Source organism: Ruegeria sp. CDSA020 (genome assembly GCF_059612345.1).
The window spans coordinates 1-99,495 of sequence record NZ_JBXWQK010000012.1; the positions used below are offsets into that span (position 1 = coordinate 1).

96 protein-coding genes, 1 pseudogene and 1 riboswitch are annotated in these 99,495 nt (G+C 57.7%); of the genes and pseudogenes, 39 read left to right on the plus strand and 58 right to left on the minus strand.

All coding sequences use genetic code 11. From position 1 onward, the window contains the following. Positions 1-139: 139 nt before the first annotated feature. Genes mutT through AC2FJW_RS17750 form a run of 3 tightly spaced genes read right to left on the minus strand, consistent with a single transcriptional unit; the run spans position 140 to position 2,614 of the window. Positions 140-538, minus strand: coding sequence for an 8-oxo-dGTP diphosphatase MutT (gene mutT / locus AC2FJW_RS17740; protein ID WP_496750888.1), 399 nt, complete (start codon positions 536-538; stop codon positions 140-142). Next, the gene (gene argJ / locus AC2FJW_RS17745; RefSeq protein ID WP_496698759.1) at positions 535-1,761 is read right to left on the minus strand and encodes a bifunctional glutamate N-acetyltransferase/amino-acid acetyltransferase ArgJ; all 1,227 of its coding nucleotides are present in this window, start codon (positions 1,759-1,761) and stop codon (positions 535-537) included. Before argJ ends, mutT begins: the two co-directional genes overlap by 4 nt. A 4-nt stretch (positions 1,762-1,765) precedes the next feature. After that, positions 1,766-2,614, minus strand: a complete 849-nt coding sequence (locus AC2FJW_RS17750; protein ID WP_142637319.1) for a peptidylprolyl isomerase — start codon at positions 2,612-2,614, stop codon at positions 1,766-1,768. 176 nt (positions 2,615-2,790) lie between these two features. On the opposite strand from AC2FJW_RS17750, the gene secA reads away from it, so the two are divergent. The 3 genes from secA (at position 2,791) to AC2FJW_RS17765 (ending at position 8,117) form a co-directional block, all read left to right on the plus strand. Next, positions 2,791-5,508: a preprotein translocase subunit SecA gene (secA, locus tag AC2FJW_RS17755; protein ID WP_496750890.1), complete on the plus strand. Its 2,718-nt coding sequence runs from the start codon at positions 2,791-2,793 to the stop codon at positions 5,506-5,508. 100 nt (positions 5,509-5,608) lie between these two features. Then, positions 5,609-6,535 carry a hypothetical protein gene (locus AC2FJW_RS17760; RefSeq protein ID WP_496750891.1) on the plus strand — a complete coding sequence of 309 codons (927 nt, stop codon included), beginning with the start codon at positions 5,609-5,611 and terminating at the stop codon, positions 6,533-6,535. A 25-nt stretch (positions 6,536-6,560) separates the two neighbouring features. Continuing rightward, complete coding sequence (locus AC2FJW_RS17765) at positions 6,561-8,117, plus strand: phosphate ABC transporter substrate-binding/OmpA family protein (protein WP_496750893.1); 1,557 nt, start codon at positions 6,561-6,563, stop codon at positions 8,115-8,117. A 3-nt stretch (positions 8,118-8,120) separates the two neighbouring features. Here AC2FJW_RS17765 and radC read toward each other — a convergent pair whose 3' ends face one another. From radC to dnaK, 13 genes are all read right to left on the minus strand, one after another. Beyond that, complete coding sequence (gene radC / locus AC2FJW_RS17770) at positions 8,121-8,876, minus strand: RadC family protein (RefSeq protein ID WP_496750895.1); 756 nt, start codon at positions 8,874-8,876, stop codon at positions 8,121-8,123. Between the two features lie 35 nt (positions 8,877-8,911). Beyond that, positions 8,912-9,646 carry an ABC transporter permease gene (locus AC2FJW_RS17775; protein ID WP_496750896.1) on the minus strand — a complete coding sequence of 245 codons (735 nt, stop codon included), beginning with the start codon at positions 9,644-9,646 and terminating at the stop codon, positions 8,912-8,914. After that, positions 9,643-10,371, minus strand: coding sequence for an ABC transporter ATP-binding protein (locus AC2FJW_RS17780; protein ID WP_496750898.1), 729 nt, complete (start codon positions 10,369-10,371; stop codon positions 9,643-9,645). The genes AC2FJW_RS17775 and AC2FJW_RS17780 overlap by 4 nt, the downstream gene beginning before the upstream one ends. After that, a complete protein-coding gene (tenA, locus tag AC2FJW_RS17785) occupies positions 10,368-11,042 on the minus strand; it encodes a thiaminase II (protein ID WP_496703216.1) in 675 nt (224 codons plus the stop codon). Before tenA ends, AC2FJW_RS17780 begins: the two co-directional genes overlap by 4 nt. Beyond that, the gene (locus AC2FJW_RS17790) at positions 11,039-11,974 is read right to left on the minus strand and encodes an ABC transporter substrate-binding protein (RefSeq protein WP_496750899.1); all 936 of its coding nucleotides are present in this window, start codon (positions 11,972-11,974) and stop codon (positions 11,039-11,041) included. Before AC2FJW_RS17790 ends, tenA begins: the two co-directional genes overlap by 4 nt. 19 nt (positions 11,975-11,993) lie before the next feature. Then, positions 11,994-12,959: a ThiF family adenylyltransferase gene (locus tag AC2FJW_RS17795; protein ID WP_496750900.1), complete on the minus strand. Its 966-nt coding sequence runs from the start codon at positions 12,957-12,959 to the stop codon at positions 11,994-11,996. After that, entirely contained in the window at positions 12,956-13,552 is a 597-nt protein-coding gene (locus tag AC2FJW_RS17800; RefSeq protein WP_496750901.1) for a thiamine phosphate synthase, read from the minus strand. Before AC2FJW_RS17800 ends, AC2FJW_RS17795 begins: the two co-directional genes overlap by 4 nt. Next, positions 13,549-14,313, minus strand: a complete 765-nt coding sequence (locus AC2FJW_RS17805; RefSeq protein ID WP_496750903.1) for a thiazole synthase — start codon at positions 14,311-14,313, stop codon at positions 13,549-13,551. Before AC2FJW_RS17805 ends, AC2FJW_RS17800 begins: the two co-directional genes overlap by 4 nt. Positions 14,314-14,315: 2 nt before the next feature. After that, positions 14,316-14,510: a sulfur carrier protein ThiS gene (thiS, locus tag AC2FJW_RS17810; protein ID WP_496698738.1), complete on the minus strand. Its 195-nt coding sequence runs from the start codon at positions 14,508-14,510 to the stop codon at positions 14,316-14,318. Then, complete coding sequence (locus AC2FJW_RS17815; RefSeq protein WP_496698736.1) at positions 14,494-15,471, minus strand: FAD-dependent oxidoreductase; 978 nt, start codon at positions 15,469-15,471, stop codon at positions 14,494-14,496. The genes thiS and AC2FJW_RS17815 overlap by 17 nt, the downstream gene beginning before the upstream one ends. Then, positions 15,468-16,271 carry a bifunctional hydroxymethylpyrimidine kinase/phosphomethylpyrimidine kinase gene (thiD, locus tag AC2FJW_RS17820; RefSeq protein WP_496750904.1) on the minus strand — a complete coding sequence of 268 codons (804 nt, stop codon included), beginning with the start codon at positions 16,269-16,271 and terminating at the stop codon, positions 15,468-15,470. The genes AC2FJW_RS17815 and thiD overlap by 4 nt, the downstream gene beginning before the upstream one ends. A gap of 44 nt (positions 16,272-16,315) precedes the next feature. Next, positions 16,316-16,422: riboswitch (TPP riboswitch) on the minus strand. Between the two features lie 164 nt (positions 16,423-16,586). Continuing rightward, a complete protein-coding gene (gene dnaJ, locus AC2FJW_RS17825) occupies positions 16,587-17,735 on the minus strand; it encodes a molecular chaperone DnaJ (RefSeq protein WP_142637347.1) in 1,149 nt (382 codons plus the stop codon). Positions 17,736-17,809: 74 nt separating this feature from the next. Beyond that, a complete protein-coding gene (dnaK, locus tag AC2FJW_RS17830) occupies positions 17,810-19,717 on the minus strand; it encodes a molecular chaperone DnaK (protein WP_496750906.1) in 1,908 nt (635 codons plus the stop codon). Positions 19,718-19,928: 211 nt separating this feature from the next. Between dnaK and AC2FJW_RS17835 the strand changes: the two genes are divergently transcribed. Beyond that, complete coding sequence (locus tag AC2FJW_RS17835; protein WP_496750907.1) at positions 19,929-20,531, plus strand: alpha-ketoglutarate-dependent dioxygenase AlkB family protein; 603 nt, start codon at positions 19,929-19,931, stop codon at positions 20,529-20,531. On the opposite strand, the gene AC2FJW_RS17840 is transcribed toward AC2FJW_RS17835, so the two are convergent. Then, the gene (locus AC2FJW_RS17840) at positions 20,528-21,349 is read right to left on the minus strand and encodes an ABC transporter permease (RefSeq protein WP_496692621.1); all 822 of its coding nucleotides are present in this window, start codon (positions 21,347-21,349) and stop codon (positions 20,528-20,530) included. The genes AC2FJW_RS17835 and AC2FJW_RS17840 overlap by 4 nt on opposite strands. A 122-nt stretch (positions 21,350-21,471) precedes the next feature. Between AC2FJW_RS17840 and cysQ the strand changes: the two genes are divergently transcribed. From cysQ to AC2FJW_RS17875, 7 genes are all read left to right on the plus strand, one after another. Further along, on the plus strand, positions 21,472-22,269 hold the full coding sequence (gene cysQ / locus AC2FJW_RS17845; RefSeq protein ID WP_496698731.1) for a 3'(2'),5'-bisphosphate nucleotidase CysQ: 798 nt from the start codon (positions 21,472-21,474) through the stop codon (positions 22,267-22,269). Continuing rightward, positions 22,269-23,069 carry a 3-deoxy-manno-octulosonate cytidylyltransferase family protein gene (locus tag AC2FJW_RS17850; RefSeq protein ID WP_496750909.1) on the plus strand — a complete coding sequence of 267 codons (801 nt, stop codon included), beginning with the start codon at positions 22,269-22,271 and terminating at the stop codon, positions 23,067-23,069. Before cysQ ends, AC2FJW_RS17850 begins: the two co-directional genes overlap by 1 nt. Positions 23,070-23,117: 48 nt before the next feature. Then, positions 23,118-24,101: a UDP-glucose 4-epimerase GalE gene (gene galE / locus AC2FJW_RS17855; protein ID WP_496703229.1), complete on the plus strand. Its 984-nt coding sequence runs from the start codon at positions 23,118-23,120 to the stop codon at positions 24,099-24,101. Continuing rightward, a complete protein-coding gene (locus tag AC2FJW_RS17860; RefSeq protein WP_496750911.1) occupies positions 24,061-25,155 on the plus strand; it encodes a glycosyltransferase family 2 protein in 1,095 nt (364 codons plus the stop codon). The genes galE and AC2FJW_RS17860 overlap by 41 nt, the downstream gene beginning before the upstream one ends. 146 nt (positions 25,156-25,301) lie before the next feature. Beyond that, the gene (locus tag AC2FJW_RS17865) at positions 25,302-26,288 is read left to right on the plus strand and encodes a glycosyltransferase family 2 protein (protein WP_496690221.1); all 987 of its coding nucleotides are present in this window, start codon (positions 25,302-25,304) and stop codon (positions 26,286-26,288) included. Continuing rightward, the gene (locus AC2FJW_RS17870) at positions 26,285-27,985 is read left to right on the plus strand and encodes a DUF5927 domain-containing protein (RefSeq protein ID WP_496750913.1); all 1,701 of its coding nucleotides are present in this window, start codon (positions 26,285-26,287) and stop codon (positions 27,983-27,985) included. Before AC2FJW_RS17865 ends, AC2FJW_RS17870 begins: the two co-directional genes overlap by 4 nt. Before the next feature lie 6 nt (positions 27,986-27,991). After that, positions 27,992-29,437, plus strand: a complete 1,446-nt coding sequence (locus AC2FJW_RS17875) for a nodulation protein NodH (RefSeq protein ID WP_496750914.1) — start codon at positions 27,992-27,994, stop codon at positions 29,435-29,437. Here the strand turns inward: AC2FJW_RS17875 and AC2FJW_RS17880 are convergent. From AC2FJW_RS17880 to hslO, 8 genes are all read right to left on the minus strand, one after another. After that, positions 29,421-29,939 (minus strand): L,D-transpeptidase family protein, encoded by a 519-nt coding sequence (locus tag AC2FJW_RS17880; RefSeq protein WP_142637369.1) that lies wholly within the window; start codon positions 29,937-29,939, stop codon positions 29,421-29,423. The genes AC2FJW_RS17875 and AC2FJW_RS17880 overlap by 17 nt on opposite strands. A gap of 58 nt (positions 29,940-29,997) precedes the next feature. Then, positions 29,998-30,783: an ion transporter gene (locus AC2FJW_RS17885; protein ID WP_496750956.1), complete on the minus strand. Its 786-nt coding sequence runs from the start codon at positions 30,781-30,783 to the stop codon at positions 29,998-30,000. 20 nt (positions 30,784-30,803) lie between these two features. Then, positions 30,804-32,033 (minus strand): class I SAM-dependent RNA methyltransferase, encoded by a 1,230-nt coding sequence (locus AC2FJW_RS17890; protein ID WP_496750915.1) that lies wholly within the window; start codon positions 32,031-32,033, stop codon positions 30,804-30,806. A gap of 38 nt (positions 32,034-32,071) precedes the next feature. Beyond that, positions 32,072-33,904, minus strand: coding sequence for an ABC transporter ATP-binding protein (locus AC2FJW_RS17895; RefSeq protein ID WP_496698719.1), 1,833 nt, complete (start codon positions 33,902-33,904; stop codon positions 32,072-32,074). Beyond that, the gene (locus AC2FJW_RS17900) at positions 33,901-35,739 is read right to left on the minus strand and encodes an ABC transporter ATP-binding protein (protein ID WP_496750917.1); all 1,839 of its coding nucleotides are present in this window, start codon (positions 35,737-35,739) and stop codon (positions 33,901-33,903) included. Before AC2FJW_RS17900 ends, AC2FJW_RS17895 begins: the two co-directional genes overlap by 4 nt. A gap of 190 nt (positions 35,740-35,929) precedes the next feature. Next, a complete protein-coding gene (locus AC2FJW_RS17905; protein WP_496750918.1) occupies positions 35,930-37,084 on the minus strand; it encodes a CCA tRNA nucleotidyltransferase in 1,155 nt (384 codons plus the stop codon). After that, positions 37,081-37,686: a CoA pyrophosphatase gene (locus AC2FJW_RS17910; protein WP_496750919.1), complete on the minus strand. Its 606-nt coding sequence runs from the start codon at positions 37,684-37,686 to the stop codon at positions 37,081-37,083. Before AC2FJW_RS17910 ends, AC2FJW_RS17905 begins: the two co-directional genes overlap by 4 nt. After that, on the minus strand, positions 37,670-38,647 hold the full coding sequence (gene hslO, locus AC2FJW_RS17915; RefSeq protein WP_271950591.1) for an Hsp33 family molecular chaperone HslO: 978 nt from the start codon (positions 38,645-38,647) through the stop codon (positions 37,670-37,672). Before hslO ends, AC2FJW_RS17910 begins: the two co-directional genes overlap by 17 nt. A gap of 76 nt (positions 38,648-38,723) precedes the next feature. Between hslO and AC2FJW_RS17920 the strand changes: the two genes are divergently transcribed. Then, positions 38,724-39,167: an NUDIX hydrolase gene (locus AC2FJW_RS17920; protein WP_271950593.1), complete on the plus strand. Its 444-nt coding sequence runs from the start codon at positions 38,724-38,726 to the stop codon at positions 39,165-39,167. Here AC2FJW_RS17920 and AC2FJW_RS17925 read toward each other — a convergent pair. Further along, positions 39,164-40,435: a PP2C family protein-serine/threonine phosphatase gene (locus tag AC2FJW_RS17925; RefSeq protein ID WP_496750921.1), complete on the minus strand. Its 1,272-nt coding sequence runs from the start codon at positions 40,433-40,435 to the stop codon at positions 39,164-39,166. The two genes, AC2FJW_RS17920 and AC2FJW_RS17925, sit on opposite strands and share 4 nt — an antisense overlap. A 156-nt stretch (positions 40,436-40,591) precedes the next feature. Between AC2FJW_RS17925 and AC2FJW_RS17930 the strand changes: the two genes are divergently transcribed. Continuing rightward, entirely contained in the window at positions 40,592-40,915 is a 324-nt protein-coding gene (locus AC2FJW_RS17930; protein ID WP_496750923.1) for an Hpt domain-containing protein, read from the plus strand. Between the two features lie 124 nt (positions 40,916-41,039). Here the strand turns inward: AC2FJW_RS17930 and ilvA are convergent, their stop codons facing one another. Next, on the minus strand, positions 41,040-42,266 hold the full coding sequence (ilvA, locus tag AC2FJW_RS17935; protein ID WP_496750925.1) for a threonine ammonia-lyase IlvA: 1,227 nt from the start codon (positions 42,264-42,266) through the stop codon (positions 41,040-41,042). A 57-nt stretch (positions 42,267-42,323) separates the two neighbouring features. After that, positions 42,324-43,049 (minus strand): hypothetical protein, encoded by a 726-nt coding sequence (locus tag AC2FJW_RS17940; protein WP_496750926.1) that lies wholly within the window; start codon positions 43,047-43,049, stop codon positions 42,324-42,326. Between the two features lie 177 nt (positions 43,050-43,226). Here AC2FJW_RS17940 and AC2FJW_RS17945 point away from each other — a divergent pair, with 177 nt between their 5' ends. The 3 genes from AC2FJW_RS17945 (at position 43,227) to msrA (ending at position 45,650) form a co-directional block, all read left to right on the plus strand. Then, positions 43,227-44,453, plus strand: coding sequence for an argininosuccinate synthase (locus AC2FJW_RS17945; protein WP_142637390.1), 1,227 nt, complete (start codon positions 43,227-43,229; stop codon positions 44,451-44,453). A 147-nt stretch (positions 44,454-44,600) separates the two neighbouring features. Then, the gene (locus AC2FJW_RS17950) at positions 44,601-44,882 is read left to right on the plus strand and encodes an SCP2 sterol-binding domain-containing protein (RefSeq protein ID WP_496703247.1); all 282 of its coding nucleotides are present in this window, start codon (positions 44,601-44,603) and stop codon (positions 44,880-44,882) included. A 96-nt stretch (positions 44,883-44,978) separates the two neighbouring features. Then, positions 44,979-45,650 carry a peptide-methionine (S)-S-oxide reductase MsrA gene (msrA, locus tag AC2FJW_RS17955; RefSeq protein WP_496750928.1) on the plus strand — a complete coding sequence of 224 codons (672 nt, stop codon included), beginning with the start codon at positions 44,979-44,981 and terminating at the stop codon, positions 45,648-45,650. Here msrA and AC2FJW_RS17960 read toward each other — a convergent pair. Further along, positions 45,647-46,516 (minus strand): ribokinase, encoded by an 870-nt coding sequence (locus AC2FJW_RS17960; protein WP_496690211.1) that lies wholly within the window; start codon positions 46,514-46,516, stop codon positions 45,647-45,649. The two genes, msrA and AC2FJW_RS17960, sit on opposite strands and share 4 nt — an antisense overlap. A gap of 3 nt (positions 46,517-46,519) precedes the next feature. Then, positions 46,520-48,775, minus strand: coding sequence for an NADP-dependent malic enzyme (locus AC2FJW_RS17965; RefSeq protein WP_496750930.1), 2,256 nt, complete (start codon positions 48,773-48,775; stop codon positions 46,520-46,522). Positions 48,776-48,935: 160 nt separating this feature from the next. On the opposite strand from AC2FJW_RS17965, the gene mutS reads away from it, so the two are divergent. Beyond that, positions 48,936-51,548: a DNA mismatch repair protein MutS gene (mutS, locus tag AC2FJW_RS17970; RefSeq protein ID WP_496750958.1), complete on the plus strand. Its 2,613-nt coding sequence runs from the start codon at positions 48,936-48,938 to the stop codon at positions 51,546-51,548. A 32-nt stretch (positions 51,549-51,580) separates the two neighbouring features. On the opposite strand, the gene AC2FJW_RS17975 is transcribed toward mutS, so the two are convergent. Both AC2FJW_RS17975 and hrcA read right to left on the minus strand, forming a co-directional pair. After that, on the minus strand, positions 51,581-52,144 hold the full coding sequence (locus tag AC2FJW_RS17975; protein ID WP_142637400.1) for a nucleotide exchange factor GrpE: 564 nt from the start codon (positions 52,142-52,144) through the stop codon (positions 51,581-51,583). A gap of 10 nt (positions 52,145-52,154) precedes the next feature. Beyond that, positions 52,155-53,219 carry a heat-inducible transcriptional repressor HrcA gene (hrcA, locus tag AC2FJW_RS17980; protein ID WP_281995819.1) on the minus strand — a complete coding sequence of 355 codons (1,065 nt, stop codon included), beginning with the start codon at positions 53,217-53,219 and terminating at the stop codon, positions 52,155-52,157. A 112-nt stretch (positions 53,220-53,331) separates the two neighbouring features. On the opposite strand from hrcA, the gene rph reads away from it, so the two are divergent. Genes rph through AC2FJW_RS18000 form a run of 4 tightly spaced genes read left to right on the plus strand, consistent with a single transcriptional unit; the run spans position 53,332 to position 56,157 of the window. Next, the gene (rph, locus tag AC2FJW_RS17985; RefSeq protein ID WP_496692602.1) at positions 53,332-54,045 is read left to right on the plus strand and encodes a ribonuclease PH; all 714 of its coding nucleotides are present in this window, start codon (positions 53,332-53,334) and stop codon (positions 54,043-54,045) included. Further along, positions 54,042-54,656 carry an RdgB/HAM1 family non-canonical purine NTP pyrophosphatase gene (gene rdgB, locus AC2FJW_RS17990; protein ID WP_496710544.1) on the plus strand — a complete coding sequence of 205 codons (615 nt, stop codon included), beginning with the start codon at positions 54,042-54,044 and terminating at the stop codon, positions 54,654-54,656. Before rph ends, rdgB begins: the two co-directional genes overlap by 4 nt. Then, a complete protein-coding gene (hemW, locus tag AC2FJW_RS17995) occupies positions 54,646-55,800 on the plus strand; it encodes a radical SAM family heme chaperone HemW (protein WP_496710543.1) in 1,155 nt (384 codons plus the stop codon). The genes rdgB and hemW overlap by 11 nt, the downstream gene beginning before the upstream one ends. Before the next feature lie 3 nt (positions 55,801-55,803). Then, positions 55,804-56,157 (plus strand): YbaN family protein, encoded by a 354-nt coding sequence (locus AC2FJW_RS18000; protein WP_142637410.1) that lies wholly within the window; start codon positions 55,804-55,806, stop codon positions 56,155-56,157. Here the strand turns inward: AC2FJW_RS18000 and AC2FJW_RS18005 are convergent. From AC2FJW_RS18005 to AC2FJW_RS18035, 7 genes are all read right to left on the minus strand, one after another. Next, positions 56,147-57,043, minus strand: a complete 897-nt coding sequence (locus AC2FJW_RS18005; protein WP_142637412.1) for a ParB/RepB/Spo0J family partition protein — start codon at positions 57,041-57,043, stop codon at positions 56,147-56,149. The two genes, AC2FJW_RS18000 and AC2FJW_RS18005, sit on opposite strands and share 11 nt — an antisense overlap. A 19-nt stretch (positions 57,044-57,062) precedes the next feature. Then, positions 57,063-57,866, minus strand: coding sequence for a ParA family protein (locus AC2FJW_RS18010; protein ID WP_142637414.1), 804 nt, complete (start codon positions 57,864-57,866; stop codon positions 57,063-57,065). Next, complete coding sequence (gene rsmG, locus AC2FJW_RS18015; RefSeq protein WP_496750932.1) at positions 57,859-58,473, minus strand: 16S rRNA (guanine(527)-N(7))-methyltransferase RsmG; 615 nt, start codon at positions 58,471-58,473, stop codon at positions 57,859-57,861. The genes AC2FJW_RS18010 and rsmG overlap by 8 nt, the downstream gene beginning before the upstream one ends. Beyond that, complete coding sequence (mnmG, locus tag AC2FJW_RS18020; protein ID WP_496698691.1) at positions 58,470-60,338, minus strand: tRNA uridine-5-carboxymethylaminomethyl(34) synthesis enzyme MnmG; 1,869 nt, start codon at positions 60,336-60,338, stop codon at positions 58,470-58,472. The genes rsmG and mnmG overlap by 4 nt, the downstream gene beginning before the upstream one ends. A gap of 12 nt (positions 60,339-60,350) precedes the next feature. Further along, complete coding sequence (gene mnmE, locus AC2FJW_RS18025) at positions 60,351-61,637, minus strand: tRNA uridine-5-carboxymethylaminomethyl(34) synthesis GTPase MnmE (RefSeq protein WP_496698689.1); 1,287 nt, start codon at positions 61,635-61,637, stop codon at positions 60,351-60,353. 31 nt (positions 61,638-61,668) lie between these two features. Beyond that, positions 61,669-62,940, minus strand: a complete 1,272-nt coding sequence (gene rho / locus AC2FJW_RS18030; protein ID WP_142637421.1) for a transcription termination factor Rho — start codon at positions 62,938-62,940, stop codon at positions 61,669-61,671. A gap of 124 nt (positions 62,941-63,064) precedes the next feature. Continuing rightward, on the minus strand, positions 63,065-63,514 hold the full coding sequence (locus tag AC2FJW_RS18035; protein ID WP_496698687.1) for a CopD family protein: 450 nt from the start codon (positions 63,512-63,514) through the stop codon (positions 63,065-63,067). A gap of 404 nt (positions 63,515-63,918) precedes the next feature. Here AC2FJW_RS18035 and AC2FJW_RS18040 point away from each other — a divergent pair, with 404 nt between their 5' ends. From AC2FJW_RS18040 to dnaQ, 4 genes are read left to right on the plus strand one after another with little or no spacing between them, the layout of a single operon-like run. Beyond that, a complete protein-coding gene (locus AC2FJW_RS18040; protein ID WP_142637605.1) occupies positions 63,919-64,518 on the plus strand; it encodes a Maf family protein in 600 nt (199 codons plus the stop codon). Continuing rightward, positions 64,515-65,348: a shikimate dehydrogenase gene (locus tag AC2FJW_RS18045; protein ID WP_496750934.1), complete on the plus strand. Its 834-nt coding sequence runs from the start codon at positions 64,515-64,517 to the stop codon at positions 65,346-65,348. Before AC2FJW_RS18040 ends, AC2FJW_RS18045 begins: the two co-directional genes overlap by 4 nt. Next, entirely contained in the window at positions 65,345-65,938 is a 594-nt protein-coding gene (gene coaE / locus AC2FJW_RS18050) for a dephospho-CoA kinase (RefSeq protein ID WP_496750935.1), read from the plus strand. The genes AC2FJW_RS18045 and coaE overlap by 4 nt, the downstream gene beginning before the upstream one ends. Continuing rightward, the gene (gene dnaQ, locus AC2FJW_RS18055; protein ID WP_271950625.1) at positions 65,931-66,653 is read left to right on the plus strand and encodes a DNA polymerase III subunit epsilon; all 723 of its coding nucleotides are present in this window, start codon (positions 65,931-65,933) and stop codon (positions 66,651-66,653) included. The genes coaE and dnaQ overlap by 8 nt, the downstream gene beginning before the upstream one ends. Before the next feature lie 26 nt (positions 66,654-66,679). On the opposite strand, the gene secB is transcribed toward dnaQ, so the two are convergent. Both secB and AC2FJW_RS18065 read right to left on the minus strand, forming a co-directional pair. Beyond that, positions 66,680-67,177 carry a protein-export chaperone SecB gene (gene secB / locus AC2FJW_RS18060; protein ID WP_142637430.1) on the minus strand — a complete coding sequence of 166 codons (498 nt, stop codon included), beginning with the start codon at positions 67,175-67,177 and terminating at the stop codon, positions 66,680-66,682. 54 nt (positions 67,178-67,231) lie between these two features. Beyond that, the gene (locus AC2FJW_RS18065; RefSeq protein WP_496690198.1) at positions 67,232-67,732 is read right to left on the minus strand and encodes an FxsA family protein; all 501 of its coding nucleotides are present in this window, start codon (positions 67,730-67,732) and stop codon (positions 67,232-67,234) included. 108 nt (positions 67,733-67,840) lie between these two features. Here AC2FJW_RS18065 and AC2FJW_RS18070 point away from each other — a divergent pair, with 108 nt between their 5' ends. The 3 genes from AC2FJW_RS18070 to AC2FJW_RS18080 are packed head-to-tail and all read left to right on the plus strand — an operon-like array spanning position 67,841 to position 70,118. Beyond that, a complete protein-coding gene (locus AC2FJW_RS18070) occupies positions 67,841-68,500 on the plus strand; it encodes a Tim44/TimA family putative adaptor protein (protein WP_142637434.1) in 660 nt (219 codons plus the stop codon). Beyond that, positions 68,497-69,531: a murein transglycosylase A gene (mltA, locus tag AC2FJW_RS18075; protein ID WP_496750937.1), complete on the plus strand. Its 1,035-nt coding sequence runs from the start codon at positions 68,497-68,499 to the stop codon at positions 69,529-69,531. Before AC2FJW_RS18070 ends, mltA begins: the two co-directional genes overlap by 4 nt. Further along, positions 69,531-70,118: a Smr/MutS family protein gene (locus AC2FJW_RS18080; protein ID WP_496750939.1), complete on the plus strand. Its 588-nt coding sequence runs from the start codon at positions 69,531-69,533 to the stop codon at positions 70,116-70,118. Before mltA ends, AC2FJW_RS18080 begins: the two co-directional genes overlap by 1 nt. Here the strand turns inward: AC2FJW_RS18080 and AC2FJW_RS18085 are convergent. From AC2FJW_RS18085 to hslU, 3 genes are all read right to left on the minus strand, one after another. Next, positions 70,115-71,332, minus strand: a complete 1,218-nt coding sequence (locus tag AC2FJW_RS18085) for an MFS transporter (RefSeq protein WP_496750940.1) — start codon at positions 71,330-71,332, stop codon at positions 70,115-70,117. The genes AC2FJW_RS18080 and AC2FJW_RS18085 overlap by 4 nt on opposite strands. Further along, positions 71,332-72,426: an alpha/beta hydrolase gene (locus tag AC2FJW_RS18090; protein ID WP_496698677.1), complete on the minus strand. Its 1,095-nt coding sequence runs from the start codon at positions 72,424-72,426 to the stop codon at positions 71,332-71,334. The genes AC2FJW_RS18085 and AC2FJW_RS18090 overlap by 1 nt, the downstream gene beginning before the upstream one ends. 97 nt (positions 72,427-72,523) lie before the next feature. Beyond that, entirely contained in the window at positions 72,524-73,831 is a 1,308-nt protein-coding gene (gene hslU, locus AC2FJW_RS18095) for an ATP-dependent protease ATPase subunit HslU (protein WP_496750941.1), read from the minus strand. A 180-nt stretch (positions 73,832-74,011) separates the two neighbouring features. Here hslU and AC2FJW_RS18100 point away from each other — a divergent pair, with 180 nt between their 5' ends. Beyond that, entirely contained in the window at positions 74,012-75,253 is a 1,242-nt protein-coding gene (locus AC2FJW_RS18100; RefSeq protein ID WP_496750943.1) for an MFS transporter, read from the plus strand. 494 nt (positions 75,254-75,747) lie between these two features. Here the strand turns inward: AC2FJW_RS18100 and hslV are convergent, their stop codons facing one another. Further along, positions 75,748-76,305 carry an ATP-dependent protease subunit HslV gene (gene hslV, locus AC2FJW_RS18105; protein WP_496698671.1) on the minus strand — a complete coding sequence of 186 codons (558 nt, stop codon included), beginning with the start codon at positions 76,303-76,305 and terminating at the stop codon, positions 75,748-75,750. Between the two features lie 198 nt (positions 76,306-76,503). Between hslV and AC2FJW_RS18110 the strand changes: the two genes are divergently transcribed. After that, complete coding sequence (locus tag AC2FJW_RS18110) at positions 76,504-76,698, plus strand: DUF1127 domain-containing protein (RefSeq protein ID WP_142637449.1); 195 nt, start codon at positions 76,504-76,506, stop codon at positions 76,696-76,698. Positions 76,699-76,864: 166 nt separating this feature from the next. Here the strand turns inward: AC2FJW_RS18110 and trxA are convergent, their stop codons facing one another. The 8 genes from trxA to regB form a co-directional block, all read right to left on the minus strand. Beyond that, complete coding sequence (gene trxA / locus AC2FJW_RS18115) at positions 76,865-77,185, minus strand: thioredoxin (protein WP_271950641.1); 321 nt, start codon at positions 77,183-77,185, stop codon at positions 76,865-76,867. 60 nt (positions 77,186-77,245) lie between these two features. After that, positions 77,246-80,605: a double-strand break repair helicase AddA gene (gene addA, locus AC2FJW_RS18120; RefSeq protein WP_496750945.1), complete on the minus strand. Its 3,360-nt coding sequence runs from the start codon at positions 80,603-80,605 to the stop codon at positions 77,246-77,248. Continuing rightward, on the minus strand, positions 80,602-83,529 hold the full coding sequence (gene addB, locus AC2FJW_RS18125; RefSeq protein ID WP_496750960.1) for a double-strand break repair protein AddB: 2,928 nt from the start codon (positions 83,527-83,529) through the stop codon (positions 80,602-80,604). The genes addA and addB overlap by 4 nt, the downstream gene beginning before the upstream one ends. Next, positions 83,522-84,208 (minus strand): nucleotidyltransferase family protein, encoded by a 687-nt coding sequence (locus tag AC2FJW_RS18130; protein WP_496698666.1) that lies wholly within the window; start codon positions 84,206-84,208, stop codon positions 83,522-83,524. The genes addB and AC2FJW_RS18130 overlap by 8 nt, the downstream gene beginning before the upstream one ends. Further along, the gene (locus AC2FJW_RS18135) at positions 84,205-85,209 is read right to left on the minus strand and encodes an aminoglycoside phosphotransferase family protein (RefSeq protein ID WP_496698664.1); all 1,005 of its coding nucleotides are present in this window, start codon (positions 85,207-85,209) and stop codon (positions 84,205-84,207) included. Before AC2FJW_RS18135 ends, AC2FJW_RS18130 begins: the two co-directional genes overlap by 4 nt. Beyond that, entirely contained in the window at positions 85,206-85,679 is a 474-nt protein-coding gene (gene tsaE / locus AC2FJW_RS18140; protein ID WP_496690190.1) for a tRNA (adenosine(37)-N6)-threonylcarbamoyltransferase complex ATPase subunit type 1 TsaE, read from the minus strand. The genes AC2FJW_RS18135 and tsaE overlap by 4 nt, the downstream gene beginning before the upstream one ends. A gap of 41 nt (positions 85,680-85,720) precedes the next feature. Further along, positions 85,721-87,226, minus strand: coding sequence for a PAS-domain containing protein (locus AC2FJW_RS18145; RefSeq protein WP_142637463.1), 1,506 nt, complete (start codon positions 87,224-87,226; stop codon positions 85,721-85,723). Between the two features lie 63 nt (positions 87,227-87,289). Beyond that, on the minus strand, positions 87,290-88,684 hold the full coding sequence (gene regB / locus AC2FJW_RS18150) for a sensor histidine kinase RegB (RefSeq protein ID WP_142637465.1): 1,395 nt from the start codon (positions 88,682-88,684) through the stop codon (positions 87,290-87,292). A 92-nt stretch (positions 88,685-88,776) separates the two neighbouring features. On the opposite strand from regB, the gene AC2FJW_RS18155 reads away from it, so the two are divergent. From AC2FJW_RS18155 to AC2FJW_RS18165, 3 genes are all read left to right on the plus strand, one after another. Further along, complete coding sequence (locus AC2FJW_RS18155; protein ID WP_281973374.1) at positions 88,777-89,397, plus strand: SCO family protein; 621 nt, start codon at positions 88,777-88,779, stop codon at positions 89,395-89,397. An 86-nt stretch (positions 89,398-89,483) separates the two neighbouring features. Then, positions 89,484-90,038 (plus strand): ActR/PrrA/RegA family redox response regulator transcription factor, encoded by a 555-nt coding sequence (locus tag AC2FJW_RS18160; RefSeq protein ID WP_142637470.1) that lies wholly within the window; start codon positions 89,484-89,486, stop codon positions 90,036-90,038. A 195-nt stretch (positions 90,039-90,233) separates the two neighbouring features. Continuing rightward, positions 90,234-91,472, plus strand: coding sequence for a CapA family protein (locus AC2FJW_RS18165; RefSeq protein ID WP_496750946.1), 1,239 nt, complete (start codon positions 90,234-90,236; stop codon positions 91,470-91,472). Between the two features lie 6 nt (positions 91,473-91,478). Here AC2FJW_RS18165 and AC2FJW_RS18170 read toward each other — a convergent pair whose 3' ends face one another. Next, positions 91,479-92,078 carry an HD domain-containing protein gene (locus AC2FJW_RS18170; protein ID WP_281995807.1) on the minus strand — a complete coding sequence of 200 codons (600 nt, stop codon included), beginning with the start codon at positions 92,076-92,078 and terminating at the stop codon, positions 91,479-91,481. A 204-nt stretch (positions 92,079-92,282) separates the two neighbouring features. On the opposite strand from AC2FJW_RS18170, the gene AC2FJW_RS18175 reads away from it, so the two are divergent. The 4 genes from AC2FJW_RS18175 to AC2FJW_RS18190 all read left to right on the plus strand — a co-directional run bounded on the left by AC2FJW_RS18175 (position 92,283) and on the right by AC2FJW_RS18190 (position 95,466). Continuing rightward, on the plus strand, positions 92,283-92,600 hold the full coding sequence (locus AC2FJW_RS18175; RefSeq protein ID WP_281995806.1) for a hypothetical protein: 318 nt from the start codon (positions 92,283-92,285) through the stop codon (positions 92,598-92,600). Positions 92,601-92,701: 101 nt separating this feature from the next. Then, the gene (gene ahcY, locus AC2FJW_RS18180; RefSeq protein WP_282022174.1) at positions 92,702-94,090 is read left to right on the plus strand and encodes an adenosylhomocysteinase; all 1,389 of its coding nucleotides are present in this window, start codon (positions 92,702-92,704) and stop codon (positions 94,088-94,090) included. A gap of 13 nt (positions 94,091-94,103) precedes the next feature. After that, positions 94,104-94,853: an extensin-like domain-containing protein gene (locus AC2FJW_RS18185; RefSeq protein WP_496750948.1), complete on the plus strand. Its 750-nt coding sequence runs from the start codon at positions 94,104-94,106 to the stop codon at positions 94,851-94,853. Positions 94,854-95,124: 271 nt separating this feature from the next. Beyond that, the gene (locus tag AC2FJW_RS18190; protein WP_496694381.1) at positions 95,125-95,466 is read left to right on the plus strand and encodes a DUF2853 family protein; all 342 of its coding nucleotides are present in this window, start codon (positions 95,125-95,127) and stop codon (positions 95,464-95,466) included. 204 nt (positions 95,467-95,670) lie between these two features. Here the strand turns inward: AC2FJW_RS18190 and AC2FJW_RS18195 are convergent, their stop codons facing one another. The 4 genes from AC2FJW_RS18195 to tsaD are packed head-to-tail and all read right to left on the minus strand — an operon-like array spanning position 95,671 to position 98,420. Continuing rightward, entirely contained in the window at positions 95,671-96,093 is a 423-nt protein-coding gene (locus AC2FJW_RS18195; RefSeq protein ID WP_281995804.1) for an EVE domain-containing protein, read from the minus strand. Then, a complete protein-coding gene (locus AC2FJW_RS18200) occupies positions 96,093-96,362 on the minus strand; it encodes a YciI family protein (RefSeq protein ID WP_282027485.1) in 270 nt (89 codons plus the stop codon). The genes AC2FJW_RS18195 and AC2FJW_RS18200 overlap by 1 nt, the downstream gene beginning before the upstream one ends. A gap of 1 nt (position 96,363) precedes the next feature. Then, complete coding sequence (locus tag AC2FJW_RS18205) at positions 96,364-97,326, minus strand: NAD(P)H-dependent glycerol-3-phosphate dehydrogenase (RefSeq protein ID WP_496750950.1); 963 nt, start codon at positions 97,324-97,326, stop codon at positions 96,364-96,366. Continuing rightward, entirely contained in the window at positions 97,323-98,420 is a 1,098-nt protein-coding gene (gene tsaD / locus AC2FJW_RS18210) for a tRNA (adenosine(37)-N6)-threonylcarbamoyltransferase complex transferase subunit TsaD (protein WP_496750952.1), read from the minus strand. Before tsaD ends, AC2FJW_RS18205 begins: the two co-directional genes overlap by 4 nt. Positions 98,421-98,517: 97 nt before the next feature. Here tsaD and AC2FJW_RS18215 point away from each other — a divergent pair, with 97 nt between their 5' ends. Together AC2FJW_RS18215 and AC2FJW_RS18220 are read left to right on the plus strand one after the other, a co-directional pair. Next, on the plus strand, positions 98,518-99,231 hold the full coding sequence (locus AC2FJW_RS18215) for a uroporphyrinogen-III synthase (protein WP_496750954.1): 714 nt from the start codon (positions 98,518-98,520) through the stop codon (positions 99,229-99,231). A 54-nt stretch (positions 99,232-99,285) separates the two neighbouring features. Further along, positions 99,286-99,495, plus strand: a pseudogene (locus AC2FJW_RS18220) (hypothetical protein); the annotation flags it as partial.

Genomic DNA, 99,495 nt, shown 5'->3' on the forward strand with positions numbered 1-99,495 from the left:
GCTGGCCTCCATCGCAGATACCGGCTTGAATCACGATCAGCGGGCGCTGTGAATCCCTTTTGTCAACACGACCTAAGCGCTGCAATAGGTTTAAATCGCCCGCTGAATTCCAGCGTCCAGACAAGATCGAACCAGGACCCTAAAGCCAATCCCGCAAAATCGGGATCAACGGCACATCTGCCGCAGGCATCGGGTAACTGCGCAGATCATTCGCACGCACCCATTTCAGCGCCTGTCCTTCCTTCGATTGTGGAATGCCTTCCCATTTGCGGCAGGCAAACAGCGGCATCAGCAGGTGGAAATCATCATAGCTGTGGCTGGCGAAGGTCAGCGGCGCAAGGCAGGAGGACCATGTGTTGATGCCCAGTTCTTCGTGCAGTTCGCGGATCAGGGCGACCTCGGGCGTTTCGCCGGGTTCGATCTTGCCGCCGGGAAACTCCCAAAGTCCAGCCATGGATTTGCCTTCGGGGCGCTGCGTCAGTAGCACCCGGCCCTCAATGTCTATCAGGGCGACCGCAGAAACCAGAACTGTTTTCACGACCGGTAATCCGCGTTGATCTCGATATAGCCATGGGTCAGGTCGCAGGTCCAAACGGTGGATTTACCCGCGCCCAGCCCCAGATCGACGCCGATTACAAGGTCCTGAGCTTTCATGTATTCGGCGGCGTCTTCCTCGCGGTAATCGGGACTGACCCAACCTTTTTCGGCCACAAGGATGTCTCCGAAAGAAATGCTCAGCAGGTCACGGTCGGCAGCTGCACCCGATTTTCCGATGGCCATGACGACGCGGCCCCAATTCGGGTCTTCGCCCGCAATGGCGGTTTTTATCAGTGGTGAATTGGCAATCGCCAATCCATGCACCTTGGCGTCGGCATCGGTGACAGCCCCGGTCACACGAATTTCTACGAATTTCGTGGCGCCCTCGCCGTCGCGGACCACTTGCTGGGCTAGGTCCAGCATCACGGTTTCCAAAGCCTCGGCAAAGGCGGCATTGCCGGTGGCATCCACGCCCGACGCCCCGGTGGCGCACAGCAGCAGGCTGTCCGAGGTCGAGGTATCGCTGTCGACGGTGATGCAGTTGAAGGTGCGGTCGGTTTGCGTACCCAGCATCTGCTGCAGCGCGGATTGTTCGACCTGGGCGTCGGTGAAGATATAAACAAGCATCGTCGCCATATCAGGCGCGATCATGCCAGAACCCTTGGAAATCCCCGCAATAGAGACCGTTTTTCCATCAATCTCGACCTGCGCCGAGGCTCCTTTCGGAAAGGTATCCGTGGTCATGATGGCCCGCGCTGCATCTTCGATTGCGTGGCGACTGAGGCCGGATTTCAGGGCCTCAAGCTGCGCCACGATGCGGTCATGCGGCAAGGGTTCACCGATCACACCAGTTGACGAGGTAAAAACCCGTTCGACCGGTACGCCTGTGGTCTTGGACACTGCTTGCGTCACCTCGGCGACCGAGCTTTGGCCATAATGCCCGGTAAATGCATTGGCATTGCCCGAATTCACAAGGATCGCCGCCGGCCCGTCACTTGGCCCGCCGATCTTGTCCTGACAATCCAGCACGGGTGCCGCGCGTGTGGCAGAGCGGGTAAAGACCCCAGCCACTGATGTGCCCGGATCCAGGACCGCCAGCATCACATCAGTGCGGCCTTGATAGCGTACGCCGGCTTCGACGGTCGCAAAGCGCACACCGTCAATCGCGGGCAATTCGGGAAACGCCGCCGGGGCCAGCGGAGAGACTTTGGTGATCGAGGCCACGGGGTTACTCCTGAATCAGGTCCAACTGACGCACGATGCCCGGAGTCACATCTTCGAGCGCAGGACGTTCGATCTGTGCAGCCTGGGTCAACTCGCCGATACGGGCCTGAATAGCTTCACTTTGCAGATCCTGTGCCAGCTCGTCGCGTACCGCATCAAGTGCGGGCGCTTCGGATTTGCGCTTGTCATTCAGAATGATCACGTGCCAGCCGAACTGTGTCTGCACCGGGTCCGACACCTGATCCTTCTCAAGCGCGACAACGGCGGTTTCAAACTCGGGAACCATCTGCCCCTTGCCGAACCAACCCAGCACCCCGCCATTCGGGCCGGAAGGACCGGTTGATTTTTCTTTGGCCAGCTCGGCAAAGTCGGCGCCATCATCCAACTGAGCCTTAAGGTCTTTGGCCTCATCCTCGGTCTCGACCAGAATATGGCTGGCATTAAACTCATCTTCGCCTTCAAACTCGGCAAAGCGCGCATCATAGGCGGTCTGAATGGTTTCTGCCGTTACAACTTCGTCGATCAGGGCATTTACGGTCTGAACCGCCAGCAACGACCGCGTCTCGTTCTCGATGGCCAAGGCGTTCAGATTGCTCAGCCCTTCTTGCTCCTGGCCCAGCAACTGCTGCTGAATCAGCTGTTCGATGATGAAATCATACAGAACATCATCTTCGACCTGCTGATAGTTGGGGGGCAGTGTCGCAACTGTTGCGATCACATGCGCCAGAGTGATTTCTTCGCCGTTTACGCGGGCGACCACCGTGCTGGCATCGGGCTTGGTTTCGGCGGCCAATGGCAGCGCCATCACCGTTGCAAGGGCCAGCGATGGCAGAAAAGTGAGGCCTTTGGGCATGGAATCATCCTATTTCTTTGCCACGGCAGGGCGCAGCGTTGACACTCTGGAACCTGCCGCTTACATCGCTTTGAAGCCTTGGACAGGGCCGCCTTTCACCCCCCGTATCTATGGGTTGCGCGCAAGGTGGGCAAGCCTGTCAAAACCAAGACAAGAACAGATCCGCTGGAGTGAACATGCTGGGACTCGGAACGCTCGCCAAAAAGGTGTTCGGAACACCGAACGACCGCAAGATCAAGGCGACCCGCCCCCTGATCGAACAGATCAACGCGCTGGAACCCGAGTTCGAGAATCTGTCGGATGACGGCCTGATCGCAAAGACCGCCGAGCTGCGCAAACGTGCGTTGGAAGGCGAAAGCCTGGATGATCTGCTGCCCGAGGCGTTTGCCAACGTACGCGAAGGGGCAAAACGCGCGCTGGGCCTGCGTGCCTTTGATGTGCAGTTGATGGGCGGCGCCTTCCTGCATCAGGGCAATATTTCCGAGATGAAAACGGGTGAAGGCAAGACATTGGTTGCGACCCTCCCCGCCTATCTGAACGCGCTGACCGGTAAAGGCGTGCACGTGGTCACGGTGAACGAATACCTGGCCAAGCGCGACTCGGAATGGATGGGCAAGGTGTTTGCCGCCGTGGGCATGACCACCGGTGTCATCTGGTCAGGGCAGCCCGATGCCGAGAAAAAGGCTGCTTATGCCTGTGACGTGACCTATGCCACCAACAATGAGCTGGGTTTTGATTATCTGCGCGATAATATGAAGGCGGAACTGGATCAAATTTACCAGAAACACCACAATTTCGCGATCGTGGATGAGGTCGACTCGATCCTGATTGACGAGGCACGGACGCCGCTGGTCATTTCGGGGCCCTCCGAGGACCGGTCGGACCTGTATACCGCGATTGATGCGCTAATCCCATCATTGGGAGAAGATCACTTCACGCTGGACGAAAAGTCCCGGAACGTGACCTTCACGGATGAAGGTAACGAGTTTCTGGAGCAACAGTTGATTGCCAACGGCCTGATCCCAGAAGACCATTCGCTGTATGATCCTGAAAGCACCACAGTCGTTCACCACGTGAACCAGGGCTTGCGCGCGCATAAGCTGTTTACACGTGACAAAGATTACATCGTGCGGGACGGCAATGTCGTTCTGATTGATGAGTTCACCGGTCGCATGATGCCAGGTCGTCGCCTGTCGGAAGGTCTTCATCAGGCCATCGAAGCCAAGGAAAACGTGCAGATCCAGCCCGAAAACGTAACATTGGCCAGCGTGACGTTCCAAAACTACTTCCGCCTGTATGACAAGCTGGGCGGCATGACCGGCACCGCGCTGACCGAGGCTGAGGAATTTGCCGAAATCTACGGTCTGGGCGTTGTCGAAGTACCAACCAACAAACCGATCGCGCGTCTGGATGAGGACGATCAGGTCTTTCGTACCGCGGCCGAAAAATACGGCGCCATGATCGACGAGACAAAGGAAGCCCAGAAAAACGGACAACCGGTCCTTCTGGGCACCACGTCCATCGAAAAGTCCGAATTGCTCAGCCAGATGCTCACCAAAGAGGGTATCCAGCACAATGTTCTGAATGCCCGCCAACACGAGCAAGAGGCGCAGATCGTTGCCGATGCGGGCCGATATGGCGCAGTAACCATCGCCACCAACATGGCCGGTCGCGGTACTGATATTCAGCTGGGCGGCAATGTGGAAATGAAGGTTCTGCAGGCGCTGGCCGAAAACCCCGAGGCAGATCCGGCCGAGCTGCGTGCCGCGGAAGAAGCCCGCCATGCTGAAGAAAAAGAAAAGGTCCTGGCTGCCGGTGGGCTGTATGTCATGGCGTCCGAACGGCACGAGAGCCGCCGTATCGACAACCAGCTGCGGGGCCGGTCTGGCCGTCAGGGTGATCCGGGCCGCACCGTGTTTTACCTCAGCCTCGAAGACGACCTAATGCGCATCTTCGGCTCGGAACGGTTGGACAAGGTTCTGACCACGCTGGGCATGAAAGAAGGTGAGGCCATCGTCCACCCTTGGGTGAACAAATCGCTGGAGCGGGCGCAATCCAAGGTCGAAGGTCGCAACTTTGACATGCGCAAGAACGTCCTGAAATTCGACGATGTGATGAACGACCAGCGTAAAGTGGTATTCAGCCAACGACGCGAAATCATGTCCGCCGACGATCTGTCCGAAATCGTATCAGACATGCGTGAACAGGTGATCGACGATCTGATCGACGAATATATGCCGCCGAAATCCTATGCTGATCAGTGGGATACCGAGGGTTTGCACGCAGCGGTCAAGGAAAAATTGACCATTGACGCCCCGGTTCAGGATTGGGCCGCTGAGGAAGGCGTGGATGACGAGCAGGTGCGCGAACGGCTGATCAACGCCGCTGACGAGATGATGGCGCAAAAAGTGGCTGCGTTCGGCCCCGAGAACATGCGCAACATCGAAAAGCAGGTCTTGCTGAACACGATCGACAGCAAATGGCGCGAACATCTGCTGACGCTGGAACATCTGCGCTCGGTCGTGGGCTTCCGCGGCTATGCCCAGCGCGACCCGCTGAACGAATACAAGAACGAAAGCTTCCAGCTGTTCGAATCCATGCTGGATTCGTTGCGCGAAACCGTGACCCAGCAGCTGTCCCGCGTGCGACCGCTGACCGAAGAGGAACAGCGCGAAATGCTGACTCAGATGCAAGCGCAGCAGGCACGGGCGCAGCAGGCGGTAGATCAGGCCGCTGGTCACGCCGAAGCGGTGGCCGAGGCCGAAGCCTCGGGTGATGCGCGGCCTGGATTTGTCGAAGACGACCCGGCAACTTGGGGAAACCCGTCGCGCAACGACAAGTGCCCCTGCGGTTCAGGCAAGAAGTTTAAGCATTGCCATGGCCGGTTGACCTGACGTCACCACAATCGAGACACAATGAGTCCGCCTCACGGCCACATATTAGCCGTGATTCAACTGCAGGGTGCGAATCGCTCCTTCAACTGGGGAGGGTGTCTTGTTTGTAATTAAGAACTACGTAACCACTGGCGGCACCGTTGCTTGTGCATTGGCCATTGGCTACCTCATGCAGAACGGAACCCCTGCGCAACCGCGAGGGGAGCGGGCTTCTGTTGATGTGGCATCAGTTACGGATCAGGCTTCAATCATCCCCGGGTTAAGCGAAGTCGTTCTGACCTCATCTGCACCGGTTCACGGAACAAGCAAAGAGACCGGGTCCGACAACCGTTTTATCGAATCCAGTCGATCAGAACCTGTCAATCCCATTGACTGCACCCTCAGTGCGCGCGCTACTGCCGTTCCCGGTGCTGCCGCCCGGCTGGTCGTCAACGCCCCCTGCCACAGTAATGAATCCGTGGAAATTCACCATAGCGGTCTGACAGTCACACAGCGCACCGACGCAGTAGGGCGCATGGACATGACAATCCCGGCCCTGTCAGAATATGCGATCTTTCTGATCTCGTTTGAAGACCAGCATGGAACAGTCGCAACCACCCATATCGCTGACATTGCCAATTACGAACGCATTGCCCTGCAATGGCAGGGTGAAACTGACCTGCAAATTCATGCGCTGGAATTCGGGGCCATCTATGGCGGCAATGGCCATGTCTCGGCCGAGACCCCGACCGAAGGCGCCGGACAGGTAGTGCGTCTGGGCAATACCGGAACCGGGGACATGAAAAACATCGAAATCTATTCGTTCCCTGCTGGTCTTTCCAACCAAAACGGGTCGATAGAAATCACTGTCGAAACCGAGGTGACTTCAGAAAATTGCGGGCGCGACCTGAACATCCAGTCGCTTGAATTGCGGGATGATCGGTTGAGATCAAAAGACAGGACGCTGAGTTTTCCTGAATGCTCCCGCACCGGAGAGTTTCTGGTGTTGAATAATCTCTTCCAAGACCTGACAATCGCCGCAAACTAAATCCGCAGGCAGGCTCGGGCATCTTATGACATTCTTTCGTGTGGCAGCGGCTGCACTGGCTTCCGTTACAATCGCTTCGGGCGCACAGGCGCAAGACATCTCGCTTATGTCGCATGACGGCAAGGTCGAAGTCACCGGTGACCTGCTGGGATTTGATGGCGAGTTCTATCGCGTGGCAACACAATTCGGCACGCTGACAGTTGATGGGTCCGGTGTGACCTGTACCGGACCTGCCTGCCCAAGCCTGACCGATTTTGTGGCTGAAATCCGATTTGCCGGATCTTCGGTCATGGCGGAAAAGGTTCTACCAGCGCTGATTGTTGGCTTCGCACAGCAGCAAGGGTTGTCGGCGACCCCAAACAGGCTGACCGCCAACACATTTTCTTACGAACTGCACCAACCCGGGCGGGCAGCACCGCTGGGTCGGTTCTTCTTTGACGCAGGGAACACTGAGCGCGGATTTAGGGCGCAGGCAGAAAACCAGGCTGATATTGTTCTGGCGTTGCGCGAAATCCGACCCGAAGAGGAGCAAGCCGCACAAGCGGTAGGCCTTGGCGATCTGACCCGCACCCGCCGGGCCCGCGTCATCGCGCTTGACGCTTTGGTACCAATCGTTGCCAACTCGAACCCGTTACAGCAAATCTCGCTTGCGGAATTAACCCGGGTGTTTTCGGGCGAGATTACGAGCTGGGCCGAGTTGGGCGGACCCGATGCGCCAATTTCACTGCACCTTCCGGAAGCCGGTTCGGGTCTGGCCCAGAATGTCGAAGACAGGCTTCTGGGACCCTCCGGCACAGCCCTTTCCGAGGCGGCCATTCGGCATAACCGCAGTACTGATCTGGTGCGTTCCGTTGCTGCGGATCCCTTTTCAATAGGTGTCGCAAGCCAAGCCGAAGCCAGCACCGCGCGTGCCCTGCCATTGACCGGCGGATGCGGTCATGCGCTGGCGGCAACTCGGCAGTCAATCAAGACCGAAGATTATCCGCTGACCTCGCCTATGTTTTTATACCTGCCGGACCGGCGATTGCCGCGTTTTGCACGTCAATTCCTGGCCTACACCCAGGGAGCCGAGGCGCAGATGGCAATACGCGAGGCTGGCTTTGTCGATCAAACCCCAGAGACTATGGGTCTTGGGGTGCAAGGGGATCGACTTGCCAATGCGATCGCGTCGGGCGGATCAGAAGTTGGTTTGGAGGAACTTCAGCGGCTGGTCGAGATTTTCAGACCCATGTCCCGCCTGTCACTGTCCTTCCGGTTCGAGCCCGGTTCCTCGCGCCCGGATGCGCAGTCACGGTCCAATATCCGACATCTTGCCCTTCTTTTGGAATCCGGGACCCTCGATGCCCGAAAGCTTAGGTTTGTCGGCTTCAGCGATGGCGAAGGGGCAGCGTCAACCAATGCGCGGATCGCATTGTTGCGGGCAAAAACCGTTCGCAATGCCGTATTGGCCGAGATTGAAACCGCTATCGGGGACAGCGTCGAAATCACGGTCGACGCCTTTGGCGAGGCCATGCCCATGGCCTGCGACGACACGAAATGGGGCCGAAAGGTCAACCGCCGAGTCGAGGTCTGGGTTCAATAGCACTCACAGATAGCCTTCGGACCTGAAGCTCAACTCGTTCGACTTTCCAATGATCAGATGGTCATGCAGCGTCAGGCCCAGTGCCAGGCAGGCATCCTGAATTCGGTTGGTCATGTCGATATCCGATTGCGACGGGGTCGGGTCACCTGACGGATGGTTATGCACAAGTATCAACGCCGAGGCATTCAGCTCCAGCGCCCGTTTGGCAACCTCACGCGGATAGACAGGGACATGATCCACCGTGCCCTTGGCCTGCTCCTCATCAGCGATCAGCACGTTTTTGCGATCCAGATAGAACACACGGAATTGTTCGGTCTCGCGATGGGCCATGGTGGTGTGGCAATAGTCCAGCAATGCGTCCCATCCGGAAATCACATGTCGCCTCATCACCCGCGCGCGGGCCATGCGATGGGCGCAGGCCTCAAGGATTTTCAGATCGGTGATCACGCTATCCCCGACACCTTTGATTTGGCGCAGCCGTTCCTCGGGCGCGGTCAGCACCCGGTTGAAATCGCCAAACGCCTCCATCAGCGCACGCGCCAGCGGTTTCACATCCTGCCGGGGGATTGAACGGAACAGCACCAACTCCAACAGCTCATAATCCGGCATGGCGGCGGACCCGCCAGACAGGAACCGTGCGCGCAGCCGCTTGCGATGATCTTTGATGTAGGAGGGTAACCGACCCGTCGGCAGCGGCTGCGCGGGGGCTTCGTCTGTATCGAACAGCATTGGGGCTTCGGAAAAGGCGTCCTGTGTCATGCTCTCAGCCTGACGCAGAATCGGTTTCCAGATGGTTAACGCACCTCACCTGCCATGCGGGCAGTGGCGCTGCGGACAACCATATGCAACACGATGGAAAACACCCCCAAGGTCAACATCGCGGCGAACATCAGATCGGTCTTTGCACGGCCATTGGCCAACAGCATCAAATATCCCAACCCTTGGGACGAGCCGACCCATTCACCAATCACCGCCCCGATCGGCGCATAGACGGCGGCCAGCCTCATCCCCGACGCCAGCGAGGGCATCGCCGCCGGAATGCGGATATACCACAGCACTGCACGCGGACTGGCCTGCATCGTGCGCGCAAGGTCCAGATAGCCCTGCGGCGTCCGCATCAGCCCATCGAAGAAAGACGAGGTGATCGGGAAATAGATGATCAGCACCGCCATCGCGACCTTGGACCAGAGGCCATAGCCCAGCCAAAGCGTCAACAACGGGGCCAGCGCAAACACCGGCAGAGCCTGCGTGAACACCAGCATCGGCTGTACCAGCACGCGCGCCGCCCGCGAATTGGCCAGTTGCAGCGCAGTGACCACACCCAGAACCGTCCCAAAGGCCAATCCAATCACCACTTCGACCGCAGTGATCCAAGTGTGTTCGGCGATCAGCCAACGGTTCTGCCACCAAGTCTCGGCCACCACGGCGGGGCTTGGCAGGATGAACTTAGGCAAGCCGGTCGTCCAGACGATACCCTGCCAGATCGCAATCGCAAACACGGTGGCTGCAAGGGCGGAGAGATATTTCATGCGACCGCCTCACGCAGCAGGCGCAACAGTGCGCCTTGGGTTTCCAGCGTTTCAAGGTCGTCCACATGGCGCGGGGCGGGGGCATGCGGCGGCTCACAGGGGGTCAGGCCTTGCGGCGTCATCACCATGATGGACTGGCCCAGCCGCGCCGCCTCACCCGGATCATGGGTGACCAGCAGAACAGTCCGGCCCTGCAACGCTTCGACCGCAAGATCCTGCATGTCGGCGCGGGTGCGAGCATCAAGGGCCGAGAACGGCTCATCCAGCAGAACAATCGGGCGATCTTCCATCAGCGTGCGGGCCAAGGCCACGCGCTGGCGCTGACCGCCGGACAGCTCGGACGGTTTCTTGGTCATATGATCCTGCAATCGCATGCGCTGAATCAGACGGTTGCGTCGCTCCAGATCGACCGACTTGCCCCGAAGCCGCGCACCTAACGAGACATTCTGTGCGACTGTTGCCCAGGGCAGCAGCAGATCATCCTGCGCCATATAGGCCACGCGGTCCTGCATCGGAGCACCGTCGCCGGCGGTGATCTGCCCGGTGAACACGGCACCTGTATCAAGCCCGGCAATCAGACGTAGAATTGTGGTTTTACCAACGCCCGATCCGCCCAACAGGCAAGTCCACTGCCCGGCCCCAAGGGTCAGGGTAAGCGGCGCGAACAACGTCGCCCCGTCAATCGTAGCCGTGCCGTTGATGCTCAGTTCGGGCGCCCGTGTCATGGGGTCAGCCCCATTTGCCAGAAGTTAACCTCTAGCTCGGTTGCGGTGCGGAAGGTCTGGCACAGGCGGTCCCAGCGAGGCGAAGCTGCAAAGTTCTCACCAATACGCCGTGTTAGAGCCTGATCGAGCAGTTCTCCAACCGCTTTGCACGCGCCTTGGTAGTCGTCACTGGCATAGGTATTGATCCAATCACGATAGACCTCGGACGTAGCTTCAGAGGCCAGCCGCGTGCCGATTTCACCATAGCCCATCACACAAGGGGCCAGAGCCGCCAGCAGGTCCAGCAAATCACCGCTATACCCGGCCTCAAGCACAAAGCGCGTATAGGCCAAGTTTTCGGCGCGTTCAGGGGTTGCGAACAGCTCCTCATGGGAGATCCCAGCCGCCTCACAGATACCGATATGCAGCTGCATTTCCTCGGCAACCAGCGCATTTACCGTGGCTACGGCGGTCAGCATTTCCGAATGAGTCTCGGATTTGACAACCGCCAGTGCCCAAGCACGGGAAAAATGGATCAGGAACACATAGTCCTGTCGCAGGTAATGCAGGAACGCCGCGCGCGGCAGCGTTCCGTCTTTCATCCCTTCCACAAAGGTGTGGCGAGTGTAATCCCGCCAAGGCCCCTGCGCGGCATCCCGCATCAATGCGAAAGCTTTGCCGTAATTGCTCATTGCGCGGTCACATCGATGGCAATGTCGCTGACCGGGTTCAGGCTGTCGATCATGCCGCTGTTCTTCAGGAACTCCTCGAACCGCGCATAGCGACCCGCATCAAACGCCGCCGGACGCAGTGCGAACCGGGGCAGCGTGTCGACCCAGGCGCGGGCATTCAGCTCATCCTTCAGCTCGGTCGAGGTGGCCGCGAAGATTTCCCAGCTTTTTCCCGGGTTGTTGACGATATACTGGGTCGCTTTCTCGGTCGCCGCCAAGAAACGGGCGATTTTGTCGGCATCCATCGTATCGGGATTGGCGACATAGATCAGCTCGTCATAGGGTGGGATGCCTTCCTCTTCGATATAGAAACAGCGACCCGCGACACCTTCGATATCCATCTGGTTCAGCTCAAAATTCCGGAACGCCCCGATAACTGCATCCACCTGACCGGTCATCAGCGACGGCGACAGCGAGAAGTTGACATTGACCATCTCAATCTCATCCAGACCGATATCATGCTGCCCCAGAAGGGTTGTCAGGATCGCCTCTTCGACACCGGCGACCGAGAAACCGATTTTCTTGCCCCGCAGATCGGCCAGCGACTTGATCGGGCCATCATCCAGCACCAGCAGGCAGTTCAGCGGGGTGGCAACCAGCGTGCCGACCCGTTTCAGCGGCAAGCCCTCATGGATTTGCAGGTGCAGCTGCGGCTGATAGGACACCGCCAGATCGGCCTGACCAGCGGCCACCAGACGCGGCGGCGCGGAGGGGTCCGCGGGCGGAATGATCTCAACCTCAAGCTCCTGGTCGGCGAAATAGCCGTTTTCCTGTGCGACGATAATTGGACCATGGTCAGGGTTCACAAACCAATCCAACAAGACGGTCATCTTATCCTCGGCCCAGGCCGGCGCGGCAGCCAGCAGGGCGATTGCAGCGATCAGTTTTTTCATATCTCGCGGTTCCTTCTGTTCACGAGGTTGAGGCCGCGACAAGAACAATCTCGCCCGGCCAAATCGGTTGAATTCGTTCGGCAGCACGCCAGGCGCGCAATCCGGTAGCACAGCACAATGCCAGCCTTTTGCCTTTATTAGGGTCTATCTGATTCAGATCATCCGGCGATATCCGTTGCGCATTAGGATGTACCGGGCGCGGGGATTCCTCGGGGCTGCGCAGCTCGATGATCTGGTCATCTGTCGTCAGTTGCCCGGCCGAGAGAAACCGGAAACAGCTGTTCGGTTCGGGCGCATCGTCAAAGCGGAAGGCCGTGCTGCGGAGTGTCCGACCATCGTATTGAACCATCTGACCCAGCACCGAGGGCGTCAGTCCAAGGATCAGGTTCAACGCCATCTGTGCCTGCATCGCGCCGACCGTCCCGACGACCGAACCCAGAACACCAGCGGTGGCGCAGTTTGCCCCGCTGTCCGGCGCATCCGGGAACAGCGCCCGCAAAGACGGCGCGCCGCCGCAGAAACCTCCGACATAGCCCGACAGCCCAAGCACCGAGGCGCTGATCAGCGGCTTGCCTTGCGCCAAGCAAGTGTCCGACAGGATATAGCTGGCCGCATAGCTGTCTGCACAATCCAGGATCACATCCGCCTGAGCGACCAGGTTACTGGCATTTTCGCCTGTTAGAGCCTGTTTTTTGCCGCTGACGTCTATGTCCCCATTGATCGCCTTGCACCGTGCCGCCGCACGCTCGGCCTTGGGGCGTCCGCAATCCATCTCAGAAAACAAGGTCTGCCGATGCAGGTTGGACAGCTCAACCTGATCCCTATCCAGGATCGTGATCTGCCCGACCCCTGCCCCGGCCAGCAACTGCAGGACCGGGGCAGCCAACCCGCCTGCCCCTACCACCAGGACGCGCGCCGAGGACAGTCGGCCCTGCCCTTCTGCCCCTATCTCGGGTAACATCGTCTGACGGGCATACCGGCTCATCTGGTGACCTTGATCCATTGACGCAGACGCGCTTCGGGGTCGGTATTCAGGGTAATATCGGTCACGACCGAGACGATATCCGCCCCAGCCTGCAGGACACCCGGTGCACGCTCGACGCTCATCCCGCCGATGCCAACCAGTGGAGTATCACCAACGCGCGCTTTCCATTCTGTGACGCGGGGCAGACCCTGCTGCTGCCATTTCATCTTTTTCAGGATGGTGGGATAGACCGGGCCAAGCGCCACATAGTCGGGGTCCATGGCCAACACGCGCTCTAACTCATCATCATCATGGGTGGACACGCCCAGTTTCAAACCCGCCTTGCGGATGGCAATCAAATCGGCCTCGTCCAGATCCTCTTGCCCCAAATGCACCCAGTCACAGCCGGCGTCGATGGCCGCCTGCCAATAGTCATTGACCACCAGAACTGTCCCATTTGCGCGGCACAGGTCGCGCGACTTGGCAATCTGGTCACACACCACATCCATGGGCTGGTCCTTGACCCGCAGCTGCACCAGTTTCACACCCAGCGGCAGCATCCGGCGCAGCCAGTCCGAATGATCGAAGATCGGATAAAACCGGTCGAGTGTCATGACAGAAATGCCTTTCCAATAACCGGGGTCGAAGGTTCCGCCATATCGCGCGCCTCGATCGGGTCGGCCTGATGGGCCAGTTGCCCGGCCTCGATCGCGCGGGCCATTGCGCGGGCCATCAACGCGGGGTCTCCGGCACGGGCCACGGCGGTGTTCAGAAGAACGGCGTCATAGCCCAGCTCCATCGCGTGGGCCGCGTGGCTGGGCAGACCGATACCAGCGTCAATCACCAAGGGCACATCCGGGAATTCTGCCCGCATCGCCCGCAGGGCATATTCATTGTTCAGCCCCCGCCCTGACCCAATCGGCGCGCCCCATGGCATCAGCACCTCACACCCGGCGGCAAGCAGCCGTTCGCCAACAATCAGATCGTCGGTCGTATAGGGAAAGACCTGAAACCCGTCGCTGGTCAGAATGCGCGCAGCTTCGACCAGCTGGAACACATCCGGTTGCAGGCTGTCGGTATGGCCGATCAGTTCCAGCTTGATCCACTTGGTATCAAAGACCTCACGCGCCATATGGGCGGTGGTCACCGCCTCTTTGACCGTGTGGCATCCGGCGGTGTTGGGCAGCACCAACACGCCCAGATCGCGGATCATCTGCCAGAATGTCTGCCCTGCACCGGATTCACGTCTGAGCGAGACAGTGGCAACACCCGCCCCGCTTTCGCGAAAGGCCTGCTCCAGAATAGCCGGGCTGGGATATTGCGCCGTGCCCAGCATCAGCGGGTTGGGTAATGTGGTTCCGTAAAAGGATTTCATCCTCAGCCCCCCTGCATCGGCGCGACGATTTCGATCCGATCCCCTTCAACCAAAGCATGGGCAACACGCAGCCCCGAGGGCACGAATTCTTGGTTCACCGCAGTGGCGACACGGCCCGAGTAGCCGCATTCCATCAGCAATTCCGATAGGGTTTCGGCCCGCACCTCGCGCGGCTCGCCATTAAGCACGATCTTCATCGACCATCTCCGAATGTTTGTGTTCAAGCGCCAGATCGGCAACGCCTTGGGCCAGCGCAGGTGCCAGCAGGTACCCGTGGCGGTACAGCCCGTTGGCGTAAATCGTCCCGCCCCGACGCCGGATCCGAGGCAGATTGTCGGGAAAGGCCGGGCGCAGATCGACGCCGATCTCTAGCACCTCGGCCTCGCCAAAAGCGGGGTTCAACGCATAGGCCGCGCTGAGCAGTTCCAGCATCGAGCGCGCGGTGATGCGGGTTTTATCCTCGGATTCAATCATCGTCGCGCCCAGCATGTAGATGCCATCGCCACGCGGCACGATGTAAAGCGGCATCCGGGGATGCAACAGGCGCACGGGCCGGGTCAGCGTCACATCAGGGCAGCGGATCACCAGCATCTCACCCTTTACGCCCCGAAGATCAGACAAGGCGTCCCGCGCCTGAAGACCACGGCAGTCAATCGCGTTCTCCAACCCAGCAGGGGCGGGTTCGCGATGAAAGGCAACGCCCCGCGCGATAAGATTGTCGAAGACATCCTGCAGCGCCATGCGTGGGTCTATATGGGCTTCGTCCTTGAAATACAGACCGTTGCCGAAACCATGTAGATCAGGCTCTAATGCGGCTAGTTCCTGCTGATCTACCTCATGATGCCCCTGCGTTCGACGACCAAATCGACGCAAATCCGGCAAGTCGCGCGCACCGCAAACGACCAAAGTACCGCGCTGATGAACCTTGGTCCGGTTCGCCCACCAGTCAAAAGCACCCTGCCCCAGGCGCAAGACCGGCTCTTCGGCATTTTCGAACTCGCACCACGGGGCCAGCATTCCCCCGGCCCACCAAGAACAGCCATGCGGACCCGGCAGGCCGGCGGGGTCAAAGACCTGCACCCGTGCGCCGCGATGGGCCAATTCGGACGCAACAGCCAAACCGGCCACGCCTGCCCCTATGACAGACCAGATCGTCACGCCGGCCAGACCCAATGGAAATGATGCACCGGACCATGGCCCCGGCCCACGCACAGCCCATCAGCCTGGGCGATAGCGCCTTGCAAATAAGCATGTGCCTCTGCCACGGAATCCTGCAAGCTCAGACCTTTGGCCAACCCGGCGGAAATTGACGAGGACAATGTACACCCGGTTCCGTGGGTGTTCTTTGTGTTCCGGCGCTGCGCTGTGAATTCATCCACCAATCCCGAACCGTCGACCAACAGATCATGACATATCTCGCCCTGTCCATGCCCTCCTTTCATCAAAACAGACGCGGCCCCCTTTGCGCAAAGGGCCTGTCCCTGAACCACCATTTCATCCGGAGACTGCGCTTCGGACTGTCCAAGCAGGCGCGCAGCCTCGGGCAAATTGGGCGTCAGAACAGTCGCGCGTGGTATCAGAAGGTCCATAAGGGTCCGGATTGCATCACCCGCCAGCAATGCATCCCCGGATTTCGCTATCATGACAGGGTCCAAAACTATGGGCCCGGCATAGCCTGAAAGGGCATCTGCAACGGTCTCGATAATCTCGGGAGTTGCCAGCATGCCGATCTTGATCGCCCCGACATCCAGATCGCTCAGCACGGCGTCGATTTGCGCGCGGATCACACTCAGAGGAATGCCATGAACGGCTGACACGGCCAGGGTGTTCTGAGCAGTCACCGCCGTAATAACGCTGGCCCCATAAACGCCCAGCGCAGACATCGCCTTGAGGTCCGCCTGAATTCCGGCCCCGCCTCCGCTGTCGGACCCTGCAATGGTCAGGGCAATTGCCGCCATGTCGTTGCTCCATCTTCTAGGGGCAACGGGGCAGGGAAAACGTCTGTATTCATAAGACCGTTCCCTCCGCCGGTATTGCCCGGATCAGGTTCGATGGGTTGATGCAGCAGCACCTCTCAGCCTTGCGAACAGGGCACCCCAACGGTTGCGCGGACCATCTCAGGAGCGGCGACAATAATCAAGCGGAGATTTGCGAGGCTCTGCCTCGCGCTCCGAGGTATTTTAGCCCGATGAAGAGCGGATCACCTGCTTCATCTGACCCTAAATACCTCGGGGGAGTCGCGGGGGCAGCGCCCCCTTTTTTGGGAAAAGACTTCAGCCCTTCATCCCGTCCCAGAAGGATTTGACGGAGGAGAAAAAGCTGTTGGATTCCGGGTGATTATCTTCACCCAGGTCGTCGAACTCGCGCAGCAGCTCTTTCTGGCGGCTGGTGAGGTTTACCGGAGTTTCCACGGCCAGCTCAATGAACATATCTCCAACACCGCCACCACGTAGGGCTGGCATGCCCTTGCCGCGCAGGCGCATCTGGCGACCCGATTGGCTGCCCGCTGGAATCTGCACACGCCCGCGGCCACCGTCGATGGTCGGAACTTCGATCGAACCACCAAGCGCGGCTTTGGCCATGCTGACCGGCACGCGGCAATAGAGGTTCACGCTGTCACGCTCGAACAGCCTGTGATCTGAGACCTCTACAAAGATGTATAGATCACCCGGAGGGCCACCGCGCATTCCAGCCTCGCCTTCACCGGCCAGACGAATGCGCGTGCCGGTTTCGACACCGGCTGGAATGTTAACGGACAAAGCGCGTTCTTTTTCAACACGGCCCGCACCCTGACAGGATTTGCAGGGGTTCTTGACGATTTGACCCAGGCCCGAACAGGTCGGACAGCTGCGTTCTACTGTGAAAAAGCCTTGTTGCGCACGCACCTTGCCCATACCTGAACAGGTCGGACAGGTGGTGGGCTCAACACCGCCTTCAGCCCCGGATCCGTCGCAGGACGAACAGGCAACCGCTGCCGGGACATTGATGGTTTTCTGCTGACCTGAATACGCCTCTTCCAGCGAGACGCGCAGGTTATAGCGCAGATCCGAACCGCGTGCGGCACGACGTCCACCGCCCCCGCCCCGTTGGCCGCCCATGAAATCGCCGAACAGGTCGTCGAACACATCCGAAAATGCACTGGAAAAGTCGCCCTGACCAAAGCCAGCGCCAGGTCGGCCACCGCCGCCCATGCCATTTTCGAATGCAGCATGACCGAACCTGTCATAAGCCGCCTTGCGTTCAGCATCTTTCAGGACGTCATAGGCCTCGTTCGCTTCTTTGAACTGTGCCTCTGACTCCGGATTGTCCTTGTTGCGGTCGGGATGTAATTCTTTGGCCTTCTTACGAAAGCCTTTCTTGATCTCGTCCGCTGATGCACCCTTGGATACGCCGAGCACATCGTAATAGTCGCGTTTTGACATCAGTATTTCCTTCTGCCTCAACGTAATCGGGCCGGCCCGGTGACCGGACCGGCCCGAATTGGCCCGGTTACCCGTTAGCTACGCTTGTCGTTGTCCAGATCTTCGAACTCGGCATCGACGATGTCATCCTCGCCCGGTGCAGCATCCGCAGCGGCAGGTTCATCTTCGCCGTCTTCAGCTTGCGCTTTGTAGATGGCTTCGCCCAGCTTCATGGCCGCTTCGGTAACGTTCTGGATGCCCGACTTGATCTTGTCGGCATTCTCGGTTTCCAGCTCGTCTTTCAGCGCGGCAATCGCCAGCTCGATGGCTTCGATGGTTGTTGGATCAACCTTGTCGGCATGTTCTTCCATCGACTTTTCTGTCGAGTGGATCAGGCTTTCCGCCTGGTTCTTTGCGTCGACCAGCTCGCGGCGTTCCTTGTCGGCCTCCGCGTTCTCTTCGGCGTCCTTGACCATCTTTTCGATGTCCTCGTCGGACAGGCCGCCGGATGCCTGGATGGTGATCTTCTGCTCTTTGCCAGTGCCTTTGTCCTTGGCCGAAACCGAGACGATGCCGTTGGCGTCAATGTCAAAAGTCACCTCGATCTGCGGCATGCCGCGCGGTGCTGGCGGGATATCTTCGAGGTTGAACTGACCCAGGATCTTGTTGTCCGCAGCCATTTCACGTTCCCCTTGGAAACAGCGAATGGTCACCGCGTTCTGGTTGTCTTCGGCGGTCGAGAAGACCTGAGATTTTTTCGTCGGGATCGTGGTGTTGCGGTCGATCAGTCGGGTGAACACGCCACCCAGCGTCTCGATCCCCAACGACAGCGGTGTCACGTCCAGCAGAACAACGTCTTTGACGTCACCCTGCAGAACACCGGCCTGAATGGCGGCGCCCATTGCAACCACTTCGTCCGGGTTCACACCTTTGTGCGGCTCTTTGCCGAAGAATTTGGTGACCTCTTCAATGACTTTCGGCATCCGGGTCATACCACCGACCAGAACCACCTCATCAATGTCGCCCGCCGACAGGCCCGCGTCTTTCAGGGCCGCCTGACAAGGCTTCATCGACTTCTTGATCAGATCACCGACCAGCGATTCCAGTTTGGCGCGGGTCAGTTTCATGACCATGTGCAGCGGCTGACCGTTTGCACCCATCGAGATGAACGGCTGGTTAATCTCGGTTTGCGAGGTCGAGGACAGTTCGATCTTGGCTTTTTCAGCGGCTTCTTTCAGGCGCTGCAAGGCCATCTTGTCGGCAGACAGATCGACACCGTGTTCCTTTTTGAACTCATCGGCCAGGTAGTTGACGATGCGCATGTCAAAGTCTTCACCACCCAAGAAGGTGTCACCGTTGGTCGATTTGACCTCGAACAGGCCATCGTCGATTTCCAGAATGGTCACGTCGAAAGTACCGCCACCAAGGTCATATACCGCGATGGTTTGGGTCTCTTCCTTGTCCAAGCCGTATGCCAGAGCGGCCGCTGTCGGTTCGTTGATGATCCGCAGCACTTCCAGACCGGCGATTTTGCCTGCGTCTTTGGTCGCCTGACGCTGAGCGTCGTTAAAATACGCGGGAACCGTGATAACCGCCTGTGTGACGTCTTCACCCAGATAGCTCTCAGCCGTTTCTTTCATCTTACCCAGAGTGAAGGCCGAGATTTGGCTTGGGGAGTACTTTTCACCGCGGGCTTCGACCCACGCGTCGCCATTGCCGCCATCAACGATGGCGTATGGTACCATTTTCTTGTCTTTTTCGACTTCGGCATCATCCACACGACGACCGATCAGGCGTTTGACGCCAAAAACCGTGTTGTCAGGGTTGGTGACCGCCTGGCGTTTCGCAGGCTGACCGACCAGTCGCTCATCTTCGGTGAAGGCGACGATCGAGGGTGTGGTCCGCGCCCCTTCGGCGTTTTCGATGACCTTCGGCTGCGAACCGTCCATGATGGCAACGCACGAGTTGGTGGTGCCGAGGTCAATCCCGATTACTTTTCCCATATGTTCAATCCCTTTCTCTTCAAGGCGATGTCCCGAGGCCCGACCCGTTATGGCATCTGGCCCCGATCTGATTTGCGCAATGGTCCTACACCATCGCGCGTCCCGGCGTATATAAGGACGGGAACAGGGGCCTGCAAGCATTCACAAATGCAGGTTTTCAGGAATCTGCAGCCTTTTTAGCAAGGTTTTGGCAAGGATTGAGGAATCTGGAATGGCGCGGCTGCTTTTACGCGGTTTTGAAATCAGGAAAGCTTACCTTGACGGAGTTGCCCAGGCACAGCTGATCACGCTGTTGCGTCCGATTCTGAAATCAGCACCTTTGTTCCGCCCGACCACCCCTTCGGGCAAGGAAATGTCTGTTCGCATGACCTCGGCCGGGGCGCTGGGTTGGGTCCCTGACAAGAACGGGTACAGGTACCAGCCGCACCATCCAAAGGGCATGGAATGGCCCACCATTCCAGACTGCATTCTGGATATCTGGCGCGATCTTGCCAGCCCCGAACGTGACCCCGACTGTTGCTTGGTCAACTACTATGGCGAAGGGGCGCGAATGGGCCTGCATCAGGATAAGGACGAGGCCGATTTTTCCTGGCCGGTCCTTTCGATCTCATTAGGTGACGACGCGTTGTTCCGCATTGGCAACACGACCCGAGGGGGCAAAACGGAATCGATCTGGCTTGGCTCGGGCGATGTTGTTGTGATGGGCGGACCCGCGCGCCTAACCTATCACGGGGTAGATCGCATTCGTTTCGGGTCTTCAAAACTGTTGCCAAAGGGCGGGCGGATCAACCTGACCTTGCGCGTGGCGGGTTAACGGCGTGCGCTCCAGCTTTGCGACACATGCTGGCGGGTAAAGAAAATTCCAAGCAAGCCGATCAACAACAGAGCCAACCCGACCCAGACAGGATATTCCCAGTTGGTATTGCGCGGATAGTAATTCCGAAAAACGAAACCCCGACACTGGTCGATAATGTGAAACAGCGGATTCCAGGCGAACATGGTCAACATGAACCCGCCCAGCGCATTGCCGACGAACATTTTTCCCGAGAACACCATATTCAGGCGCCGGTAAATCGTGCTCATGATCGTCGCAGTGGTCGGAAACCAGGGCTTGATCGCCATGAACACCACGCCGACCGCACAGCCCGTGAACCAGGCCAGCATCAGCATGGCAAAGGCGCCACCGGGCTCCTGAATCTCCAGCGGAGCAACCGATACGCTGTAGACAAACAGAATGATGACGATTGTCAAAACCTGAGTATACAGCGACCCGAAAGCGGCAGCCATAAGCACGACCATCATGTTCATCGGCGAATGCAGCATCATCGGGTTATTACCCGTGTCCACTCCGGAAACCGAACCGACGGCTTTAATGTGCGTCAGAAACAGGAAAACCCCAGACAGCAGATACAGAATGAACTCACCCCGGATTTTGGCAACGCGCGCGCCAAGAAGGGACATGATTACGTAAAACACACTCACCAGCACCAGAACCTGGAAAATATTGATAAGCACCGAAAGCACGGCATTGCTGTGTTGAGATCGGACATTCCGGACCACGGCGTGAAACACCAGTTCCGCCGTCGTAAACGCACCGCCTATAAGCGACCGGTTTCGCTTGTAATAAAACACCCGAAGCGTCTTTCCTGTATTATTGCCTGCAATCTGGCACGAAATTCTTGCCGTTCCGTAACCAGCACAGCATAAGGCCGTCAGGTTATTCGATCAACAAATCACAGGAACGGAGCTTTTTTGTGACCTATGATGCCCTCATCCCCGTCATCCGACGTCTTGCCCTGGAAGCGGGCGATACGATCATGGACATCTATAACTCGGATGAGTTTGACGTGAAGGTCAAATCCGATGCCAGCCCCGTGACCGAAGCAGATGAGGCCGCCGATGCGCTGATCTCGGTCGGTCTGCGCGCGGCGTTCCCCGATATCCTGCTGGTGACTGAGGAACAGGCCGCCTCGCATTCTGAAAAAGGCGATACGTTCCTGATCGTTGATCCGCTGGACGGCACCAAAGAGTTCATCAACCGGCGCGGCGATTTCACCGTTAATATCGCGCTGGTCGAAAACGGCACCCCAACGCGTGGCGTGGTTTATGCGCCAGCCCGCGGCCGGATGTTCTATACTTTGGCCGACGGGCAATCGGTCGAGGAAACCGGCGCGTTGGACAAGGATCAACCCGGCGCCGTGACTCCGATTTCGGTCTCTGATCCAGACAATTCCGCGCTTTTAGTCGTGGCCTCGAAGTCACATCGTGACCAGGCGACCGACGATTACATCAACAAATATCAAGTGCAGGACAGCAAAAGCGCGGGCTCGTCGCTGAAATTCTGCCTAATTGCGACGGGCGAGGCAGATATCTATCCCCGCGTTGGCCGCACGATGGAATGGGATACCGCAGCAGGTCACGCCGTGCTGACAGGTGCGGGCGGCAAAGTTGTCCGGTTCGACAATCATGCGCCGCTGACCTATGGCAAGGACGGCTATGCAAACCCGTTCTTTATCGCCTACGCTCCGGGTGTAGACCTGAAGGAGGCCTGATGTCCGTTCTGATCGCCATTCCCGCCCGCTACGCCTCGACCCGCTATCCGGGCAAACCTCTGGTGCCGCTCACCGGAGCCAGTGGCAATGCAATGACTCTGATCGAGCGGTCATGGCGCGCGGCCAGTTCGGTCTCGGGCGTGGACCGCGTTGTGGTTGCCACCGATGACGACCGCATTCGCGCGGTGGCCGAAGGGTTCGGGGCCGAGGTTGTGATGACCTCGGAAACCTGTGGCAATGGCACCGAACGCTGCGCCGAAGCGCATGATGTGCTGGGCGCAAGCTATGACATCGTGGTGAATCTGCAGGGCGATGCACCGCTGACCCCGCATTGGTTCGTCGAAGATCTGATCACCGGACTGCGTGCCGCACCCAAGGCTGGGGTGGCCACTCCGGTTCTGCGCTGCGACGGAGATGCACTCAACAGCCTGCTGAATGACCGCAAACACGGGCGCGTCGGTGGAACAACCGCCGTTTTCGCCGCTGATCACGGCGCGATGTATTTCTCGAAAGAGGTCGTGCCCTTTACTTCACAGACTTATGCGGGTGGGGAGGAAACGCCGGTGTTTCACCATGTCGGCGTCTATGCCTACCGCCCTGACGCGCTGGCGGCTTATCCGTCCTGGCCTGTCGGTCCATTAGAGCAGCTGGAAGGGCTGGAACAGCTGCGTTTCATGGAAAACGGGCGTAAGGTTCTGTGTGTTGAAGTCGAATCCAAAGGCCGCCAGTTCTGGGAACTAAACAATCCGCAGGACGTTCCCAAACTTGAAGAGATGATGGCCGCGATGGGGCTGGACTGAGTGCCGCAGGCTGTCGCACCCTGAAAAACCGGAATAACGGGATCTGATATGACACATATCCTTGTAACCGGCGGTGCCGGATATATCGGATCCCATGCCTGCAAGGCGCTGGCGCTGGCCGGGTACACACCTGTCACCTATGACAACCTGATCACCGGCTGGCAGGACGCGGTCAAATTTGGCCCGTTCGAACAGGGTGATCTGCTGGATCGGGCGCGGCTGGATGAGGTTTTCGCCAAGTATCAGCCCGCCGCCGTGATGCATTTTGCAGCGCTCAGCCAGGTGGGTGAGGCGATGTCTGAACCCGGAAGATATTGGGCGAACAATGTCACCGGTTCGCTGACCCTGATCGAGGCCGCCGTGGCGGCTGGATGTCTGGATTTCGTGTTTTCGTCGACCTGCGCCACCTATGGCGAACATGACAATGTGGTCCTGGACGAAAACACCCTGCAAAACCCGCTGAACGCTTACGGCGCCTCCAAACGCGCGATCGAGGATATCCTGCGTGATTTCCAGGCCGCTCACGGGATGAACCACGTAATTTTTCGCTACTTCAACGTGGCTGGCGCCGATCCGGACGGAGAGGTAGGCGAATTCCACCGCCCCGAGACCCATCTGGTTCCGCTGATGTTGGATGCGATTGACGGCAAGCGCGACGGGCTGACTGTGTTCGGAACCGACTATGACACGCCCGATGGCACCTGTATCCGCGATTACGTGCATGTCTGCGATCTGGTTGACGCGCATGTTCTGGGGCTGCGCTGGCTGGAACAGGGCAAAGACAGTCGCGTTTTCAACCTGGGCACCGGGTCCGGCTTTTCAGTGATGGAGGTGATCGAACAGTCGAAATCCGTCACCAATCGCGCAGTGCCCTATACAATCGGTCCACGCCGCGCCGGAGATTGCACCAAGCTGGTTTCGGGCTCGGACAGGGCCGGGCAAGAACTGGGCTGGTCCCCCAAAAGGTCCGTGTTAGAGACGATGATTGCCGATGCCTGGCGCTGGCATCAGAACGGGCATTACGACAGATGAGGGCCGCGTGAGCGATACCCTGCCGCCAATCGGATGGGTGCAACGCTATCGCTTGCGCCTGAAACGCAGGCGGCTGTTGTGGCGATCCTTTCGCAGCCGCCATCAGTTAACCCAACTGGTCGACCGAACCGACCAGATACGCCCGGGTGCGATACTGGTCTTTACCACCCTGCGAAATGAAATCACGCGCCTGCCCTGGTATTTCCATCACTACCGGTCGCTGGGCGTTGATCATTTTCTGATCGTGGACAACGGCAGCGATGATGGCTCGGTCGCATATCTGAAAGATCAACCGGATGTATCCTTGTGGCAAACCGATGCCAGCTATCGCGCCTCACGATACGGGCTGGATTGGCTGACCTGGCTACAGATGCGATTTGGTCACGGCCATTGGACTTTGATGGTGGATGCGGATGAGTTGCTTATCTATCCCGAATGGGACAGCCATCTGCTGCAGGATTTGACCCAACAGCTAGAGGTGCAGGGGCGCGACGCTTTCGGAGCCTTGATGTTGGACCTGTACCCCAAAGATCAGCTCGGCACACAGCCCTATGACCCCGGGACCGACCCGACCAAAGTTTTGGGCTGGTTTGATCCAGGCCCGTTGCGCGCCAATCGGCAATCGCCGCTGGGCAATCTCTGGGTTCAGGGCGGTGCACGGGAACGTGTGTTTTTTGCTGACCGGCCCGAGCGGTCACCAACTTTAAACAAAATACCGCTGGTACGCTGGTCGCGGCACTATGCTTACGTGAACTCCTGCCATTCCGCCCTGCCCCGAGATTTGAACGCCACCTATGACGGACCGGGGAGCCACGGCCCTTCGGGCGTGCTACTGCACACAAAGTTCCTGCCCGAGGTGGTCATCAAATCAAGAATCGAGAAAACCCGAGCGCAGCATTTTCACGACCCGGCGGAGTTCGACAGCTATTATGATGGCATAATTAACCGCCCGATCATGTGGGATCCACAATCGGTGGAATATATCGGATGGCGCCAACTGTGTGAGCTTGGCTTGATGGGCAAAACTGACTGGAAAAACAACGTTTCGGACTAACTACTTTTAAATGCGTTGCTTCATTAGATGGTAAAGTGGCATAAAATGGCATTCGCCCGGCTCCACTCTGGCTTGTTCAGGCCCCGGGTATGCTCGCGTATAAACAAAGGTTGGGCAGTCGCGTGAGCCTGTTGGATTCATACCGAATGAGATTGCGGCGCAAGCGCCGCCTGTTGCGTTGCGTTCGCAAACGACGCGAATTAGAAGCGGTTTCCGACAAAACCAACGCCATTCAACCCGGTGACATCCTGTTGATGAGCGTTGTGCGAAACGAAAAAATCCGCCTGCCCTATTTTCTGGAATATTACCGAAAACTTGGCGTTGATCGTTTTTTGTTTGTGGACAACAACAGCGACGACGGCACCCGCGAGTTTCTGAGTAGTCAGCCGGACGTATCGGTCTGGCAGTCCAACGGCAGCTATAAGCGGGCCACATATGGCACTGATTGGTCGAACTATCTGCTGCGCAAATACGCCGATGGGCACTGGGTTCTGACGGTCGATCCGGATGAGTTCTTCATCTATCCGTTCTGCGACACGCGGCCCATTCGTGCCCTGACCGACTGGCTTGATGGCTGTGCCGTCCGCAGTTTCGGCACCATGCTGATCGACATGTACCCACAGGGCCCGGTAGATGCCGAACCCTATCGTGAGGGGCAAGACCCCTTCGAGATTGCCCGTTGGTTCGATGCCGGGAATTATGTGATCAGCAAAAACCCTGAATACGGGAATCTCTGGATACAGGGTGGGCCGCGCGCCCGTGTCTTTTTCCGCCAGGCTCCGGAAAAGGCGCCTGCGTTGAACAAGATACCGCTGGTCAAGTGGGACCGTCGGTATGTCTATGTCAGTTCGACCCATTCGCTGCTGCCACGCGGGCTGAACCAGGTCTATGACGATTGGGGCGGCGAAAAGACCAGCGGGGCGTTGCTGCATGCCAAGCTGATCAACACCTTGGGCGACAAGGCACATGAAGAGATGGAGCGGCGTCAGCACTATCGCGGGTCCGGCGAATATCGCGCCTATGCCGAAGGGCTGAACGACCGTCCGGTGTTTTGGTGCGACTGGTCCGAGGCATATATCAACTGGCGACAGCTTGAGATTCTTGGCCTCATGTCGAAAGGGAACTGGGCATGAGCAGCCTTGGCGTCATCATGCTGGTGCACGCAGCGCTTCCAAGGGCGCAACAGGTCGCGCGCCATTGGGCGGCATCCGGCTGCCCGGTGGTGATCCATGTCGACCGCAAGGTTGCGGACACTGTTTTTGATGACTTTGTAGCCTCCTGTGCGGACGAACCTCTGATCCGGTTCTCGGAGCGCCACACCTGCAACTGGGGCGGTTGGGGCATTGTTGCAGCCTCGCAATCAGCGGCTGAACTGATGCTGAAGGCCTTTCCCGATGTACACCATATCTTTCTGGCCTCGGGCGCCTGCCTGCCGCTACGGCCCGTCGATGAGCTGGTCACATATCTAGCGGAACGGCCCCGTGTCGACTTTATCGAAAGCGCGACAACAGCCGATGTAAGCTGGACGATTGGCGGACTGGATCAGGAACGATTTACGCTGAGATTTCCGTTCTCGTGGCGTAAACAGCGCAAATTGTTCGACGCTTACGTAAAGCTACAGCGGACCATCGGAATCCGACGGTCGATACCCGAAGGTCTGGTGCCACATATGGGCAGTCAATGGTGGTGCCTGACCCGTCAAACGCTGTCCGCCATTCTGCAAGATCCCAAACGCAAAACATATGATCGCTATTTCCGGCGCGTCTGGATTCCCGACGAAAGCTATTTTCAGACCCTAACTCGACTTTATTCAACACATATCGAAAGTCGCTCTCTGACCCTGTCCAAATTCGATTATCAAGGTCGCCCGCATATCTTTTATGACGATCACCTACAGCTATTGCGACGGTCGGACTGTTTTGTAGCACGCAAGATCTGGCCCCAGGCCAATCGGCTTTATCAGGCGTTTCTGACCAACCAGGCACAGGCGATGAAGCCTACAGAACCCAACCCGGGCAAGATCGACCGGTTATTCTCGAAAGCGGTCGAGCGCAGGACCCGAGGCCGGGATGGCCTGTATATGCAAAGCCGCTTTCCCCGCCACGGCAGCGAAAACGGACTGACGTCGTTCCCCTATTCGGTATTCCAGGGGTTTACCGAACTGTTCGCAGATTTCGAGCCCTGGCTGTCGGAAGCCACCGGAACAAAGGTCCACGGTCACCTCTTCGGTCCCGAACGTGCGGAATTCGCCGGCGGGGCGCCTCTGGTCAACGGCGCACTAAGCGATTGTGCCAGCCTTCGGGACTATAATCCTACGGCGTTTTTGTCGAACCTGATCTGGAATACTCGGGGCGAGAGGCAGTGCTTTCAATATGGCCCCACGGATACGCAGGATATCAACTGGTTTCTGGCGCGCGACAGAAATGCGCAGATTTCCGTTGTCACAGGCGCCTGGGCCATTCCCCTGTTCCGTTCGAACGGAAATTTCGCGGATATCCGTAACGAAGCCGCCCGCCTGCAACAAATCGAGACCAAACAGCTTGAGGTTTTAACTTCGGTCTGGACCAAGGCCAAAGTGCGCACCTGGTCGCTGGCCGAGTTTGTGGAATCTCCGATGGAGCCTCTGCAATCAATTCTGGAAGAAACCGGATGCCAGAATCCCAGCCACCTGACCCAAGCCCCTACGATGGTCGACCTGTCCGGGTTCGGGAAGTTCCTGCAAAACCTGAAGAACCAGGGTATGCACCCTTATCTTATGGGAGATTTTCCAGCCGATGACATTTTTGGCGGGCAACTCAGGCCTTATCGAAAACCATATCTGGTGCAATAGCGTTTCATGTCATCCAAATTCGACTATTTCGTAATACTTGCCGCCATGCGGACCGGATCGAACCTGCTTGAGGCAAATCTGAACGCATTGGAAGGTGTCTCCAGCCATGGTGAGGCCTTCAATCCTCATTTCATTGGCAGGCTAAAGGGGGACAGCCTGCTGGGCGTCACTCTCGAAGAACGCGACAATGACCCTAAAACCCTGCTGAACGCCATCCGATCAGCTGAGGGTGAAATGAACGGGTTTCGCTTTTTCCAGGGCCATGATCCGCGTGTGTTAGAGCCTGTTTTAGATGATCCGAGTTGCGCCAAGATCATTCTGACGCGCAACCCTCTGGACAGCTATATCTCGTTGAAGATTGCGCGCGAGACCAAGCAATGGCAGCTGAAAAACGTCAAGCGGCGGCGCACCGAGCAGATCGCCTTCAACCCTCGTGAGTTCGAAAACTATCTGGACCAGCAACAGGCCTTTCAACTGACTTTGCTGCATCATCTTCAGGCCAGCGGGCAAACCGCCTTTTTCATCGCTTACGACGATCTGAACCGGCTCGACAGCCTGAACGGCCTGGCGGCCTGGCTTGGGGTATCGGGTCGGTTGACCACGATCGACGACACGCTCAAACCCCAAAACCCTGAGCCGGCCTTGTCCAAGGTGACAAACCCTGATGAGACCGAACAGGCCTTGTCGCACATCGACAGTTTCAGCCTGCACAGAACTCCGAATTTTGAACCCCGGCGTGGCGCGGCCGTAGCGACCTATGTCGCCACGCCGAAAACCCCGTTAATGTATCTGCCCGTGCGGAGCGGCATTGAAGGGGTTGTGAAGCAATGGATGGCTGCGCTTGATTCAATCAGTGCGGATGACCTGATCACTGATCAAAACCGCAAAAAGACCCGCCAGTGGTTACAGGATCATCCGGGGCATCGCAAATTCACCGTGGTGCGGCACCCGCTGGTACGCGCACATTCGGCCTTTTGTTCCTACATCCTCAGCACCGAGCCCGGCGCCTATCTGAAAATCCGCAATATGCTGCGCAACCGGTTCAAGCTTCCGATCCCCGGACAGTTACGCGCTGAAAACTACCCCATCGAACAGCATTATGAGGCATTCTCGGCTTTTCTGACCTTCCTGCGGCAAAACCTGGCGGGACAAACCCCTGTGCGCGTTGACGGCGTTTGGTGCAGTCAGGCGCAGGTGTTGGAGGGCGTAGTCGGTTTTGCCCTGCCGGATCTGATCCTGCGCGAGGAAGAAATTGCAACTGCCCTGCCGGATCTGGCGCGGCGGCTGGGTCATGACAGCCCGCCCGCGCCCGGCAATACCAGACCAGATATCCCGTTTTCACTGAGCGATATCTATGACACCAAACTTGAGGCGCTGGCGGCCGAAACCTACCAGCGCGACTATATGCAATTCGGGTTTGACGTCTGGAAGCCGGTTACGGGCGCAGCGTAATCACTGTGCCGCGATTCACCATCGCATAGATCTCTTCGATCTCTTCATTCTTGACAGCGATGCACCCTGCCGTCCAATCCGATTGCTTCTTGGCACGCTTTTTCTCGGACCGGGTTTTCGGCTCGCCGTGGATGAAAATGTCACCGCCCGGATCAACGCCCGCAGCCTTGGCCTCTGCGATATCCTTCGAATCCGGATAGGAAATCCCCAGCGACAGGTGATAGCGGCTTTTGGGATTGCGCCGGTCGATCAGATAGGTGCCCTCTGGCGTGCGGCCGTCGCCGCGTTTTGTTTTGGTGCCGTTGGGGGCAAAGCCAAGATCGACCTTATATTCCTTGAGGACATGTTCATTGTGCAGAAGATAAAGCTTCCGCGCGCTTTTGTTGATGACCATAGAGGTCACCTCGGGGCCATCATAGGCCAGAAATCTGGGGTTGGCCGAGGCGCAGGCCGAAAGACCCAGCGTAGCCACAGCACCCATTCCAAATGCTCGACGATCCATGTTTAATGCCTGCTTCTGCTTTTTTTTGTGATTATGCCAGAAATCCAGAAAACTGAAATCACTTTTTGCTGTTCGACTGCTCAAGCAAGCGGCGTTCGATGGATTCCAGCCTTTCCAGCACCTCATCACGATAGGCATCGGTTTTCACCTCATCCTCGGCGTGATGGGCATCCTGCATTGAATTCACAATCAGACCAACCAACAGGTTCACCACTGCAAATGTCGTAACCATGATGAATGGCACAAAGAATATCCACGCATAGGGATAAACCTCCATCACCGGGCGCACGATGCCCATGGACCAGCTTTCCAGCGTCATGATCTGGAACAACGTATAGGCCGACAGGCCCAAATCGCCGAACCAGCCCGGGAATGTGCCCGAGAACAGCTTGGTTGAAATTACCGCGCCGATGTAAAACAGGATCGCCATCAGCAGGAAAACGCTGGCCATGCCCGGCAAGGCCGAGATGAAACCCTCAACCACCCGGCGCAGCCGTGGCGCGACCGAGATCACCCGCAAGACCCGCAGGATCCGCAGCGCCCGCAGAACTGACAGGCCACCGGCGCTTGGGATCAGGGCAATGCCAACAACGATGAAATCAAACAGGTTCCAACCATTGGTAAAGAAACGGCGCCCTGTGGCGACCAGTTTCATCGCAATCTCGGCCACGAAGATGGCCAAGCACAGGCTGTCCAACACCACAATCACGGGCCCTGCGGCCTCCATCAATGTGGGTGAGGTTTCCATGCCAAGCAGAATGGCGTTGAAGATGATGACACCTGTGATGAACCAACCAAAGGTCGGGTTTTCGGTGATATCCTGCAGGCGCTGGGCAAACCCCATTCTGAAACTCTCCTGTTTGGTCATGATGCGGGGTTCAATGCAAACCGCGCGGCAAGTTCCGTGTGTGACGACCATCGAAATTGGTCCACCACCTGTACCCATTCAAGGGTATAGCCTGCGTTAATCAGATTTTTTGCATCCCGCGCAAAGGTCACGGGGTTGCATGAGACATAGGCGATGACCGAGGGCAGCGCCTGCTCCAGCTCGGCCACCTGCGCCTCAGCCCCGGCGCGGGGCGGGTCCAGGACAACCGCGTCAAAGCTCTTCAGCTCATCTGGCATCAACGGGCGGCGGAACAGATCGCGCGCCTCGGTCGTGACCCGTTTCAGGCCTTGCGCGCGACGCCAGCCTTGATCCAGAGCGTCGGTCATCAGGGCCTCGCCCTCAACCGCGTGAACTTCGGCGTCGTGGGCCAGTGGCAGTGAAAATGTTCCACAGCCCGCAAACAGGTCCACAACCCGCTTGGCGCCCTTGGTTGCCTGCAGAACTGCCTGTAATAGAGCCTGTTCTCCGTCCTTCGTGGCCTGCAGGAATGCCCCTGGAGGCGGCACGACAGCCGCCACGCCAAATCGCTGAATCGGGGCGTGACGCGAGGCGATCACCTCGCCATCCCAGCTGAGCCGCGCAAGCCCATGTGCCTCGGTCGCCTGTGCCAGGGCCAGTTCCAACGGACCGTCCAGCGGTTTGCCGCCTTTGACGGCGACATCCAAACCGCCATCAGAAAGGGTCAGCGTGACCGCCAGCGCCCCTTTGCGGCTACCACCCAAAACGGCAAGCGCCTCGGCCACCGGGACAGATGCAATCAGGGCCGGATCAAGCAGATGACAATCGGAAATCTCGGTGATCGTGTCCGAGGCGCGGCCATGGAACCCGGCCATGGTGCCTTTTTTGGTCCGCCGAACCGCAATCGTAGCCCGTCGCCGTGATCGTTCCGGCGAGGTATAGATCGGCCGCATCGGGGCCTCGAGCCCCTGCGCGGCCAGTGCGTTGCGCACGACCTCAACCTTCCAATCAGCGACAAAATCATCTGCGGCATGCTGCAGCTGGCAGCCACCGCAGGCTTTGTAGTGCCGGCACGGTGCTTTGACCCGCTGGTCAGAGGGGGTCTCGACCCGAATGTCGCTCAGCACTTGACCAACCAATGTCCCGCTAACCACCTCCCCCGGCAAGGTGCGGGGGGCGTAGATCGGTCCATCGGCGATGCCGTCGCCCTGATGACCAAGGCGTAAAATGCTGTAATGCTGCGTCATGAGGGCCTGATAGCTGGGCTTTACCCACAACAAAACCCTTATTCGGCGGCGGCGGCCTGAATAAACCCGCCCGATTGGCGATCCCAGAACCGGGCATAAAGCCCGCCCTGCTCCAGCAAGTCGTCATGGCTTCCCATTTCAACGATCTGCCCTTGATCCAGAACGACGATCCGGTCCATCTCGCTTAGCGTCGACAGCCGATGTGCAATCGCCAATACCGTCTTGCCCTGCATCACCCGATGCAACGCGGTCTGGATCGAGGCTTCGACCTCGGAATCCAAGGCCGAGGTCGCCTCATCCAGCACCAGAATCGGCGCGTTTTTCAGGATGGCGCGTGCAAGCGCAATCCGCTGCCGCTGACCGCCGCTCAGTTTGACGCCGCGCTCGCCCAGATGAGCATCATAGCCCTTGCGACCATGGGCATCCCGCAGGCCAAGGATAAATTCATGCGCCTCGGCCTTTTGCGCCGCGGCGATCATATCGTCTTCTAAGGCATCAGGACGGCCATATAGGATATTCTCGCGCGCCGAGCGGTTGAACATCGCAGTTTCCTGCGTGACCATTCCGATTTGACTGCGCAGACTGTCCTGCGTCACCTGTGACACATCCCGCCCATCAATCCGAATTGCGCCGTTTTCCCCTTCATAGAGCCTGAGTAGAAGCGAAACGAGCGTAGATTTCCCCGCACCCGATGCCCCGACGATACCCAGCTTTTCGCCAGGATGTACGGTCATGTGCACGTCGGTCACGCCACCGATGTCACCGCCATAGGCAAAGCTGACATGGTCAAACTCGATCTGACCTTCTGGCACGCTCAGCCTGACCGCCCCTGCCGCATCCTCGACCCGATCACGCTTGGCGAGCGTCTTCATGCCATTCTCGATCTCACCAACATTGGCATAGAGCCCCATCAGCGTGAAACTGACCCAGCCGGTCATCTGCGAAATTCGCACGGACATCGCGCCCGCCGCAACGATATCACCAGCGCTGGCCATCCCGGACCGCCACAGCAGCAAGGTCACCCCCAGCAACAGCACAGGCAACACCCCGGCCAGAACCATCAGTATGAACCTAAAACTGGCGGAGAGCTTGCCAAAGGCCAGCATCTTTTCGCGCAGATCGACCATCGAGTTTCGGGCTGCCTGATCCTCGAACTCGGAATGGGCGAACAGCTTGACGGTTTTGATATTGGTGATCGTGTCGACCACCTGCCCCGACACCATCGCCCGCGCCCCGGCCCGCGCCGCTGAGCGTGCCCGGATGCGTGGCAAATACCAGCGGATCAGCAGGAAATACACCGCCAACCAGGCGGCGAAGGGCAGCATGACCAGAAGATGAATAGACCCTAACAAAAGCAAAGTCCCTGCCAGAGACGCCAGCGCAAAAACCATTGCGCTTATCGTCTCGGACACGACCGAGGCCATCGCGTTCGAAGTTTGCATCTGTTTCTGAGCGATCCGCCCGGCAAAATCGTCGTCGAAATAGGTCACAGACTGACCCAAAGTCCACCGGTTCAGCTTGGCCAGAACCAGGGGCGGGATATTGGGCATGACAATATAGTTGTTGGAAAAGGCCGAAAGACCAAACAGCGCCGGTCGCAGCAGCATGAAAAATGCGGCGACCCCTCCAATTATCCAAAGATTGCCCGCCGTCAGAACCCCATCCGGCCCGCTTTCGTTTGCCATGTCGATCACCAGACCCAGCATCCAGGCGGTTCCGGCCTCCATCGCCCCGGCAGAGGCCGAAAACACGGAGGCGACAAGGATCATCGGCCAAGCTCCGGACAGGCACCAGCGAATGAACGCCCCCAGCCTTTGCGGCGGGGGCGTTTCGGTGGGTTTGAACGGATCTATGAGATCGGCAAGTTTCACTCAGCTGCCTCCGTGTTCAGGAAGCCCCCAGATTGCCGTGCCCAGAACTGGGCGTAAAGCCCGCCCTGTGACAGCAATTCGGAATGGGTGCCCTGCTCGACGATCCGGCCGCCATCCATCACCAGGATGCGATCCATTTGGGCAATGGTGCTGAGGCGGTGGGCAATCGCGATCACGGATTTGCCCTGCATCATGCCATAGAGCGTTTCCTGAATCGATGCTTCGACCTCTGAATCCAGCGCCGAGGTCGCCTCATCCAGCAACAGGATCGGCGCGTCCTTCAGGATCACCCGCGCCAGCGTCACCCGCTGCCGCTGACCACCTGACAACTTCACGCCCCGCTCGCCCACATGCGCATCAAAGCCGGTACGCCCCTTCGGGTCCTGCAGGTCAAGGATGAACTCATGCGCCTCGGCCTGTTTGGCCGCGGCAATCATCTGCTCTTCGGAAGCCTCGGGGCGGCCATAGAGGATATTGTCGCGCACCGAGCGGTGCAGCAACGCGCTGTCCTGTTGCACCATACCGATATGGATGCGCAAGCTGTCCTGAGTGACCCGAGCAATGTCCTGATCGTCGATCAAAATGGCCCCCTGCTCCACATCGTAGAACCGAAGTAGGAGCTTAACTAGGGTCGATTTCCCAGCTCCCGACCGTCCGATCAGACCGATCTTTTCGCCCGGCTCGATGGTCAGGTTGATATGGTCCAGCCCGCCGGTCTTGCGACCGTAATGATGCGACAGATCACGAACCTCGATCTTGCCGTTGGACAGATGCAGGGGTTTGGCCTGCGGCGCATCCAACAGGTCGATCGGCTGAGCGATCGTCTCCATACCTTCGGCAACGACACCAAGCTGGCGGAAAAAACTGGTCAGCGCCCACATGATCCATCCGGTCATCGCGTTCAGGCGCAGGGTCAGGGCTGTGGCCGCCGCGACCACACCGACCGTAGCACTGCCCTGCATCCACAGAGCAATCGCCCAGCCAACCACACCAACGATCAGCAACCCGTTCAATGCAACCAGAACCGCATCCATGATGGTGAAAATCCGCATCTCAGCCTGAAAGGTACGGCGGGTTTCCTCGATCGCTTCGCGCGCATAATCCAGTTCCTGTGCCCCATGGGCAAACATCTTTACGGAATGGATATTGGTATAGCTGTCCACAACCCGGCCCGTTACGGCCGAGCGCGCGTCTGAGGCAGCCTTCGAAGCCGGTCCCACCCGCTGCACCGTCCAATGCACCAGAAACCCATACAGCACGAGCCAGATCAACAACGGCAACAGCAGCCGGGCATCAGCCGTCATCAACAAAATGGCTGCGCCGATCAGGTATGCCAGCGAGAAGGAAATCGCATCAAACACCTGAAACACGGCCTCACCCGCAGCGGGCGGCGTCTGCATGATCCGGTTGGCAATGCGGCCTGCAAAATCATTCTCGAACCAGCCCACCGATTGCCGCAACACGTGCTTATGCGCGCGCCAACGGATCAAAGTGCCAAAATTCGGCAGGATCGTGTTGTTCAGCAACAGCACGTCAACGACATGCAGCATGGGTCGCAGCAGCAGCACAAAAAGCGCCACCAGGATCAGTTCCGTACTATGGGTCTGCCAAACTTCGTCCGGCGGGGCGGACAGCAAGTCAACAACGCGACCCATATAATAGATCAGACCGACCTCAACCGCGGCCACCACGACCGAAATCAATCCGGCCCAGAAGAAGACCCGCATAAAAGGGCGGGAATAGTTCAACATAAACGGCCACAGCCGTGTCGGCGGCGTGTCGGTTTCTTCGTAGTCGACAAAAGGGTCGACGAGATTTTCGAAATAGCGAAACATAGAGAGTGCTCCGATTGAGCAGATAACAAGTCATGCGAAAAAAGATGGCGCCAGAACACCACCCCTACGGGTCAAGTGTTATGGCTTTAGCCGAACCAGATCCCGTAATACATTCGCATCCCTCCATTCATGTTACAGGCGCAAGAAAACACAAACGATCCGGCTTGTCATCCCCTTTTGAGACTTCAATTTACTCGACCAGCAACTCGGAGCGCGTCAGGGTGAAACCCGAGGCGATCCAGCGCGCCTCAAGCTCGGCCAGTTTCTTGCCCAGCGCCGGGCCGGTAAAGTCAGGGATCAGGTCAGCGGCCCGCACGGGAAAATCCGCTGCCGCCCCGTCCCGGAGCGCTTGCCGCTTATCCTCGGACCAGGGCTGTTCCAACAAAGCACAACGCAGCAGAACTTCGTGCAGGCCGTCCTCTTCGCCATAACGGAACCCAAGCTCGGCAGTGCCCGCGGTTCCCGCGGCCTCATCCCGCATCCGTGTCAGGCGTTGCATCTGGGCCTTGCTCAGACGCAGGGTCTGGGCAATCTCGGGCGTGGCGATGGAGGAAAGCCGCCGGACCGGCTCGGGCTTTGCCCCAGCCTGCTGTTCCAAGGCGATCAGCGGGGCAAGTGATCGATCCTCAACCCCCGGCAATATCTGTGCCAGAACGCCCGTGCTGCGCATGGCAGCGACCGAAGGCGCAGGGTCAGGCGCGGTCAGCAATTTCATAAACTCGGCCCCAACCCGTTCGCGCGACAGGCTTGCCAATCCGTCCAGATTGGTTGCAATGGCCGACAGCGCTTCGGGATCAAACCCGGCTTCGACATCCCCATACCAGGCATGAAACCGAAAATAGCGCAGAGACCGCAGATAGTCTTCGCGGATGCGGTGCTGAGCGTTGCCTATGAACCGGACCTTTCGGGCCTTTAGATCGGGCAGTCCGTTCAGCGGGTCCAAAAGCGTCCCATCCGGGCGGGCATACAGCGCATTCATGGTGAAATCGCGCCGGCCGGCATCTTCATCAACATTGTCCGAGAACGCCACAACAGCCCGGCGGCCATCGGTTTCGACATCTCGCCGGAAGGTCGTGATCTCATGCGGGATGCTTTGGCTGACAACGGTTATCGTGCCATGCTCGATCCCAGTTGGAATGGCCTTCAACCCCGCCGCCCGCATCAAATCCAGCACCTGCTGGGGCGGAGCGTCCGTGGCAATATCCAGATCCGAGACCGGCGCCCCCAAAAGCGCGTTGCGGACGCAACCGCCGACGAAAAGCGCCTGAAAACCGGCATCGATCAAAACGGCGCAGACTGTCTGGGTTGCCGGGTTTGTAACCCAGCTTTCTGATAGCTTCATCATTCACTCACCCGCGCAGCCAGGCCCCGCAACATCCGGGCCGTAGCCCCCCAGATGTAATAAGGGCCATAGGGCACGGTGAAATAATACCGCCGCTGGCCCCGCCAGCGACGCGACTCAACGATATAATTCGCAGGGTTTAGAACATGCGCAAGTGGGACTGAAAAAACTTCGTCAACTTCACCCGGCTCAGGAATTGGGTCGAACCCGTCTCGTAGGATCGCGACAACCGGGGTTACGACAAAAGATGTCACGGTTTCATGGGTAGGCAAATGCCCGAGAATTTCAGGCATATCCGAGGAAAGGCCAATCTCTTCCTGTGCTTCCCGCAGGGCGGTTGCGGTTACATCCGGATCGGTCTCATCCTGTTTTCCGCCAGGAAAGGCGATCTGGCCGGGATGGTGTTTCAGCGCCGACGAGCGCTTGGTCAAAAGCAGGCGCGGGGCCTCATCCGTTACAAGAATCGGAACCAGAACCCCGGCTGGACGCAGCTTGCGCCCCGCTGGCAAAACCGCATCAGGGTTCAGATCGAAATCACTGGACCCGTTGCCGGGGCGGCTCAGGGCCGCCCGCAGCTGTTCTGTTGGATCAGGCCTCACCGGCATCGAAGCCAACGGTGACGGGGTCCAATACGTAATGGGCACCACAGAACTGACAATCGGCGGTGACCTGGCCCTCGGGGGTTGTCATCTTTTCGATGTCGCGCGCCGAATAGATCGACAGGCTTTGGCGCACGCGCTCTTCCGAGCAGGTGCAGCCGAACTGAACCGATTGCGCATCATAAACCCGTGGCTGTTCCTCATGAAACAGCCGGATCAACAGGTCGGTTGGCGCAATCGAAGGGCCGATCAGTTCAAGGTCATCAACAGTATCCAGAAGGATGTTGACGCGCCCCCAATTTTCACCTTCTTCACCGTCAACCAGATCATCCGCCGACAAAATCTGACCGTCACCCTCTGCATTGGCTACAAATGGTGACGCTTTGGGCATGTGCTGCAGCATGATGCCGCCTGCGCGCCAGTGCTCACCGACGCCAGGTTCAGTTGATTTTCCGAAGCTCAGTGAAAACCGCGTCGGCAACTGTTCGGACTGTGCGAAATACGCCTCTGCGCATGCGCTGAGAGAGCCGCCAGCCAGCGGTGTGATCCCCTGGTAAGGTTGCGTGCCCTCGCCCTGGTCAATCATGATGGCGAAATAACCTTCACCCACCTGATCAAACGGTGTGGAATCGGTCAGGCGGTCCGGGTCAAAACTGGCATAGGCGCGGATGCGAGCCGGTTCGCCCTCGGCCTGCGGAGCGTAGTAATCGGTTGCGATCATCCGAACGGCGCCTTTGGACTGAACCTGAAGCGACAGCTTCCAGCGCAGCGAGACGGTCTGGCCGATCAGAGCAGTCAGCAAGGCCATCTCGGCCACCAAAGCCTCGACCTTTTCGGGATAGTCGTGCTGTTTCAGAATGCCATCCAACACTCCGTCCAGCCGCGCCACACGTCCGCGCATATCCGGTATATCAAGTTGAAAGGGCAGGACGGTGTCGTCCCACGCGATTTTTGTTCCAAGAGACATGGGGTTTCCTTAAACGCCACAGATTGGCATACCGCCAGCATATAGGTCGAAGATTTCGGGTTGTAAGGGGCCATACATGATCAGACGGTTCGGTGAAACCCCACAAGCGGGGCGCAAATACACACGACGTGTGGGTGTATACGCATTGTTGCCTCGAGGACGACATCTGTTGCTGACCTGCCAGACAGAGCCCGGCCCTGATCTACAGTTGCCGGGTGGCGGTATTGACCCGGGCGAATCGCCCATCACCGCCCTGCATCGCGAAGTCTTTGAAGAAACCGGCTGGTTGATTGCCAGCCCGCGGCGGGTCGGCGCCTTTCGCCGTTTCACATACATGCCCGAATATGACCTTTGGGCCGAAAAGGTCTGTTTGATATATCGAGCCCGCCCTGTGCGCCGCATAGGTCCACCTTCAGAGCCATTCCACGAAGCCCTTTGGCTGGACAGTGCGGATGCTGCGCAGATGCTGGGCAACAGCGGCGACCGACATTTCGCTTCGGGACACCTGATGGGGCTTTAAGGCCCGCTGTATTCAAAGAAAACCGCAGATACGTCATCATCCATACCCTGGTCCGGATCCATGGCCTGTGTCAGCCGCCAGAACATATCGTCCAGAAATTCGGGCCCGCTGAGATCGGTCGCACAATCCGTCACCATTCTGCACAGCCCCTCTTCTTCCAGCAGGGATCCATCCGGCATCCGGCATTCCGTGAATCCGTCTGAATATAGCAACAGCTTGTCACCGGGCTTCATGTAGGTATCGGTTTGCTGAAACGTGACATCCGGCAACAGTCCGATGGGCAAACCACCTTGCCCCAGATACTCGGTCCCACCATCCTGTCGCAACAGCAGTGGATGCGGATGCCCTGCCTGCACCATCTTGAGATGTCCGTTTCGCAGGTCGATAATGGCATAGACCATGGTAAAATACTCTTCGACGCCAGCATCGGCCAAAAGGCGGGAATTGAGCATCTCTGCCACCTGATCAGGTGGTAGCAATGCGTAAAATTTATCAAACCGCTTTTCCATCGCCACGTTCTGATCGAAATGTTTGCTGGACAGATACCCGCCCAGCCGTGCTGTCATCATCGCCGAGGTGATGCCGTGGCCGGACACATCGATGCTGTAAAACCCCACACGGTTGACCCCCGGTGAAAACATTCCCACCAGATCGCCACCGATATGCCCACAAGGTTTCAGCAACATGCTGATACGCGACCTACCGAAATCACGCATGAGTTCGGGGACCAGAGATTCCTGTATCTTACGCGCCTGAATCAGGTCCTTGTCGATCGCATCATGGACCACTTTCAATTCTTCGAGCGCGGTCTCGATCATACGGTTCTTATCAGACAGCTCACGCTGCATATCCAATATCCGTGCGCCCGCAGATATGCGCGCCCGCAATTCATCGGCCTCAAGAGGTTTGATCAGAAAATCATCCGCCCCGGCATCCAGTCCGCGCGCAACCTCCTGCTTTTCGCTTTTTGAAGTCAGAAGGATGAAATAGCTGTATTCGTCATTCTCCAGCGCCCGAAATGCCTGACAGAATTCCAGCCCGCTCATCCCCGGCATGACCCAGTCGCTCAGGACCAGATCGGGGGACATGGCAGCACAGATTTCGATGGCGGCCTCTCCGCTATCGGCCTCGAGCACCTCAAAGCCCCATTTCTTCAGCGAGGCCACAAGGATACGACGTTGCAGACGACTGTCATCAACGACCAGCACCTTGCGAATCGCACCAAAATCCAGCTCTGCCTTTGTTTCTGCCTGACTGACCTCTGCCACCTGACCCTCAGCTCTGCCACATAATGCGGAACGGGACGACCCTAGCGCACGGCTGTTTAACATCCTGTGAAGGTCGTAAATGCATCCATCTTAACCACGGATTTACCAACGGCCTGTAGTGATAATCGGGTCGTTATCTTTAGGGAAAGGATGGCCATGATCGACTGGTCCAGGGTCAGACAGCTGCGGGACGAGGTCGGCGCCGACGAGTTTGACGAGGTAGTGGAAATCTTTCTCGATGAGGTGCAAGAAGGCCTGGAGCATTTGCAGGTCGATGATGATCGGTCTGACTTCGAACAGCATCTACACTCCTTGAAGGGCAGCGCGCTTAGTCTGGGATTCAGGACATTGGCCAGGCTCTGCCAGGATGGTGAGCGCCATTCGGCACAGGGTCAGGCCGCAACCGTCGATATCGCCGAAATAGTCGGCACATTTCGGACCTCAGCAACGGAGTTTCAGGCAGGATTGAACGAGCTCTGAGCGGCGCCGTACAGGCAGCAAGCAGGTAGCTAGCGATGGGTGACAACCCGGCCCTGTATATTGTCTGTTTCAGGCGCAGTTGATCTATCACTGCGACAGACAACATTGCAGTCTGGTCATTTGCTCAGATCACAAACTGGGCGAGGGTCTCGTCCTCGGTGATATCCGTAAAAGTGAACCCGGCTTCATCCAGATGCGCGAACAGACGGGCAAAGTTTTCGGGCTTGCGGGTTTCGATACCAATCAGAACCGAGCCGAAGTTTCGTGCCGATTTCTTCATGTATTCAAACCGCGCAATGTCATCCTCGGGGCCAAGGATGTTCAGGAACTCTTTCAATGCGCCAGGGCGCTGTGGCAGGCGCAGGATGAAGTATTTCTTCACCCCCAGATAGCGCTGCGCGCGTTCCTTGACCTCGGGCAGACGTTCGAAATCGAAGTTGCCGCCAGAGGTTACGCAGACAACGGTTTTCCCTCGGATAAAACTCTGAATATCGCTCAGCGCCTCAATCGCGAGGGCCCCGGCGGGTTCCAGAACGATGCCCTCGACATTCAGCATCTCGATCATGGTTGTGCAGATTCGGTCTTCGGACAGGACCAGAGCATCCGACAGATGACGGGATTTCAGCAATTCGAACGGTTTTTCACCGATCCGACCAACGGCAGCACCGTCAACGAAATTGTCCACCTGATCCAATGCCACCGGATGTCCTGCTGCCATTGCCGCGTGCAGACAGGCACCGCCATTGGGTTCCACAAACAGGCAATGGGTCCGATCGCCAAACCACGTAGCCACGCCCGCAGACATGCCGCCACCACCTACTGGCAAAAGGATGTGGTCCGGCAACCCACCCAACTGCGCTTCGATCTCAACCGCAAGCGAGGCTTGCCCCTCGATCACATCAACATCGTCAAAGGGCGACAGAAAATGGCCGCCCTGTTCGGTGCACCACGCCTGCGCGGCGGCCAACGTGTCATCGAAATAGTCGCCGGTCAGATGAATCTCGATATTGTCGCCGCCGAAGATACGAGTTTTCTGGATTTTCTGCTGCGGCGTCGTCACGGGCATGAAGATCACACCCTTCACATCCATGTGCTTGCACATAAAGGCCACGCCCTGCGCATGATTTCCCGCACTGGCGCAGACAAACAGGTTCTGCCTCTGCTGTTTGCGCATGGCGTTGAACGCACCGCGGATCTTGTAGGACCGCACCGGGCTGAGGTCCTCACGTTTCAGCCAGATATCGGCCCCGAAACGATCAGACAGATGGGCATTGCGCTGCAGAGGCGTCACCGGAAACACAGAGCGCATCGCCTGTTCGGCAGCGCGGGCGCGGGTCATGAAATCACTCATGCCGGTTTCCCTGCCCCATCATCGCTGAAAGAGCAAGGAATACATATGTGTACGAGTTCAGGTCAGCTGGCGCTTTTCAACGAACACGCCGTACATGGTGGTCAAGATACTTACATTGATCAGCGGCAAAACCAGAACCCCAAAAAACAGTGAGAGCAAAACACCCAGAACCGGGATGAAAGCGAGCGCTGTAAAGACCAACTGGACCACGACCTGGAACACAAAGCTTACAAGCAAAAGAACGATGATCGCACCACCCGCACCGGCGGTGTTGTTCCAAGCTTGCCCAAGCGTCAACGGTTGCCCAATCGCTGCTGCGGGCAGGATTATGGACAAACGGTAGAAGCAGATGATGAGGAAGACGACAATGACAATGACAAACACAACTGACAATGCTCCACCACCCAGCGCTGAAAGTACCGCGCCCGCCGGCAGGAACGCGATAGCCATCAGGATACCCAACAGAAGAACCCGCCCGAAATAGGCCAGAATTCTATCGAACCGGAAGGTTGGGAATATACCTCTTGGATATTCTTCAAGCAGGACAAAGCGGTGCCACGACACCACAATCCAGAACATCGTCACAAATATCACGGCCATAAAGCCCACCAGAAAGCCAATCACCGATCCGCTCGAAACGCCTGCAGGCAACTCTCCGGTGGTTGTATTGAGTTGATCCAGCGGAACGTCCAATACAAAAAACAGGGCGACAATCACCGCTGTCGCAACCAAAGATGGCCCGAAGGTAATCTGCAAAACCTGTTTGAGATTCCCAAAAACCATCCGCACCGAATGTGCAAAAATCTTCCAACCCAACATCTGAAATCTATCCCTTCAACCAATCCTTGTTTTCTTTCCTTCTGTTTCACCCCAAATCCCGACCTGCGTCAACGCAGATAACTTGCCCCCGCGTTCAAAACCCGCTAGGGGCCAGTCGTTCTACGCATAAAGGGAAGTCAGATGTCCGCGCCCAAGAAAGTTGTTCTGGCCTATTCCGGTGGCCTTGATACCTCGATCATCCTGAAATGGCTGCAGACCGAGTATGGTTGTGAGGTCGTAACCTTCACCGCCGATCTGGGTCAGGGCGAGGAGTTGGAGCCCGCCCGCAAGAAGGCCGAGCTGCTGGGGATCAAGCCCGAAAACATCTATATTGAGGACATCCGCGAGGAATTCGTCCGCGATTTCGTCTTTCCGATGTTCCGCGCGAATGCGCAGTATGAGGGCCTGTACCTGCTGGGCACCTCGATTGCGCGCCCGTTGATCTCGAAACGTCTGGTCGAGATTGCCGAGGCGACCGGAGCGGATGCCGTATCTCATGGCGCGACCGGCAAGGGCAACGATCAGGTACGGTTCGAACTGGCGGCATACGCGCTGAATCCCGATATCAAGGTCATAGCCCCCTGGCGCGAGTGGGACTTGTCCAGCCGGACCAAGCTGCTGGAATTTGCCGAGGCGAACCAGATTCCGATCGCCAAGGACAAGCGGGGCGAGGCGCCGTTCTCGGTTGATGCCAACCTGCTGCACACCTCATCCGAGGGCAAGGTTCTGGAAGACCCCGCCGATATGGCGCCCGATTACGTCTATCAGCGCACGGTCCACCCCGAGGACGCGCCGAATAAACCAGAATTCATCGAGATCGGGTTCGAAAAAGGTGACGCGGTCAGCATCAATGGCGAGGCGATGAGCCCCGCGACCATCCTGACCAAGCTGAACGAATATGGCGGCAAGCACGGCATTGGCCGTCTGGACCTGGTTGAAGGCCGGTTCGTGGGCATGAAATCCCGCGGTATCTATGAAACACCGGGCGGCACAATCCTGTTGGAAGCACACCGTGGCATCGAATCCATCACCATGGATCGGGGCGCGATGCATCTGAAGGACCAGCTGATGCCTCAATATGCAGAGCTGATCTATAACGGCTTCTGGTACTCGCCCGAGCGGGAAATGTTGCAGGCCGCCATCGACAAATCTCAGGATCATGTCACCGGCACCGTGCGCGTGAAACTGTACAAAGGTCTGGCATCGACCGTGGGTCGATGGTCGGAACACTCGCTGTATTCCGAGGCGCACGTGACCTTCGAAGAAGATGCTGGTGCCTACGATCAGAAAGACGCTGCGGGATTCATCCAACTGAACGCCCTGCGCTTGAAACTTCTGGCCGCACGCGACAAACGCCTGTCGAAGTAAGACAGCTGAGATTTTGACCTGAAGACCCGGCAGCCCCTCAGGATGCCGGGTTTTTTATGCGTCCATTTTTGCCACCTCCCGTCAGGTCACTCTTGCTCCACCGCAGGATATGTCTTTACCCAAGTCACAACACAGAAAGGATGGGGCATGTTGCAGGATATCGCAGAAGGTATTCAGAACGGTCTGAATGGCAAAAACTTCGATGGGTCGTTGAAATTCGATTGCGGTGATGCCGGTGTGATTGTTCTGGCCGACAATCAGGCGACGACGCAGGATCAGGACACTGATTGCACCATCCGTATCTCGCAAGAGAACCTGACCAAGCTGTTGACCGGCAAGCTGAACCCGATGACCGGTATTGCCATGGGCAAGCTCAAGATCTCGGGCAATATGGGTGTGGCGATGAAGCTTGGGCAGTTGCTGGGCTGAGGCGATAAACTCGTCTCACCAGCGCGTGAGAACAGATGTCAGCGCGTTGCGCCCGGGGGTTTCCCAAGGCAGTCTGATCATGGAAGGAGACCCGCCATGATCCGAACCACATACATTGACGCTGTCAAACCTTGGCTTCTGTTTGCGCTGATCCTCATCGTCGCAATGCTGCGCGCCGCGCCTGCACCGGCTGCCGGAACCGAGACGCTGACCGTGGCCGGGGGGTGTTTCTGGTGCGTTGAATCCGATTTCGAATCCGTGCCGGGCGTGATTCAGGCGGTCTCGGGCTATACCGGGGGCGCAACGGCGGACCCGACCTATGGCGAGGTAACCAAAGGCGGCACCGGCCATTACGAGGCGGTTCAGATTACCTTTGACCCGGCCCGTGTTTCCCGTGAAACCCTGCTGAACCTGTTTTTCCGCTCGGTCGACCCTACGGATGCGGGCGGACAGTTCTGCGACCGTGGAGAGAGTTACCGCACAGCGATTTTCGTCTCTAATACAGGCGAAAAGGCGTTGGCCGAGGCTGCAAAATCCAAAGCGCAGAACGTCCTGCGTCAAACGATTGTCACCCCGATCCTGCAACAGGACCGGTTTTACCCGGCCGAAGCCTATCATCAGGATTACTATAAGGGCGAAAAACTGGTCTTTACGCGGTTCGGTCCCAAACGCCAGCGCAACGCCTATAAGGCCTATCGCAAAGCCTGCGGTCGCGACGCCCGCGTCAAACAGCTGTGGGGCAGTGACGCGCCCTTTGCCGGGTCTTAATCAAAGCGCGCTTCGCGCACTTCTTTCAGATCAGGAATGACATCCGCCGTACCGTGCCGTGTCACCATCAACGCGGCAGCCCGGTTTGCCTGCAATATTGCCTGCTCCATCGGCATGCCACGATCCATTCCTGCCAGAACGTAACCTGTGAACGTATCGCCCGCACCAGTTGTGTCCACCGCCTGAACCTTGTGAGCCAAAAAATCCGAGGTCGTCCCCTTATGATGATATCGCGCGCCCTTTGATCCGAGGGTCACAATGACATGCTCTATCCCCAACTCGGACAGGCCCTGCCCGGTTGCCTGCCGCAGCTGCTCGGCCTCGACTTCATTTAGGATCAGGAAATCCAGATACGGAAGAACCGCCCGCACTGCATCGGCTTGAAAAGGGGCCGCCGCGTAACAGACAGTCAGCCCCATTTCGCGGCCCATTTTTGCGGCTTCGACCTGCAAGTTGGTTTCGTTTTGCGTCACAATCAGATCACCCTGATCCGCCGATGACAGCGCCTGGCCCAGTTGATCTGACGTAATTGCATGATTTGCGCCTTGAAACAGGATGATGTTGTTTTCACCCTCGGCGTCTACGGCGATAATGGCGTGCCCGGTAGGATCTGAAACCTCGGCAATCCAACGGGTATCGACGCCATATTCGGTCAGCCTGTCACGCGCCCAGCGCCCGTCGGGCCCTATGGCCCCAATATGCGCCACCCGCGCGCCGGCCCGCGCGCCGGCGACGGACATATTCGCGCCCTTGCCGCCCAGAAACCGATCCAAACGGTTGGCCGAAAGCGTCTCACCCGCGCCCGGCAGGTGTGGCACATCATAAATCATGTCTGCGTTGATCGAGCCTAGATTCCAGATTGTCATGGCTTAACCAATATCGCAGGAGGCCAGAATGGCCATGTTCAGAATGTCATTGGCCGTCGATATGGTCGAACAGATCTGAATCGGCTTGTCGATGCCCGACAAGATCGGACCGATCACCGTGGCCCCACCCATTTCCTGCATCAACTTGGTCGAGATCGAGGCCGAATGCCGTGCTGGGACAATCAGGATATTCGCCGGTCCGGTCAGGCGCTGGAACGGATAGTTTGACTGCTGGTCGACATTCAGCGCCACGTCCACCGTCATTTCACCTTCGTATTCGAAATCTACGCCACGCTGATCCAGAACGGCAGGAGCGCGGTGCATCTTTTCGGCCCGCTCCGACACCGGGTAGCCAAACGTCGAAAAGCTGACAAAGGCAACGCGCGGCTCCAGCCCCATATGGCGGGCAACGGCTGCTGAACGCTCGGCGATATTGGCCAGATCGTTTTCGTCCGGCCATTCATGGACTAGAGTGTCGCCGATCAGCACGATCCGCCCCTTGTGCAACAGCGCCGTCACACCCGCCGCGCCACGGGCCGCATCTGCGTCGAACACATGGTTGATCCGATCCAGCACATGCGCCGATTTACGCGTCGCGCCCGAGACCAAACCGTCGCCATGCCCATGCGCCAGCATCAGCGATGAAAACACATGCCGGTCGCGCGCGGCAAGTCGATGAATATCCTTTCGATCAAAGCCTTTACGCTGCAGGCGATCGTACAAAAAATCAGAATAGGTATCGAGATGCGCAGTGTTGGCGGCATTCACGATCTCCAGCTCACGCACAGCATCGCCCAGCCCGGCCTCTTCCAGCTTTTGCTTGACGTCATCCGGGCGGCCTACGACCAGCGCCTTACCAAAGCCCGAGCGTTGATACATCACCGCAGCCCGCAGCACACGCGGATCGTCGCCCTCGGCAAAGATCATTCGGCTTTGCGCCTGACGGGCCCGCGCGTTCAGGCCGCGCAGAATGCTGGCGGTCGGATCCATGCGGGATTTCAGGCTCAGCTCATACGCGTCCATGTCGATAATCGGGCGCCGCGCCGCGCCGGTATCCATCCCAGCCCGCGCAACGGCGGGCGGAATGCGGTGAATCAGGCGCGGATCGAAAGGTGTCGGGATAATATAATCGCGCCCAAAGGTCAGCGACTTACCATAGGCCATCGCGACCTCATCCGGGACATCTTCGCGCGCGAGGTTGGCCAGGGCGTGGGCACAGGCAATTTTCATCTCGTCATTGATGGCGCGGGCGTGGATATCCAGAGCACCGCGGAACAGGTAGGGAAAGCCCAACACGTTGTTGACCTGGTTCGGATAATCGCTGCGCCCTGTGGCGACGATGGCATCTACGCGCACCTCATGCGCCTCTTCCGGTGTGATCTCGGGGTCGGGGTTTGCCATCGCAAAAATCACCGGGTTATCGGCCATGCTGGCTACCATATCTTGCGTCACAGCCCCTTTGACCGACACGCCCAGAAAGACGTCTGCGCCTTTCATGGCGTCTTCCAGCGTACGCAGATCCGTGGTGATCGCATGGGCCGATTTCCACTGGTTCATGCCCTCGGTCCGGCCCTGATAGATCACGCCTTTGGTGTCACACACGATGCAGTTTTCATGCCGCGCGCCCATGGACTTGAGCAGTTCGATACACGCTATCCCAGCAGCCCCAGCACCGTTCAGAACAATCTTCACATCTTCAATATTCTTGCCCGAGATACGCAGCGCATTCAGCAGGCCCGCTGCACAGATCACCGCCGTGCCATGCTGATCATCGTGGAAGACGGGGATATCCATTTCTTCCTTCAGGCGCTGTTCGATGATGAAACACTCGGGCGCCTTGATGTCTTCCAGATTGATGCCGCCAAAGGTCGGGCCCATCAGACGCACGGCGCGGCAGAACTCATCCGCGTCTTCGGTGTCCAACTCGATATCGATCGAGTTTACGTCAGCGAAACGCTTGAACAGGACTGACTTGCCCTCCATCACCGGTTTTGAGCCCAGCGCGCCCAGATTACCAAGACCCAAAACCGCCGTCCCGTTCGAGATCACGGCGACCAGATTTCCCTTGTTGGTATAGTCATAGGCCGTTTCTGGATTTTCCGCGATTGCTTCACATGGAACAGCCACGCCGGGGCTGTAGGCCAGCGACAGGTCGCGCTGCGTGGTCATGGGAACGGTGGCTTGTACCTCCCACTTGCCAGGAGTTGGGTCCAGGTGAAAGGCCAGCGCCTCTTCGTTGGTGATCTTCGCTTTGGGCATTTGATACGTCGTTTCTCTGCAACTACGGGGCTTCTGCCTCATAGCGCAGGCACGCGCGCGCCTCAACGAGAATACTTTTGCCTTTCGCACCAGATGGCGGATTTGTAAGGTCGCGACCGAACGCCGTCAAAAGGGATCAGCCTTGTCCACAGTCACGCCGATGATGGCGCAATATCTCGAAATCAAAGAGGCCCATGCCGACGCCCTTCTGTTTTACCGGATGGGCGATTTCTACGAGATGTTTTTCGAGGATGCCGTCAACGCCGCCGAGGCGCTGGACATCGCCCTGACCAAACGCGGCAAGCACAACGACGCCGACATCCCGATGTGCGGTGTGCCGGTCCATGCCGCCGAAGGATACCTGCTGACGCTGATCCGAAAAGGCTTTCGCGTGGCCGTTTGCGAACAGATGGAAAGCCCGGCTGAGGCCAAGAAGAGAGGCTCTAAATCAGTGGTAAAGCGCGGTGTTGTCCGGCTGGTGACACCCGGAACACTGACCGAGGACGCGCTGCTAGAGGCGCGCCGCCACAACTTTCTGGCCTGTTATGCCGAGGTGAGGGATGAAGCGGCGCTTGCCTGGGCCGATATCTCAACCGGGGCGTTTCACGTGATGCCTTTGACCTCTGTGCGCCTAAGCCCTGAACTGGCCCGGCTGGCTCCGTCGGAGCTGATCGTGGCGGACGGGGCCGAACAGGTCCTGCACGAACCTGCCCGCGATCTGGGCATCTCACTGACGCCCATCGGCCGTGCCAGTTTCGACAGCACGGCGGCTGAAAAGCGCATCTGCGCTCTGTTTCACGTGGGCGCGCTGGACGCGTTTGGAAATTTTGGCCGGGCCGAAGTGTCCGCTATGGGCGCATTGATTGACTATTTGGAGATCACGCAAAAAGGCAAATTGCCCCTGCTGCAAACGCCGCTGAAAGAATCCGAGGACCGCGTGGTGCAGATCGACGCCGCAACGCGCCGCAATCTGGAGCTGACCCGGTCGCTGTCTGGCGGGCGCGCCGGATCGCTTTTGTCGGTGGTTGACCGTACAGTCACGCCGGGCGGCGCGCGGTTGTTGGAACAGCGCCTGTCCAGCCCCTCGCGCAATCTGGATGTGATCCACGGGCGGCTGGATGCGGTGAGTTTCGCGGCTGAGGACAGCCTGATCGCCCAAGATCTTCGCGATGCCCTGCGCAAAACCCCCGATCTGGACCGCGCCTTGTCGCGCCTGTCGCTGGAACGCGGCGGCCCCCGCGATCTGGCCGCGATCCGAAACGGGTTGGCGCAGGCTGCAACCATAGCCGAACTGTGCGGGACGGGGGATCTGCCGATCCTGCTGGCCACTGCGGTGCAAAACCTGACGGGCTTTGATGATCTGCTGACCCTGCTGGATGAGGCGCTTGTGGCCGAGCCGCCTCTGATGGCGCGCGACGGCGGCTTCATTGCCCCCGGCTATGACGCGGAACTGGATGAGGCGCGCACCCTGCGCGACGAAGGCCGCTCGGTCATCGCCGGATTTCAACAGAAATATTCCGAGCACACCGGCATCACCTCGCTGAAGATCAAACATAACAACGTGCTGGGCTATTTCATCGAAACCACGGCCACCCATGCCGAGAAGATGTTGAACCCGCCGTACTCCGAAACCTATATCCACCGGCAAACCACGGCCAATCAGGTGCGGTTCACGACAGTAGAACTGTCCGAGATCGAAACCCGTATCCTGAACGCCGGAAATCATGCTTTGGAGATCGAAAAGCGGCTCTATCAAAGGCTTTCTGATGAGATTCTTACCCGTGCTGCGCAACTGAACCAAGCCGCGCGCGGGCTGGCAGAGCTGGACTTAACCACTGCGCTGGCCGATCTGGCACGGGGCGAGAGCTGGTGTCGCCCGCAGGTCGATGCTTCTCGTGCCTTTGATATTCAGGGCGGGCGGCATCCGGTTGTTGAACATGCGCTACGCCAACAAAGCGGTGACGCGTTTATCGCCAATGATTGTGATCTCAGCGCCGAAGATGGTGCTGCAATCTGGTTGCTGACCGGCCCCAACATGGCGGGTAAATCAACCTTCCTGCGGCAGAATGCGCTGATCGCCCTGCTTGCACAGATGGGCAGCTATGTTCCGGCCGAACAAGCCTATATCGGTGTGGTCAGCCAGCTGTTCAGCCGTGTCGGGGCATCTGACGATCTGGCCAGGGGGCGGTCGACTTTTATGGTTGAAATGGTCGAAACCGCCGCCATCCTCAATCAGGCCGACGATCATGCGCTGGTCATCCTGGATGAAATCGGACGCGGGACGGCCACCTATGACGGGCTTTCCATCGCCTGGGCCACGCTCGAACATCTGCACGCCGCCAATAAATGTCGCGCGCTGTTTGCAACGCATTATCACGAGCTGACCGCGCTGGCCGGAAATCTGGTAGGTGTCGACAACGCCACCGTTGCGGTCAAGGAATGGGAGGGCGAGGTGATCTTTTTGCACGAGGTTCACAAAGGCGCCGCGGATCGGTCTTATGGTGTCCAGGTGGCGCAACTGGCTGGCCTGCCGGCATCCGTTGTCGAACGTGCCCGCGTTGTGCTGGACCAGCTGGAGAAAACCGAACGCGAAGGCGGCAAGCAAAAGGCTTTGATCGACGATCTGCCGCTGTTCTCGGCTGCCCCGCCGCCACCGCCTCCCCCAAAAGCTTCACCCGTTGCGGATATGTTGGGTGAGATCTTGCCGGATGAGCTAAGCCCGCGCGAGGCATTGGACCTGATCTATAAATTGAAAGAGGCGGCCAGATCCTGACCGCCTCAATAATTGATTGATATCTTAAGCGCTTAGCTTGCCGGCGTGGACGACACACCCACCTGCGCGGGGCGCAAGAGCCGGTCGTACAGCATAAAGCCTTCTGCAGATACCTGGATGATGTCACCGGCGCGTGTTCCGGGCACGGGGGCCTCGAACATCGCCTCATGCACATTGGGGTCAAACCGATCGCCAACTTCTGGCGTGATCACCTGAATCCCGTGTTTCTGAAACACGTCCTTCAGCGCGCGCATGGTCAGTTCAACACCTTCCAGCAAAGCACCTGCGACCTCTTTTTGCTCGTCGGTTGCGGCCTCAAGCGCGCGTTTCATATTGTCATAGACCGGCAGCATGTCACGAGCCAGTTTCGAGCCGCCATACTGTTCGGCATCGCGCCGAGCCTTGTCGCCGCGCTTGCGCGCGTTTTCCGCATCGGCCAATGCACGCATGAATTTGTCTTTGTAGTCGTCGCGCTCGGCGCGCAGCTCATCCAGCTCCAGCGCTTCTTCGCTGATCTCAGCAAATTCATCAGCCAGCTCTTCGGCCTCGGCCGTTGCGATATCGTCCAGAAAATCTTCGTTCTTGGGCTCTGCCATCTCTTACCCTCTAGCTCCGGTCGGATATCAGTTTGCCGACCAGTTGCGCCGTATAATCCACGATCGGCACGATCCGTCCATAATTCAGACGTGTGGGCCCGATGACCCCAACCGCACCGATTATCTTACGATCAGCGTTCATATATGGAGACACCACCAAAGAGGAACCCGAAAGTGAGAAAAGTTTGTTCTCAGACCCGATAAAAATGCGTACACCTTCGCCTTCTTCGGTCAATTCCAGAAATTCGGCGATGTCGCGCTTGCGTTCGAGGTCGTCAAACAGGGTGCGAATGCGCTCCAACTCATCTGCTTCGCCACGTTCACCCAGCAGATTCGCCCGCCCTCGGACGATCAAACGAGCCGAGTCGCCATCATCCCCGTCCCATGCGGCCATGCCGCTGTCGACCATTTCACGGGCCAGCACGTCAATTTCCTGTTTCCGCGCATCGATCTGGGTCAGCATCTGACGGCGAACCTCGCTGATGGTGCGGCCCTCGATCAGCGCGTTCAGAAAATTCGCCGCTTCCCGCATCGAGCTGGGCGTTTGCCCGGGTGGCGGCTTGAACAGCCGGTTTTCCACCTGACCGTCGGAAAAGACCAAAACCACCAGGGCCCTGTCATGCCCAAGCGACACAAATTCGATATGTTTGATTTCCGCTTCGTGTTTCGGCGTCAAAACCAGCGAGGCCCCTTGTGTCACGTGTGACAAGGCCGCGCCGACACGGTCCAGCATCCCGCCGACATCCCCCGAGTTAGCGCCCAGTGTGTCGTCCAGCTTCTGCCGGTCATCCGCGCCCAGATCACCGACCTCCAGCAATCCGTCCACGAACATCCGTAACCCGTGTTGCGTCGGAATCCGCCCCGCACTGACATGAGGGCTGTCGAGCAGGCCCAGAAACTCAAGATCCTGCATCACATTGCGAACCGTCGCCGCACTGACTTTTTCCGACAAAGTGCGCGTCAGGGTACGGCTGCCGACAGGCTCACCGCTATCCAAATAGCTTTCGACGATCAGCCGAAACACCTCGCGCGACCGGTCATTCATCTCGTTCAGAATTTTGCTTGCGTCACTCATCGGCAATCCTCTGCTGGATGGCCATTAAATAGCAGGTAGGCGAAAGGTCAATCAGGGTTGCATCCTGACGCTGCGGGGCGGTATCCCCAAACCAGCAAACAAAGGAATTCCCATGCGACCCTCAGGACGTGATCTAAACGAAATGCGCGCCGTTTCAATCGAAACAGGATTTACCAAACATGCCGAAGGTTCCTGCCTGATTAAGATGGGCGATACCCATGTATTGTGCACTGCCACGATCGAAGATCGCGTGCCACCGTTCATCAAGGGTTCGGGCCTGGGCTGGGTTACCGCTGAATACGGCATGCTGCCCCGTGCGACCAATACACGGATGCGGCGCGAGGCTGCCAGCGGTAAGCAGGGTGGTCGTACCGTGGAAATCCAGCGTTTGATCGGCCGTGCCCTGCGTGCAGGTGTCGATCGGGTTGCCTTGGGTGAACGCCAGATCACCGTCGACTGCGATGTGATCCAGGCCGATGGTGGCACCCGATGTGCCTCGATCACAGGCGGTTGGGTTGCGCTGCGTCTTGCGGTCAACAAGCTGATGAAAACGGGTGACGTGATCTCGGACCCGCTGGTTGATCCGGTTGCAGCCGTGTCCTGCGGTATCTACGCCGGTCAACCGGTGCTGGATCTGGATTACCCCGAAGACAGCGAAGCCGGCGTGGACGGCAACTTTATCATGACCGGGTCCGGCAAATTGATCGAAGTTCAAATGAGCGCCGAAGGCTCGGTCTTTAGCCGCGTTCAGATGGATCAACTAATGGATCTGGCTGAACAGGGCGTTAGTGAACTGGCTGCTGCGCAAAAGGCCGCCACCGCATGACCCGCAAGTTCGACGGCGACAGGTTGCTGGTGGCCACGCATAACAAAGGCAAGCTTGAGGAGATGGCACATCTGCTTGAACCCTTTGGTGTCACCGTTATCGGCGCCGCCGACATGGACCTACCTGAACCGGAAGAGACCGAGGATACATTCGTCGGCAATGCCCGGATCAAGGCCCATGCCGCCGCCAAAGCCACCGGCCTTCCTGCCCTGTCGGACGATTCCGGGATCACCATCGACGCGCTTGACGGGGCGCCGGGCGTCTACACCGCCGATTGGGCAGAAACCGGCAATGGCCGCGATTTCCTGATGGCCATGACCCGCGCCCATGAAGAGCTTGAGGCGAAGAACGCCGCCCATCCCCGCACCGCGCAATTCCGTTGCACTCTGGTTTTGGCCTGGCCCGACGGCCATGACGAGGTGTTCGAGGGTATCGCCCCTGGCCATCTGGTCTGGCCAATCCGTGGCGCGGACGGGTTCGGATATGACCCGATGTTTGTGCCCGAGGGCCATGACATCACCTTTGCGCAGATGGATCGCTGGGAAAAGAACAAGATCAGCCATCGCGGTCGCGCGGTTGAGATGTTCGTGAAAGGCTGTTTTGGCGGATGATTGGCGCAACGGGGGCTTTGGCCTGTATGTGCATTGGCCCTTTTGCGAGGCCAAATGCCCCTATTGCGATTTCAACAGCCATGTTTCCCGTGAAATCGATCAAAAACAATGGCTTGAGGCCTATCTGACCGAGCTGCACCGCTGCGCCGCCGAGACCCCCAACCGTGTTCTGAACACGATCTTTTTTGGCGGCGGCACCCCGTCTCTGATGGATCCCGAAACCGTCGCCGCAGTGATTGATACCGCCCGCGCCCTTTGGCACCCCGCCAATGACATGGAAATCACACTTGAAGCCAATCCCGGCTCGGTCGAGGCGGGACGGTTCGCTGCCTACCGAGAAGCAGGCGTCAACCGTATCTCGATGGGGGTACAGGCGCTGAATGATGACGATCTGCGCCGGTTGGGCCGCATTCACAGCGTGGCCGAAGCGCGGGCTGCTTATGACATAGCCCGTCGTTGTTTTGAACGGGTTAGCTTTGACCTGATCTATGCGCGGCAACATCAAACCCTTGATGCCTGGCGCGCAGAGTTGACCGAAGCCCTGTCGATGGCGGTCGATCACCTGTCGCTGTACCAACTGACCATAGAAGACGGAACCGCCTTTGGTGATCGCTATGCCGTGGGCAAGCTGCGCGGCCTGCCCTTGGATGATAGCGCCGCCGATATGTATCTGGCCACGCAAGAAATCTGCGAGGCTCATGGTCTGCCCGCCTATGAGGTATCGAACCACGCCCGCCCCGGCGCGGAATCACAGCACAATCTGATCTATTGGCACTATGGTGACTATGTCGGTATTGGCCCCGGCGCCCATGGACGGATCACCCAGAATGGCCAGAAATACGCGACTGAAACCTATCTGAATCCGCAGCGGTGGTTGGACGCGGCTTCCTGTGGTAGCGGAGAGAAAGAACGCGCCGCATTGTCGCGTGAAGACCAGGCAAGTGAATACCTTATGATGGGTCTTAGGGTTACCGGCGGGCTAGATATAGATAGATATATGGGAATATCAGGCCACCCCTTACCACAAGACCCATTGGGCCATCTTCAGGATATCGGCATGGTTCAAATGCTGGATGGTAGACTGATGGCCACAACCGACGGGCGGGCCGTCTTGAACGCGGTGATCCGCGAACTTTTGGGGTAGACCATGCAATATCTGTGGGCAGGGCTTGGATTGTTATGCGTCGGGCTGGCCGCTGTTGGGGTGGTGCTTCCCCTACTACCAACGGTTCCATTTCTGCTACTCGCCGCCTTCTTCTTTGCCCGCTCGTCTTCACGGCTGCATAGCTGGCTGATAACGCACCGACTGTTTGGCCCAATGATCGTCGATTGGCAGAGTTCAGGCGCGATTCGTCCGGCCGCAAAAAAGGCGGCCACCCTGTCGGTCACCGCCGTATTTGGACTATCGGTCATGATGTCTGCGCCGTCTCATGTCCTGATCATCCAGGCGATTGTACTAGGCGGCGTGATGTTCTTTATCTGGACCCGCCCTAGCGGCTGAGCTTGGAACAAAGATCATCCAGTTGATCCAGGTTTTCATAGGTCAGGACCACCTGCCCCGTTTCCGAGCCCGCTTTGTGATTGATCGCCACTTTCATCGCCAGAATCGCGGAAAGATCCTTTTCCAGCGCCCGGGTATCCGCATCTTTACCCGCATTCAGATCCCGAGACCTTGGTGCCGGTCGGGCCGCATCCCCCTGCTGTTGCTTCTTCACCAGCGCTTCCGTTGCCCGCACCGACAGCCCATCTTTGACAATTTGCTTTGCAAGGTCCGAGGCATTCTCGGCCGTGATCAGCGTTCGCGCATGGCCAGCCGATAATTTTCCTTCTATTACAAGGGTTTGTACATCCATTGGCAGGGACAACAGGCGCAGCAAATTGGCAATATGACTGCGGCTTTTGCCCAATGCTTCAGCCAGCTTTTCTTGCGTATGACCAAAGCGGTCCATCAGCTGCTTATAGCCGGCCGCCTCTTCCACCGCATTCAAATCCGCGCGCTGAATGTTTTCGATAATGGCGACTTCCAGAACCTCAGTGTCATCAAAATCGCGAACGATAACGGGGATATCATGCAACTGCGCCATTTGCGCCGCGCGCCAGCGGCGTTCACCCGCGACGATTTCATAATCGCCTTCGGCAATCTCGCGGACGATCAGCGGCTGAATGATCCCCTTCTCTTTGACCGAAGCGGCAAGCTCATCCAGATGTTCCCGGGCAAAAGTGCGGCGCGGCTGATTTGGGTTTGCGTGAAGCTTTTCGATTGGAATCGTCAGGTCCGGCCGCCGTGAATCAGTTGGCACGCGTCCCTGGGGCTCTTGTGTGACATCTGCCATCAACGCCGAAAGCCCGCGACCCAACCCTCTTGGTTTTGATTTTCTGGCTGTCACAGGGTCCTCCTAGTACCGCTCAGACTGCGGTTTTATTGTTCTTATGCATGACTTCCCGGGCCAAATGCCGATAGGCCATCGCGCCCAGAGACCCCGAGTCATATTGCAAAACCGGCAACGCGTATGACGGAGCCTCACTGACCCGCACATTTCTGGGTATTTTGGTTTTAAATACCATCTCACCCAGATTGTCACGTGCGTCTTTTTCGACCTGACGGGACAAGTTGTTGCGGTTGTCATACATAGTCAGCACAACACCTTCGATTCTGAGGTCTGGATTCGCAGTCTGTCGCACCTCGCGAATGGTCAGCATGAGCTGAGACAAACCCTCTAATGCGAAGAACTCGCTTTGCAATGGCACCAGTACGGAATGCGCTGCGACCATCGCGTTTACCGTCAGAAGATTCAGCGATGGTGGACAGTCAATCAGGACGAAATCCAGATCGTACTTATCAATAGCAGTCTGGCGTAACGCGTCATGCAGTAAATAGCTGCGTTTTTCGTTTGAAATCAGTTCGATATCGGCGGAACTGAGGTCTACCGTAGCGGGGACAACGAGAATGCCTTCAATCTCCGAGTCCTGAACGACCGCATCCAAAGGCGCATCATCCAGAATCAGGTCATATGTTGTCCAATCTCGATCCTCGACACCTAAACCGGTTGAAGCATTCCCCTGTGGATCCAGATCAACCACTAAAACCCTGCATCCGGCCTCGGCCAGGCCTGCTGCCAAGTTTATGGCTGTTGTCGTCTTCCCAACCCCGCCCTTCTGGTTGGCTACCGCTATGATCCGGGGGCCTGAGGGACGAGATAGATCAACCACGTGATACTCCTTTGACCTTGAGGATGACGGCTTGGGGCTCTGTTAAACTTGTAATCGGATCACAGGTGAAATTCCATTCTTCCTGCGCATCCTGCACCTCTTTTTTCCAGCTTACACCTTTCGGCAACAAAGCGACGCCAGAATCGCCTAAATGTCTGCCACAAAAAGATAATAATACCCCAAGATCTGCCAAGGCGCGGGCAGACAAAACATCTGCATTCAGGGGGTCCACCGCTTCAATGCGTTTCGCCACCACTTTACAGTTTGCACCACATTCCCGGGATACATTGCGTAAAAACGCAGATTTTCGCTGATCGCTTTCAACAAAGGTGAATTTTGCGTCTGGCGCTTCTTCGATCGCCATAATTGCACAGACCATACCGGGAAACCCACCACCACTTCCAATATCAACCCAATGCGAAAAGTTCTCGGCACATCGAAAAACCTGAACGGAATCCAAAATGTGCCGTGTCCAGATTTCGGACAAGCTTTTGCGCGATACAAGGTTGATTTTCGGGTTCCAGCGCTCGACAAGGGCAACATATGTTGCCAGTCGATCAAATGTTTCACGTGAAACATTCAGACCGTCAAACAGCTCTTCCTTCATGCTTTGCGCACCCTCTGATCTCGGCGAAGCTTGGCCAACACCAGAGTCAGCGCTGCCGGCGTCACACCCTCTATCCGGCTTGCCTGCGCTACATTCTCAGGACGGGCGTTGGACAACTTCTGCTTCATCTCTGACGACAGCCCATCCAATGCGAAGAAGTCAAAATCACGCGGAATCTCATAGGCTTCATCGCGTTTCATCGCTTCGACATCACGTCTTTGCCGCTCGATATAATTCGCATACAGCGCATCGCGTTCCACTTGCTGCCGAATGCCTGAATCAACGTCCTGCAACTCAGGAATCAAGGGAACAAGGTCTTCAAAGCTCACATCAGGAAAGGCCAAAATCGCCATACCATCGCGGCGATTGCCATCCTGATTGACCTCGATACCAGCTTCTCGCACTTCTTTCGGAGTATAGGTATGATCTGTGAGCTTCTTTTTCGCAGCCCCCAACTTCTCCATCTTTTCAGAGAAGTGCGTGCTGCGTGTCTCGCTTACGCAACCTAGGCGTAGGCCAATAGGTGTCAGTCGTTGGTCGGCATTATCGGCGCGCAGAGACAATCTAAACTCTGCCCGTGAGGTAAACATCCGATATGGTTCTGCCACTCCGCGAGTGGTCAGGTCATCGACCATGACGCCAATATAACTGTCGGAACGCGTGAAATGGATTGGATCCCGACCCAAGACCTGAAGGGCAGCATTGAGGCCAGCCACCATTCCCTGAGCTGCAGCTTCCTCATATCCTGTGGTACCGTTAATCTGACCCGCAAGATATAGTCCTGGCGCCTCAGGCAACGACAGTGATGATGTCAGAACGCGAGGATCTACGTAGTCATATTCGATGGCGTAGCCAGGTTGGAGGATCTCTGCCTTTTCCAGCCCCTTAATGGACCTGACATAATCGACCTGAACATCCTGTGGCAGTGAGGTAGAAATTCCATTCGGATAGATTGTGTGATCATTCACACCTTCTGGCTCGAGGAAAATCTGATGAGATTCCTTATCCGCAAACCGCACAATCTTATCTTCGATCGAAGGGCAATATCTGGGGCCTATACCGTCAATATGCCCCCCATACATCGCCGATCTGGAAAGGTTCTTTTCAATGATCTCATGTGTTCTGGCATTGGTATGCGTAATCCCGCAAGAAATCTGCGGCGCCACCACCCCCATCGAAAGGAATGAGAACAGCGTAGGTTCATCATCGCCGTCCTGACGTTCGAGACCTGACCAATCAATCGTCCGACCATCCAGCCGGGGCGGTGTCCCCGTTTTCAAGCGTCCTAGCGGCAGGTTAAGGCTATCCAAACGCTCGGCCAGCTTTACAGAGGGACGGTCCCCCATACGGCCGCCAGGGCGCGATACGTCACCAATGTGAATAACCCCTCGCAAAAATGTCCCAGACGTCAGGATCACAGCGCCGGCCCGTATTTCAGACTCATCCGCCAATCGAATTCCGGTAACAGCAGGTCCATTCACCAGGAAATCTGTCACCTCGCCGACTACGACGCTGAGGTTCGGCTGTGCCGTGGTTTCTCGCTGCATCGCAGCTCGGTACAAAGCCCGGTCTGCCTGCGTTCTGGGCCCCTGCACAGCGGGGCCTTTACGGCGATTCAGCAAACGAAACTGAATTCCCGCCTGGTCTGCGACGCGCCCCATCACCCCGTCCAACGCGTCAATTTCGCGAACAAGATGCCCTTTGCCGAGGCCCCCGATAGCGGGGTTACAGGACATTACGCCGATATCAGTGGCCGACAGAGTCACAAGGGCGGTAGTCGCACCCATACGGGCGGCCGCATGGGCCGCCTCTGTTCCGGCGTGGCCCGCTCCGATAACGACGACGTCAAAATCCGAATGTTTCACGTGAAACACTCCTTACTTTCCCAGGCAGAAGCTTGAGAATATTTCATCCAACAAGTCTTCTACACCAATTCTGCCAACCAGAGCTTCCAAAGCGCGGATCGCGGTCCTCAGTTCCTCGGCTGCAATATCATACAGGTCGGGACCTGATTCCAGAACAGCGATTGCAGCACTAAGTGCGTCGCGCGCTGTGATCAGCGCTATACGATGCCTTTCACGCGTGGCGATACCATGGGTAGTAGTACGATCACCCAAAACACGCGATATGTTGGAAATCAACCGATCCACACCCTGCCCGGTTTTCCCTGAGATTCCTTCATCAGAACTGTTTCTCAGATCGGATTTCGGAAGAACCTGAATATCTCCTTCCAACATCTGAACGCCCAGCTCTTTTGGATCATCAGTCAGAAATACGCGCAGATCGGCGGCCTCGGCGCGCTTTTTGGCCCGCTCAATTCCCAGGCTTTCGACGTGATCGTCGGTTTCCCGCAAGCCCGCTGTATCCAACAAAGTCACGGGAAGTCCCTCAAGGTCCATTCGAACTTCAATCACATCGCGCGTAGTGCCGGCATATTCCGACGTGATCGCTGCATCGCGACCAGCCAGAGCATTCAGCAATGTCGACTTTCCAGCATTTGGCAAGCCAACAATCGCAACCTCGAACCCGGTTCGAATGCGTTCTGCAATACGAACCCCTTCAGCTTCACGTTGTAGATCTGCAATGACATCTGTGATCAACTGGCGCACTTCAGGGGTAACATCGGTTGGCACCTCTTCATCGGCAAAATCAATCACTGCCTCAAGCAGCGATGCGGCGCGAATCAAATCGCGCCGCCAGCGTTCAGCCAAATTCCCAAGCTCTCCGGCCAGAATGATCTGTGCTTGCTTGCGTTGAGCTTCTGTCTCAGCGTCGATCAGATCGGCAAGGCCCTCGACCTGTGTCAAATCCATTTTGCCGTTTTCCAAGGCACGGCGGGTGAATTCCCCGGGATCGGCCAGGCGCAAACCGTCCATGTCCGCAAGGCAGCGCATGACGGCGTTGACCGCCGCTGTACTGCCGTGAATCTGTAGCTCTGCCACGTCTTCGCCAGTAAAGCTGGCCGGGGCCTGGAAGGTCAGAACTACCCCATCATCCAGGCGCGATCCGTCTTTGCCATACAGGCTGCGCACCCGCATCCCGCGGGAGGGCAAAGCAGCACCGGAAAGAGCAGCCGCGGCAGGATGCGCCAAGGGGCCCGAGAGACGGATGACAGCCACCCCTGCCTTGCCTTGCGCGCTGGCCAAGGCGAATATCGTATCCATTCGACCGCCTCGCTTGCGTCCAGGACCTGTGTCAGGTGTTCATCGAATCGAAGAACTCGCCATTTGTCTTGGTCTGTTTCAACTTGGACAACAGGAACTCGATCGCATCGGTAGTGCCCATCGGGTTCAGGATACGGCGCAGAACAAAGGTTTTGGCCAGATCACCCTTATCGACCAGCAAATCCTCTTTCCGCGTACCGGATTTGAGGATGTCGATAGCCGGGAACACGCGCTTATCTGCGATCTTACGATCCAAAACAATTTCCGAGTTACCGGTGCCTTTGAATTCTTCGAAGATGACTTCGTCCATCCGGCTGCCGGTATCAATCAGCGCAGTGGCGATGATGGTCAGCGAGCCGCCTTCTTCGATATTCCGTGCCGCACCAAAGAATCGCTTAGGCCGTTGCAGAGCGTTTGCATCCACACCGCCGGTCAGAACCTTACCCGAGGATGGAACCACGGTATTAAATGCCCTACCAAGTCTTGTGATCGAGTCGAGAAGAATAACAACATCCCGTTTATGTTCGACCAAACGCTTGGCTTTTTCGATAACCATCTCAGATACGGCAACGTGGCGGGTGGCGGGTTCATCAAAGGTCGACGACACGACCTCGCCCTTCACCGAACGCTGCATGTCGGTCACTTCTTCCGGCCGCTCGTCGATCAATAGGACGATCAGATAGCACTCAGGGTGGTTCTTTTCGATCGAGTTCGCAATATTCTGCAGGATCACCGTCTTACCGGTCCGTGGCGGTGCCACAATCAACGACCGCTGACCTTTACCGATCGGCGAAACCAGATCGATGACACGGGCGGACTTGTCCTTGATGGTTGGATCTTCGACTTCCATCTTCAGGCGCTCATCCGGATAAAGCGGTGTCAGGTTGTCGAAAGCAACTTTATGCCTGGCTTTCTCGGGATCTTCGAAATTGATCTTGGTGACCTTGATCAGTGCGAAATACCGTTCGTTCTCGTCCGGCGCCTTGATATCACCTTCGACCGTATCACCGGTGCGCAACGAATGCTGGCGGATCATTTCTGGCGAGACATAGATATCATCAGGACCGGGCAAATAGTTCGCCTCGGGCGAACGCAGGAACCCGAACCCATCTTGCAGAACCTCAAGTACGCCATCGCCGCCCACGGTCCAGCCTTCATCTGCGCGTTCGCGCAGAATCTGGAACATCATCTCGCCTTTTCGCATGGTCGAGGCGTTTTCGATCTCAAGCTCTTCGGCCATCGCCAGAAGGTCTTTGGGGCTTTTGGCTTTCAGATCGGCCAGATTGAGGGATTCATTAGACATGATGATAAGAACCTTGGCCGCATGGATGCGGCTCGGACTGGAATTTCAATACGGAAGATACGCCGCCCGGACGGGCGTGTTACGCGATAAATAAGCGCTTACCTACAAAGAGTCAAATAGCTGCTCAGAACTTCAGAACGACCGCCAGAACGATGATAACCATCAAAATGGTAGGCACCTCGTTCATCATGCGATACTGCCGCCCAGTGAGCGTATTTCGGCCCTCTAAGAAGTCCTTTCGACGTACCATCAGCCAGTAGTGGAACCAAGTCATCGCAATCACTGCTGCGCCTTTGACCCAGGGCCAGGCAAAATCCCAGCCGACTATGCCTGGTGTGAATACCATGATCAGGCCGCAGGCCCAGGCCACGTACATCGCCGGGCGCATGATCACCCGCAGCAGCTTTTCTTCCATTTCAAAGAAGATCTCCTGCGCCCCGTCAACGCCTTGGGCTTTTTCTACGTGATAGACGTACAATCTAGGCAGATAGAACAAACCGGCCATCCAAGAGATCACGGCCATGATGTGCAGGGACTTCACCCAAGGATAGATGGCGAAAAGAAGATCAGTCATTCCAGCTCCGGGCGTGGTTTGGATCTCTCCCTATAAAAAAAATAGGAAAAGAGAAAGGATGATGGTTTTGTAGGGAGATCAAATTCCGTGGATTACTTATTTACCCATCTGTTTTCCCCAGGTGGATAGTTTCACCCGAGAACTGGGTGATTCTGTTAATTTCATAAAAAACCACAATAAAACAATATGTTATTAATATGTAATGCGTAATTCTCCTGGGATAACTTGATGAATAAGCTGGGATATCCCGCTTGTCCCGATGTTCAAAGTTATCCTTGTCCAGACTGGACAGGGTTCGGGCGACTCATAGAAGTTTTTCGCGAAAACACCGGGCTTGCGTGTCAACAGGAAAACCATACAAACCATCCTTGAACGATCAACCATTTGCTCAGGGGGTTTTCCACATTTCTGTCCCCATCATATTGGCCTCGGGGTCATCCATTCGCGCGCAGTTGCTAGAGAATGCGGGCGTGCGGTTTACCGTTCAAACTGCACGCGTGGACGAAGAGACCGCCAAACGGGCTTTGCTGGCCGAAGAGGCATCTCCACGTGATATTGCCGATACTCTGGCAGAGATGAAAGCCCGCAAGGTCAGCGACAAGGTGCCGGGGCCGATGGTTCTGGGATGTGATCAGGTGCTGGATTTCGAAGGTCAGCTTTTGTCCAAACCGCAATCGCCCGAGGATGCGCTGGCGCAGCTCAAAGCGATGCGGGGCAAGCGGCATATGCTGTTATCCGCAGCCGTCATCTATCAGAATGGTGAGCCGATCTGGCGACATGTAGGTCAGGTGCGCCTGCGGATGAGGATGAGTTCGGACGCCTATCTGCGCGATTATGTTGCGCGGAACTGGGACAGCATCCGCCACGCTGTCGGGGCTTATAAGCTTGAGGAAGAAGGCGTGCGGCTGTTCGCAACCATTGACGGTGACTATTTTAACGTTTTGGGTATGCCCCTATTGGAGCTGTTGAATTTTCTGGCGGTCAAAGGGGTGATTGATCAATGAGTGACAAGCAGATCCCGCTGGCGGGTGTGATCGGGCATCCGATTTCCCATTCGAAATCCCCAATACTGCATGGCCATTGGCTGAAAACTTATGGCCTGGCCGGTCACTATATCCCCATGGATGTCGCACCGGATGATCTTGAGACTGTTCTACGAACCTTGCCCAAAGCCGGATTTGTCGGGGCCAACATCACAGTGCCCCATAAAGAGGTGGCCTTGGATCTGGCGGATACGGCTTCGGACCGGGCCAGGCAGATCGGGGCTGCTAATACGCTTGTGTTTCAGCCCGACGGTTCGATCCATGCGGATAACACTGATGGGTACGGGTTCATGCAGAACCTGCGCAGCGGCGCCCCAGATTGGATTCCAGCGGATGGTCCCGCGGTTGTCTTTGGTGCCGGAGGCGCCGCGCGTGCGGTTCTTCAAGCGTTGGTCGATGCAGGTGTGCCCGAGATTTTCTTGACCAATCGGACGCGCTCACGTGCAGATCGCCTGAAGGAAGAGTTTGGTACGACCATAACGGTGGTGGATTGGTTGAAAGCGGGCAACGTGGTTGAAGATGCGGAACTTGTGGTCAACACAAGTTCGCTTGGGATGCAGGGCCAGCCCGAGCTGCGGGTGCCTCTGGACGGGTTACAGCCCGGTGCCATTGTCACCGATCTGGTCTATGCGCCACTTAAGACACGCTTGCTGGAAACAGCAGAACAGGCGGGATGCACACCCGTAGATGGCCTTGGCATGTTGTTGCATCAGGCCGTACCTGGGTTTGAAAGCTGGTTTGGGGTGCGCCCTGAAGTCACTTCTGATTTGCGTGCTGCGGTGCTGGGATGAGCTTTGCACTTGGCCTGACCGGTTCTATCGGCATGGGTAAAAGCACAACTGCCAGCATGTTCGTCGACGAAGGCTGTGCGTTGTGGGACGCAGATGCCGCCGTGCATCGGTTATACGCGTGTGGCGGGACAGCGATCAAGCCGATGCGTAGGGCGTTTCCTGAGGCCATTATCGACGGCGCGGTTAGCCGGGAAGTATTGAAACGATTCATTTCAGCAGACCCGGTGGCGCTGAAAGCGATTGAGGCCATTGTTCACCCGCTGGTGGCGGCGGATCGAGCGGCGTTCCGGGAACAAGCCACCGCAGATATTCTGGTTTTCGATATTCCTCTGCTATTTGAAACCGGTGGAGATGCGGCGATGGATGCGGTCGTCTGTGTCTCGGTCCCGGCTGACGAGCAGAAACGCCGCGTGATGGCGCGCGGTACCATGACCGAGGCGCAGTTCGAGCAGATCAAAGCCAAGCAGATGCCGAATGACGAAAAATGCGCGCGGTCTGATTTTGTGATCGTCACGGACAGTCTGGACCACGCCCGCGCGCAAGTGCAGGATGTGGTCAGGCAGATACGGGCAGGGCTGACAGATGCGTGAGATCGTACTCGATACAGAAACCACAGGCTTTGATCCTGAAAGCGGCGACCGGATTGTGGAAATCGGTGCGGTTGAGCTTTGGAATCACGTCGCCACGGGCGAAACCTATCACGTCTATATCAACCCCCAACGGTTCATGCCCGAAGAGGCGTTTGGCGTGCATGGCATTGGCCCGGACCTGCTGGAACCGCCCCGCCCGGTGGAAAAAGGTCAGGTCACGCTGAAGGACAAGCCGGTTTTTGCCAAGGTTGGTCAGGGGTTTCGGGATTTTGTCGCTGACTCGAAACTGGTGATCCACAATGCGTCATTCGACATGAAATTCCTGAATGCCGAGCTGGGCTGGATGGGACTGCCGCCGATCCCGATGGATCAGGCACTGGACACGCTGGCGATTGCGCGCAAACGGTTTCCGGGCTCGCCCGCCTCGCTGGATGCATTGTGCCGGCGGTTCAACATAGACAACTCGAACCGGGTCTTGCACGGGGCGTTGCTTGACTCTGAAATTCTGGCTGAGGTCTATCTTGAGCTGATCGGCGGACGTCAGCCAGATTTCGGGCTGTCGACCTCTGCGTCTTCTTCGGTTGGCGGAGCAGAAGAGTGGCGGCCATCGCCGCGCAAAGATGCCTTGCCGTCCCGGATCACCCAAGACGAGCGCGCGGCGCATGAGAAATTTATTGATAAACTGGGCGAAAACGCCCTTTGGTCCCGCGCCTGAGGTCACTCCGGCGCGGGGAGGCCTGATTAGGCCTGAGTCTTTTGCGTCTCGGCCTGGCGACGCATCAATTCATTCCGGTACAGGCTGACAAAATCAATATTGTCCAGGTTAACCGGCGGGTATCCTCCATCGCGCGTGATGTCGCTGACGATGCGGCGCAGGAACGGGAACAGCATGCGCGGGCATTCGATCATCAGGAACGGATGCAGCTGGTCTTCGGCGACACCTTCCACATGGAACAGGCCGCAATAATCCAGCTCGCACAGGAACAGGATGTCTTCCATGCCCTTGGCTTTGGATTTGAGGTTCAGCTTGATCGACACCTCGTATTGATGCTCAGCCGGGCGCTTTTTGGCGTCCAGATTGACCTGAACCGCGATCTCGGGCTGGACATCGCCAGACACGCCTTTTTGCGCCATCACGTTTTCAAAGGACATATCGCGAATGAATTGTCCCAGAACGCGCATCTGGATCTGGGGTGCGGTCTGGGCCGCGGTGTTTTCTTGGGCGCCGTCTTCGGCCATGGGTCTACTCCGAAACTGAAATTCGCCACTGCTTAGCAAGTTGGGCGAGGCACCTCAATGCTGGTGCGGCCCTTCGACCCATTTCGATGGCTTTGACGGGTTCTGACGGGGGCGAACCTCGGTGTATTCACCGTCGATCACATCGCCCTGGGTCGATGCTTGGGGCTCGGTCCTGAACTGCGTCCCGCCGCCCATCTGAAACTGCGTGATTGTGACCTTCGAGCGGAGATAACGGAATACAGAGACCCGGACGCCAGGGATTAACAGCGCAAATCCAACGGCATCGGTGAAAAACCCCGGTGTCAGCAGCAAGACACCAGACAGCAAGATCATCGCGCCATGGGCCAAAGGTTCGGTCGGGTCGTCAAGCTCTGCAAAGGATCGTTGCAGGTTTTCCAACGCCATGCGACCTTGTGTCCGTACCAAAGCGGTACCCAGAACGGCCGTTAGAACCACGATCGCAAGGGTTGGCCACAGTCCGATTAGCCCACCAACCTGAATGAACAGGCCGATTTCGATGATCGGAACAAGTAAAAAAGCCAGGAACAGGTACATTTGCATTATCCTTTACTGCAGGTCGGGCGGTAGACTTGTCCCGAACTGTCACCTACATAGTGGCAAGAGGCCGTGTATACAAAGTCGCGGTCTGACCAAGAGGATGAAATGAACGAACCAATGATCCAGTTGCTGGTCCTGGCCGGAATTGCCGTTTTCCTGATCCTGCGCCTGAAAAGCGTACTGGGTACACGTGAGGGTTTTGAGAAACCCCCGCTTCAACAACAGTCCGAAGCCAATAAGTCGCGCCGTGATTTTGAGGTGATTGAGGGTGGGCCAGATCACGACATTACCGATCACGTGCCCGAGGACAGCGAACAGGCGCAGACCCTATCCGCTATGAAACGGATCGAGCCGGGCTTTTCGGTGGGTGAATTTGTTCAGGGCTCTCGCGGCGCTTATGAGATGATCGTCATGGGGTTCGAAAAGGGCAATCTGGATGAAATCCAGCCCTTCCTGTCGGAAGAGGTGTTTGAAACCTTTGTTTCGGTCGTCGCCGCGCGCGAGGATCAGGGGCTGACCATCGAGGCCGAATTTATCGGTGTGCGCGAAACCACACTGGCAGATGTGAGCTTTGACAAGGATACCAACCAGGCCGAAATCACCATGAAATTTGTTGGTGAGCTGACTTCGGCCGTGCGGGATCGTGGTGGCGATATCATCGAGGGCAACCCAAACACGGTTAAACGTCAAAAGGACAGCTGGACCTTTGCCCGCGTTATGGGCTCGGACGATCCGAACTGGCTGCTTGTTGCCACGGACGCATGATTGCAGCGTTTCGGTCGCTTTTCCTGGTGGCTGTCATGACCACCTCTGCCAGCGCCGAGGTGACACGATCCATACTGTCCTATGATGACCTGAATGGTTGGGCCGCCGATGATCACGGGGCGGCCCTTTCGGTTTTTCTGAACACGTGCGGTGATCTGGATGATCCGGACTGGCAGGCATTGTGCGGCGTGGCACGCACCTATAAGCCCGATGCGGCCCGGTCATTTTTTGAGCTGTTCTTCCGTCCCGTTCTGGTCGAAGACGGGAAGGATGGCCTGTTCACAGGCTATTTTGAACCCGAACTGGACGGGTCCAAAACCAGATCGGAGCGGTATAAATACCCGATCTATAAAATGCCCCCCGAGGCGCGCGGAGTCGAAAAATGGTTATCCCGTCGCGATCTGCTGACCGGTGATGTCATGCAGGGCCGCGGTCTTGAAATCGCCTGGGTGGACGACCCAGTCGAGCTGTTCTTTCTGCAGATTCAGGGCTCAGGCCGTATCCGGTTGCCCGATGGGAGGGCGCTGCGGGTCGGTTATGGGGGCGCCAATGGGCATCCTTATCGTTCGATCGGGTCCGAACTGATCCGGCGCGGTGCCCTAGGTGCGCATCAGGTCAGTGCGCAGATGATCAAATCCTGGGTCCGCAAGAACCCCGAGGCGGGTACCGAATTGCTGTTTCACAACCCGTCTTATGTGTTCTTCCGCGAGGTGAATCGTGTTGCACCGGAATTTGGCCCTCTGGGTGCGATGAACCGTTCGGTCACCACCATGCGCAGCATTGCCGCCGATCCGTCATACACACCGCTGGGTGCTCCAGTCTGGGTCGAAAAGGACGGCAAGGACCCTTTGCGCAGGCTGATGATCGCTCAGGATACCGGGTCGGCCATCAAGGGCGCACAACGGGCTGATATTTTCTTTGGAACCGGCGATGCCGCAGGGGCCGCAGCGGGGCGCCTGAAAGATCCGGGTCGCATGGTGGTTCTGCTGCCGATTCAGCGCGCATATGCTCTTTTACCGGACGAGTTCTGATGTCGCGCCGCAAATTGACCCCTGACGAAATGGATCTGTGGCGCAAGGTGACCAAACAGGCAGATCGCCTGCATCCCGAACTCCCGCAGTCGGTGCACCCCACCTCATTGCCCAGGCCGAAACCGACAAAGACATTTAAGCCCCGGATCGAGGCGTTTGAAGTCGGGCAGAACGCGGCTGGCAGGGGTGTGCGGCATGTGTTGAAACCATCTGTTACCGAAGGGTTACGCGCCAACCCGGTGCAAATGGACAGCAAGGCTTTTGCCCGGATGAAACGTGGCAAGCTCCGGCCCGAGGGCAAGTTGGACCTGCATGGCTTGCGGATGGACACGGCCTATCCGGCGCTGGTGCGCTTTGTGCTAACCGCGCAGGCTTCGGGCAAGCGTCTGGTTCTGGTGGTGACCGGAAAGGGCAAGGATCGGGACGAGCCCGGCCCCATCCCCACTCCGCGCGGCGTCTTGCGTAATCAGGTACCGCAATGGCTGTCACTGCCGCCCTTGGCACAGGCTGTGATGCAGGTGACGCCCGCGCATATCAGCCATGGTGGCGACGGGGCCTATTACGTCTATCTGCGTCGCAGTCGCTAAAGCGTGCGTGCGGCGCGGCTGATGCCAATCCAGGTCAGCAGACAAACCAGCAGGAAGAATACTCCGATCCACAGGAACTGCGTGTCCAGCGGAACCCCCTGATCAATCAACACGCCGGTCAGTCCGGGGCCAATCGCCGACCCAAGGACCATGACCGCAGTGGCCATGGCCTTGATCGCGCCAATATGACGGGTTCCATAGAATTCCGCCCAGAACGCACTGGGCAAGGTGCTGTTTGCGCCGACGGTAAGCCCCAGAAAGACCAATGCAGCAACCGCACCCCCAATCGAGGTGCTTGCAGCCGCCAACATGAAGCCGATAGCTATTGGCACCTGATAAAAGGGCATCATTCGGGCGGTTCCCCATTTATCCAGTGCCCATCCCGCGACAAACATCGAGATCAGGGAAACACCTGTGTAGACGGGAAACAGCGCCACCAATTCGATATGTTGCCAGCCTTTGACCTCGGCCAGATGGACCTGATGAAAGAAGAAGGCGGTGATAAAGGCAGAAGGACCCAGCAAGGCGGGGGCCATGAACCAGAACAACGGGTTCAGCAAAGCGTCGGTGCGTGTCCAGTGCCGCCCCTGCATACCTGCTGCTGAGTACTCGCTGGCCAGACTTTGCGGTGTGCGCTCTTGCCGAAGCAAGCGCAGCAGAATCGGAATGCCGGCCACACAAATACCTGCCGAGATGATCCAGAGCAGGCGCCAATCCAAAAACACCATCGCAGCGACAAAGATTACCGGCAAAAGCGCTTCGCCAACCGCAAATCCGACCGAGGCGATCGACAAGGCCTTGCCGCGCGTTGTGGTAAACCAACGCGCCATCGCGACCAAGGCAAGATGGGTGCTCATCCCCTGCCCGAACAGGCGCAACAGGAAGATCACCAGCGGTAGCAGGATCAGCCAGCGGTTCAACGCCATCGCTAGCGCCGCCACGGCTAGCCCAGCCAGGACAGCGGGGCCGAGCACACGCACCCGGAAGATATCCGTAAGCCCGCCCGCCCAGATCATGATGATGGCGGATGCGGTCGTACCCAGCGAATAGATCCCACCCCAAGCCCCATGGCTCAACCCGAACGTCGCACGAATTTCGCCGGAAAAGATCGAGATGAAGAACGTTTGCCCAAGACAGGACAGAAAGGTCAGCAGAACTCCGGCGCCAAGCCATGAGGCATTTGCTTTCAGATAATGCCCCAGGTGAAAGGACATTACGGAGAGCTGACCTTGGCCTGCCCGGTCTCGGTCAGCTCAATCTCGGTCGCCCCGGTCGGGTTGCGGACCTCGGCGGGGGCGATCACGTCAATCCCGCGTTGCCTGCCAAAGGTACTGCTGACCCGACGGGCGGAATTGATAATCGCCAAAAGCGCCGGAGAGGTTGCAGCCACGAAATGAGACGACCCGGCATCGCTGTTGAAGGCGGTCGTATCCAGAATACTGATCTTATATTCGGACAGCGCATCGGCCGAGCTGATATTTCCCAGACGTTCGCTTTTGGCGGTACCGCGCAGGCGTGCGGATATACTCAGCAGCCTGTCTTTGCGTGAGATCATCACAATGAACGGGTCAGGCAGCGTTTTGATGCTGTCCATCTGCGACCGGAACAGATCGACATCCAGATCCGGTGCGATCAGAACAACCCCTTCGATATTCCGATGCGACCAGCCCGGTTCGCGCAGCTCGGCCTGCCGCATCATCTCCATCGTCAGGGCGGTGCCCATGGAATGCGCCACAAGGATAACCCGATCGACCCCCATTGATTTCAGCTGGCGAACAGTTTGTTCCAGACCATCACGGGCGAAAAGCATGCTGTCGATGTCATAGGCATAGCCATAACCCGTTGCCTGGCTTGGCCAGGAATAGACCATGGTTTCACCCGGTATTTCCAAATCATGTTCCAACTGCGCGGCGCGGAACACTGTTTCCGACTGGGTCGTGTTATAGCCGTGGATAAAGATCGAAACCTCGTCCACACCTCTTAGTCGCGAGGCAAGGCCCTGGGGTCCGGCAAGCTCATCTTCATCAGCCATCACGAACTGATTTTCCGGGTCCGGGTCGGCATAGGAAAAATCCAATGTCCCGGGTTTGTGATTGGGTGGAATTGAGACCGTCATCTCGAGAAACTGCAGCTGATCGCTGCGGCGGTACCCATAGGATCCGTCCGCTTCGCGCGCGCGGGTGGTTGCTGCGTAAATGGTTTTGGGCGTGCCAATGTCCAGTGCCGAGGGCACGGTTTGAGATACGGTCCGGTCGACACATGCGGCTAGCGTTGCCGCAGTCAGGACAAAAATAATATAGCGCAGCACCTGTCGCCCCCTAAGGAATTTGCGCACACGCTACTCTATTCTGATCCCAGGTCCAGCGGGGTCAATGACACGGACCGGCAAAAACCGGCTGGAGATATTACAGAACGTAACGGCTGAGGTCCGTAGACTTTGTCAGCTCACCCAGATTGTCGTCAACGAACTGTGCATTCACGGTGATTTCCAAACCGGCCTGATCGGGGGCTGTGAAAGACAATTCTTCGAATACGCGCTCCATCACGGTGTAAAGCCGACGTGCGCCGATATTCTCGACGCTTTGGTTCACATCCGCTGCGATTTTCGCCAGGGCTGCGATGCCGTCCTCGGTAAAGCTGACCGTGACATCCTCGGTGCCCATCAAGGCAGTGTACTGGCGGGTCAGCGCGTTGTCTGTCTCGGTCAGGATGCGGACGAAATCCTCTTCGGTCAGTGCGCGCAGCTCGACACGGATCGGCAGGCGCCCCTGCAGTTCCGGCAACAGGTCGGACGGTTTGGCAATATGAAACGCGCCTGAGGCAATGAAAAGAATGTGGTCGGTTTTAACCGGCCCATGCTTGGTGGAGACGGTTGTGCCTTCGATCAGAGGCAACAGGTCACGCTGCACCCCCTCTCGGCTGACATCACCGCCGCGTGCGTCCGAACGGGCGCAAACCTTGTCGATCTCGTCCAGAAACACGATGCCGTTCTGTTCAACCGATTCCAGCGCCGCGCGGTTTACGGTTTCGTCATCCAACAGTTTGTCGGCCTCTTCCCCGATCAGCATGTCATAGCTTTCGGCGACGGTCAGGCGTTTCTTGACGGTGCGCCCGCCAAAGGCCTTGCCGAAAATATCGCCCAGATTCATCATCCCCATCTGACTGCCGGGTTGGCCAGGGATATCGAACATCGGCATCTGGCTTGAGGTATCCGCCAGTTCCAGCTCGATCACTGTGTCGTCCAGCTCTCCGGATTTGAGCTTTTTGCGGAACATCTCGCGGGTGCCCTCACGTGCGTCTTCCCCGGCAATGGCAGTAATCACCCGGTCTTCGGCGGCCTGATGGGCCTTGGCTTTGACGTCCTCACGCATGAATTCACGGGTCTGCAGGATCGCGGCATCGGCCAGATCACGCACGATCTGTTCCACATCGCGGCCAACATATCCAACCTCGGTGAATTTGGTGGCCTCGACCTTGATGAAGGGTGCGCGGGCCAACTTGGCCAAACGCCGGCTGATCTCAGTCTTGCCAACGCCGGTGGGGCCGATCATCAGGATATTCTTGGGATAAACCTCATCCCGGATGTCATCAGCCAGTTGCTTGCGCCGCCAGCGATTACGCAGCGCCACGGCGACCGCGCGCTTGGCATCCTTCTGCCCGATGATAAAGCGATCCAGTTCCGAGACAATCTCGCGCGGGGTCAGGTCGGTCACGGGGGCAGTCCTTTCGGTCGGCATAAGTTGGCTGCGGTCTAGGTAATCACCGCAACGGCGAAAACAACAGCGGCAGCGTTGGTTAGCAACGCCCCACCCGGTTTGCAAATGCTTTCCATAGGTAAAGCGCCCGGCTTCTGGTACAGTGATTTCAAAGCGTTGAGGGCCTGGAGCGCGGAAATGACCAAGATTGCCAAGATCACCCTGCTGTTTGTCGTGTTTGTCGACCTGATCGGGCAAGGGTTGGTCTTTCCGATCATCAACTCATTGATCATGGAGACGAAATCGGGGTTCCTGCCTGAAAACACGGCCATGGGCACCCGGCATTTCTACTACGGCTTGGTGATTGGCTGTTTCTTTCTGTCCTGGTTTCTGGGCGTGGTCTATGTCTCTAAGGTTTCAGATTCCATTGGTCGCAAGAACGCGCTGCTAGTGTGTCTGGGAGGGGCATTGATAGGTTATGCGCTGACCATCGCTGCGCTGTATCTCAACAGCCTGTTGCTGTTGATTGTCGGCCGGTCGATCACGGGGTTTACGGCTGGCAACCAGCCGATCGCGCAGGCGGCAATGATTGACGGCAGCACCGATGTCACTGACCGCGACCGCAACATGGGCTATATCGTGACAGGTGTCAGCTTTGGCCTGGTTGGCGGTCCCATTATTGGCGCGGTCCTGTCGGACTCGGCCCTGCTGGGCAGCGCGGCGACGCTGAAAACGCCATTCTACGGCGCCTTTGTTCTGGTGATGATCGCCATTTTCCTTGTCGCCGCGTATTTCAAGGATACCCGGACCGAGCGTGAGCCCTTTGTCTTTCGCCCCCGCGATATCACCGACAGCCTGATAGCGGTGCGCGAACATCCGATGGTTCTGAAAATCATGCCGGTCTATGGCCTGTTCATGATCGCCAATGTGACCTTCTATGTGTTTGTCGACAACTTCCTGACCAGCGCATTTGGATACGGGGTCATCGGCGGCAGCATGGCCATGGTCGTCATTGGGGTTGCGCTGGCCTTTTCCAGCACCTTCCTGGTCAAACCTGCGCAGGAACGGTTCAGCAAACACCAGATCATCTATGTCTCACTGGTTGTGATGGTGATCAGCGGCCTAGGTTTCGCCTTCAGCCCCAGCGGTGTGCTGAGCTATGTCCCGGTCTTTTTCTTCTATTTCTTCTTTGGCGTCTCATACCCGACACTGCTGGGCCTGTTTTCCTCCAGTGTCAGCGACACCGATCAAGGCTGGGTCATGGGGGTGACCACGGCTGTCTTCTGTCTGGCCGGGGGCGTCATGTCCTTGATCGGCGGCGGGTTGATGAGTATCGACATCCGCCTGCCCTATTACATCGTGATCGTCGCGGCGATACTGGGGCTGATCGGCATGCATCGGCGCTGGAAATCCAAGGAAATCTCGGCTCTATTGGCTTAGACGGATATTGTCCACGATTGAGAGCAGGGAAGATGAAGGTAATCCAATCCCTCAGGATTACGGGCGCGGCACTATTGATTGGGCTGTTGGCCACGGGCCCATTGCCTGCGCAGCAGGTGGCGCCGCCGCCGCCGTTTCTGGCAGATTCCTCTGATCTAGGCGGTCACGTTGTCAACAAGCGGGCAGCACACGAAAGTTCGAGTACAGTTTTGGGGCCGAGGAAACCGCCTGGTTCCCAATCCGGCCAATTTATGGGGCGCAAGTTTGATCCACTTGAGTCTGTTGGCCCAAATCTTGGAGCGCGATCTGGGCAATTCATGGGTCGCAGTTTTTACCCACTTGAGTCTGTTGGTCCAAATCTCGGCGCGCGGTCTGGGCAATTCATGGGTCGGCCAGGGTCTTCTCGGCAGATAAACCTGCCGGGTCCGAATATTGGCGCTCGGTCGGGAACGATTCTGGGGCCAAAACTGCCGTCGAAAAGGTAAGCAGCCGGATTAGCCGCCGATCTTCTCAACCGTGAGATTGCCATTGGTATAGACGCAGATATCGGCGGCGATGGCCATGGCTTCGCGGGCGACTTGTTCCGCCGGTTTGTCGCCATCCATCATCGCGCGCGCCGCCGCCAGGGCAAAATTGCCACCCGATCCGATGGCAGCCACGTTGTGTTCCGGCTCCAGCACATCCCCTGCCCCGGTGATCACCAGCAGATCCTTGCCATCAGTGACGATCAGCATCGCCTCAAGCTTTTGCAGGTATTTGTCGGTGCGCCAGTCCTTGGCCAGCTCGACCGAGGCGCGGGCCAGTTGGCCGGGCGTGGCCTCAAGCTTGGTTTCCAGACGTTCCAGCAGGGTAAAGGCATCGGCGGTTGATCCGGCGAAGCCTGCGACAACCTCGAATCCGCCGGGTGACAGGCGGCGTACCTTGCGCGCGGTCCCTTTGATCACGGTCTGGCCCAAGCTGACTTGCCCGTCCCCGGCAATGACCACCTGCCCGCCTTTTTTGACGCCAATAATGGTTGTGCCGTGCCAACCGGGAAAGTCGCTGTCTGCCATGGGGGCCTCCGTTTTCGCCTGCTGTTCTATATGGGCCGGTCTCATCCGCAGCGCAACAGTTCACAACTTGCTTATAAGATATGCAAAAAACGCAAATCGGGGCTGTAAAACCAGCAATTGTGGGACTCAGCTGAAAATCCTACATGAGGCTCACAACCGACAACGGGTCGGCTGTTTCTGTTTATAAGGAATGCGCAAATGGCAACTACCGCAAATATCCATGCGCCGCTCGGAGCAGCTACCATCCTGCATGTAGTGGACGCGTTTTTTGGCGCTTTTGAAAAAGCCGCCGATTGGAATGAATCCCGCAAAACCCGCAATGCCCTGTCGGCTCTCAGTGATGAACAGCTGGACGATATCGGCCTGTGCCGCGCGGATATCACCACCCTCTGATCCACGAGAATTCGTGAATTCAAGATAAGCCGCCCGGGTCTGGGCGGCCTTTTCTTTTTCTGCGCAGCTTTTTCCAGTCAGACAATTCAGCCGGAAGCGCTTTGCCCCAGATACGAAAAAAGGCGCCCCGAATAAGGCGCCTTCAAACGTTGTTTCCCGAACCGGATCAGAGCGCTTCTTCGATCCAGCTTTGCAGCGCGGCTTTCGGTGCGGCGCCTGCGCGGTTCGAAACGACCTGACCATCCTTGAAGATGAACAGCGCCGGGATGCCACGTACGCCCATGGCGGCGGCAGAGTTCGGGTTGCTGTCTACATCGACTTTGGCGATCTTGACCTTGTCGCCATATTCAGCCGCCAACTCTTCCAGAGCGGGTCCGATCTGTTTACAGGGGCCACACCATTCGGCCCAGAAATCGACAACTACGGGGATGTCGGAATTCTTGACTTCGGCGTCAAAAGTATCGTCGGTAACAGCTACGGTCGACATATTCTGTCTCCTGAATGGGGAATGCTTGGTCACTGAAACTAGGTGTCGGGTATGCCAAGGTCAAGGCGTCAGCGCACGGGTTAGCGCAGCTTTCACCAGATCGTGTGGCAGCCACATCAGCTGGGCTGTTCGGGTCCACAGAATTGCAGTTCTGACTTCGCGGTCCGGATAGATCTGCGACAATGAATCAGCATAGGCACCCATCTGCCGCAGCAGTCCTTCGGGGCAGGATGCTGCATTGTCTGGAACTGTCATATTCGATTTAAAATCAATTACTTGGACGTCCGTTTCAGTGACGATCAGCCGATCAATGACACCATGGATACGCCGACTGCCCAGATCGGCCGTTACCGGGACTTCGGCCAAGGTATCGGGGGCGAACACGGCCTTCAGGTGATCCGCCGTCAACACATTTTGCACCTCGGCCAGCAATCCTTGCCGCTCGGTCTCACGCATATCGGGAAGAACCCGTGCGCAAAGCTGCGGCCAGTTCTCAGGAAGGACCCGCGGCAAATGCTCCAGCAGCAGGTGCAGGCGGGTGCCGCGCAGCTTGGCGGCCTCTTCATCCTGGCCCATGTCCCCGGGCAAGGCTTTGGCCCCGCCCAGATCAGACGGGCTGAGGGTTTCCGGCGCCGCATCAACCGCGGGGGCGGAATTCAGGAAGGTCGGCGGCAATTCGCTGTGGGCATGAACGGCGCCTGTGTGTTCGATAAATTCGGGACCATGCCAATCTCCGTGCGACAAGCGCAGGATCTCACTGTTGGGCAAAGCTGTTGCCCCTGCCCGCGCCATAGCCGTCTGCACCAGTTGATACCAACTGGTTCCGTCCTTGCCGACATCCCCTGCCGCACCGACGATTAGCCACTTCTCTGCCCGGGTCAGCGCCACGTATAACAGGCGCAACCGCTCATTCTCTTCCCGTTCGCGCGCTTCGGCTCGCGCCTGCGCGATCAGAGCCGGGGACGCGTCTGCCGGTACTTTCCATAGTGGCTTAGCATCCGTCACCATGATCTCGGCATCGCGCGGGGCTTGTCGTCTGCCGGTATCCGGCAGGATCACGATGGGGGCTTCCAACCCTTTCGATCCGTGCACGGTCATCACGCGGATCATGTTGCCGACACCGCTCATCTGCCGTTTGATCTCCAGATCGTCTGTCTGCATCCAGACTAAAAAACCTGTCAGGCTTGGAATGTCGGTGCGTTCATAGGCCAGCGCCTGTGACAACAGCGCGTTGATGCCGTCTTCGGCCTCGGGGCCCAGCCGACCCAACAACAGGCGTCTCCCGTGATGACGGGTCAGAATCCGCTCGATCAGGTCATAGGGGCGCAGAAAGTCGATTTGGCTGCGTAGATCATTCAGAATGGCCAGCGTCTCGGGAAACTCCTCGGCCCGATTTCGCAGCGCTGCCCAAAGGAATTGCTCTTGTCGCCGATGTGCCAGATCAAAAAGCCGCTGTTCGGACCAGCCAAATAGAGGCGATTTCAGTACCGTGGCCAGCGACAAGCTGTCTTCGGGCGTGGCCAAAAAGCTCAGCAGAGCCGCCAGGTCCTTGACCGCAAGCTCGGCTCCGACCTTCAACCGGTCAGCCCCTGCAATCGGCAGTTCGGCAGCCTTGCAGGCGCGGATGATCTCAGCAAACAGGTCCGAGCGGCGCTGGACGAGGATCAGAAAATCCCCCGGCTGTACCTTTCGCCGGACGAAACTGCCCGGTACCTCGCCATCTTCGGGGATGGTTTCCCCCTGTTCGATCATATCCCTGATCGACTGTGCAACCTGCTCGGCCAGAACAACGGTATGGTGGCGCGCACCAGGGCGGTCCACCGGGTCGGTCCATTCGGTATCTTCCTCGTCTTTGACTTTCTCGACCACCGGCCATAGGTCGACGCGCCCTGGCAGATCGGACTTGAAGGCGCGGTGCTGGCTTTCTTTGTGAAACCCGGCCTCGGCATGATTTTCGAACAGAATATCGACCAGAGACAGAATGGCGCTGGAGGATCGGAACGAGTACTCCAGCGTGGAATCCCACAGTTTAGAGCCTGATTCTGCCAGTTTCCGCCCAAACTCGGCCTGCATCCGGTCAAAGGCCTGAGGGTCGGCGCCTTGAAAGGAATAGATCGATTGTTTCTTGTCACCCACCACGAAAATAGTGCGCTCAATCCCGGACCGGGCCCCCTCCCCGCTGGTGAATTCCTGCGCCAACTTTTCGACGACGTCCCATTGGTCCGGGCTGGTATCCTGGGCCTCATCCACAAGAATGTGGTCAATCCCGCCGTCCAGCCGGTACAATACCCAAGACGCTACCGCCGGGTCGTTCAGTACGTTTCGGGCGCGCAAGATCAGGTCGTCAAAGTCCAGCCAGCCGCGCAGTTGCTTGCGCCGCTCATATTCTGGCAGAAAGGCCATTGCGAACCGATGAAGCGCCAGCGTTTTGCGGGCCGCAACCAGTGCAAGCCGCTGTTCACGCGCGGCTTCAATGCGCAACATCAACGCCTCTAGCTGTGGCATCTGACCCGCCAGAACACCTTCGCGCAGGGGTTTGGTCGGGAAAGCGTTAATCTTGGCGGTAAACGGGTCCTTGGCCGCCTTTCCGGTTAGAAATACATCCTCAAGCACTGGCAGCGCGCCGATTTCGGAACGGGTGAAGGCTGCTAGCCTGGTGGCTGCCTTGGCGTTGTTCCCGCCGCTTTCGGTTAGTGCGGGCAGGACGCTGCGAATAAGGTCGACCTCACCCCCCAAAAACACCTGACCCAGCAAGAGCTGTTCGTCAAAACCGGCGGGCAGATTGAATTGCTGCAAAACCTGCGACCAATCGACGGCCTGCGCAAACAGATTGCGCTTTTGCGTGATGGCGGCGGTCAGTTTGTCGAACCCTGTGTCAGTCACAAAACGGGCGACATCGCCGATCAGATTGGCCATAGGCCCTTGGGCAAAATCCTCGACGATTTCTTCGCGCAGCAAGGCGGCGGCCCGATCCTCCATCTCGGTGAATTGTGGGCTTACTCCAGCCTCAAGTGGGAAACGGCGCAGCAGCGAGGCGCAGAAAGAGTGGATGGTCTGAATTTTCAGCCCGCCGGGCGTTTCGATCGCACGGGCAAACAATGTGCGGGCCTGTGCCAGACGGTCCGGGTCAATCGCACCCTGAACGCCCAGATCGGTCAACTGCGCCAATAGCGGAGCATCCCCCAGCATGGCCCACTCACCGAGGCGTTTGAACAACCGGTTTTGCATCTCGCTGGCTGCAGCCTTAGTGTAAGTCAGGCAGAGGATGTGTTGCGGCTGCACCCCGTCCAGCAACAGCCGCGCCACCCGATCGGTCAGAACCCGCGTTTTGCCAGATCCCGCATTTGCCGCCAGCCAGGTCGAGGCATCGGGTCGTGCGGCCTGCACCTGCCGTTCGGTGGCGTCGTTGCGGGCGCTCATTTCAGGTCCTCGGGGGCACTGTTGCTGGTTCGGTCCCACTCACCGAAACGTGCCAGATGATCATAGTCCCCGATATCGGTATCCTTGTGCAGCATGCGGCGCGAGGTGAAGCCCTGATCAGGCTCTAAATAAGAGGAAACCAGCTGTTTCAGCTCAGCCAGGACCTTGTCGACCGGCTCTTTGGTCAGAGGCGCGGGTATCTCTTTATAGGTGCCGCCCATGCCGACAAAAATTGCTTCGGCCACAGGCAACGGGTCAAACCCTTCGATCCCGCCCTGCTCGGCCATTGCGGCTTCGATCAGCAACTGTTTGTCAAACTTGGCCTGCTGGCTTTCGGTCGGGGGCGCACCGGTTTTATAGTCGACCAGCCGCAGCGCCCCGCGGCTGTTCAGGTCAATGCGGTCGGCGCGCCCGACTATGGTGAAATCCAGCGGACTGAGCGCCAGCTTCATCGCGGCCTCAAAAGCCACAGGCCCACCATCGCTGCGCCGGGTGTTCTCGGCCCGCAGGAAATCATCCGCAATCCGTTCCAGCCGCGCGAGCCATAATTTGCGCGCTGTGGGCCATGGGACATGCTGGACCAGCAGGCTTTCGGCGCGTTTCAGGAAGCTTTCGCGTGTCAGCAAGGCCGTGTCCAGCACGCTGTCCTTGACGAATTGCTCCAAAATCTCGTGGATCACGATCCCGCGCAGCAGCGCATCCGGGGCCTGAACCAAAGGGTCCAGAGGTTTTAACCGCAGCACATGTTTGGCGTAGATCGCATAAGGATCACGGATCAGGCGCTTGAACTCGGTGACGCTCAGGCGGCGCGGGCGCGACCCGACCGGAGGGCGCGGAGATGGGCGCGGTGCCGCCTTGATTTCTGGAGCGTATTCTAGTTGTTCGGACCACCCCAGATATTGCCGCCCTCGGCCGCGCATTTCTGCAAGGGCGGTTTGGCCACCCTGTTCAGCCAGGCCACTCAACAGGTTGGTTAACCGATTCAACCAGCGGGAAGGAACGGTTTCGGCATCGTCGGACCGGGTCGACCGGGTCAGCCAGACCTCGGGCGCGCCGATAGCCTGCTGAAAGTCATGTGCCGACAGGCCAATGCGCCGCTCTGGCAGCAACAGCCCGGCCTTATCGCGCATCTGCCTGTTCAACCAGGGATCGGGCGCGGGCGCCTCGGGCCAACTGCCCTCGTTCAAACCGCCAAGGATTAGCAAATCGGCGCCCTGCACCCGGGCCTCGAGCGTGCCCCAGATCATGATCCGGGGGTGTGGCGCGTCGCGGTCGCGGACCTCTTCTCCGGCCAGCAAAGCACCCAGCAGATCGGCAAAGTCATGGGCGGTCATGGTGCCGCCATGCTGAGCCTCATTTCGCAGCTCGGTCACAACCGCCAAGGCCCTTTGACCGGCGTTCTTGTCCCACAAAGTGCCGGGATCGTCAGTGTGACCGGCGGAAATGGCCTGAGCCAACCCGCAGAGGCGACCAACCCAATCCGCCAGTGGCAACTCATCAGCAATTTGCTGGTCGCAGAAATGCTGCACCAACCAATGGACCCAGCCTTCGGGCACCTCTTTGCGGATGGCAAATGCCGTCAGGCTGGCGGCATCCGGGAATGGCGGCCCGTGGCGGCGCAGGTCCAGTTCCAGATCGCGGGTGTGCAACAGATGAGAGCCACGCTCGCCCCCGTCATGGCAGAGCGGATGTTTCAGCAGGGTCAACAGCGCTTCGCCGTCCAATCGACGCGCGAACAGGGCCGCGACATGGCGCAGGAACCGTCCGGGCGGGGACAGCTGCAGCGGCAGGCCAGCACTGTCATCGGGCAGGATGTTCCACCGGTCCAGCGCAGCGCTGACCTGACGAGTCAGCATGCGGTCGGGGGTGATCAGAGCGGCGGTCTGGCCGGTTTCAGCCGCCTCTCGCAAGCGGAGTGCTATGGCCAGGGCCTCGGCCCGGGGGGACTGCGCCTCGACCAGGGTCAGGTCCTTGGTTGCACCATGCAGATCGGTCAGTTGCGGGCCTTCGGACATCCACGCATCCGTGATCGGGGCAGGGCGTAACGCAAGCGATATCAGTTTGTTACGGGCGGGTGAGGGCGGATTGTCCTGGGTCCAGGCTGTGATTTGATCCGGACTCAGCCCAAGCTGGTTCATGAGTTTTCGGAACCGGTATTGCGGGTGATCCTCAGAGGTTAACGCCGCATCCAGCTGAGCCCAGACCTTATCGGGCTGGTCAAAGTCAAAACCCGGCAGGATCAATGCGCCTTGCGGCAGGCAGGCAACGGCTTGCATCAGCATCAGTGTCGTTCCCCGTGACCCCGTCGAGCCGGCAAGAATGAGCGGGTGCTGAGGTGGATCCACTCGCCAATGTTCGATTAGGTTCTCGACCACGCGGCGCTGCCGGGCCTGCGTGTCCAGGATGTCGTCTTCTGTGTCGATGAACTGATCCGCAATCCCGATAAACGCCTGCGCGCGGGCCCAATGCCCAGACATGTCGCCGACATCTAGCCGCCGGATCGCTTCGGGTGAAACGCCTTCGCCCTGCATCTCATCTATCAATGCGGCCAGACTGTCTGACAGGTCAAACAAAGACGAGCGCGCCGCCAGATCCGGTTGTTGATCCAGCAGCTTCGAGACCAGCTGCGTCAATTCCAGCCGCCGTCGTAGGGGCGGGATTGCGGGTGGTATCTGCGCCAGATTCACGCTTTCACCCAGATCAGTCACCAGTGAAAGGCGCGGCAACAAACAGGCAGGGCCCTGGTCGAATAGCTCACGCACCCTGCGAGCCATACGCCGCGTGTTAACAACCAGCTCCACTCGGGCCAAAGCCTCGGGCGGAAGAGCGGCACAGCGATTTCTCAACCCCCGGACCAGCGTCTTTGGAAAATCCACACCCGGAGGTACGGCAAAGACGCGGGGCAGGGGTGAGGGGTCAAACATCCGCCAACAGACCTTCAGCAAGGGCGATCCCTTTCGGATGGCCAACATCGCACCAGCGGCCGGGATAGGTTAGGGCAAACAGCCGGTCTTTCTTTTGCATCCGATCCCAAAGCAGGTTCAGCGAAAACACCTTGTCTGGAATTTTGACCAGCCCTTCCGTCTTCATGATCTGCGCGCCTCCGTAGATCAATCCGGGGCCGCGGGTAATCCGGCCCGCTTCATCAGCAGTAAAGTCTCCGGCGCCGGCATGACCAATCGCCTGCGCGGTCGGGATGCACATTAGCAATGCGTCCATCAAATCAGGGTTCCAGGCGGCCCGCAGCATTGTCAGCGGGTTTGGGCCGGACCATATGGCATCTGAATTCAACGTGAACACTGAATCAGACCCTAATAAGGGCAAAGCTGCCCGTAATCCGCCCCCAGTATCCAGAATGTCGGGCTGTTCGTGTGAAGCAAGTACGCCTTTCGGTGCCAAATGCGCCTCAAGCTGATCCGGCAGATAGTGCAGGTTGGCCACTTTGCGAACCGGCCCAAGCGCGTCAACCAAATCAAGCGCGTGGTCGATCAGCGGGCGCCCGGCTACCTCGATCAGCGGCTTGGGGCGGTTCAGGGTCAGGGTGCCCATACGGGTGCCGAACCCGGCTGCGAACAGCATGACGGCATTGGGGGGCTGGGTCATCTCTGTCTGAGCCTGTTCAGGTTTTCGGGTGTTGGTGTGGGCAGAGCCGCGCGCAGCAGGTCGGCAACATTCACCAGCGCCGGGTGATCCAGATCCCGCATTAGATGGTCCCACGCAGCGGGGATAAAATCGATGTAATGGGGTTTGCCATACTCAGTCGCAAGCCGGGTAAACACACCAAGAATCCGCAGATTTCGCTGGGCCCCCAGCACGGCATAGGCACTGCGGAAATCATGATCGTTGACGCCCATAGCCGAGATATAGTGGCTGACCATCCGCATTTCCGTACCCGGCGTCACTTTGCGGCGCACATCCTGGAGCAAAGACACAAGATCATAGGCAGGATGGCCCAGCATGGCGGTCTGAAAATCCAGCAATCCAACCCGCTCAACCCCTTGGCGGTCAGGGAGCCAGATCAGGTTTTCCGCGTGGTAATCCCGTTGGACAACAACTTTGGTGCTGGATGTTTCTTGATGCAGGATATCAGCAAATCGGTGTTCGAACCGATCCTGCGCATCCCGGTCATATTCGCCAAGAACCCCTTGGGCGTATTTGGTGAAGGATAAGGCCGCCAGTTCGGTCATCAGTGCCGGGCCGTAAGATTGCAGCGACAGGGTCGGGGCCTCGTGCAACGTGATCAGGACATCTGTTGCGGCCTCGTATAATTCCCGCTCCATATCGGGATGTTTGACCAGAACCCGCGCGAACAGGTCATCGCCAAGGTCTTCCAGAAGAAGAAACCCATATTGCGTGTCTTCGGCGTAGATCTGTGGGGCGCTTAGTCCGATAGATTGTAAATGCCGGGCCATCCGTACGAAGGCTTCGACCGGTTCCGCCTGGCCCGGTGGTGAATCCATCAGAACAGCGGACTTGCCCGTAACCGGGTCGGTCAGGCGCTCGTACCGGCGGTTCGAGGCATCCCCCGCCAAAGGCTCTCGGCGGGCCTTGGACCACGGCGTGCGTGAAATCAGAGCTTCGGCAAGGACGGCGCGGTTTGTCATTCGCTGACCTCCAGTTTTTGAGCCCATTTTTCGTCGGTCCATGTGAGGGTGATGTGACGCATATCCAGCATGTCCGGGTCTGTTTCAAATGTCATGGTCAGGGCAGAACCGGGTGTCAGCGGGCCCAGTTTCTCGGGCCACTCAATCAGGCAGATCGCTTGTTCCATCGCTTCGGCCAGCCCAAGCTCTTCGACTTCCTCCACCGCGCTCAGCCGGTATAGATCGCAGTGCCAGATCTCACCTTTACGGGTGTCATAGACCTGAACCAGCGTGAATGTGGGCGAGGGCACATCCTCGGGCCGGGTCATCAGCGATTGGATCAGACTGCGCGCGAAATGGGTCTTACCGGTTCCGATCTCACCCTGCAGCAGCAGGATGTCGCCCGGATGCAGAATCGCGCCCAGCCGACTGGCAAAATTTGTCGTATCTTCGGGCGAATTCAGGGTGATCCTGAGGGGTGGTAACGTCATGGCGCCACAATGGCCCCACGCTGGATTGGCTGCAACCCGGTTCAGGCGCTGATTTGCTGTATCTCGTGCTGTGGCAACGCATTGTGCGTGGCAAATCGAATGATAGTGGCCCCGTTTTGCAATGGGCAGATGGTGCAGTTCAGATCGGTTCCGTTACGCATCTGGATTCTGGCTGACCACTCAGCCCGACTGTCCCGCATTTCCACGAAATCCCGGATTTCACCCAAAATCGGAGTGGCCGTGCAATGTTTCTGCCAGTTGCGGGTCACGTCCAGAACCGTGTCGGGTTCAAATCCGGCACCATCGGCTTCACCCCATAATTTCTGATAGGCATAATTGGTGAAGGCCAAGGTACCGTCATCACCGAAAACGGCAACCGCGTCGGCCAGCTTATCCAGGATGGATTGCATCAAATCCATTTCCGCCCGAAAGCGGCGGGTCAACGTGATCTCGGCCGTGATATCTTCGAACAGAAAGGCCACCGCACCATCCGGGTGCGGGCGGCCGCTGACGGAATAGACCGAGCCGGATGGCAGCGACCATGTTTCCTGGTAATTTCCGTCTTCTGCGGCCTCCAGCAGATCGTTCATCTGATTACGCCAGCTGCGATAGTTCTTGGGTTCCGGCATCATGTGCTGATCGCGCAGGCGGTCAAAGAAACTGGACAGGTTGGGGCGGCAGCTCAGGAAATCCGGGGGCAGGGTGGTCAGGTCAATCAAGGCGGGGTTGAACAGGGCAAGTTGGCGATTTCTGTCAAAAATGGCCAAGCCGATGGACAGCTGTGCAAAGGTTTTGGTCATCGTCTGTACGAATTTTCGCTGCGCCGTCTCGGCGGCGACGATGGCGTTGATGTCCACAGCGTAGCAAAGGCTGCCTTCCGGATGGTCCACCATCGTCAGGTCAAACCAAAGCTTGTTTGCACTGTCTTCGGACGAAATGAATACACGGGTCTTGGCGCTGATACGCGCGCCATTTTCGGGCCCGGGAAAAAGAGGTGCAGTCAGGTCGGTATCGCCACCGCGCACTTTGCGGACAAGCGAGACATAGGCGGCGTTGCACCAGCGGATCTTGTTTTGATAATCCAGATGCCAGACCGGGTAGGGCGCCAGTTCCATCGCCAGGCGGATCGGATCGCTATTCTCGCGCAATACGGTTCTGGGGTAATCAGAGCTTTCCCGCAGCTGTACGCGCACGACCCCGTCGATCCATTCGCACAAAACGTCCCGCTCGACCGAACAATCAATGGCGGGGATGACTAGATTCCCTTCGTGCCTGACGCGTTCAGGGGTTTCAGGAAAGCCCGGAAAATCCCGCTGCAGCAGCCGACGCAGATCTGACCAGTCGCGCACAGCCTCAAACCCATCCAGAGCGATGTCTGTGTGGCTGATCAGGCGGTCACCGTCGAACAGAAACACGACATTGAACAACGAGGCCGGCTCGGACAGGCCGAAATTGTCACTTGTCTGCTGACGACGGGGCAAAAGCCATTGAACTGCCAGACTGGCAGACACCACACTGATGACGGCCAATATGATCCAGTCGACCATGTGCTCTCCCGCGGTGAATTCACGGGTATAGCTATGGGTGGAAATGGTTAACGGGGTCTTAACTCAGACTTGGATATGCTGATTTACACCTGAAGGAACGGGGGTGTCGCCGGTCTGTGCATCCACAAGTTTTCGCGGCCAGGATACCCGGACGATGGCCCCTATACGTTCGGGATTGTCCGACAAGGTCTGATATGGATCAGAGCCATTGGCGAAGTCCAAATGCGCACCGCTGCGTTCCAGCAGGGTTTTTGCGATGAACAGGCCCAGGCCCATACCTTCATATTCCGGCCGGGCCCGCTTTTCCGATTCTGCCCGCCGTCGGCGCATGAACGGATCCCCGATCCGGCCAATCATTTGCGAAGGATACCCGCGGCCGTCATCCATGATGTTGATCGTAATCCTTTCGGCTGTCCATTCCGCTTCGACCCAGACGTTGCTGCGCGCGAAATCCACAGCATTCTGGATGAGGTTGCGCATTCCGTGGATGATCTCAGGTTTACGCAGGATCGAAGGTTGTTGAACATCGCCATCCCCGACCGGACCTTCGGCAAAGTGAACCTGCTTGCCGCGGTTGATATGTGGCTCGGCGGCCTCATGGATGACAGTGGACAGGGGGGCCTGTCTCAGGTGGAGGTCGTCTTTGCCAGCCCGCCCCATGTCGCGCAGAATGTCGCGGCAACGATTGGCCTGTTCGCGGATCAAGGCGGCGTCTTCTTTCAGGTCCGGGCGGTCGTCCAGCTCTTCAATCAGTTCGGCACTGGTCAGTTTGATTGTTGCCAGAGGTGTTCCAAGTTCGTGCGCGGCGGCGGCGACAACTCCACCAAGATCGGTCAGTTTCTGTTCACGTGCGAGGGCCATATGCGTGGCCGACAGCGCCTGAGACATCGACTGCACCTCAGAGCTTACGCGGTGGGAATAGGCCCCCAGGAAAACGATCGCGATAACGATGGCAGCCCAGTTTCCGAAAAGAAGGATATCGGGGATCTCAAGATCCACACCGCCATCCGTGTGCAGGGGAAGGTGAAATTCGGCTAGCAGCGTGGTCAGAATGATGGCCACCGTACCGATGATCAGCGTTGACCGGGTGCTCATGACATTGGCAGAGATCGTCACAGGACCCACCAACAGCAAGGCGAACGGATTATTGAGGCCTCCGGTAAGGTACAGCAGGATGGTCAGCTGCAACAAATCGAACAACACCATCAGAAAGTTTTCGAACTCGGACAGGCGTTTGTTGCGTGGAAAGACAAGAATAGCCGTCAAGTTGCCCATGACCGAAATGCCAATGGCCAGATAGCACAGCGTCACATCCAACTGCACATCATAGGTCTGTTGCGCCACGGTGATTGCGGTGATCTGGCCAAAGATGGCCACCCAGCGCAGCAGGATCAGCGTCCGCAGGCGAATCCAGCTGCGTTCCTGACCAGGCCAAAAAGTGATGTTGGAATCTGCCATTGGTCCATTATGTCCTGTTGCGTCGGCTGTTCATCTTGATAGGTGTCCCGGCCGGAACGATCAACAACTCCTCTATCGTCAGGTAAGATGCCATGGTCCGTCTATACGCTATCCTTGCAACAGTTGTTTTGGCCGTAGGTCTGGGGGCCATGTGGCTGCTGACGCGCGGCGCAGGCTCGGACGACAAATTCGCGCAGTGCCGGTCCAGCCAGATCGCAGGGGGTACGGCCACCATTGGCGGGCCCTTCGAACTGATCAACGGCAAGGGCGAGACTGTGACCGACAAACAGGTGATAACCGAACCTACGCTTGTCTACTTCGGCTATACCTTCTGTCCGGATGTTTGCCCCTTTGACATGTCCCGCAATGCCGAAGCGGTGGATATTCTGGCCGAACGCGGGCAATCGGTGACGCCGCTGTTTATCTCGATCGACCCGGATCGCGACACACCCGAAGTTATGGCAGATTACGCCTTTAACCTTGGTGGTAAGACCATCGCCCTGACCGGCACGCCCGATCAGGTCAAGGCCGCCAGCAAGGCCTATAAGACCTATTATAAGGCCCATGACAAAAGTGATGAGTACTATCTGGTTGATCACTCGACCTTTACTTATCTGGTCACACCCCAGGACGGGTTTATCGAATTTTTCGATCGCAATGACACAGCCGAGCAGATGGCTGACAAGGTGGGCTGCTTTCTGGACAAGATCTAGAACGCAACGGTCTGTTTGACCTTTGCAATGGCGCTGCTATTACTCATGTTTAAGCCAACGGCGTGAATTAGCGGAAAGAATAGAATATGGCGGACAGCTCTGACCTCGACATCGGCCCGGATAAATCGCTGTTATTGGTGGATGATGACGAACCGTTTCTGAGACGTCTGGCCAAGGCCATGGAAAAACGCGGGTTCGAGGTTGAAACCGCGGGCTCTGTCGCCGCTGGCCGCGCAATTTCCACAGCACGTCCACCTGCATATGCGGTTGTTGACCTGCGGTTGGAGGATGGCAACGGCCTGGATGTGGTCGAAGTGCTGCGCGAAAAGCGCCCCGACAGCCGGGTTGTGGTTCTGACAGGGTACGGCGCGATTGCCACCGCTGTGGCTGCCGTCAAGATCGGTGCCACCGACTATTTGTCGAAGCCCGCCGACGCCACCGACATCACCAACGCATTGCTGGCAAAGGGCGACGAGCTGCCCCCGCCGCCGGAAAACCCAATGAGCGCGGATCGCGTGCGCTGGGAGCATATCCAGCGGGTCTATGAGTTGTGTGATCGCAACGTCAGTGAAACCGCGCGACGCCTGAACATGCACCGCCGGACATTGCAACGGATCTTGGCGAAGCGTAGCCCGCGATGAGGTCGTGGGTTTAGCTTGCGCATAACAGACCAGAACTCATGAAGCCGAAAAACCGAATTGAGTCTCGACATGCGGCCACCAAACATATGCTTTGTCGCGGCTGATGGACCGCCACCCCTGAAGACTTTAATTTAGTGTCTGTTAACCAGTTTGTGTTGTCGTTAAGTTCAATAATTATATTTTCCGAACAAATAGTTGAGATGTATCGAAGTGTCGCCGCTCCCTAATACGCCATACGAAAGCCTCCGTATTTCCAACCCTGCCCTTAAAGTCATTGTCTCTGTTGTCACCTGGGCAGCAGAGAGATTTGGGTTTTGGGCGCGACCACGAAAGGGCGCTGCGGGTGAGCTTTCCGAAATGAACATTTTGGACAACCTGTACTGGGTCTATAAAAGTAAGAACCCCATTCAGCAGCCTGAAGCGGAGCTGGATCAGTCCGGCTTTATGACTAAAACGGCCGTACGACTTTTAACCGCTGACATCAGTGACACATCAAATTCGGTCACTCTGAGCTTTGCCGGGGACATTCTAAGAACCCACAGGGCCAGTGTCGCAAAAGATCAAGTATATGCTGAGATTGAAGATCTTTTGTTTCAGGATGATATTTTGGTCGCCAACTACGAGTCACCTGTAACGACACAGCCTTTGATTGACGAAGTGATCGGGGACGCTGGCCCGCCGATCGAATGTGCGTCGGAAGAACAGTTCGATGCTTTGACCAGCCATAACGAGAGGTTCATTGATGTTTTGAACCTTGCAAACAACCATATTCTCGACATGGGTGTTGAGGGGCTTGAGACAACTCTGAACGTCTTAAGTGACAGAAATATCATGCAAATCGGCGTGAATGAGAGTTTGACAGAAGCCACAGCCGTCAAAACGATCGAACGAAAAGGGATAAAGTTCGGATTTGCGTCCTGCGCTTTTGGTACCAACGGCCACGCGCTTCCTGAAGGTCAAAAGCAGAGCATCAATATCGCCAAGCTGACTTCAAAGCATCAAGCGCCGGACACCACCCTTCTAAAGACACAGATTTCGAACGCAAAAGCGGCTGGCTGTGATCTGGTTATTGCGATTATTCATTGGGGTCATGAGTTCGAGCTGTTCCCGCGCCGAGCGCAGCAAGCGGCCGCACAGGACTTGGCCGAATTCGGAGCTGATCTTATCGTCTGCCACCACCCCCATGTCCCTCAGCCGATTCAGCTGTATCGCACACAGACCGGAGATCGGACGGTGCCAATCGCCTATTCCCTAGGAAGTCTGCTGTGGGGTTTCGCCGATAGAGACATTGCCAGCAGCACGATTATGCAGATTGAAGTACAGAAGACTGAGGGCAAGGCCGAAATAACAAATCTGAAGGCGACGCCAGTGCGTTGGCATGCCCATGAGATTGACGGCAAAGTCTTTCAGAAGGTGGCGCGATCAGAAAGCTGAAAGTGGTCAGGGCCCAATCTCGGCCATCAATGCTGAATGTCTATGCGTATAGGCACATCTTACTTCAACGGGTGGCCGCAATTTGATCTGCAGCCCTTCCATAATAACCCTGTCCGGGCGGCCGAAGAATTTTGTCGCCTCGGTCTCGGAAAAGCCCGCGATCTGGGTGGCTTCCATCCAGGCGCTGATCTTGTCGGCCTTTTTGATTTGCCGTTTAACCGTTTTAGGCACCGCAGCAGGCAGGCCAAACCGGATGTGGATCGCCGCAGCCAGCCGGTCATCCAGTGCGCCATAGTCGGGACCGACAGCGGATTTGACCGGAGAGATCATATCTCCGATCACGTATTCCGGCGCATCGTGTAACAGGGCCGCCAGCCGCCATTTGACCGGTGCCTTGGGGGCAATACGACCAAAAAGCTCTTCGACCAACAGCGAATGCTCGGCCACCGAATAGGCGAAATCGCCATGTGTCTGCCCGTTCCAGCGGGCCACAAAGGCCAGCCCATGCGCGATATCCTCAATCTCGATATCCACCGGTGTTGGGTCCAGCAGGTCCAGCCTGCGCCCGGACAGCATTCTTTGCCATGCGCGGGGTTGTGTTGCCATTCTGCCATGCCTTGTGAAGTGGGACACATTAAATTCGCATTTTTGTGGTAAGCTGTACCTGTCAAGATCACCAGCTGCCAACTTTTTCTTGAGCAATCGTGCTTTGAACAAGCGCGCGGTGATACCGACATTTGTACCGAGGGGGGCGCATGCTCCTCCCGGTGTGCCCCTCTCGGACGTAACTCGTATCGAAAGGAGCTTGCTATGTTCAAGCGTTTGTTAGGAATTGCTCTGGCCTTTGGTATGGCCGCCACTGCACCGCCTGCCTTTGCCCAGCAAAGCTGTGCGTTGCGTGATCAACTGATTTCAACGCTACAGGACAATTATTCCGAGGAACTGGCCTTTGGCGGATTGCAAAAATCCCGTGGCTCGCAATCGGTGATGGAGGTCTGGACCTCAGAGGAAACGGGTAGCTATACCGTTTTGGTGACACGTCCGAACGGCATCAGCTGCATTGTCGCCGTTGGGACCGACTTTTTCCAAGCGATCCCCAAAATCAAGGTAGAGGGCATACCAAGTTGATTTTGGCGGCTTAAAACCCCGTTTCCGGCCATCTGCGTTGCCACGTCCCGAAAGGGATGCTAGGGCAACCCGGATTGAATTATACCGGAATGGAGCACCTGATGGCCGGGGACTATATCGTCAAAGACATTTCGCTGGCCGGGTTTGGCCGCAAAGAACTGGATATTGCAGAGACCGAGATGCCGGGCCTGATGGCCCTGCGCGCGGAATACGGTAACGCAAAGCCCCTGAAGGGCGCGCGTATTGTCGGGTCGCTGCACATGACCATCCAGACAGCCGTTCTGATCGAAACACTTGTGGCGCTGGGCGCGGATGTGCGTTGGGCGTCGTGCAACATCTTCTCAACCCAGGACCACGCGGCGGCGGCGATTGCCGAAGCCGGAATTCCGGTGTTCGCCATCAAGGGCCAGACGCTGGAAGAGCATTGGGATTATCTGGATAAATCCTTCCTGTTCACCGACGGCCCCAACATGATCCTGGACGATGGCGGCGATGCGACGCTGTATATCCTGCTGGGCGCCCGCGCCGAAGCGGGCGAAGACATTATCCCCGTACCGGGCTCGGAAGAGGAAGAGGCCATCAAGGCGCAGATCGCCAAACGTATGGCCGCGTCCCCCGGTTGGTTCACCAAAATGCGCGACCAGATCCAAGGCGTGTCCGAAGAAACCACGACCGGCGTGAACCGTCTGTACCAGCTGGTCAGGGAAGGCCAACTGCCTTTCCCTGCGATCAACGTCAACGACAGTGTCACCAAGTCGAAGTTCGACAACAAATATGGCTGTAAGGAATCGCTGGTCGACGGTATCCGCCGCGCCACCGACACTATGATGGCTGGTAAAGTTGCCGTGGTCTGTGGCTATGGTGACGTGGGCAAAGGCTCGGCCGCGTCGCTGCGCGGTGCCGGTGCCCGTGTGAAAGTGACCGAAGTTGATCCGATCTGCGCCCTGCAGGCCGCGATGGACGGGTTCGAGGTTACGCTGCTGGAAGACGAAGTTGACAGCGCGGATATCTTCATCACCACGACCGGCAACAAGGATGTGATCCGCATCGAGCATATGCGCGCGATGAAGGACATGGCCATCGTCGGCAACATTGGTCACTTTGACAACGAAATTCAGGTGGCTAGCCTGAAGAACCACAAGTGGACCAACATCAAGGAACAGGTGGACATGATCGAGATGCCCTCGGGCAATCGTCTGATCCTGCTGTCCGAAGGCCGCCTGCTGAACCTGGGCAACGCCACCGGTCATCCGTCTTTTGTGATGTCGGCTTCGTTCACCAATCAGGTGTTGGCCCAGATTGAGCTGTTCACCAAAGGTGATCAGTACGAAAACAAGGTCTACATCCTGCCTAAACATCTGGACGAGAAGGTTGCACGCCTGCATTTGGACCGTATCGGCGTGAAGCTGACGCAGATGGACAGCGAACAGGCATCGTATATCGGTGTGAATCCGGAAGGCCCCTATAAGCCTGAACATTACCGCTATTGATTGCGGGTCAGGCGTGACCAAACCTTCTGGACGCCGTCGGATATTGCATCTGGCGGCGTCTTTCGTTTTCTCAGCACTCGCCTTGGTGGTTTTGATGGGCGGGGGTGGCTACTGGCTTTTGTCCCACCCGCAATCACCGGTTCCGGACCACTGGAACCCCTTGCGAGATCTGACCATTACGGCTCGGGTCACGCCGGTCACACCTGTGCAAATGCGACGAGCTTTGGCCGATGAAACGCAGTGCAGGACCGCATTGGTCGGGGCGGGGGTAAGCTTTTCCCTGGTCGAGGATCTGATTGTCGACCAGAAATGCGGAATAGCCGGGCGCGGGGTTCTCTCGGGCTTAACCACGGCCAGCGTCAATGGCGTCGAGACCCGTTGTGCCACGGCTCTGCGATTGGTCATGTGGGAACACCATGTGGTCCAACCCGCCGCGCGCGAGATGTTGGGCAGCAGGGTGCGCAGCTTGCGCCACCTGGGCAGCTATAACTGCCGGCGAATGCGCACCGCGCAGGGAAAGGACAGCGGTTGGAGCAGTCATGCCACCGCTGATGCCATCGATATTGTCGGGGTCGAGTTGGCAGATGGGCGAAGCCTGAGCCTGCTGTCGGACTGGACAACACCCGGACCCGAAGCAGATTTTCTACACCGGATTGGCCGGGGTGCATGCGAATGGTTTCGGGTGGTACTTGGGCCAAACTACAACCGGCTGCATGCGGACCACTTCCATCTTCAGGGACCGGGTTGGGGATATTGCAGATAACCACCGGTCGGTTAGTAGGTGCCATGTCGGCACGCTGCACTGGTTTCAACATTTTCCCGCTGCGCCCTGAATCCAAACCACCTGACCCTTACAGAAGGCCAGAATCAGGCATTGTGGTACGCGGAGTCTATCTGTGCTGCCATAATTTCGCTTACGGGGAATGACCTGAAATTTTCCCTTTGTGTAAACAGAACAACTGACTAACCTTCCGACACCTGTTCATAGGCGCATTGAAAATCGCAGCCAAAGCTGCTCAACGGGAGAAATATTCATGGGAAAACGCGACGAACTGATCGCTAAATACGCAGATGATCTGAAAAACAAATGCGGGATGGACCCCGACATGGACCTCTTGACCAAGGTCACAATCGGATGTGGTCCGGCGATTTATGACGCCGACGCGTCGACCGTGGCAGCAACTCAGTCAGGTGAAATTGAGACCGTCAAGAATAACTTCCTGATCAAGAAGCTGGGGCTTTCCGACGGCCCCGAGCTGATGGAAGCGATCAACAAAGCGCTGGAAACCTATGGCATGTCCGAGCGCAACAAGTATCGTGCTGTCGTTTACTATATGCTGACCAAGCATTTCGGCAAAGAGTCGGTCTATAGCTAAATCCGGGTTTCGACCAATCAGCGCCCGCCCGATCTGTGGCGGGCGTTTCCAATTTTAGGTACTTGTTGTTTGTGCCAAACCGGCCAAATGGGCTAGTGTCAGTTTGTGACCAGGACGGTCAGAACCGAAATTCTATACGCGTGTGGTGAGTCGGGAGCACGCGGGGTAGGGAAGGTTCTGCATCTGTCAGGACCTTCCCTATAATCAATCCGATTTCGTCTGCCCCAGATCGCAGATCACCTGCCATTCGGCATCGCTGACCGGTTGTACGGACAGGCGGGAATTCTTGACCAGAACCATCTCATCCAGACGTTCATCCACTTTGATCTGATCCAGCGTGACCGGGATGGTGAACGGGCGCACGGCTTTGATATCCACACATTCCCAACGCTCATCTTCGGTGGTGCTGTCTGGATGGGCTTCGGCGCAAACCTCAACAATGCCGACAATCGCCTTGTCTTTTTGCGAATGATAGAAAAAACCACGGTCGCCCACGGCCATCTGCCGCATGAAATTGCGTGCCTGATAGTTGCGCACCCCATCCCATTCTTCGCCCTCTGCGCCCTTGGCGACTTGCTGGTCCCAACTCCAGGTCGAGGGTTCGGATTTGAACAGCCAATACGCCATCAGCCGACCACCTTTTTCCAGACGATCAGATCAACTGACTGGAACAGACCTGCTTTGGCATAGGGATCATTGTCGGCCCAGTTTTGCGCCGCCGTCATATCCTCGACCTCGAGGATGATCAGTGATCCGATCATCGCATCGCCTTCCAGAAGGGGCCCGGCCTGGGCAACAACACCGGTTTCTTCGATATAGGCAAGATGGGCGGAACGGTTATCCAGCCGGGTTTGCAGCGCGTCGGGTTTATCCTTGGCGATAAGGGCGATCAGCATGTTATTCCTCCTTCAGGGGTCGGTTCAGCAGCCAGCGGATGGCCTCGCCAACGCTGCATTCTCCGGTGCTTATTTCTGACACGATGGTGCTAATGGGCATGTCCAAATCTTCTGCTTTGGCAATTTTGGCCAAAGCCTTGGCCGTGGCAACACCTTCGACGGTTGTGTTTGTGTCAAAAGCATCCCGACGCCCAAGCGACAGGCCAAATCGATAGTTCCGGGACAGTTCGGAACAGCAGGTCAGTACCAGATCACCCATACCCGACAGGCCCATCAATGTTTCAGGGCGGGCCCCGCGCATCAGCGCAAAGCGCTGCATCTCGGCAAAGCCCCGCGTCATAAGGGCGGCACGGGCACTTTCGCCCATGCCTTCGCCAATGCAGGCCCCGCACCCGATGGCCATGACGTTTTTCAGGGCCCCGCCGAGCTCGGCACCGACAGTATCCGCAGTGCGATAGAGGCGCAGATTTGTGGTGCTCAATTCATGCTGCAGGTCACGGCCAATCGCATCATCCGCACAAGCGAGGGTCAATGCGGTGGGAAGGCCGCGCGCGATGTCGTCCGCAAAGCTTGGCCCGGTCAACAACGCAGCGCGTGCCTCTGGGATGGTTTCACGGACAACGGAAACCGGCCCAAGGCCCGAGGTCAGCTCTATCCCTTTGCAGCAGGCGACCAGCGTTTTATCTCTGAGGGTAGCGGAATGCACACACAGCGCGCTCCGCAATTTCTGCATCGGCACGGACAGGAGGATGATTTCGCTTTCTGCCGCCAGATCAGCGTCCGAAGTAACCGTGATCGCCTTGGGCAAAGGTGCATTCGGCAGGCGCGCGCTGTTTACGCGATGGTTCTGCATCATCTGGGCCTGTTCCGGATCCCGAGCCCATAGCGTGACGGGGCCTTTCCCGGCCAGCGAAATCGCCAGAGCTGTTCCAAACGCTCCGGATCCCAGAACCGACACGCTCATGCTTTGGCTCCTTTTTTACCGCTGCCCAACATGGCCGGGCTGGTTTGATCCAGAGGCCAACGCGGACGCGCGGTCAGGGTCAGATCATCGCGGGCACCCGTGCGGAAACGTTCAATTCCGGCATAGGCGATCATGGCGGCATTGTCGGTGCACAGGGCCAACGGGGGGGCGGTAAATCTGGCACTTTTTTCGGCGCAGATAGACTCTAACGCGGTGCGAATGGCCGTATTTGCTGCAACGCCGCCCGCAACAGACACAACCGCCTCCGCAGGGCCCTCCAATAGGTAAAGGTCGATTGCGCGGCGGGTTTTCTCGGCCAAAGTGTCCACGATGGCTTGTTGGAACCCGGCGCAAAGATCGGCGCGGTCCTGTCGCGTCAGGCCACCTTTTTCAGCCACGATCTGGTCGCGCATTCGCATCAGCGCGGTCTTGAGCCCGGAAAAGGACAAATCGCAGCCCGGACGGTCCAGCAGTGGCCGCGGAAACCGGAACCGCTTGGGATCGCCCGTGCGGGCTTCGACCTCGACCGAGGGGCCACCGGGTTGCGGTAGGCCCAGCAGGCGGGCTGTCTTGTCAAAGGCCTCGCCCGGGGCATCGTCGATGGTGCCGCCGAGACGGGTGAATTGCTCGGGCCCATGGGCAATCAGATATTGGCAGTGCCCGCCCGAGACCAGCAGCATCAGGTAGGGAAACGCGATCCCGTCCGTCAGGCGTGGCGTCAGCGCGTGACCGGCCAGATGGTTGACTCCGATCAATGGCAGGCCCGTGGCGGCACTGATCCCTTTGGCGCACATGACGCCCGACATAACCCCCCCAATCAGGCCGGGACCGGCGGTTACGGCAATAGCGTCCATGTCGGCAAGGCCCAAACCTGCGGCCTCTAAAGCCTGCATCACACAGATATCCAGCTTTTCCGCATGGGCGCGGGCGGCAATCTCGGGCACCACGCCACCAAATGCGCTGTGCAATTCGGTCTGGCCATAGACAACCGAGGACAGCACCTCGGCGGCTGTATCATCGGATTGGCGCACGACTGCGGCGGCCGTGTCATCACAGCTGCTTTCCAACCCGAGGACAGTAAGTGTTTGCACCATTGGCCTGATCCGTTACACCTTGGTTGCCAAGCGGGGTATCACCCTGCGCGGATGCAAACAATCCCAAGGCCGAAGGCGCCAACTGTTGTATTTGTTGATGACCCGCCCGCGCGCTGCGTCTGAAAGGTTCGTCGCGCAGTTGCCAACCCGCATCAGAAGCCGGGTAGAGGTTATCCATTCGCCGATCCTGGAAATAAAACCTTTGGCGGTGCAAGTGCATGCGGATGAAGCAAAGGGGCTGATCTTTACTTCGGCCAACGCCGTAAATGCGGCGATGTCTTTAGATGTATCTCGAAAGATGCCGGCCTTTTGTGTCGGTCCTGTTACCACCGGAACGGCCAAAGGCGCGGGCTGGGATGCCCGGATGGTGGGTGCTACCGCCGAAGAGCTGATTGCAAACCTGCTAAAGCACCGGCCCCAAAGCCCGCTGCTTCATCTTCGGGGGGAGCACAGCCGGGGTAACATTGCTGAACGGTTGACCGAATCCGGTCTGGCTGTGCGTGAACAGCCTGTCTATAAACAGCACCTGTTACCGCTCACAGATCGGGCAGGCGCCGTTGCTGAGGGCAATGAACCGGTGATTGCCCCCATATTTTCACCCAGAACAGCGCGACAATTTGCCGACATCTGGGTGGGTTCGGCACCACTTTGGCTGGCTGCAATCAGCGAGGCCACGGCTGAACCCCTTTATTCCTTGGATTATGTCCGCCTGAAGATTGCCGAAGAGCCGACACCGAAGAAAATGCGGAAAGCCGTTAAAAAGGTTGTGAAACATGCGATGCGGGTTGAGGGCGGCGAGGCCACAGATTAACTTAGTCTGGTTAGTTGTTCAGGTTGTTTTGGATTCGAAAAGGGGAACATTGCGGTGGCTGGTAAGAAGAAAACCGATCAAAAGCCGGAAGATGACCCCAAGGCTGACGCAGTCGAGGACATTGTCCAGATCCCGGATGAGGCACCTGTTGACGATGCTGACCCTGTAGAAGAAACGCCTTCCGAAGCCGAAGCCGAAGCCGAAGCCGAAGCCGAAGCCGAAGCCGAAGCCGAAGCCGAAGCCGAAGCCGAAGCCGAAGCCGAA

Coding starts and splice junctions, on each gene's coding strand:
- AC2FJW_RS18205 (WP_496750950.1), bottom strand. CDS start 97,326: ATGAGCGTGTCGGTTCTGGGATCCGGAGCGTTTGGAACAGCTCTGGCG.
- coaE (WP_496750935.1), top strand. CDS start 65,345: ATGAGCTTTGCACTTGGCCTGACCGGTTCTATCGGCATGGGTAAAAGC.
- dnaQ (WP_271950625.1), top strand. CDS start 65,931: ATGCGTGAGATCGTACTCGATACAGAAACCACAGGCTTTGATCCTGAA.
- AC2FJW_RS17975 (WP_142637400.1), bottom strand. CDS start 52,144: ATGGCAGAGCCCAAGAACGAAGATTTTCTGGACGATATCGCAACGGCC.
- AC2FJW_RS17795 (WP_496750900.1), bottom strand. CDS start 12,959: ATGAGCCGGTATGCCCGTCAGACGATGTTACCCGAGATAGGGGCAGAA.
- AC2FJW_RS18145 (WP_142637463.1), bottom strand. CDS start 87,226: ATGGTCGACTGGATCATATTGGCCGTCATCAGTGTGGTGTCTGCCAGT.
- AC2FJW_RS18190 (WP_496694381.1), top strand. CDS start 95,125: ATGGGAAAACGCGACGAACTGATCGCTAAATACGCAGATGATCTGAAA.
- AC2FJW_RS18160 (WP_142637470.1), top strand. CDS start 89,484: ATGGCGGACAGCTCTGACCTCGACATCGGCCCGGATAAATCGCTGTTA.
- AC2FJW_RS17900 (WP_496750917.1), bottom strand. CDS start 35,739: ATGTTTCGCTATTTCGAAAATCTCGTCGACCCTTTTGTCGACTACGAA.
- AC2FJW_RS17870 (WP_496750913.1), top strand. CDS start 26,285: ATGAGCAGCCTTGGCGTCATCATGCTGGTGCACGCAGCGCTTCCAAGG.
- AC2FJW_RS17910 (WP_496750919.1), bottom strand. CDS start 37,686: ATGCCGGTGAGGCCTGATCCAACAGAACAGCTGCGGGCGGCCCTGAGC.
- AC2FJW_RS17905 (WP_496750918.1), bottom strand. CDS start 37,084: ATGATGAAGCTATCAGAAAGCTGGGTTACAAACCCGGCAACCCAGACA.
- AC2FJW_RS17890 (WP_496750915.1), bottom strand. CDS start 32,033: ATGACGCAGCATTACAGCATTTTACGCCTTGGTCATCAGGGCGACGGC.
- rsmG (WP_496750932.1), bottom strand. CDS start 58,473: ATGAAGGAAGAGCTGTTTGACGGTCTGAATGTTTCACGTGAAACATTT.
- AC2FJW_RS17945 (WP_142637390.1), top strand. CDS start 43,227: ATGTCCGCGCCCAAGAAAGTTGTTCTGGCCTATTCCGGTGGCCTTGAT.
- AC2FJW_RS17960 (WP_496690211.1), bottom strand. CDS start 46,516: ATGACAATCTGGAATCTAGGCTCGATCAACGCAGACATGATTTATGAT.
- dnaK (WP_496750906.1), bottom strand. CDS start 19,717: ATGGGAAAAGTAATCGGGATTGACCTCGGCACCACCAACTCGTGCGTT.
- AC2FJW_RS18175 (WP_281995806.1), top strand. CDS start 92,283: ATGTTCAAGCGTTTGTTAGGAATTGCTCTGGCCTTTGGTATGGCCGCC.
- AC2FJW_RS18170 (WP_281995807.1), bottom strand. CDS start 92,078: ATGGCAACACAACCCCGCGCATGGCAAAGAATGCTGTCCGGGCGCAGG.
- AC2FJW_RS17805 (WP_496750903.1), bottom strand. CDS start 14,313: ATGAAATCCTTTTACGGAACCACATTACCCAACCCGCTGATGCTGGGC.
- AC2FJW_RS17920 (WP_271950593.1), top strand. CDS start 38,724: ATGATCAGACGGTTCGGTGAAACCCCACAAGCGGGGCGCAAATACACA.
- msrA (WP_496750928.1), top strand. CDS start 44,979: ATGATCCGAACCACATACATTGACGCTGTCAAACCTTGGCTTCTGTTT.
- AC2FJW_RS17885 (WP_496750956.1), bottom strand. CDS start 30,783: ATGGGGTTTGCCCAGCGCCTGCAGGATATCACCGAAAACCCGACCTTT.
- AC2FJW_RS17800 (WP_496750901.1), bottom strand. CDS start 13,552: ATGACACTCGACCGGTTTTATCCGATCTTCGATCATTCGGACTGGCTG.
- AC2FJW_RS17940 (WP_496750926.1), bottom strand. CDS start 43,049: ATGGTTTTTGGGAATCTCAAACAGGTTTTGCAGATTACCTTCGGGCCA.
- AC2FJW_RS17875 (WP_496750914.1), top strand. CDS start 27,992: ATGTCATCCAAATTCGACTATTTCGTAATACTTGCCGCCATGCGGACC.
- AC2FJW_RS17850 (WP_496750909.1), top strand. CDS start 22,269: ATGTCCGTTCTGATCGCCATTCCCGCCCGCTACGCCTCGACCCGCTAT.
- AC2FJW_RS17880 (WP_142637369.1), bottom strand. CDS start 29,939: ATGGATCGTCGAGCATTTGGAATGGGTGCTGTGGCTACGCTGGGTCTT.
- thiD (WP_496750904.1), bottom strand. CDS start 16,271: ATGGCGGCAATTGCCCTGACCATTGCAGGGTCCGACAGCGGAGGCGGG.
- galE (WP_496703229.1), top strand. CDS start 23,118: ATGACACATATCCTTGTAACCGGCGGTGCCGGATATATCGGATCCCAT.
- AC2FJW_RS17780 (WP_496750898.1), bottom strand. CDS start 10,371: ATGACACGGGCGCCCGAACTGAGCATCAACGGCACGGCTACGATTGAC.
- AC2FJW_RS18065 (WP_496690198.1), bottom strand. CDS start 67,732: ATGTACCTGTTCCTGGCTTTTTTACTTGTTCCGATCATCGAAATCGGC.
- AC2FJW_RS17950 (WP_496703247.1), top strand. CDS start 44,601: ATGTTGCAGGATATCGCAGAAGGTATTCAGAACGGTCTGAATGGCAAA.
- ilvA (WP_496750925.1), bottom strand. CDS start 42,266: ATGAGTGATTTCATGACCCGCGCCCGCGCTGCCGAACAGGCGATGCGC.
- AC2FJW_RS18215 (WP_496750954.1), top strand. CDS start 98,518: ATGACCCGCCCGCGCGCTGCGTCTGAAAGGTTCGTCGCGCAGTTGCCA.
- AC2FJW_RS18080 (WP_496750939.1), top strand. CDS start 69,531: ATGTCGCGCCGCAAATTGACCCCTGACGAAATGGATCTGTGGCGCAAG.
- hrcA (WP_281995819.1), bottom strand. CDS start 53,219: ATGAGTGACGCAAGCAAAATTCTGAACGAGATGAATGACCGGTCGCGC.
- AC2FJW_RS17965 (WP_496750930.1), bottom strand. CDS start 48,775: ATGCCCAAAGCGAAGATCACCAACGAAGAGGCGCTGGCCTTTCACCTG.
- AC2FJW_RS18110 (WP_142637449.1), top strand. CDS start 76,504: ATGGCAACTACCGCAAATATCCATGCGCCGCTCGGAGCAGCTACCATC.
- mnmE (WP_496698689.1), bottom strand. CDS start 61,637: ATGGATACGATATTCGCCTTGGCCAGCGCGCAAGGCAAGGCAGGGGTG.
- rho (WP_142637421.1), bottom strand. CDS start 62,940: ATGTCTAATGAATCCCTCAATCTGGCCGATCTGAAAGCCAAAAGCCCC.
- radC (WP_496750895.1), bottom strand. CDS start 8,876: ATGACACAGGACGCCTTTTCCGAAGCCCCAATGCTGTTCGATACAGAC.
- thiS (WP_496698738.1), bottom strand. CDS start 14,510: ATGAAGATCGTGCTTAATGGCGAGCCGCGCGAGGTGCGGGCCGAAACC.
- AC2FJW_RS17860 (WP_496750911.1), top strand. CDS start 24,061: ATGCCTGGCGCTGGCATCAGAACGGGCATTACGACAGATGAGGGCCGC.
- AC2FJW_RS17790 (WP_496750899.1), bottom strand. CDS start 11,974: ATGAAAAAACTGATCGCTGCAATCGCCCTGCTGGCTGCCGCGCCGGCC.
- addB (WP_496750960.1), bottom strand. CDS start 83,529: ATGTTTGACCCCTCACCCCTGCCCCGCGTCTTTGCCGTACCTCCGGGT.
- mltA (WP_496750937.1), top strand. CDS start 68,497: ATGATTGCAGCGTTTCGGTCGCTTTTCCTGGTGGCTGTCATGACCACC.
- AC2FJW_RS17835 (WP_496750907.1), top strand. CDS start 19,929: ATGGCGCGGCTGCTTTTACGCGGTTTTGAAATCAGGAAAGCTTACCTT.
- hslV (WP_496698671.1), bottom strand. CDS start 76,305: ATGGCAGACAGCGACTTTCCCGGTTGGCACGGCACAACCATTATTGGC.
- AC2FJW_RS18130 (WP_496698666.1), bottom strand. CDS start 84,208: ATGACCCAGCCCCCCAATGCCGTCATGCTGTTCGCAGCCGGGTTCGGC.
- AC2FJW_RS18200 (WP_282027485.1), bottom strand. CDS start 96,362: ATGCTGATCGCCCTTATCGCCAAGGATAAACCCGACGCGCTGCAAACC.
- AC2FJW_RS17750 (WP_142637319.1), bottom strand. CDS start 2,614: ATGCCCAAAGGCCTCACTTTTCTGCCATCGCTGGCCCTTGCAACGGTG.
- tenA (WP_496703216.1), bottom strand. CDS start 11,042: ATGAGCAATTACGGCAAAGCTTTCGCATTGATGCGGGATGCCGCGCAG.
- AC2FJW_RS18195 (WP_281995804.1), bottom strand. CDS start 96,093: ATGGCGTATTGGCTGTTCAAATCCGAACCCTCGACCTGGAGTTGGGAC.
- secB (WP_142637430.1), bottom strand. CDS start 67,177: ATGGCCGAAGACGGCGCCCAAGAAAACACCGCGGCCCAGACCGCACCC.
- AC2FJW_RS18035 (WP_496698687.1), bottom strand. CDS start 63,514: ATGACTGATCTTCTTTTCGCCATCTATCCTTGGGTGAAGTCCCTGCAC.
- dnaJ (WP_142637347.1), bottom strand. CDS start 17,735: ATGTCAAAACGCGACTATTACGATGTGCTCGGCGTATCCAAGGGTGCA.
- ahcY (WP_282022174.1), top strand. CDS start 92,702: ATGGCCGGGGACTATATCGTCAAAGACATTTCGCTGGCCGGGTTTGGC.
- AC2FJW_RS18085 (WP_496750940.1), bottom strand. CDS start 71,332: ATGTCCTTTCACCTGGGGCATTATCTGAAAGCAAATGCCTCATGGCTT.
- AC2FJW_RS17775 (WP_496750896.1), bottom strand. CDS start 9,646: ATGAAATATCTCTCCGCCCTTGCAGCCACCGTGTTTGCGATTGCGATC.
- AC2FJW_RS17765 (WP_496750893.1), top strand. CDS start 6,561: ATGACATTCTTTCGTGTGGCAGCGGCTGCACTGGCTTCCGTTACAATC.
- secA (WP_496750890.1), top strand. CDS start 2,791: ATGCTGGGACTCGGAACGCTCGCCAAAAAGGTGTTCGGAACACCGAAC.
- trxA (WP_271950641.1), bottom strand. CDS start 77,185: ATGTCGACCGTAGCTGTTACCGACGATACTTTTGACGCCGAAGTCAAG.
- AC2FJW_RS17865 (WP_496690221.1), top strand. CDS start 25,302: ATGAGATTGCGGCGCAAGCGCCGCCTGTTGCGTTGCGTTCGCAAACGA.
- rdgB (WP_496710544.1), top strand. CDS start 54,042: ATGACCCGCAAGTTCGACGGCGACAGGTTGCTGGTGGCCACGCATAAC.
- regB (WP_142637465.1), bottom strand. CDS start 88,684: ATGGCAGATTCCAACATCACTTTTTGGCCTGGTCAGGAACGCAGCTGG.
- rph (WP_496692602.1), top strand. CDS start 53,332: ATGCGACCCTCAGGACGTGATCTAAACGAAATGCGCGCCGTTTCAATC.
- addA (WP_496750945.1), bottom strand. CDS start 80,605: ATGAGCGCCCGCAACGACGCCACCGAACGGCAGGTGCAGGCCGCACGA.
- AC2FJW_RS18100 (WP_496750943.1), top strand. CDS start 74,012: ATGACCAAGATTGCCAAGATCACCCTGCTGTTTGTCGTGTTTGTCGAC.
- AC2FJW_RS18045 (WP_496750934.1), top strand. CDS start 64,515: ATGAGTGACAAGCAGATCCCGCTGGCGGGTGTGATCGGGCATCCGATT.
- tsaD (WP_496750952.1), bottom strand. CDS start 98,420: ATGGTGCAAACACTTACTGTCCTCGGGTTGGAAAGCAGCTGTGATGAC.
- tsaE (WP_496690190.1), bottom strand. CDS start 85,679: ATGACGTTACCACCCCTCAGGATCACCCTGAATTCGCCCGAAGATACG.
- AC2FJW_RS18000 (WP_142637410.1), top strand. CDS start 55,804: ATGCAATATCTGTGGGCAGGGCTTGGATTGTTATGCGTCGGGCTGGCC.
- AC2FJW_RS18155 (WP_281973374.1), top strand. CDS start 88,777: ATGGTCCGTCTATACGCTATCCTTGCAACAGTTGTTTTGGCCGTAGGT.
- AC2FJW_RS18135 (WP_496698664.1), bottom strand. CDS start 85,209: ATGACAAACCGCGCCGTCCTTGCCGAAGCTCTGATTTCACGCACGCCG.
- mutS (WP_496750958.1), top strand. CDS start 48,936: ATGATGGCGCAATATCTCGAAATCAAAGAGGCCCATGCCGACGCCCTT.
- AC2FJW_RS18070 (WP_142637434.1), top strand. CDS start 67,841: ATGAACGAACCAATGATCCAGTTGCTGGTCCTGGCCGGAATTGCCGTT.
- hslO (WP_271950591.1), bottom strand. CDS start 38,647: ATGTCTCTTGGAACAAAAATCGCGTGGGACGACACCGTCCTGCCCTTT.
- AC2FJW_RS17930 (WP_496750923.1), top strand. CDS start 40,592: ATGATCGACTGGTCCAGGGTCAGACAGCTGCGGGACGAGGTCGGCGCC.